The following is a 115,343-nucleotide window of genomic DNA, read 5'->3' on the forward strand; positions in this document are numbered from 1 at the left end:
CCGCTGAGCTGGACGTTGACGGAGCCGTTGCAGGACGGCGACCAGGTCGTTAGGGTTTCACCCATGGCGGTTGGTCCTCCTGAATCAGGTTCTGCCAGGAACTCTCTGATTTATCAGTAGGATACCAACCGCCATCTTCATTTCCAGGGCTGCCCGGTGAATATCAGGGGTAGATGATTTGGGTGATTAGTTTCCTGGGCCAAATTAGCTTCCAATATAGCCGTTACAAGTTATGGAAGAATCGGGGGCGTACCCCCTTTACTCGTTCAAGGGGTATTTGGATGAAATCTTATAGCTGTAGATCTTCGCGGAGTCGAGGTCGCTGACCAGCATGGGCTAAACATCTGTAACTGCATCACTGACCGTATCGAGCACAACTAAGCGGTGATGGCTCAGGTCCGCAACCACAGTGAAGGCTAGGTGATGCACGGTCTCTTTCCCAGGCGAGTCACCGACGCCGTGCTGGACGCCATGAGCGATCACGAAAAATTCAGCATGCCGCTGCTGGCGGATGAGGAGGCTGAAAGGCAGTTCCCTTTCCTGGTTCTAAAGTAGCTGGTGGGCCGGGAGTGGTCTTGCATGCATAATGGTGTAGCTATTCACGCCTTGAGTGCGTTGGCTATCAAGGGTACCTGTAGGGTACCGGCTTAACAGTTTTCACTCTGACAGATACGTGACCCACGCAGGGAACGCGAAAATATGGACAAGTCTTCACTCCAGCAGAAACTTGAGCTCGCTCGCCATGAGCTCCTCGACATGGGCCTGCGGGGAAATCCGCTGCTACATGTGCCCAGCAACAAGCGCTTTCTGGAGATCATCGATGAGCGATCGACCGAGGTCGCCAACATTCTGGTCGAGGAGCGCAAGGCCATGCGTTTCCTGCCCTTGCCGGAGGCCTACACACGAGACGAGGAAGGCGAGGATGCGGGAGCCGAGGGAGAAGACGCTGCTGAACCCCTCCCACCTCTCGAGGAGTATCTCGAGCAGCAGCAAGGTGAAGAGCGTTTCAACGATCTCTACCTGCAGACTAAACTACCGGCCCGAGAGCTCGATACGCGCTTGATCAAGCTGGAGAACGAGGCGCATACGCTGCTGCAGGAGCAGGGCATCGAAGTGCTCTATCTCGCGCTGGGGTTCCTGGAGTGGTACGAGGACGAAAACGCGCACACGCCGCGCCTCGCCCCCTTGGTTCTGGTTCCCGTGGAGCTACAACGGGAGTCTGCTCGCGCCAGCTTTTCCCTATCATTCACCGACGCCGATATGGGCGGCAACCTGGCCCTGGCCGCCCGGTTGAAGCAGGACTTCCGGCTGATCCTTCCTGAATTCGATGACGCCACGCCCCTGATCGACTATTTCGGCCGAATCGAGGAGATGATTGACGATCGCCCTCGCTGGCGCGTTCATGCCGACCAGATTCGGCTGGGCATCTTCTCGTTCGGGAAGTTCCAGATGTACACCGACCTGGACCCGGTCAATTGGCCGGAATCTCATGACCTGCTGGCGCACCCCCAGCTCGAGAAACTGTTCGAGAAGGGCTACCAAGAAGATGCCGAACGCCTTGAGGCGTCTTCCGGCCATGATCTGCTCAAGACACCCGAGTCGTTACACCTCGTCAAGGACGCCGACTCCAGCCAGCTCGAGGCCATCCTCGCGGTGATGGAAGGCGCCAGCCTGGTGGTCCAGGGGCCACCGGGGACAGGCAAGTCGCAGACCATCAGTAACCTGATCGGTGAAGCCCTGGCGCGCGGGCAGAAGGTCCTGTTCGTGGCGCAGAAGATGGCCGCCCTGGAAGTCGTCAAATCGCGTCTGGACGAGTGCCATCTCGGTGATGCGGTTCTGGAGCTGCATAGCCACAAGAGCAACAAGAAGGCGGTCCTCGACTCATTACGCCGGGTATACGAGAACGGTCGTCCCAAGGTCCCGGACCGTACCCACGAATATCAGCGCCTCGGCGAAGTCCGCGAATCCCTGGACGCTTATGTGGAAGATCTCCGCACGCCCATCCTGTCCTCACGGACAGATTACGTGATTGCTCTGGGACGAATGCTGGAGCTCCAGCGAGACGAGCGCCTGAGAGCGTTGTCACGGATCGACTTCGAGTGTCTTCGCCACTGGAGCCCCCAGGACCTGGCGCGAGGGCGGCGTGCCATGGACGCTATGGGCGATTACCTGGCGGAATATGGCCCTCCCTCCGACAACCCCTTTCGCCTCTCTACCCGTCACGCGTTGTCACCGGGAGAAGAGCAGGAGCTTCGCAAGCTGGTCCAGCGGGCATCCGATCAGCTGACGGCGCTGACCGATAACGCGGTCGCCCTGGCGACGGTCATGCAGCTGCCCATCCCGCAGGATTTCGACGACATCGCCATCCTCCAACGTGCTGGGCAACGGGCGCTGCAGGCGCCGCACCTCGCCGGCGTGCGGGTCAACACTGAGGAGTGGCAGGCGCGGCGAGACGAGGTCCGCCAGGCTATTGCCGCCGGCCAGGCTCTGACACGTACGCGTGAAACCATGCAGCCACGCTTCATCGAGGCCGTGTATGAGGCCGACCTGCTGCCGATCCGCACCGGCCTCGCCGGGCGAGCCGACAAGTGGTGGCGCGTCTTTTCCGGCGAGTACCGGCGGGCCGCGAGGGCCTTGAAGGGCTACGCTCGCCAACAGCTGACGGGGTCGCCGGTGGAGTGGTTGGCCTGGGTGGACGAGATCCTGGAAGCCCAGCAGCACCGTCAGACCCTGCAGCGTCTGGCGCCGACCTGCCAGACCCTGTTCGGCGCCCAGTGGCAGGGCGAGGAGAGCGACTGGCCCGTGCTGGCGCAGCTCGCCGACTGGATCGTGGATCTGTATGAGGCAATCGGCAAAGGCGAGCTGCCTGCAGGGCTGGCCGCCTTCCTGGATGGCAACCCGGACCTGCGTGAACACAGTGACCAGGTCGAAGCTCTGCTGACTCAGTCCGAGAGCGTCCAAGGGATACTTCTGGAGCTGTGTCATCAGATCCAGTGGCAGGAAGAGGGATCCTCGGTGGCGCTGGGCACATGGCATCAGCGTTTAGCCGGCTGGCGAGACACTGAGCAACTGTACTCGGTGGTACGCTTCAATCAGCTCAGAGAAGACCTCGAGGATGCCGGCCTGGGGCACCTGGTCGAGTCTCTTGCCAGCTGGTCACACGCGCCACGTGCGCTCACCCCGTGGCTGGCGCTGAGTTACTACGGCGGTCTGGTTGATCATGCCTATATCGAGCGACCGCGTCTGGGACGCTTCGATCGCCTGACCCATGAGCGCCTGATTCAGGAGTTCAACCGGCTCGACGAGGCTTGCTTTCGCTACGCGCAGGAGTCGCTTGTCGAGCGGCTCCATAATGCCCTTCCGGCCTATCATGCGGCCGGCGAGATGGAGGTCCTGCGCCGGGAGTTCACTAAGAAGCGTCGCCACCTGCCCATTCGCCGCCTGTTGCGCGAGGCGGGCACGGTCATCCAGCAGGCGAAGCCTGTTTTCATGATGAGTCCGATGTCGGTCGCCGGCTATCTCGCCCAGGGCAACCTTGATTTCGACTTGGTGATCTTTGACGAGGCCAGCCAGATCCCGGCGCCTGAGGCCCTGGGTGCTATTCTGCGGGGGCGCCAAGTCGTGGTGGTCGGCGACAGCAAGCAGATGCCTCCCACCAATTTCTTCGGTCAGTCCGTCGAGCTCAGCGATGAAGAGGCCGACGAGAGCGCCACGGCCGACGTGGAGAGCATTCTCGGCATGATGAAGGCTCGTGGCATGCCGGAGCGCATGTTGCGCTGGCACTACCGTAGTCGCCACCACTCCTTGATCGCCGTCTCGAATGACCAGTTCTACGACAATCAGCTGTTGATCTTCCCCAGCCCCGGTGTCCATCCCGACGCCAGAGGGTTGCGTTTCCGTCACTTGCCCGAGACCCTCTACGATCGCGGTGGGTCGCGGACCAACGCGGGCGAGGCCCGTGCCGTCGCCGAGGCGGTGATCCAGCATGCCCAGCAATCGCCCCAGCTGTCACTCGGGGTGGTGGCCTTCAGTACTGCCCAGCGAGAAGCGATTCTGCTGGAGGTGGAACGCCTGCGTCGCGAGCACGAGGAACTCGAGGACTTCTTCCGCCATCACGACGGGGGCGGCGAATTCTTCATCAAGAACCTGGAAAACGTTCAGGGCGACGAGCGCGACGTGATCTTCATCAGCGTTGGGTACGGACGCACGTCGGCAGGCCGCCTCGGGCAGAATTTCGGCCCAATCAACAAGACAGGCGGCGAGCGACGCCTGAACGTACTTATTTCTCGCGCTCGACTGGCCATGGATGTCTTCGCCAACTTCCAGGCCGATGAGTTGAAGGTCACCGAGTCATCCCCGTTCGGGGTCCGTGCTCTGCAAGCCTTCCTGAAGTATGCCGAAACTGGGGAACTGCCGACCCACGAAATGACGGACAGGGAGCCTGACTCGCCTTTCGAGTGGGAGGTGATGCGAGCTATTCAGGATCTGGGCTATGAGGTACAGCCCCAGGTTGGTAGTCAGGGGTTCTTCATTGATCTGGCGGTGAGGGATCATGATGCCCCGGGTCGATTCTTGTTGGCCGTGGAATGTGACGGTGCCAGCTATCACAGCAGTGCCGTGGCCAGGGATCGCGACCGCCTGCGGCAATCGGTACTGGAGGGTCTTGGGTGGCGTTTCCATCGTATCTGGAGCACGGAGTGGTTCCGAAACGCCCCGGCCGAGACGCAGCGCCTGAAGGAAGCGATCGAAGCTGCCCAGCGCCATCAGAAGGCCCTTGAAGCGGCGAGCTCTGCGATGGAAGAGGACGCCCTAGAGTTCACCCATCAAGCCACCGAGCCAGGCGAGGAGGAGCTGGACGAGGTAACTGAGGAGCCGGAGCCTGTCTCGGCCAACATCGAGCGGGAGGTGACCTCACACGCTGCGCCCAGCATCTCTGCCTACTCGCCCGTAGATACTAATGCATTAGGGCTTTCGCCAGTCGATAGCCAGTTCGAGGAGATCCCGAGCCATCGACTTCAAGAGGCCATTCACCAAGCAGTGGCTCATGAAGGGCCGATGCACATCAAGATGCTGCTGTCTCGGCTAACCGACGCCACCGGGCTGCAACGAGCCGGCGCACGTATCCAACGGCGTGTCGAAGCTGAGAGCCGGACAATGGAGCGACAGGGACGCCTGCAACGTCAGGGCGACTTCCTGGATACGCCAGAACGGGAGGTGCCGCCCCAGCGCGACTGGAGCAGCTTGCCCGCCGGCCAGCGAAAGTTCGAGCTAGTGCCACCCAGCGAACTGGAGCATGCCATCCTGCTCACAGTAAGAGACAGCGTCTCGATCGAGCCAGTGGATGCCATGGGGGCCGCCATCAACCTGCTCGGCTTCAAACGCCTGACCCAGCCAATCCGCCAGCGTGTGGAAACCGTGCTTCAGGACCTACATGACAGCGAGCACATCCAGGAGCGTAATGGGCGGCTACAGTTGGCCAGGCAGGATGAGAAAACATGATTAGCCAGTTCACCCTTGTGACTTCGATGCTACTTACCATGGCCCTGCCGGCAGCCGCGCAGGATTATGATGATTTCACCACCTCGGGGGTCAACGAAGGCGCTATTGGCTCCGGATACGACGACTTCACCACTCCCGGCATTAACGAGGGCGCCATCGGCTCCGGCTACGACGATCTCTCCACGCCAGGCATCAATGAGGGCAGCATCGGGTCGGGCTATGACGACCTCTCAACCCCGGGCATCAACGAAGGTGCCATCGGGTCCGGCTACGACGATCTATCCACACCTGACATTAACGAGGGGAACATCGGTTCTGGCTATGACGACTTCACCACACCTGGCGTTAATGAAGGGGCATGGTAGTTAGACCCGTGTCTCGCTCCCGGCAGATGGTATAACCATATCTCAGGGGGCATATATGGGGGCATCATCGACAATCAAAAAACAAAAAGTACATTAATATCAACTGATTGTTGATTGATTTTGAGAGAAGCTGGCCCACCATGCTTTATCGTCTCCCTCTGTCCACTTCTGCTGAGCACGATCAGTGCGAAGGTGGTGAGGCGACGTGCCTGGCCGTCTCACAGTGGGGCGTGCGGGGTAGCGTCAACGCATTGATGGTGAGTGACAGCGTGAGATTCGTGAACCGCTACACCCGCATGATCGGGCCGGGGTAGCGCGCCACTGCCGCGTCGGCAGTCAGCAGCAGCATGCCCTCGCTCTCGGCTTGGGCGACGAGCAGGCGGTCGAACGGGTCGCGGTGGATGCGGGGCAAGTGGTGGACGGCAAGGGCGTGGCTGCTGGTGATGGGCAGTTCCGTGTAGCCGTTATCGACCAGGCCGCGGCGCAGCAGGTAAGGGTCCACTCGGAAGTCGGGACGCCCCAGGCTGGCCTTGATGGTCAGCTCCCAGAGGCTGGCGGCGCTGAAGCAGGGCTCGTTGTTCTCATCCAGCAGCTTCTCTCGGGCCGCTGCCGAGAGGCGGTCCGGCTGCGAGGCGGCCCAGAGCAGCAGGTGCGTATCCAGCAGCAGCATCATGGCGATTCGCCGCCTTCGAATATCTCGGCAATCGCATCGCTGCCCATGGTGTCGAAATCGTCGGGGATCTGGAACACGCCCTCCAGGAATCCGAGGCGGCGCGTCTTGCCAGCCGACGGCGCATCGATGGGGGTGAGCTTGGCGATGGGCTGGCCCGCCTTGGCGATCACCACGGTCTCGCCCTTCGCCGCGCGCGCCAGAAGCCGGGACAGATGCGTCTTGGCTTCGTGGATATTGACGGTGTCCATGGTAAGCGCCTCGCTCAAATGGACTAGACTAATCTAGTCTAGTTGGATTCCATCACCTTCGCGAAACTTTGTCTGAAAAGTCGGCGAGCGCAGGCAGTTTTCGGACAAAGCGTAGCTGTGCTCGGCCAACGGCCGGGCTACCCGCAAGAACCCCGCCTACGGTGTCGCCAGTCCCGCCAGGATTATCACCACCCCATAGGCCGCCACGCCGGCGGCCACCGGCCAGCCCAGCGAGCGCAGTCGCCACCAGACCAGCAGGGTCACGAGCACGCCGAGCGCCGTGGCGAGCCAGGAGCTGGCGTCGGTGGTCGCCGGGACCAGCGAGACGCCGAGCACCGCGGCGATCATCAAGGGGCCGAGGATGCCGAGCCACTGGGGCATGGCCTCGAGGCCGTCTTCACTGGCGGACTTCTGGAGACGGCGCTGCATCCACAGCAGCGGCAGCAGGCGCATCAGCAGGGTGCCTGCCGCCGAGGCCAGCACGGCCAGCCAGAGTGCGCTACTCATCTCGTTCTCCTCGCGTTGTCACGTCAAACTTCACCAGATAGAAGCACAGGGCCCCGCAGGCGGCGGCGAGGGGGATGGCGGCGTTGGTCAGCCCGTTCACGGTGAGCAGCGCCGCGATGGCGATGGCACTGCCCAGCGCCAGCGACCAGCGCCGGGAGGTGAAGCGCGGCGCCACCAGCACCAGGAACAGGGCCGGCAGGGCGAAGGGCATGACCTCGCCGAGCAGCGGCCAGCGCATGGTCAACTCCTCGCCGGCCACGGCACCCAGCGCGGTGCCGCCGATCCAGCTGGCCCAGGCCAGCAGCGCGGCGCCGGTGAACCAGCCGAGGCGCTGCGAGGCCGGCAGCTGCGGCAGGCGGCTGTGGGCCAGGGCGAAGACCTGATCGGTCAGGCCGTGCATCAGCCAGGGCCACCAGCGGCTGGTGGTCAGCCAGGGCGCCAGGTTGGGGGCATAGACCACGTGGCGTGCGTTGATCAGCAGCGTCATGACGACCACCAGCCACAGCGGTGCGCCGGCGGCGACCATACCGACGAACAGGAACTGCGAGGCCCCGGCGTAGACGAGCGTCGAGATGATAACCGCCTCCCAGGTGCTGAAGCCGGCCTGGATGGCGATCAGCCCGAAGGAGATGGCGACCGGCACATAGCCGCCCAGCAGCGGGATGGCCTCGCGCAGGCCCGCAAGCCAGGGACGGGGTAGGGCGTGCATGGCTTGCTGGCTCATGGGGTGTCTCCTTGGCCGGTGTAGACGATGGTGAGCAGCAGCGTGGCCCAGGCGTCCTGGGTGCGATAGAGGTGTGGCCGGTCGGCGGGGAAGGTGAGGGTGTCGCCGGCCGAGAGCGTCTCGATGGCGCCTTCCGGACCGGCCTCCAGCCGCCCGCTGATGAGGGTGAGCGACTCGCGGGCCCCCGGCGTATGCGCCTCGGCGTGGCGTACGGTGTGGGGGGCGCAGCGCATCCAGTAGGCGTCGACCTGGGGCGTGTCCTTGCCCTGGTCGAGCAACCGAACCTCCACGCCGTCCTCGCCCAGCGGCACGCGGATCGGCGCCACCAGGGTGCCGAAGGGCACGTTGAGTTGCACCGCCAGTCGCCAGATGGTGTCCAGGGTGGGGTTGCCGTTGCCCTGCTCGAGCCGCGACAGGTTCGACTTGGCGATGCCGGCGGCGGCGGCCAGCTGCGACAGCGACCACCCCTGGGCGAGTCGCAGGGTCTGCAGGTGCTGGCCGAGGGTACCGAGCGAAAGCTTGTCCATGGCGCGGGCTCCCGGAGTGTTCCTTTTAGAGAACGTTCTTTAAAAGGAACATAGTGGCGAACCGTGTTGCTGTCAATGCGGTGCGTTTCGACATGGTGAGCCATGACCAGTCACCGGGAACGATCCGGCTCGGAGCTTGGGGGATTCCGCGTCGGCCGTGCCGCTCCGGGGGAGCGGTACGGCTGACGGGGGCAAGTGCACCGGGCCCGTTGGCTGCGGGACCAGCGTCGTCGGCTCACGTCTGGCGGCGCTCATCGTTCTGGCAGGCGGCCGCGGTGAACAGCACGTCGGTGGAGGAGTTCAGCGCCGTTTCGGTGGCGTCCTGCACCACGCTGATCACGAAGCCGATCGCCACCACCTGCATGGCCACGTCGGTGGAGATGCCGAAGAGGCTGGCGGCCATGGGGATCAGCAGCAGCGAGCCGCCGGCCACCCCGGAGACGCCGCAGGCGGCCAGGGCGGAGACGATGCACAGCAGCAGGGCGGTGGGGAAGTCGACGCCGATGCCCAGGGTGTGGGCGGCGGCGAGGGTGATCACGCTGATGGTGATGGCGGCCCCGCTCATGTTGATGGTCGCGCCCAGCGGGATCGAGATCGCGTAGGTGTCGGCGTGCAGCTTCAGCCGCTTGCACAGCTCCAGGTTGACCGGGATGTTGGCCGCCGAGCTGCGCGTGAAGAAGGCGGTGATGGCGCTGCCGCGCAGGCAGGTGAAGACCAGCGGGTAGGGGTTGCGGCGGGTCTGCCAGTAGACGATCAGCGGGTTGGTGACCAGCGCCACGAACAGCATGCAGCCGACGATCACCATCAGCAGGTGGCCATAGTCGAGCAGGGCGCCCATGCCGGACTCCGCCAGGGTGGTGGCGACCAGGCCGAAGATGCCCAGCGGAGCGAAGCGGATCACGATCCGGACGATGTTCGACACGGCCTCGGAGAGGTCGCTCAGCATCGTCCGGGTGCTCTCCTCGGCCTGGCGCAGCATGATGCCGAGGCCAATGGCCCACACCAGGATCGCGATGAAGTTGCCCTCCATCAGGGCAGTGACCGGGTTGGTGACGGCGTTCAGCAGGAGGTTCCTGAGGATCTCGACGATGCCGCCCGGCGGGTTGCCGCTGACCTCCGGCACGTCCAGGGTCAGGGTGGTGGGAAACACGAAGCTCGCGACGACGGCCACCAGGGCGGCGGTCAGGGTGCCGATCAGGTAGAGGATCAGGACCGAGCGGATATGGGTGGGTTGGCCCTGCCGGTGGCCGGCGATGGCCGCCGCCACGAGGACGAACACCAGGATCGGGGCGACGGCCTTCAGCGCGGAGATGAACAGCTGGCCGAGTAGCGATACCGACTGGGCCGCCTCGGGCGAGACGGAGGCGAGCAGGATGCCGCAGGCGATGCCGATGGCGATCTGGGGGATCAGCCCCAGGCGTAGCAGCGGGCGGCTGAGATTCTGGACGGTGGCGATCATGAAGCGTCTCTCGGGGGGTTGTAATGAGCGGGCAGCCCAGGGCAGGGGCGCCTGCAAGACGCGCGGGATTCTAGCAAGATTCTCGAGGCGGGTGGTTGATAGTTCTATCGATTAGACGAAAGATAGGAATTCTTTTCGCCTGTTCCGCATTGTTAGCGTGAGATCGATTGGAGGTGGCGCGATGGGCCGGGGAGGCAACCCGGTGGTTGCCAGCCAATGACGGGGTAGGTGGTGTTGTCGTGGAGGCAGTGCCTGGCGGATTCCTGCGAATATCCTGACGATGGCAGCACGGTCGCCGAAAAAGGCGCCGAATCCTCTCCAGCGGGGATAAGGCCTCGGCCGGGGTAAGGCTCCGGCCGAGTTGCCCGGCCTGTCTGGTACACCTAGCTGCCCGGGCTAACCATGAGGCGCGCTTCCACGGCGTCGAGGAAGCCCTGCATGTCCACGACCTGCTCCGCGTCCGGGTCGATGGTCTTGCCCTTGAGGTCGCCGGTGATGATGCCGGCGGCGACGGTGTCGATCAGCGCGGCCTTGAGTCGCTGGGAGTAGTCGATCAGGGGGGCGTTGCCTTCGCGCTCGCCGAGGGTCTCGAGGGCGTTGGCCACGGCGTAGATCAGCGCCGAAGAGTTGAAGTGCGCCTCCTTGCCATCGCTCTCGAGGTACTTCAGGTAGAGGTCGTGAGCGGTGCCGTGGGGGGCTTCGAAGAGCATGGTGCCGCTCTGGCTCTCGATGATCGAACTGGCGGTGGCCAGGCTGCCGCCGAGCGCCGCGGAGATGTCCGAGAAGATGTCGCCGTCGAGGTTCTGCGCCGGGTAGAGGGCATTGCGCGGCGGGTCGGTGATCATCTTGATGAGCTGGCTGGAGGGCCGCATGATCATGAAAGAGGGCGGCGGGGTGTCGGCCTGGGCCAGTTCGAGGCGTACCTCGGTGATGACCGTGCTGAAGACCTCGTCGTACTCCATGTACTCGCGCTTGAGGCCGAAGTAGACCTCCTTCTCCTTGCGCGAGGCGTCGCGGAACACCTGGCCGACCCAGTCCTTGATCGCCTGGCGGTCGTTGGACATCAGCAGGATGGGATCGCCCTTCTTGACGCGCCGGGCGTGCTTCTCGTCGCCATCGACGACGACCTTGAGGATGCCGTCCTCTTCGGCGGGCATGTTGTAGCTGCCGTACTGGTCGCCACCGCCGGCACTCATCCGTGACAGCGAGACATGGGCCTTGCGGCTGGAGATGCCGTGCTGCTTGAGCTGGTTGACGAGCTTGTAGAGCTTGCGGCCGGTGTTGTTGTCCGGCACGCCCCACAGCGCCCGCTCCGGCGGGTTGGCGACGAGGCGCGCGGCCTGGGCGTCGATCAGTTCGTAGTGGTACTCGAGACCCAGGGTCTCGAACTGCCGGCGGTAGTCGGCTTCGAAGATGCGCTCGATGGCGGCCCGCATCACCCCGTCGTAGCCGGCGATCACGGTGTCCTTCAGGCCCAGGTAGGCATCGCGCTTCTCGTCGATGGCGCGCTGGAAGAAGTGGTGGGCCCAGGCCTTGACGTCATCCAGGTTGTTGGTGGCGAGCAGCCAGGGGTCGCCCTTGTTCACCTCGCGGCGGTGGAGCTCCACCGGGTCGCCACTGGCGCCGACGAACATCAGCTTGATCACCCCGGTGGCGGTGGAGAGCGCGTTGAAGCTGTCCTTGATGCCGCCATGCTCCATGGTGTCGACCTCGATGTCGCGACCGACCCAGTCGGGCCTCCTGACCTGGAGGTTGCGGAACTGGATGTCCTCGCGGGTGATGTTGCCGCCGATGCCCTTGCGGATGGCGCCGTTGGGCGACTTGGTGGCGAGCGCATGCAGGCGGGTGCCGTCCAGCTCCGGGTGCTTGGCGAGCAGCTCGCCGAGCTGGGTGCGGTTGACCGTCATGCCGGCATTCTTCACGCCCACCCCGAACCGCTTGAGGGCCTCGATGGCGTCGTTCACCGCCTGCCCGTTGGTGAGCAGCCGGTGCTCCGCGGAGAGGTCGATCTCCACGAGCCCGATATCCAGGGGTGAGCTCACGAACTTCTCGAGGATCTTCTCGAAGGCCACCTGGGCCATCTCGTCACCGTGCAGGATGACCAGTGGCGCGGTCACCTTGATCCTGTTGCTCATTGCATGCCTCTTCACAAGGGGTATCGGGACTGCCGCTCATGCCGTTCAGCGTAAGCCCTCGATGTACCCCCGGCAAACGACCCTCTCACTGCCGGCCGCGTGTTCACACGAACTCTTCACACGAACTCTGGGTCGTCCGTCCTGACCGTTACGCCGACCTCGTCGCCCGGCACCATGACCGAGAACTCGCCGCCGCCCAGGTAGGTGACCTCGTGGCCCTCCCGGGTCCTGAAGGATGGCAGCCCGCGCTGGGTGGCGCCGGTGTGTTGAAGGTCGCTGATGTCCCGGACGCTGACGAAGACATCGATGATGTACTCGCGGCCCTGGTCGTCGAAGGCCATGATGGTCTTTTCGTGCTGGGGCACTGGGTTCACCCTCCGCTGGGGATGACACCCTCATCATTAGCAGCAGAGCGGCGGTTTGGCGAGTGCCGGGCCGCGCGCCTCACCCCGCGGGGCTGAGCAGCCCCATCACGCTGACGATGATCAGCACCACGCCCAGTACCCGGAAGTAGCGGTTCGTCTTGCCGGCCAGCATGTGCCGGTGGGCGCGCTCGCCGAGCAGATGCCCGACCAGGGCGCAGGGCAACAGCCAGAGATGGTGGACGAGCTGCAGGTCCACGCCGGCGATCACGAACGACACCATCTTGATCACCACCAGGATGAACCAGAGCACGAACAGGGTGTCGCGCAGTTGGTGCGCGGCCACATGCGAGGCGAACACCGCGACGATCAGCGGGGCGCCGATCAGCGAGGTGCCGCTGACGTAGCCGCCCATCGCCAGCAGGGCGTAGTCCACGTAGCGGTGGTTGCTGCGGAACGGCCTGTCCAGCACATAGCCGACTGCATAGACCAGCACGATCACGAAGATGATGCTGGTCATGACGTTGCCGGGCAGCGTCAGCAGCCCCACGACCCCCACCAGCTTGGGGACGATCATGATCTTCATCGCCTTGAGCAGGTAGGCCCAGTCGATGTTGCTGGTGGCCGGTCGGCCGTCCTCGCTCTCGGCCACCAGCTGCCGGTGGCCGCGCCAGGCGATCCAGCTCGAGAAGATCATCAGGTGCACGGCGATGATCGGCAGGAACACCAGCGGCTCGTTCAGCACCAGCAGCAGGAACGGCAGGGAGAGTACCGCCCCGCCGAAGCCCAGGCTCGTCCTGACGAAGCCGCTCCAGACGAAGATCAGGCCGATGAGGGCGAGCTGGTACCATTCCAGGCCCGCCATCAGCGCAGGCTCCCCGTGTGCCGTTGACGATGGCGTGTCGATGGGTGTTGCTTTGGTGTCCTGTCCATGTGCGTTCCCTGCGCTTGCCTGGGGCCTCTCCGTGGTCGTGGTTCAGGGGCCGGGGGCGTGTGCCGGGTGGGGCAGCCGCCGTGCCAGCGCGAACACGTGGGGATCGTCCACGCCGAGGTCGCGGAGTGCCTGGGCCAGGTTCAGCAGGTAGTCACGATTCGGCCCGCTGGGGCCGTGGGCCATGGCGATCTGCTCGGCGATAGCGTCGAGCGGTGCCTCGCCGAGAAAGGCGGCGTTGTCCTCGGTGGCGAGATAGACCAGCCCCTCGGCGTTCTCCCCCTCACCCTGGCCGTCATCGAAATGGAGCCGGATGACCTCGCGCAAGTAGCCGTTCTTCTCGCGCACGTCCAGGGGGCGCAGCACCTCGGGTGCGATGCGATAGGCCATGCCGTGGCAGATGGCACCGGGCTCACGGACCAGGGTGGCGACCCGGCCCGGCGCTTCCGGGGTGCCGCGGTGGTCGTGGGAGCCCTGCCAGAAGCGCCGCACCCAGCCGTGGATATGCGCCGGGCGGCGCTCCAGGAAGGGGAAGTCCGCCTTCCAGATCAGCGAGCCGTAGCCGAACAGCCAGATCTCGTCGTGGCCGTCGAAGTGGGTCATGCGTCGGTTGAGCAGGGTGGTGTCGAGGGTCATGGATAGCATCGGCAGGTGTCGGCGTTATCCGCCATGATGCGATGGACGGCGACGGATGTCGAAACTCGCCGGGCTGCGGCGGGTCAACGTGATGCTTGTCGAGGCTCCCTCGACCTTTACTCGATCATGACGCCAAGGAGAGCAGGATGAACGCCAGCAGGATTCTCGAGCAACTGATGCAGCAGGCCGGCGGCAAGCAGGCGGCCGGGTGAGCGTGCGGGCGCTCCCCCAGTGACAGGTGACAGCATGGTTCGCGACCATCGGGCGGGGAGGACGCCCCTGACGGGCTGAGGCATCGCTGGTGCGATGCCGGGCGAGCGGCTAGGCTGGCGTATCGTTCAACCTTTGCTGATGGAGGCCCCACCCATGACCGTGATGATTCTCGGCCTGTTGATCTTCCTGGGAGTGCACTCGGTGCGCATCGTCGCCGACGACTGGCGTACCACCCAGATCCAGCGTCGGGGAGAGGTGCCCTGGAAGGGAGCCTACTCGGTGATCGCGGTCGTCGGCCTGGCCCTGGCGATCTGGGGCTACGGGCAGATGCGCCTCGACCCGACCTGGGTGTGGTTCCCGCCCACCGGGCTACGCCACGCCGTCGCGCTGTTGATGATTCCCGCCTTCATCCTGCTGGTGGCCACCTATGTGCCGGGCAACCACATCAAGGCGAAGCTCGGTCATCCGATGATCCTGGCGGTGAAGCTCTGGGCCTTCGCCCACCTGCTGGCCAACGGCCGGCTGGGCGATATCGTCTTCTTCGGCGCCTTCCTGCTCTGGGCGGTGTTCGACTTCCGCGCCGCCCGCCGTCGCCCGCGGCCGAGCTCGTCGGCACCGGGCATGACCGGCACCGCCATCACGGTGGTGATCGGCCTGGTGGCCTACTATCTCTTCGCCTTCCATCTGCATGCCTGGGTCACCGGTGTGCCGGTGATATGAGGCCGGTTGCCGAACGGTCGAGGTCGCCGGGGCAGCGGCTTCGACATGAAGCACCTATACGGAGGCACGGTGTGGTGGGGGACACTATGCTGGGAGGAGGCCACAGGGCCTGCCTGTTCACCAGCACCCTCTCCGGGAGACATACCATGACGACTCCATCCGTTCCTTGTGCCTGGCGCCTTGGCCTGGCGCTGTTCGTGTTGCCCGTTGCCACCGCCCTGGCCGGTGATGGCCACGACTTGAGCTTCCAGGGCGATGCCAGCTTCCAGGGACCCCATGCCGACCAGGCCGTCCAGGTTGCCCTGGTCGATGCCGACTCCGGCGAGGTGGTGGCTCGGGAGGCCGGCAGCGTCTCGGCCGACGAAGACCCGGCCTTCGCCTTCGATTTCCCCGGTGCCTTGCAGGCCGGGCAGCGTTACGAGGTGCACTACTGGATCGACTCCAACTTCAATGACGGCAGTGCCGGTGCCTGTGATCCCAAGTCCCAGGACCACCAGTGGCGGGTGGAACTGGGCGAGGCGAGCGAAGCCGTCACCCATACGGAGGAGCACGCCCCCGCGCGCATGGCGGAGGTGTGCACCACCTTCGAGGAGTAGGTGCGTCGCGGCCCGGAGCCGTTCCCCGGGCCGCGTTCAGCCGTTCCGGAGCGAATCTCAGGGTTCGAGATCGAACAACGCCTTGCCGCTCTCCATCTCGAAGGGAGCGGAGAAGTGCTCATGCACCACCTTCCACTCGCCCTCGATGCGCCGGTAGCCACTGGTCATGCGCAGCCAGCCCACCTGGGGCTCGCCCTTGTCGTTGGTGTCGCCACAGTGGTGCAGGGCATGGCAGAAGGCCACCTCGCCATCGGCGTGGAGCACGACCTCGTGGAGCTCGAAGTCCATCAGCCCCGGGCACAGCTCCAGGCACGCCTGCCAGTGCTGGCGGTAGGCCTCCACGCCCTTGAACTGCAGCTGTGCCACTGCATCGAAGGCGACGATGTGCGGCGCATAGTGGGCAACGATGGCGTCGATGTCCCGGTCGCGTACCGCGGCCGTCCAGCTCTCCAGCTGTTCCAGCACCGCGGCCTCGGCGGGCAGGCCGGTATGGGTCGTCATGGGGTATCTCCTTGTTCGATTCGTCTGGGGTCCGTCGTCAGTCTGGCACCTTCCTGTCGGCCGGGTGGCGATGAATTCGACCTTTGGGTGTCAGACGGCGGCAAGTCGAGGGCCTGGGGCGGGCGCGAAGCTCCGTGAAGGCGAATGGCGGTGTGCCGGTGCGGCCGGCCTCCGCGTTGCGTGTCGGCCGTCCGGGCTATCTTGACCTGCATCAAGGTGCGGGGTGCTGCCTGTCATGGATAGTAGTGGGCAGGGATCCACCTTCGCCAACGACCAGAGGGAACCACGACCATGCCTGCCATGATGAAAGCCGCGATCTTCGTCGAGCCGGGGCGCATCGAGATCGATGACAAGCCGATCCCGGAGATCGGCCCCAACGACGCCCTGATCCGGGTGACCACCACTACCATCTGCGGCACCGACGTGCATATCCTCAAGGGCGAGTACCCGGTGGAGAAGGGGCTCACCATCGGCCACGAGCCGGTGGGGGTGATCGAGAAGCTCGGCGCCAATGTCCAGGGCTATGCCGAGGGGCAGCGGGTGATCGCCGGGGCCATCTGCCCGAGCTTTACCTCCTACGCCTGCCAGGATGGCTGCAGCGCCCAGGACGGCGGTCACCACGCCCATGGCTACAAGCCCATGGGTGGCTGGCGATTCGGCAACACCATCGACGGCGCCCAGGCGGAGTACCTGAGGGTACCCGACGCCCAGGCCAACCTCTCGCCGGTGCCGGACGGCCTTACCGACGAGCAGGTGCTGATGTGCCCCGACATCATGTCCACCGGCTTCGCCGGGGCCGAGTCCGCCGGCATCCGGATCGGCGATACGGTGGCGGTGTTCGCCCAGGGGCCGATCGGGCTGTGCGCCACCGCCGGGGCGCGGCTGCGCGGGGCGGGGCTGATCATCGCCGTCGACGGCGTCGACGAGCGCCTCGCGATGGCCAGGCAGATGGGCGCCGACATCACCCTGGACTTCCGCAAGGTCGAGGTGGTGTCGGAGATCCTCAAGCTCACCGGCGGCCGCGGCGTGGATGCCTCCATCGAGGCACTCGGCCTGCAGTCGACCTTCGAGTCGGCGCTGCGGGTGCTCAAGCCCGGCGGTACCCTGTCGAGCCTCGGGGTCTACTCCGGCGACCTGACCATCCCGCTGGATGCCTTCTGCGCCGGGCTGGGCGATCACCGGATCATCACCTCGCTCTGCCCCGGTGGCAAGGAGCGCATGCGCCGGCTGATGCAGGTGATCGAGTCGGGTCGCCTGGACCTCGGTCCCATGGTCACGCACCGCTACCCGCTCGAGCGGATCGTCGAGGCCTATGAGCTCTTTTCGCACCAGCGCGACGGCGTGCTGAAGGTGGCCATTTCCGCAAGCTGAGCAGCGTGAAGGGCGTATAGCCGTCGTCAGCGGCTGCCCCAGACCGTCTCCAGCACCTCCAGGGCGGTGGCGATCACCGCCTCCTCGCCGCGGTTGCGCCGCCCCACTAAGCTCAGCGCACAGGGGCCGAAGGTCGTGCGTGAAGTGAGTACCGGGGAACTGTTGTTATTCGCTAACCTTATATCTGGCGTTGGAATGTCTCAGTTGATCCTGGCCTGAGCCGCGGTAGTCTGGATTCCGTGGCACGGCCACAGCAACGACGCAATGGCCCGGCTCGCCGAGCCCGGGCCATCGGGAGAGAGCACGCCATGGCCGAGCAGGAATTCGACTACATCATCGTGGGCGCCGGCACCGCCGGCTGCCTGCTGGCCAACCGACTGAGTGCCGACCCGGCCAACCGGGTGCTGCTGATCGAGGCGGGCGGTCGCGACAACTACCACTGGATCCACATCCCGGTGGGCTACCTCTACTGCATCGACAACCCGCGCACCGACTGGCGTTTCCGCACCGAGCCCGACCCCGGCCTCAACGGGCGTTCGCTGATCTACCCGCGTGGCAAGACCCTGGGCGGTTGCTCGAGCATCAACGGCATGCTCTATATCCGCGGCCAGGCCCGCGACTATGACAGTTGGGCCGAGGCCACCGGCGACGACGCCTGGCGCTGGGAGAACTGCCTGCCCGACTTCATGAAGCACGAGGATCATCATCGCCTGGATGCCGGCGGCGATGCCGATGCCGCCCACCGCGACTACCATGGCCATGGCGGCGAGTGGCGGGTGGAGAAGCAGCGTCTCAAGTGGCAGGTGCTCGACGACTTCGCCACCGCGGCCGTGGAGGCCGGCATCCCGCGTACCCGCGATTTCAACCGCGGCGACAACGAGGGCGTCGACTACTTCGAGGTCAACCAGCGGTCGGGCTGGCGCTGGAGCACCGCCAAGGCCTTCCTGCGCGGGGCCGAGAAGCGTGACAACCTCACCCTGTGGCACTCCACCCAGGTGCTGGGGCTCGAACTGGAACAGGGAAGCGAGACCGGCCAGGGCGGTGTGCCGCGCTGCACCGGCGTGCGTGTCGAACGCGGCGGGAAGCCGACGGCGGTGCGTGCGGGCCTCGAGGTGATCCTCTCTGCCGGCGCCATCGGCTCGCCGCAGTTGCTGCAGCTCTCCGGCATCGGCCCGGCCGACCTGCTGCGTGAGCACGAGATTCCGGTGATCCATGACCTGCCGGGGGTCGGCGAGAACCTGCAGGATCACCTGCAGATCCGCTCGGTGTATCGGGTGACGGGCGCCAAGACCCTCAACACCATGGCCAACTCGCTGGTCGGCAAGGCGGGCATCGGGCTCGAGTACCTGCTCAAGCGCTCCGGCCCCATGAGCATGGCGCCGTCGCAGCTGTGTGCCTTCACGCGCAGCTCCGAGGAGTACGAACATCCCAACATCGAGTACCACGTCCAGCCGCTCAGTCTTCCAGCCTTCGGCCAGCCGCTGGACGACTTCCCGGCGATCACGGCGAGCGTGTGCAACCTCAACCCGACCAGTCGCGGCACGGTGCGCATCAAGAGCGCCGACCCGCGCCAGGCGCCGGCCATTGCCACCCACTACCTGAGCACCCCCGAGGATCGCAAGGTGGCGGCGGACTCGCTGCGGGTCACGCGGCGCATCGCCGAGCAGCCGGCCTTCGCGAAGTATTCGCCCGAGGAGGTCAAGCCGGGCCTGGAGTACCAGAGCGATGAGGAACTGGCCCGCCTGGCGGGCGATATCGGCACCACCATCTTCCACCCGGTGGGCACCACCAGGATGGGGCGCGACGATGACCCCATGGCGGTGGTGGACGCTCGCCTGCGGGTACGCGGGGTGGCGGGGCTGCGCGTGGTGGATGCGGGCGTCATGCCCACCATCACCAGCGGCAACACCAACTCGCCGACGCTGATGATCGCCGAGAAGGCCGCGGGCTGGATTCTGGGCGGGGAGTAACTTTCCTGTCATCCAGAGCAAATAGTGTTTGACGTGCGCCCGCCAAGGGGGCATGCTGCGTGCAGTTGGTTAGCAAGTGGAACATCGCAAGCGGTCATCGAAATGCTCATAGCGTCGATCTCCCGGTGAAAGTTTCTTGTTTTACCCACTGCAACTCGGGTATTTCCCGGCAAAATCAAACGCTATTCGAGGAATTCGATAATGGCTACCGGTACTGTCAAGTGGTTCAACGACACCAAGGGCTTCGGCTTCATCTCTCCGGACGACAACGGTGACGACCTGTTCGCTCACTTCTCCGAGATCAAGGCCGAAGGCTTCAAGTCCCTGCAAGACGGTCAGAAGGTCTCCTTCGACGTCACCCAGGGCAAGAAAGGCCTCCAGGCTTCCAACATCCAGGTCATCGGCTAATCGCCATTCGATCTTGATGTGACTGCCTCACGGCAGTAGAGAAGGGCCCGCGAAAGCGGGCCTTTTTCGTATGTGGCGAGCACAGTCAGCGTTATTCGATTATCGAATGGATGAATTTCTAAAAATAACTTTTTAGAATATGCGATGGCGTTCACAATAGGCCGGTTGTCCTCCTGAGTGATCGGATGCCCCATGCCGCTGGATGCCTGGATTTCCCTCGTCGTCGTCATCGCCGTCTTCCCGCTGATGGCCTTCTCCCGCCTCGGTCCCGACATCATCCTGCTCGGGGCGGTGATCCTGCTGCTGACCCTGGGCGTGATCGATGCCGATCAGGCGCTGTCCGGCTTCTCCAGCAGCGGCCTGTTCACCGTGGCCTTCATGTACGTGCTGGTCACCAGCATCCGCGAGACCGGCGGCATCGACCTGATCATCCGCCATGTACTGGGGCGGCCCCGTGGCGAGGGCCGGGCGCTGGCCCGCCTGCTGCTGCCGGTGGCCTCTCTCAGCGGCTTTCTCAACAACACCCCGGTGGTCGCCACCTATATCCCGGCGGTGCTGAGCTGGAGCCGGCGCGTGGCCGTGCCGGCCCACCGCCTGCTGATGCCGCTCAGTTTCGCCTCGATCCTCGGCGGCACCATCACCCTGTTCGGCACCAGTACCAACCTGGTGGTGCATGGCCTGCTGATCGACCGTGACCCTCAGCTTGCCATGGGGCTGTTCGACATCGCCTGGGTGGGCCTGCCGGTGGCCGTGGTCGGCCTGCTCTACCTGATGCTGCTGGGACCACGACTGCTCCCGGCGCGGCGGGGGGCCGAGGCGGTCTTCGAGAACCCCCGCGAGTTCACCATCGAGATGGAAGTCGATCCCTCCGGTCCGCTGGTCGACCGCACGGTGGAGGAAGCCGGCCTGCGCCACCTTCAGGAGCTGTTCCTGGTGGAGATCGAGCGCGATGGCAACGTGGTCAGCGTGGTGGGCCCCGGAGAGCGACTCAAGGGCGGCGACCGGCTGGTCTTCGCCGGGACCAGCGAGGGCGCGGTGGAACTGCAGCAGGTGCGCGGCCTGATGCCGTCACGCCAGGGCGAATCGAGCCTGGAGAAGGACTTCAAGGAGCGCCGCCTGGTCGAGGCGGTGGTCTCCAACCAGTGCCAGTTCGTCGGCCAGCGCATTCGCGACGGCCATTTCCGTACCCTCTACGGCGCCGCCGTGCTGGCGGTGTGCCGCGGTGGCGAGCGGGTCGTCGGCAACCTGGGGCAGGTGCGCCTGCAACCCGCCGACGTGCTGCTGCTGGAGGCCCGGCCGCCCTTCATCGAACGGCATCGCCAGTCGCGGGACTTCCTGCTGATCAGCCAGGTCAACGGGGCGGCGCGCCCGGTGCACGAGAAGGCCTGGCTGGCCTGGAGCATCCTCGGCAGCGTGGTGCTGCTGGCCACCCTGGGGGTGATGAGCCTGATGAATGCCGCCATGCTGGGGGCGGCCCTGGCGCTGCTGACCGGCTGCTGCTCGGTGGGGGCGGCCAAGCGCGGCCTCGACGCCCAGGTGCTGCTGACAATCGCCGCTTCCTTCGGGCTAGGCGCCGCACTCGAGGCCTCGGGGGCGGCGGCCGTCCTGGCCGGTGCCGTCCTCGACCTGGCCGATGGCAACCCCTGGACGCTGCTGGTGGCGGTCTATGTGCTGGTGGCCCTGCTCACCGCCCTGGTCACCAACAATGCGGCCGCCGTGATCACCTTCCCCATCGTCATGGCCAGCGCCGACAGCCTGGGGGTCGATCCCATGCCCTTCGTGGTGGCGGTGATGTTCGCCGCCTCGGCTAGCTTCCTGACGCCGATCGGCTACCAGACCAACCTGATGGTCCATGGCCCGGGAGGCTACCATTTCAGCGACTTCCTGCGCCTCGGCGGGCCGCTCAACCTGCTCACCGGGGCGGTGGCGCTGATGCTGATCCCGCTGATCTGGCCCTTTTGAGTCGGATCGTCACCTCGCCGCCGTCCGTCGATTGCGGTAGGGTATCGGCTTTTAACCGCCTCCTTTCACTGGCCCTGGAATCGATGCCATGAGCAACCCTGGTGAACTGATCATCGAGCCGCGCAGCGGCCGACCCGCCGACGCCTGTGTCTTCATCCTGCACGGCTTGGGCGCCGACGGCAGCGACTTCGAGCCGCTGGTGCCGGCACTCCCCTTGCCCACCGACGATGCCGTGCGCTTCATCCTGCCCCATGCCCCGCGCCTGCCGGTGACCATCAACGGCGGCATGGTGATGCCGGCCTGGTACGACATCAAGGAGATGAGCCTCGACCGCCAGATCGACGAGCCCCAGCTGATGGCCTCGGCGGAGCGCATCCAGGGGCTGATCGGCGAGCAGATCGCACAAGGTATCGACAGCCGCCGGATCATCCTCGCTGGCTTCTCCCAGGGCGGGGCGGTGGCCTACCAGGCGGCGCTCTCCTTCGCGCAACCGCTGGGCGGCCTGCTGGCCATGTCGACCTACTTCGCCACCGCCGACTCCATCGAGCTGGCCGAGGCCAACCGCGGCCTGCCCATCGAGGTACACCACGGCAGTTTCGACCCGGTGGTGCCCGAGGCACTGGGCAAGGCCGGCTTCGAACGGGTCCAGTCGCTGGGCTACCCGGCGAACTACCGCTGCTATCCCATGGCCCATGCGGTCTGCCCGCAGCAGGTCGCGGACATCGGTCAGTGGCTCTCCGAGCGGCTCGCCCACTGAATCCTCGGACTCGGCCCGCCCGCTCGACGCCAGAGCCTCCAGCATGACGGGGACCTCCTCGATGGCCACGACCCTGCACGCCTGCTGGCGCAGCACCCGTCCCAACTTCCTTGTGCTGGCACCGCTCTGCGCCGGACTGGCGGTCACCAGCGCCTGGTTCGACGGCGCGACGCCCGCCGGGCTCGATATCCTGCTGGTGATGCTCGCCGCCGTGCTGGCCCACGCCGCGGTGAACCTGTTCAACGAGCATCACGACTTCGTCAGCGGCCTGGACATCACCACGACGCGTACCCCCTTCTCCGGTGGCAGTGGCGCACTGCCGGAAAACCCCGCGGCCGCCGGCGCGGTGTGGCGCTCGGCGCTGTCCTGCCTGGCCGGGGTGGTGGCGATCGGCGCCTGGTTCCTGTGGCGTGCCGGGCCGGTGATGCTCCTCCATGGCCTGGTCGGCCTGGGGCTGGTGGTCGCCTACACCGGCTGGCTGACCCGACGCCCCTGGCTCTGCCTGCTGGCCCCCGGCGTGGGGTTCGGCACCCTGATGGTGGTGGGGGGATACCAGGCGCTCACCGGAGCCTTCTCGGTCACGGCGCTGGCCGCCTCGCTGGTGCCGATGCTGCTGGTCAGCGCCCTGTTGCTGGTCAACCAGTTGCCGGACATCGAGCCCGATCGACGTGCCGGACGTCATCACCTGGCCATCGTGCTGGGCGCACGCCCCGCGGCCCGCCTGGTGGCGGCCCTGCTGCTCGCGGGCTTTGCGGTGATCCCCCTGGGCTGGCTGGGGGGCTGGCTGCCTGTGCAGGCCTGGCTGATGTGGCTGGCGGCTCCCGCCATGCTGTGGCTGGTCAGGGGGCTGTGGCGCCTGCCGGCCGAGGTGGAGGCAGGCGAGTTCTCGTCGCTGGTGCCGCTGCTGGGGCTCAACGTCGCGCTGCTGCTGGGCAGCCTGGGGCTGCTCAACCTGGGGCTGTGGCTCGCGGCCTGACACTGCGGCCAGGGTCGTGTCGACAGTCGCGCCGGATGCCTCGCCACCGAAGTTGGGGTACTGTAGGTCGAGAAGGCCCATCAGAGGCCGGTCGTTTTCGTCTGCAGGAAAGCCCCGGGGTAGAGACGGCGCATGGATAGAGCCAGGGCAGGGCGTAGGGAAATGGGTAAGGATCGTCAGCGGGTGCGGCGTCGGTGGACGCGTGGCGCCACGGCGGTGCTCGCCCTGACGTTGATGGTCGGCGCCTCCGGTGCCTTGTTCGGCTTCTGGGCGGCACTGGGGCTCGCGGGGCTGGCGCTGGCCGTCACCCTGGTGGTGGTGCTGCGCCTCGAGGCTCGCTCCCGCCATCGGCGGCGAAGTGCCGAGGAGGGCCTCGCCGCCCGACTGCTGGCCGGCTTCCCCGGGGCGGTGATACTGGTCGACGCGGCGGGAGTGGTGGAGCAGCTCAACCCCGATTTCGAGCGCCATGCGGGCTACCCGCCCGACCAACTGCTCGGGCGGCGTGTCACCATCCTGGACGTCAAGCCGCTGCATGGTGACCTGCAGCAGGCGTTGTCCTTCGCCACCACCCGCGGCCAGCCATGGCAAGGGGTGCTGGCCTGCCGCCGCGCCGATGGCGAGCGATGCTATCAGGACACCGTCGTGTTGCCGCTGCTCGAGGAGCCCGACGGCCGCCGGCGGTTGCTGCTCATCCTGCGTGACGTTACCCGGACGCGCGAGCGCTACCTGCAGGACCAGATGCTGCTCGAGCGGCTGCAGGGCACGGTGTCGCGGCTGCCCGCGGTGGTCTTCCAGACCCGCCAGGATGTCAGCGGCCGCATCGAGTTTCTCTACCTCAGCGAGGGGCTGCAGCGGCTCTGTGGCTTGAGCCCGGAAGCGGTGATGGCCGATGCCGATCGGCTGCTCATGCGGGTCCATCCCGAGGATCGCGATCGGCTCACGGCATCGATTGCCCAGTCGGCGGTGAGCCTGGAACCCTGGCGGATAGAATACCGGCTGATCGTGCCGGACGGCGTGTGCTGGCTGGAGGGCAGGGCATTGCCTCGGCGGCAGCGTGACGGCCAGACCCTCTGGGATGGCCTGCTGATCGACATCAGCGAACGCAAGACGGCCGAGCAGCAGGTCCAGCGCCTGATTAGTACCGACATGCTCACCGGGGCGCTCAATCGGCGCGCCTTCTTCGAGCAGGGGGAAGCCGTGCTCGCGCTTGCCGAGCGTCATGGGCGTCGGGTGCCGCTGGCGATGCTCGACCTGGATCACTTCAAGGAGCTCAATGACACCCATGGCCACGCGGCCGGCGATCTGGCGCTGCAGTCCTTCGCCATGAGCTGCCGCGACAGCCTGCGACCCTACGATCTCTTCGCCCGCATCGGTGGCGAGGAGTTTGCGGTGATGCTGATCGACAGCGAGCCCGACCAGGCACGGGAGATTCTCGAGCGGCTGCGCCAGGCGGTGGAGGCCATCGAACTGGAGGTGGATGGGGTGACGCTCCACTTCACCGTGAGCCTCGGGATCACCGTCCTCGAGCCGGGCGGCAGCCTGGACGGGGCACTCTCCCGGGCCGATCAGGCGCTCTACCATGCCAAGCGCGAGGGTCGCAACCGCATCTGCGGCCCGGGGCCTGCCATTGCGTCCCACGGTGCTGGGTGACGCGGCCGGATCGGTGTGCATGCCTTGCAGGGCCCGGGATAACCCCCGAGACTGGACAAGAGGTCTTCGTTTCCCGCCGTTGCATGGAGGAGCCGAGCATGCCCGATCTTTCCACCGATTTCCGATTGCCGGTGGCCTGTCCCAACTGTGGCAGCCACCGCATGCGGGTCTCCCAGGTGAAGAATCCCGACGACAAGGTGTTCTGTGCCTCCTGCAAGCGCTACGTCTGCCTCTATCACGAGGCCGAGACCGTGCTGCAGCAGGGGCCGGGCAGCGATAGTGAAGCGTTGATCGAGAAGGCCGCCAACACCCCCTCCGGCTGACCCGACGGGATGTCGGCTCGTGTCGCGCCTGGCGGCGGTGGCCTGTGGGGGCTGGCCTGACAACCGGATCGCAGGCGTCGCGATGTCAGGCCGGCCCCGGGGCTCTCTCGACTACAGCATCTCCTCTCCGGCCAGCGCCAGCCGCGAGCGCTCGACGCTCTTGAGGGTGACGTGACCGGCGTGGGGCCAGTCACGGAAGCGCTGGACCACCGCCGCCATGCCGCAGGTGTTGGCGGTCAGGTAGGGGGTGTCGATCTGGCCGACATTGCCCAGGCAGACGATCTTGGTGTTCCGCCCGGCCCGGGTAACCAGCGACTTGAGCTGCTTGGGCGTGAAGTTCTGTGCCTCGTCGATGATCAGGAAGGTGTCGTTGAGGGTGCGGCCGCGCATGAACCCGGGGGCGCGGATCTGCACCCGGGAGCCGAGCAGCTGACGGGTGGCGCCGTTCTCCCAGCTGCTCCCGCCATCCTCGTCGCGCAGCAGGTTGTCCATGTTGTCGTGGAAGGCGCCCATCCAGGGCGACATCTTCTCCTCCTCGGTGCCGGGCAGGTAACCGATGTCCTCGCTCATGGAGATCGGTGCCCGGGTAAAGACGATGCGCTCGAAGCGCTTGCTGTCCAGGGTCTGCTGGAAGGCGGCGGCCAGGGTCATGAAGGTCTTGCCGGTACCGGCGCTGCCGGCGATGGTCACCAGGTCGATGTCATCGTCCATCAGCAGGTTGAGGGTGAAGTTCTGGCGGCTGTCGTGGGCGTGCACGCCCCACACGCTGGCCTTGTGCCGGTAGTTGGTAAGCAGCTGGAGCCGTGCGTGTTGAGGGGCGAGCTCGCGCACGATGGCCTCGAAGGCGGCGCCGTTGTCGTCGTCGGAGACCAGCATGCCCGCATGCCAGTCGCTCGGCATCCGGCCGGTCAGATGGTAGAAGGTGTGATGATCGATACGTTCCACCTCGACATCCACCTCGAGCGCCTCCCAGGGGCCGTTGCCGCCGCTGTCCGCATCGGGGTAGATCTGCACACCCTCGATCATGGTGTCGCTGTCGCTGAAGGCGCGGTCGGTCAGGTAGTCCTCCACCGGCACCCGCAGGGCCGCGGCCTTGACGCGCAGGTTGATGTCCTTGGTGACCAGGATCACCGAGGCGTCGGGGCGCTCGTCGCGCAGCCGGCAGGTCTCGGCCAGCAGACGGTTGTCGGGGCTGTCCTCCAGGTGGTCGAGGGTGAGGGTTTCCGGCTCGGGATAGCACAGGAAGCGCAGCCGCCCCAGTGACTCGCCGCCGGCGCGGGGAATGGGGATGCCACGCTGAATCTCGTCGAAGGAGACCTGGTTGGTCAGGTCGGAGAGGGTGCGGCTGACCTGGCGGGCGGTGCGGGCGATCTCGCGCAGGCCGTTCTTGTGCTTGTCGAGTTCCTCGAGGACGATCATGGGGATGACCACCTCGTGCTCCTCGAACTGGTAGATGGCAGCGGGGTCGTGGAGCAGGACATTGGTATCCAGCACGTAGAGCCGCTTGGCTTTCTTGTCGAGTCGTACCATCGGGCAGCGCTCCTGAGTAGACGGCACTTTCGACACTGGCACTGACACCTGACCGTCATATGACAGCAGACTGGCCATCTTATGGCAGCATGGCTTCCCTGTGGCCAGTGTCACCTGCGTGGGCTGGGGCCTCCTCTGTGGCAATGTTATGAATCTTTGACCTTAGCATGCCGACTCCGCTCCCGGCCTACCGTCGAGGCCTTCAACGCTACGCTGATACGGGAGCCCGCCTCAGTGCAGGTAGACGCTCTCCACATCCAGGGTGGAGCGGTTGCCCAGATCGTCGAAGTGGGCGCCGAGCCAGCCCGCGGCGGCCTCCCGGCCGAGATCGCGCAGCCGGCAGAGGAAGGCCCACTCGGCGTTGAACTTGCTCGACACCGATAGCCCCTCCAGGGCCTCGTCGGCGCTGAGGCGGTGGAAGAGGGTGTCGCGATAGCAGCCGATGTCCACGTCGCTGTCGGCCAGCAGGCCCTGCAACATGGCCACCATGCGCACCTCCTTGATCAGCGAGGCGTTGAAGGTGATCTCGTTGAGGCGGTTCATGATCGCCGCGGCCGTGGTGGGCACTTCCTGGCGTTCGATGGGGTTGATCTGGACGATGAGGATATCGTTCGACTGGCACCGCTCCATCAGCGGCAAGAGGGCCGGGTTGCCCATGTAGCCGCCGTCCCAGTAGGCCTCGCCGTCGATCTCCACGGCCTGGAACAGGAACGGCAGGCAGGCCGAGGCCATGACGGCGTCGGCGCTCATCTCCTCGCGGGTGAAGATCCGCTGCTTGCCGCTGCGCACGTTGGTGGCGGCGACGAACAGCTTGAGGTCGGGGCAGCGGCGCACGCGGTCGAAGTCGACCCGTTCGGCGAGGATGTCGCGGAGCGGGTTGAAATTCAGCGGGTTGAACTGGTAGGGCGAGACCAGCCGGCTCATCAGGTCCAGGGCGACGTAGCCCGGGGAGTGGTCCAGGCTCCAGTTGCCCGTCAGCATGTCCAGCGGCGTGCGCCGGACGGGGCTGGCCATGCCGGCCCGGCTCACCGCGGACCAGAAGTCGTGCAGGGCCTCGCGGGCCGTGGTCTCGTCGCCATGGGTCAGGGCATCGGCGATCACCACGCCGTTCATGGCGCCGGCGCTGGTGCCGCTGATGCCCTCGATCTCGATGCGCGGATCCTCGAGCAGGTGGTCGAGGACGCCCCAGGTGAAGGCGCCGTGGGCGCCGCCGCCCTGTAGCGCGAGATCGATACGCTTTCGCTCGCTCATCGTGGCTCCCTGCCCGCATGCCAGATACCCAGCATATCCCTCGCGGCAGAGAGCGGCCAACCTCAGGCCTTGATCATCACCTGATCATTCTTGAAGCTCACCGGCCAGGTGCGCAGGCACACGCTGTCATCTTCCAGGCACCGGCCGTCGGCGAGGCGGAAGTGCTGCTTGTAGATCGGCGAGGCGACGACGAGCTGGCCCTTCACGTCGCCAACGATGCCGCGGGCAATGACGTTGGCGCCCGAGAAGGGGTCGCGGTGTTCCAGGGCGTAGAGTTCCTGCTCGTGGCCGGGGAGCGCCGGCGTGTTCGGGCCGCATGGAAGGTAGAAAAGGGCCACCTGGGCGGGGCCGTCGGCGGTTTCCACCCAGGCGGCGACGCCGGAGAAGGGCACCAGGTCGGCTCGGGTGCAGAGGGTTTGCCAGGTCTGGGTCATGGTGGTGGCTGCTGCGGTTGCGTTGGTCATGGAAAACTCCTTGTTCGGTCGGCGAGGCGAGTTGCCATAGCTGGGAGGCCCTCTGGGGTCAGACCCCGGCGGCAGAGATGCCGCCCGTGAACGGCACGACGCTGACCTCGGTCGCTTGGTTGGGGTCTGACCCACAGGGGCGGTCTCGGCGCCTTCATCGGCGGACCGTCACCATTCTTGGTCAGGCCCCGGAGGCCATGGGCGCGTGTCGGGCCTGGCTCATCACGCCGGGCGCAGCTGGCCGCGCTCTTCGGTCACGATGATGTCCGGGTCGGGGCGCGTGTCGTTGACGAAGCTGCGGAAGCGCTTGAGCTTCTCCGGGTCCTTGATGGCGTTGGCCCATTCGCACTCGTAGGTGTCGATGACGGCCTGCATCTGGCTTTCCAGTTCCTCGCCAAGGCCGAGGCTGTCGTCGAGGATCACCTCCTTGAGGTAGTCCAGGCCGCCCTCCAGGCTCTCGCGCCATACCGAGGTGCGTTGCAGGCGGTCGGCGGTGCGCACGTAGAACATCAGGAAGCGGTCGATGGTCCTGATCAGGGTCTCGTCGTCGAGGTCGGTGGCCAGCAGCTCGGCGTGGCGCGGACGCATGCCGCCGTTGCCGCAGACATAGAGGTTCCAGCCGTTCTCGGTGGCGATCACCCCCACGTCCTTGCTCTGGGCCTCGGCGCACTCCCGGGTGCAGCCGGAGACGGCGAACTTGATCTTGTGTGGCGAGCGCAGGCCCTTGTAGCGGTTCTCGAGGTGGATCGCCATGCCCACGCTGTCCTGCACGCCGTAGCGACACCAGGTGCTGCCGACGCAGGACTTCACCGTACGCAGCGACTTGCCGTAGGCGTGACCGGTCTCGAAGCCGGCCTCGATCAGCTCGCCCCAGATGTCCGGCAGATCCTCGAGGCGGGCACCGAACAGGTCGACGCGCTGGCCGCCGGTGATCTTGGTGTAGAGGCCGTACTTCTGGGCCACCTGGCCGAGCACCACCAGCTTGTCCGGGGTGATCTCGCCGCCGGGAATGCGCGGCACCACCGAGTAGGTGCCGTTCTTCTGCATGTTGGCCATGAAGGTGTCGTTGGTGTCCTGCAGCGGGATGTGCGCCGCATCGGTGATCGGCTCGTTGAAGCAGGACGCCAGGATCGAGGCCACCGCCGGCTTGCAGATATCGCAGCCGAGGCCCGTGCCATGTTTTGCCACCAGCTCGCCGAAGGTCTTGATGCCCTCGACGCGGACGATGTCGTAGAGCTCCTGGCGGGTATGGGCGAAGTGCTCGCAGATCGAGCGGTCGACCTCCACGCCGCGGCTCTCCAGCTCGTGATCGACCACGCTCTTGAGCAGTGCCGCACAGCCGCCGCAGCCGGTGCTGGCCTTCGTTTCGCCCTTGACCGCGGCGAGGTCCACGGCGCCGGCATCGATGGTGGCGCAGACGTCGCCCTTGGTGACGTTGTGGCACGAGCAGAGGGTCGCGGTGTCGGGCAGGGCGTCGGGGCCCAGCGCCGGCGCTCCTTCGCTGCTCGGCAGGATCAGCGAGGCCGGGTCCTCGGGCAGCTCCATGCGGTTGGCGTAGTACTGCAGCAGGGTGTCGTAGACGCTGTTGTCGCCCACCAGCATAGCGCCGACCAGGCGCTTGCCGTCGCTGGAGACCACCAGCTTGCGGTACTGCTGCTTGAGCGGGTCGAGGTAGCGGAACATCCGCGCGCCGGGGGTGCGGTCGCCATGGGCATCGCCGATGGAGCCCACGTCGACGCCGAGCAGCTTGAGCTTGGTGCTCATGTCGGCACCGCGGAAGGTCTCGTCGTGGCTTTCTCCGGAAGAGGCGAGCAGCGTGGCGGCGGCGGCCTTGGCCATCTGGTAGCCGGGGGCCACCAGGCCGAAGATGCTGTTGTTCCACAGCGCCACCTCGCCGATGGCCAGGATCGCCGGGTCGCTGGTCAGGCAGCGATCATCGATCACCACGCCGCCACGCTCGCCCATCTCCAGGCGGCAGTCGCGGGCCAGCTCGTCGCGCGGACGGATGCCGGCGGAAAAGACGATCAGGTCGGTTTCCAGCACCTTGTCGTCCTGGAACACCATGCGGTGCCGGCTGGCCTCGCCATCCTCGATGCGCTGGGTGGCGCGCTCGGTGAGTACCTGGACGCCCAGCGACTCGATCTTCTCGCGCAGCAGTTCGCCGCCCTCGCTGTCGACCTGCATCGGCATCAGCCGCGGGGCGAACTCCACCACGGCGGTGTCGAGGTTCAACCCGCGCAGGGCATTGGCCGCCTCGAGGCCGAGCAGGCCGCCGCCCACCACCACGCCGGTGGTGGCCGTCTCGGCCGCTGCGCGGATGGCGTCCAGGTCCTCCAGGGTGCGGTAGACCAGGCAGCCGTCGCGATCGTTGCCGGGAATCGGCGGCACGAAGGGGTAGGAGCCGGTGGCCAGCACCAGTCGGTCGTAGCGGTAGCGGCCCTGGGGGGTGACCACTTCGCCGCCGTCGCGGTCGATGGCGGTCACCGCCTCGTGCAGGCGCAGCTCGATGCCGTGCTCGGCGTAGTAGTCGGCGGTGGACAGGGCCAGCGAGTCGGCGTCGCGGCCGCTGAAGTACTCGGAGAGGTGCACCCGATCGTAGGCAAGGTGGCGCTCCTCGCCGAAGACGATGACGTGGTAGCGCTCGGTGGCCCCGCGTTCGACCAGTTGTTCGACCAGGTGGTGGCCGACCATGCCGTTACCGATGATGATCAGTTGCTGTTTGTCGGAATGGGGCGTGTTCATGCGGCCTCCTTCAGGGGGCTGTCCTGGGGTTCGGGGGAGTCGAGAAGCAACTGGGCATCGGCGGCGCCGAGCAGCAGGGCCTGACGGCAGGGGCCGAGATCGGTGCCGGCCAGGGAGCGTTCGAAGTACCAGGGGCCCATGGCGGTGTCGCCATAGAGCACGGCACCCTCGATGCGTCCGTCGCGTAGCAGCAGGCGGCGGTAGTCGCCCTGCTGGGGGTCGTGATAGGTGAGCACCTCATGGTCGGCGTCGGGTTCGGTGGGGCCGAAGGCGTAGAGCGAGACGCCGCTGACCTTGAGCTTGGTGGCGCAGGGCTTTTCCACATAGCCGTCGACCGCCTCGCCGGCCAGGTGGGCGGCGAGCACCTCCACCTGGCGCCAGATCGGCTCCACCAGCCCGTAGGTGGTGCCCTGGAACTCGCAGCACTCGCCGAGGGCGTGGATCGCCGGATCGGAGCTGGTGAGGGTCTCGTCGACGATCACCGCACGATTGACCTCGAGCCCGGCGGTGCGTCCCAGCTCGGCGTTGGGCGCGATGCCGATCGCCACCACCACGCAGTCGGCGGCCAGTCGGCGGCCCCCCTCCAGGCACACGGCCGCCACGTGGCCGCTGCCGTCGTCCTCGAAGCCGGCGATATGACCCTCGGTGATCACCTCGAGACCCCGGGACTCGAGTTCACGCTGCAGCAGCGTGGCGGCGGTGACATCGAGCTGTCGGTTCATCAGGCGATCGTCACGCTGGATCAGGCTCACCGCGAGGCCACGCTTGCGCAGCCCCTCGGCGGCCTCGAGGCCGAGCAGGCCGCCCCCGATCACCACCGCCCGTCCGCCGTGCCCGGTGGCACGGGTCCGGCTGAACCGGATCAGCTCGGCGGCATCGTCGAGATCGCGGAAGGCGTGTACGCCGTCGAGGTCGAGGCCGGGAATCGGCGGCATGGCCGGGCGCGAGCCGGTGGCCAGCACCAGGCGATCGTAGTCGAGGGTGCGGCCGGCGTCGGTGGTCAGGCGCCGTGCCTGGAGGTCGATGTCGGTGACACGCTCGCCGAGCACCAGGGCGATGTCGTGTTCGGCGTACCAGTCCGCCCCGTTCAGGGTCAGGGCGTCGTGGGTCATTTCGCCGGCGAGCAGTGGCGAGAGCAGGATGCGGTTATAGGCCGGTACCCGCTCGTCGCCGATCACGGTGATGCGCGGCGGGCGCCCCGGCTGCTTGACCAGGGCCTCGACCAGGCGGTGGCCGGCCATGCCGTTGCCGACGATTACCAGGTGTTCGGTTGCCGGCGAATCGGGATGTCGATGGCGCATATCCTGACACCTCTCTTGATGCGGAAATGACGAAACGAAAGAAGACGCCTCGGCGCCGCCTCCCCTCTCGGGGAGTGCACAGAGACGTCTTCGTCGTGATATGTCGTGCGATCGCCATTGATCGCCGTGTGCCATACCCAATCAAGAATCCGGCCAGGATGCCGTAATTATCAGTTTTCTTGAGCTTTATCAGAGGATTGTGAGCTGCCGGAAGGGGTGGCCGGGAATCCCGTCCGGCGGGTAGTGCACATCAGTGGTGCGTGGCCGCATCGAAATGCACAGGGCTGTAGCACTCTTCCAGGGTGCGCAGATCCAGCGTCCGGCCGTGGTCGCGCATGTGCCGGCCGATGTGCTCGGCGAAGCGGCCCGCTGCCGCGGCCGTGGGCCGTAGCACCCCCTCGCCGTACAGGCGCTGGTGGACCGGCGCGCCGTCCAGAGCCAGGCCGTCGAGGTGGCAGATCGAGTGGTCGAGGTAGGGCGGCAGGGCGAGCCAGTCATGGGCCTGGCGGCGCTGCTCGGCGGACTCGGCGAGCCAGCTGCTGGCCCGCTCCAGGGCGCGGATCAGCGCCGCCTGGGTAGCCGGGTAGCGCCGGGCCCAGGCGCCAGTCACGCCGAGCACCTTCTCCGGGTGATCGGGCCACAGCTGGGCGCCGGTGGCGATCGGCCGCCCCGCGCCGCGGTGGCGGGCCAGGGTCCCCCAGGGCTCGCCGGCGCAGAAGCCGTCGATGCGCCCCTCCTGCAGCGCCTCCACCATGCGGGGCGGCGGCAGGGCGATCAGCTCCACGTCGCGTTCGGCATCGATGCCCGCCAGCGAGAGCCATTCGCGCAGCTGGTAGTGCTGGCAGGAGAAGGGGTAGACCATGGCCAGGCGGGGGCGGCATTCGCCCGCTTGCTGACGCAGCCAGTCGGCAAGCGCCCGGGCGCTCGCCGCGGGGTCCTCGCCGAGTGTCGCGCCGCTCTCGTGGCATAGCGTCTCGGAGAGCGTGAGGGTATTGCCGTTGCGGCCCAGGATGATCGGTGCCCGGACATCGCAGGGCGCCCGGCCCAGCCCCAGGCTCATGGCCAGTGGCAGGGGCGCCAGCATCTGGGCGCCGTCGAGCAGGCCGGCGGCGACCTTGTCACGCAGGGTCGACCAGGCGTTCTCCCTCGACAGCGAGACGTCCAGGCCCTGCTCGGCGAAGAAGCCCCGCTCCCGGGCGATGATCAGCAGGGCGGCGTCCAGCAGGGGCATGAAGCCCAGCGACAGGCGTTCCAGTTCGGGGGGTGTGGCCGTCGTGCTCATGGTTGCCTCTTTCATGACAGGGGCCCTACTCGGAAGATCGAGAGTTCAGGCGTTCGAGAATGTCGATGACGCTGTCGGCGACCTCGGCCAGACGCTGGCCGCGATCCATGGCCAGCTTGCGCAGCATGCGGTAGGCCTGCCCCTCGTCGCAGTCCTGATGCTTCATCAGCAGGCCCTTGGCGCGCTCGATGCGTTTGCGGTCGGCCAGCTGGTTACGAGCCTTGTCGAGTTCCAGGCGCATGGACTGGAAGGCGTCGAAACGGGCGATGGCGACCTCGATGATGGCCTTGACCCGGCCGGGCACCAGGCCGTCGACCACATAGGCGCTGACACCCGACTGCAGCGCCGCCTGCATGGTGTCGGGGTCGTGCTGGTCGGCGAAGAACACCACCGGACGCGGATTCTCGCGATTGAGCAGGGCCATGCTCTCCAGGGTGTCCCGGTCGGGGGATTCCATGTCGATGATCACCACGTCGGGCTGGTGGCGGGCGACCATCTCGTTGAGGCTCGCCGGGCTCTGCAGGCGGCAGATGACCGTATGGCCCTCGCGGGTGAGGGCCTCCTCGACCATGGCGGCGCGCACGACCTCGTCGTCGACCAGCAGGATATTCAGGGGTGGTGGCATGGCAGTGTCGCTCGTCATGTTGCGTGCGTTTACTACTCTGTTGTGCAAGATGCATTCCAGGTACGGCTACCGCGAGGCGGGACGCCCCTCCCGGGCGGATGGGAGGGGAGCGTAGCCGTCGTGTCGAGGAGCCGTGGGCACCAGGGTGGTGCAAGTAGCGCGCGCCGGTGATAGTCGTTGGTGCGGCAAGCGGGGGGAGGGTTCCCCATGCGTTCGGCCGGGACGTCACAGGTCGCTGGATATTTGGTGAAAAGCCTGGCATGGCATGTGTCTTGCTTATGTCAGGTCAAACGGTGAGGAGAGCCATGCCGGCCCTCCGAGACCAGGCAACGACGCCCGCCAGCGGCCCATTAACAGGGAGGCCGCTGGTGGGCGTCGTCGTTTCCCGACCGACTGCGACAGGAGATCGTCATGCATCAGGCCCGAACCACCTGCCCCTACTGCGGCGTCGGCTGTGGCGTACTGGCCTGCGTGGAGAACGACCGGATCACCGGGGTGGAAGGCGATGCCGATCACCCGGCCAACTTCGGGCGGCTGTGCGTCAAGGGCTCGGCATTGCACGAGACCCTGGGGGACCACGGCCGGCTGACCCGCCCCCGCGTCGACGGCGTCGAGGTGGAGTGGGACACGGCGCTGGATGCCGTGGCCGACCGGCTGCAGGCGACTCGCCGCGACCACGGCAAGGACGCGGTGGCGGCCTACCTCTCGGGGCAGTTGCTTACCGAGGACTACTACGTCGCCAACAAGCTGTTCAAGGGCTTCCTCGGCACCCCGCACCTGGATACCAACTCGCGACTCTGCATGGCCTCGGCGGTGGCGGCCTACAAGCGCGCCCTGGGGGCCGATGCGGTGCCCTGCAACTACGAGGATATCGAAGACGCCGAGCTGGTGGTGCTGGTGGGCTCGAACCTGGCCTGGAACCACCCGGTGCTCTACCAGCGCCTGCGCACCGCCAAGAGTCGCAATCCGCTGCTGCGGGTGGTGGTGATCGACCCCCGGGTGACCGACACCTGCGAGATCGCCGACCTCTACCTGGGCCTCAAGCCCGGCAGCGACGCCCGGCTGTTCAACGGCCTGCTGACCTGGATGGCCAACAAGGGCAAGCTGGATCGCGTCTATCTCGAGAAACACACCACCGGTTTCGATGCCGCCCTGGCGGCGGCCCGGGAGGAGGACGACTCGGTGGAGGCCATCGCCGCCGACTGCGATGTCGACCCGGAGCGTCTCGAGACCTTCTTCTACTGGTTCGCCAGCCAGTTGCACGTGGTGACCCTCTACTCCCAGGGCATCAACCAGTCCTCCAGCGGTACCGACAAGTGCAACGCCATCATCAACTGCCACCTGGCCGGCGGCAAGATCGGGCTGCCCGGTGCCGGCCCCTTCTCGATCACCGGCCAGCCCAATGCCATGGGCGGGCGCGAGGTGGGCGGCCTGGCCAACCAGCTGGCCGCCCACATGGACTACCACAGCCCCGGCGCCATCGACCGCGTCACCCGCTTCTGGACGACGGAATCGCTTGTCCCGACCCTGCCCGAGGGGCCGGGCCACAAGGCGGTGGAGCTCTTCGAGGCGATCGAGCGGGGCGAGGTGCGGGCGGTATGGATCATGGCCACCAACCCGGCGGTCAGTCTACCCGACGTTCACCGGGTGCGCCGGGCCCTGGCGAAGTGTCCGCTGGTGATCGTCTCCGAGTGCGTGGCCGACACCGACCTGCTGCCCTACGCCGACATCGTGCTGCCGGCCTCGGGCTGGTCGGAGAAGGACGGCACCGTGACCAATTCCGAGCGACGCCTCTCCCGCCAGCGCGGCATCCTGCCGCCGCCGGGGGAGGCGCGTCACGACTGGTGGATCATCACCCAGGTGGCCCACCGGCTCGGGTTCGGCGAGGCCTTCGCCTTCGAGCATCCGAGCGAGATCTTCGACGAGCATGCCCGGCTGTCGGGGTTCGAGAACCTGGCCGGCTCCGAGTCCGCCCGGCTGTTCGATATCTCCGGCCTGGCCGGGCTCGACCGGGCGGCCTATGACGCCCTGGCCCCGATCCAGTGGCCGGTGACGGCCCGGGCACCGCAGGGGACGGCGCGGCTGTTCGAGGATGGCCGTTTCGCCACCCCCGATGGCCTGGCCAGGCTGATCCCGGTGTGGCCGCGCGAGCCCGAGCAGGCGCTCAGCGAGGCACGCCCGCTGCGCCTCAACACCGGACGGGTGCGCGACCAGTGGCACACCATGACCCGCACCGGCCGGGCGCCGCGGCTGATGAACCACCGCGCCGAGCCCTTTATCGAGGTGAGTCCCGAGGATGCGGCCGCCTGCGGTGTAGCCGATCAGCAGCTGGCGCGCTTGACCGGCGCCGGCGGCGACTACCTGGGCCGGGTGCGGCTCTCCAAGGGGCAGCGCCGTGGCGAGGTCTTCGTGCCCATGCACTGGACCGGCCAGTTCAGCGGCTGCGCGAGCATGGGGGGACTGCTCGAGGCGCACCTCGACCCGGTGTCGGGGCAGCCCGAGTCCAAGCACGGTGCGGTGGCGCTCGAACCGCTGGCGGCTGGCTGGGAAGCGACCCTGCTGGTGGCCGCCGACCTGGCGGTCGATGCCGACTGGTGTGACACTGCCGACTACTGGGCGCGCATTCCCCTTGGCGGGTGCCAGCGCTGGCAGCTGGCCGGCGGTCAGTCGGGCGAGCGCCCCGACTGGCCGGCCTGGCTGGCCCGGCACCTGCCGGTGGCCCCGGCGCTGTGGTGTGAGGACCCGGCCAGTGGACGCCTGCGGGCCGCGGGGATCGAGGCGGGTCGCCTGCGCTGGTGGCTGATGGTGGCGCCTCCCCGGGAGCTTCCCGGCCTGGCCTGGCTCGACGAGCGCTTCCAGGAGAGCGCCCGCGGCGAATCGCTGGATGCGGCCCGTCGCCGACGACTGCTGGCCGGTTGCGACGACGGCGCCGCCGATAGCGGCCCGGTGGTGTGCAGCTGCCACCAGGTGGGCCGCTCCTCCATCGTCTCGGCCATCCAAGGGGGCGACACCAGCGTCGAGGCGCTCGGTGCACGGCTGGCCTGCGGCACCCAGTGCGGCAGTTGCATCCCCGAACTGAAGTCCCTTATCGAAGAAAGTGCCGAAGAGGAGAGGGCCCATGCGCACACTGAGCCGAAGCCTGAAATCGTTGACGTCGCCTGACGTCCCCGGCGCCCTGGCACGCCTCGGAGCCGCGGCCGGCCGGTACCTGGAGGGGCTGAAGGGTACGACCGGCGAGGCCGGCGTGACGTTGCCGCTGCGGGGGGAGTGCCGCCCCGAGCGCGTCTACCTGGTGGGCGCCGGCAGCGGTGATGTGGAGTTGCTGACCCTCAAGGCCGCGCGGTTGCTCATGCAGGCCGACGCGGTGGTCTATGACCGCCTGGTCGGCGATGAGGTGCTGGCGCTGATTCCCGCTGGGCGCGAGCGCTACTACGTGGGCAAGGCCAGCGGCCATCACAGCGTGCCCCAGGCCGAGATCGGGGCCCTGATGGTCGAACTGGCGGGGCAGGGCAAGTCGGTGGTGCGCCTCAAGGGGGGCGATCCGGGGGTGTTCGGGCGCATGGGCGAGGAGCTCGCCGCGCTGGCCGAGGCCGGCATTCCCGCCGAGATCGTGCCCGGCATCACCGCGGCATCTGCGGCCTGTGCGGGCATGGGCATCCCGCTCACCGACCGTGCCCACGCCCAGCAGTTGCGTTTCGTCACCGCCCAGCTCTGCCGCGAGGATGGCGAGCCCGACTGGGCATCGCTGGCTCGCCGGGACGAGACCCTGGTGTTCTACATGGGACTCTCCAAGGTGGCGGCGATCTGTGTCGGCCTGCGCCGCGCCGGGCTCTCCGACGACTGGCCGATCATGCTGGTGGCCAATGCCAGCCTGCCCGAGCAGCAATCGCTCACCGGCACCCTGGCCGACATGCCCGCCAGGCTCGAGGCGGAGCCGCTGCCCTCGCCCTGCCTGATCGTGGTGGGCAGCGTGGTACGCATGGTCGAGGCCAGTCCGGCTTCCCCGTCCCGTCCGGAATCGAGCGGGGCCACGGACCCTTGAGGGAGCGCTGACACGAACCCCGGTCGCCCGGCCATCCCCGGGCGGTTTCCCCGCCTTCCAGGCGGCGTACTGTAACGCCGCCTTTCCATTTTTTGGCACTCCGACGACTGGGCTGATTTACCTGAACTTTTGCTTGCAGCGGAGGGTTGAAGACCCCTTCGCTGCCCTTACTGCTTCACGCCCTTAACACTATCCCTCCTCTCCCTGGCCGGTGCCGCGTGCTCCGGTGTTGTCAGTTTATTTTTAACATATTGTTTTTAAGGTGTTTCATTCGCTGATTGAGGCCGTGCTGGCATGGGGCGTGCTCTAGAGTCCATGACTGCGAGCGGGTATCGACGTTCAAGGGGCTGACGGCCTTCGATGCAATGACACCAGTTCGCAGTGAAACGCAGTAATGCAACGAAGGCCCAGTCGAACTGAATGGAGCAACGATCATGAAAAAGTTTCTGGTAGTCGCGGGTACTCCCTTGCTGGCGCTGGTGATGGCGATCTCCACGGCCCATGCGAACCCGAGTGCCGGCTTTGCAGATAGCGTTGATCAGGAGGTGGATTCCACGGCAGTTGCCATAGGCGGTAGCAGTGGCAATGCAGATGGTGGTGGCGGCTTCGGCCTGGGGGTTGGCGGCGGCGGCGGCAACGCCAACGGTGGCACGAACGATGATGACTCCGGCGGGGCCAATGGGGGGACCGGTGGCGCAGGCGGCTTTGGGTCCGGTAGCGGGACCGGCGGTAGCGGCGGTTCCGTCGGCCGTGGCGGCGACGCCTGGGCCATGAGCGAGTCCCACAACACCTCCACCAGCGTGATCTCGCTGCAGGAGATGCACTCCACCGTCAATGGCGCCGGCATCCATATCAATGGTGGCGCAGGTGCCACTGGGGCCAGCGGCGGCGCCGGCGGTGCGGCGGCAGCGGTGAATATCGGCATCGGTGCCGGCGGTAACGGTGGCAACGGTAATGGCGGTGACGGTGGCACGGCCCTGGCCGTCGGCGGTGACGGTGCCGGAGGCGGTGAGGCGACTGGCGTCGGCGTGGGCCTCGGCGGTGGACTCGGTGCCGGAGACGGTGGCGATACCGGCACCGGCGCCGGTGCGGCCTCCGGTTCCCTGGGCGCCAACCTTGCAGGCCTCAGCGCCGGTGAAGATGTCGACGATGATAATACTGCCGGGGGTGCTCAGGATGCCGCGGCCGACTCCGCTGCCACCGCCAGTGCATCCTCGGGTGATGGCGGGGCCGGCAACGGCACCGGCACCGGTACCGGTACCGGCGGTGGTTCCGCCACGGCCGGCAACGGCGGCAATGGTGGCAATGCCAACGCCACAGCCGGCAACGGCGGCAATGGCAGTGGCGGCAACGGCGGCAACGGCAGCGGTACCACCGGCGATGCCATGGCCACGGCCGGCAACGGCGGGGCCGGCGGCAATGGCGGCAACGGTGGAGCGGCGGTCTTCTCGACCGGTGCGGCCAGCGTGTCCGTCGGCGGGGGTGTGTTCGGCGGCATCAGCAACATGAACGTCTCCACCGGCCTCTACAACTCGCAGCTGGCCGGCACCAGCGTTGCCGCTCACAGCAATGTAAGCATCGGCGGCAACTAATCGAATCACCTGGCCCAGGGACGGGCATGAGTTGTCGCGTCCGGGAACTGGCGGAGCACGCTCCGCCGGTTCCTCCACCGCTCGGGGAGACCCGGGAAAGTCCGGAAGGAGGCTAGGCGATGAAGGCGATAATGACTGTCCCGCGGCGAGAGCGATTCCGCCGGCGACTCCTGGCAACCCTGGTCGTGCTGTCGGCGGGCGGGGCGGGAATGGGCTACGCCGATGCGGGCGAAGTCGGTGGGAGTATTCCCTCTTCCGGTTCCGGCTTCGAGGCCCTGCCGAGCATGGATCTCGAGGCGATGGCGCAGGCGCGGGGTCGGGAGGGTGTCAACGTCCACCTCGACAGCGTCAATGTGCAGAGCATCCAGGACCTGAATGCCATCTCCGTCGGCTCCGATTTCAATGTCATCAACGGCGACATGATGACCGGCTCCATCACCTTCGAACAGGGGAGCATGGGCCACTTCAGCGGTACCGGGATCTTCAACAGCATCACCGGCAATGCCAATGCCGTCAACAACGCCATCGGCATCAGCGTTTATATCCAGAATCCTTGATCCAGCAGCACGGTCCTTGAACGAGGAACGCTAGAGGCACAGGCCCATGAGAGATTCAGCGAAACGCTCCCTGCTACTGGCGGCGCTGCTGGCACTGTTGGGAGGCGGCATCGCCGCGAGCGTGGAGGCCGGTTCGGTCAACATCTCGAACCGCTTCGGCTCCTTCCAGGTCCAGGCCAAGAGCCTCTCGGAGCTCAGTTGGGAGAGGGTGGTGCCGCAGCAGTACGACTTCAGCTGCGGCTCGGCGGCGGTGGCGACCCTGCTGACCTTCCATTACGACCGGGAGACCACCGAGGCCGAGGTCTTCGAGTCGATGATCCGCCACGGTGATGCGGAGCAGATCCAGACCCATGGCTTCTCCATGCTGGACATGAAGCGCTACCTGGACACCCAGGGGCTCGACTCCGATGGCTTCAAGATCTCCCTGGACGACTTCATGCGCATCGGTGTGCCCGCCATCACCCTGGTCAATACCGGGGGGTACAAGCATTTCGTCGTCGTCAAGGGCGTCGACCGGGAGAACGTCCTGGTGGGAGACCCGGCGGCGGGGACCGTCGTGGTCCCGAAGGAGATGTTCGAGACGCTCTGGACCGGTACGGTGCTCGGTGCCCGGGCGGAACTGGAAGTGGCCCAGCGCAACTTCAACAGCAAGCGTGACTGGCGCGTCCGTCCCTCCCCGCCCATCGCGGAGGGCGTACAGCGTTACAACGTCGGAGCCAATCTGCTGTCGCTGCCGGGCATTACCGAACTGGGTAGGTAATCACTCACAGGAGTTACCGACCATGAACGTACACGCGGTGCACCAGGGAACCGGGCCTCTCGGGCACAGGCTCCTGCCTGCCGTGCTGTTGGCCGGGGCCATGTCCCTGGTGCCGACGGCGGCATCGCCCGTCTTGGCGGCGACGGCCTTCCCCTATGTGGAGCCCGGCGTCCAGCCCCGGCCGGATGATGCCGGGGTCTACCATGGGGGCGAGGTGATAGCCGCTGCCGAGCTCGATACCCTGCGCGGCGGCTTCAACCTGGCGGGAATGGAACTGAACTTCGGCGCCAAGTTGACCACCCTGATCAACAACACCATCCGCTACGAGACCGAGGTGGCCTTCCGCAACAGCGGCGGGATCGAGGTGCTCTCCCAGACCCTGAGCAATGCTGGCGGTAGCCCCGTGACCCTGGTGGGGCCGGGCTCGACCGGTGCGGCTACCATTGCCGGGACTGGCGGAGGGGGCGGGCTGGATCTGTCCGGTCTCACCGACTTCTCCGGCATCGTGGTCGAGGGCCCGGGCGGCATCGGCAGCACCGCGGCCCTGCACCGCATCACGCGGCAGGCCGTCGTCAGCACCCTGGCCACCACCGCCTCCGGCCAGACCATCCACAACGACATCGATATCAGCGTTCAGCTCAACAATATCGGTGAGCTGAGGTCGGCGCAGCAGAAGGCCAGGATCCTCAATGCCCTGCAGGGAATCGTTCGCTAACGGCGTGGGCATCGATCCAGCGGAGCCGAGTGGGCAAGTTGGAACGTCGTCGAGCGGGAAGGTGAAGAGGCTGCCGGCAGGCAGCCTCTGTCTTCGAGGCGGGGTGTCCCGAATGGGCCTTGCCTTAGAAGACATTCATGCCGAAGGGCGCCCTCAACGTCAGCATGGCATCCGGCGCATCGTCGGTGACGCCGAGCTCCAGGTTCAAGTTGAGCGCGGCGTCCTGGTTGAACTGGTAGGACCAGCCCAGCAGCAGCGAGCCCACGTTCAGGGTTCCGGAATCCTCCGTCGTCGAGACCCCGGTATCGGGGTCGACGAAGGTCGTCTCGGTCTCGACGATGAAGTCGTTCTTGTAGCCCAGGGTGAAGGAGGTCTTGGGGTTGATGGAGTAGGCCATGCCGAAGCTCAGCCGCGCGGCATCGCCCGGGTCGACCTTCTCGACCACGAAATCGCCGACCGGCTCGTTGACGTCGTCCTCGAGATGGAACTGATAGCCCAGGTTGGCGAAGTAGACCGCCGGCGCCGAGGGGAAGAGCACCGTCAGGCTCGGCTCGATGGCATGGAAGCCGGAGCCCGTGGCCAGCTCTTCCTCGAGGCCGTTGGCATCGCGGTCGACATCGAAGGGCCCCTGCCCGGTGGTGGACTTGTAGCGCAGGTTGCCCACGAAGAAGGGCATGCCGTCCAGCCCGCGGTTCAGTTGGTAGTGAGCCGCGACCTCGATATCGCCCAGATCATTGCCGGTCTCTTCTCTCTCGAGCCTGAAAGGAGGCTCTTCGACATCATTTGCAATCTTGTCCTGACGGTAGAGATAGGGGAGACGCAGCTCCAGCTCGAGGCGATCGGTGACCCCCAGGCGACCGGTCAGGGCGGCGCCGAGGGTATCCCGGTCGATATCATCGGCGGTCAGCACACCGATCTGCAGGGTGCTGAGAATCTCCACACCGCGGAACGTCAGGCGATTGACGCTGGTGTGGGAGTATTGGAACTCCGGCTCCAGCACCAGTTGCCCCCGGGGCGTCAGCACGCCGCCGATCTCCGGGATGGATTGGACCTCGGGGGGGGCCGCTTCCTGGGGGGGCGGGCGCTGGCCGACGGGCTGTACCGGTGTGCCACCCTGATCCTGGGGTGCTGGCTGGGCCCATGCCAGGCTACATCCCAGTAGCGATACGAGACCGGTGGCGGAGACGACTTGCTTTGCTGTGCATGCCATGCGGTGGTTCCCTTGTTGCTTGGTGTTGTCATGACCTGGGACAGACGGCATTGGGGTCAGAGTGACGGCAGTGGTGTGACCCTGGGCGGCTGGTCTGCCTCCTCATCATCGACGGATACGCTGTGTCGATCAATGCCGTGCTTCTCGATAAGACGATAGAGAGTGACCCGGGAGACGCCCAGCTCACGCGCCGCATGCAGGATCTTGTGCTTGTTGCGTGCCAGTGCTGACCTGATCGCTTCCCGTTCGGCGATGTCGCGCGCCTGCTCGAGCATCACGGCATGCCGGAAGGCACACTGCCGTCGCTCGAGGCCCAGATCCGCGGGGGTAATCAGGCGCTGGTCACACATGACCATGGCGCGCCGCACTCGGTTGACGAGCTCGCGGATGTTGCCGGGCCAACCATACTGTCGCATCACGATCATGCTTTCTCGGCTGAAACCGCGGACACCGGCCGATCTTTCGCGGGAGAACTTCCGGAAGAAGAACCTCGCCAGGGGATCGATGTCCTCCGGGCGCTCCCTCAGCGCCGGCGTGCAGACCTGAAGGACATTGAGCCGGTGGTAGAGGTCTTCCCGGAAATGGCCTTCCCTGACAGCCTTTTCCAGGTCGACGTGCGTCGCGGCGAGTACGCGAACGTCGACCGGGCGTTCCTTCAAGCCGCCCACTCGCATCACCCGATGGTTTTCCAGGAAGCGTAGCAGATTGACCTGCATGTCCAACGGAAGATCGCCGATCTCATCGAAGAAGAGGGTACCACCGCTCGTCGATTCGATGATGCCGGCCTTGCTCTGGCTGGCGCCGGTGAAGGCCCCCTTCTCATGACCGAAGAGTTCCGACTGGATCAGGCCCGCCGGCAGGGCGCCGCAGTTGATGGTGTTGAAAGGGCCGCTGCGACGCGTCGAGTGCTCATGGATGGCACGGGCCGTCAGTTCCTTTCCGGTACCTGACTCCCCGGTGATCAGGACAGGGGCCTCGACGGCGGCGATCTTGTCGATTGCCTGGTAGAGCCGTGTCGTCATGGCGGAATTACCGACCATGCCGTATTCGTTGGCTCGATGGGACGACCAGGATCTCCCGATGGTGACCGTCGGGGAGATATTGGCCATGTCCAGGGCGGATTCGAGCAGGGTATGGGTCTTTTGTGGATCGAAGGGGAGGGTTTGATAGGCGTAGAGGGCCTGGTGGATGAACAGGCGAGTATCGGGATGGGAGAGGAGACTGCTGTCGAGGATGGCAAGCCAGCACACTCTTTCCCGACAGATGAGCTCTTCCATCGATCTCTGGTAGCGAGCGCTGTTGGATTCTATCAGCATGACGCCGACGCGATGGTCATTCTCGGACAAGCGAATCGTCGCCTCTTCGGGCGTTTCCGAATGGGTGATGGACCAGCCATAGGGCGTCATCGCCTGCATGATGTCGCGAGACAGCCACTTGTTTCCCACCAGCAACAGTCGTCGTGATGTATCCGGCATCATCATTGCTTCCTGTATCCTGAAACCGCCAGGTCGGCCACCGAGAAAAGGGTGATATGGATAGTTTCACGTTCTTCATATCCGGGCAGCCTGGTCTGATGCGACATCCTCTGGTCGGCCATGGAAGGGCAAGTGGTGTCGCATAATGCTGACGATGCTGCGTCGGATAAAAGCGACAGTCTACGAGGGACATTCATCCTGGTGTCCGCTTCGTAGTGCCATTACGGCAACGGGAGCCATGGGAAGTATTGTCGTTCCACCTGCCGGTGTAAAGTCTGGTTACATCCCCGACTATTTTGGAAACAGAGATGACAGGTAATAGGGGGACGATATCTTTCTGTATCAACAGGAATTAACAAAGACATGGCCCGCGGGTTCGGCCCATATTCTCCTGAAGTTGGATGAGAAAAATAGTGCGATAGTATGGAGGAAGGTCGGTGAGAGGAGGTAAGAGCATCATGCCCGGGTCGTCGATATCGAGGACGCGAGCGTAGGGCGAAGCCCCGGGCGGGGCCCGGCCTGGCGGACGGTGGGACCGACATCGCCTGGCCGGACCCGGCGGACATCGAGGTGTCCGAGTCGGGAGGATGGCCCGCCAGGTCCCCGCATCGCCCCGCTCAGTCGCCCTTGCCGCCCTGGAAGGCCTCGAACACCTCCTGGCCGGTCAGGTTCTTCGTCGTGTTGGCGAAGGTGTAGAAGGCCGGTTTCTCGTCGATGAAGATCTGGGTATCGAAGGTCCAGGCTTCACCGCCATCGACCAGGCCCACGGGGATCGCGTAGTGGTCACCGCTCTTCAGCCGGTAGAACAGGTGCGTGCCGCAGTGGCGGCAGAAGCCGCGCTCGGCCCAATCCGACGAGGCGTAGACGGTGATATTCTCCTCGCCCTCCATCTCGACCCGCGTGACCGTCTCCAGGGCCAGCAGGGGGCCACCGCCCCAGGTGCGGCACATCTGGCAGTGACAGGCCCCGATGTTCTGTCGGCCGGCCTGCACGGCCAGTTGCACCGCGCCGCACAGGCAGCTGCCACGGGCCGTCATTCCATCCTTCATGTTCTCCTCCTGCTCGGTCCAGGGGAAGGAAAGGGTGGCGGATGCTCCGCCACCGGTGATCCTCTGCAGTCTAGCCCGAATATTGCACCAAGTTGCTCTCGCCCTCGCTTGCCCCTTGATCCCACAGGCTTTTCTCCCTCACTCGACCGTACACCCCGGTACGGCGCTCGATCGGGATAAAGCCTGTGAAACCAATTGGCTGCGCGATCATCGCGGCACCTGATGCAACATCCGGGCTAGCAGCCGGTCGGATTTGACCGATCGTCGCGAGAGACACGGATTTCGAGTCAAGTTTATCGATATGATGGAGCGAATAGCGGGTTATTTAACGAATCAGATCGAATGAAGTCGGCCGAAAGACCGGGTTTCGCAGTAGATCAGCGTTAAGTCCCACAGGTTGCCTGGCGTTGCCGGCGGGATTCTCCGCTTCGATCGCTCCAGGGCCGTGCGTCAATCGCGGCGTTTCTGCAGGATATCGGAGAGGTCGACAATGGATCGCGCCATGGTGGCCATGCTCTTGCACTGGTCCATGGAGGCCTTGCGCAGGAAACGGTAGGCCTCCTCTTCGGTCATCTCCTGGTGGGCCATGATCAGTCCCTTGGCACGCTCGACGAGCTTGCGCTCGCGCAGTGCCTTGCGGGTGTTCTCCAGCTCATCGCCGAGGGCCTGAAGCCGCGAGGCCTGGGCCTGCATCAGGTCGATCAGCGAGCGATTGAGCCGGGAGTCGACGACATTGGCGGTCAGGGTGCCCAACTCGCGGCAGGGTTCGCCGCCGAACAGGTCGACCAGTTGCTGGCACACGGGGGGCGGTGAATCGTTCGACGCCAGGGTGGCACGCAGGGCCTCGAGATCGGCCATCTGCTGGCGTGAAGCGGCGATCTTGCCGCGGCACATCTCCGAGAGCTCGGCGGCCAGGGCATCCTCCACCCGTTTCATGGCGTCGATGCGTCGAGTGGTCAGCTCGTACCAGGTCTCGCCGAGACTGCGGCTGGTAGTGGCAAGGGGGATCTCGTGGCAGGCCATTTCCCGCAACTGCTGGATGCCGGCCTGGGTGCGGGGTGGCAGGCCTTCATGCCAGTGGCGACGCGCCTCCGGTGTGGCGAACTCGGTGAAGGTGTCGAAGCAGCGCTGCTGGGCGTCGACGAGATGGAGCAGCAGTCGGCGGTGGAGCGTGTCGAAGCCACCGGCGGTGAAGCCGATGGCGCCGCAGGCGCGTTCCTGGCCGGCCAGCTCCTTGCCCTGCATGAAGTGGAAGATGGCCACCAGGGCATGGGTGATCTCCGGGTCGCCGGCGGTGTCTGCGGCGTCGAAGACCACCGAGAGCAGGCCGCTGATCAGCCGGTTGAAGGTCAGGGTCGCCTCGTCGGCGGTGATTGCCTGGGTCTCGATGTGGCGGCGCAGAGCGCCGAGGCTGTCCAGGGCATGCCAGACCCGGGCGATGCGCTCGAGTAGCCGTGAACCGGCCGCTGGCCTGCTGCCGTCGCTGGCCAGGGCATCCAGGCGCTGGCGCATGATCCGTTCGGTTTGCAGGCACTCCTCGATGCGCTCCTGGCGATGGTCGGCGAAGCGTTCACCCCGGGAAGCCAGGTAGACGTTGGAGGCACCGCGCTCTTTCTGCAGCGCGTGAATGAAACGACTGATGTCTCCGACGATCTCGCAGGTGGTGGCGAGGTGTTCCAGGTTGTCCATCTCGCAGCGCTTGGCGGCGAGTAACAGGCGTTCGGTGTAGAGCGACAATCAAGTTGAGAGTCACGCGACAATCAAGATGAGAAAGCCGAGACCTTGTGTCGCCGAGGTCGTGAGGGCGTAGCCCGAGCGACCTCGGCGAGTGAAGGACGGCGGGCTCCCCTCAGGGAGCCCGCCGGGTGATCGCGGCCAACCCGGCATAGAGTGGTCTTCTCGCCAAAGAGGATCACCTCGTGCCGGGACGACACATCACCGATCACCAAGTGAGGCTTTACATGACTTTTCGCCGTAGTGATAGTCCCGCCGCCGCCGCTGCCAAGGCCGCGTTCAGCACCGCCACTGCTTACCGCCTCGAGGAAGATCCTCGGTTGCCGTCGCAAACGGCGGCACCACGCACACGGCGTCGACCGGATCCGCTGGCCGGTCTCTTCGAGGAGGAGGTGGTTCCCTTGCTGGAAGCGGCACCAGGGCTGCGGTCGGTCGCCTTGTTCGAGGAATTGCGGCGCCGCCATCCCGAGCTCGAGCACGGTATCCGCCGGACACTGGAGCGCCGGGTGCGTGCCTGGCGCGCGGTGCATGGGCCGGAGCAGGAAGTCATCTTCCGCCAGACCCACGAACCGGGATGCCTGGGCCTCTCCGACTTCACCGACATGGCCGACCTGCAGGTCACGGTGGCCGAGGGACCGTTGGATCATCGCCTGTACCACTTCCGGATGGTGTATGGCGGCTTCCAGCACGCCCATGTGGTGCTGGGCGGCGAGAGCTTCGTCGCACTGGCAGAGGGGCTGCAGAACGCCTTGTGGGCACTCGGCGGCGCCCCGCGCGAGCACCGCACCGACAGCCTGTCAGCGGCCTTTCGCAATCTCGAGCAGGCGGCACAGGATGATCTCACCCAGCGCTATGAGGCGCTGTGCCGGGACTACGGCATGCTGCCGAGCCGCAACAATCCCGGCGTGGCCCACGAGAACGGCAGTATCGAGAGTGCCCATGGGCACCTCAAGCTCGCGATCCGCGATGCCTTGCTGCTGCGCGGCTCACGCCACTTCGATGACCTGACCGCCTACCGGGCCTTCATCGATGAACTGGTCAGTCGGCGCAACGCTCGCCATCAGCCCCGCATCGACGCCGAACGCGCCATGCTGCAGCCGCTGCCCCGGCAACGTAGCCAGGACTACGAGGAGATCCGGGTGCGGGTGACGTCCTCCGGCGGTTTCACGCTGCGCAAGGTGTTCTACTCGGTGCCTTCCCGGCTGATTGGCCATCAGCTGCGGGTGCGCCTGTATGACGATCGCCTGGAGGTGTTCATCGGCGGCAGCGCGCTGATGACCCTGCCCCGCGGGCGCGCCCAGCGCGGCGGCCGGCATGGCCATGTGGTCAACTACCATCACGTCATTCATGCCCTGCGGCGTAAGCCGATGGCGCTGTTGAACCTGGTCTACCGCGACCAGCTGTTCCCGCGGGACGCCTATCGGCGCACCTTCGACGCCTTGCTTGCCGGAGGTGACCCCCGTCCGGCCTGCCGCTGCATGGTCGGTCTGCTGGCCTTGGCCCACGAGCGGGGCTGTGAAGCGGCACTCGCGCAGCACCTGGAGGCGCTACTCGAGGCCGGCGAGTTGCCGCACCTCGACGCGCTGCGGGAACGCTTCGGTCCCGCCCCAAGCGAGTTGCCCCACGTCGAGGTGCGACTGGGATCGTTGGTGGATTATGACGCGCTGATGGATCGTCCGGCGGTGGGAGGCGTGGCATGAGTGCTTCCTCGATGACCGACGCCGCGCGGCTCACCCTGATGCTCAACGACCTGCGCCTGCCCACCATCAAGGCCGTGTGGTCGCGCTTCGCCGACCAAGCCGATCAGGAGGGCTGGCCGGCGGCGAGGCTGCTGGCCACCCTCGCCGAACACGAGCTCGCCGAACGTGCCCGGCGTCGGCTCGAGCGCCACTTGACCGCTGCCCGGCTGCCGCCGGGCAAGACGCTCGACGGCTTCGACTTCACGGCGGTGCCGATGGTCTCCCAGGCCCAGGTGATGGCATTGACCAGCGGCGACCGCTGGCTCGACGAAGGCGCCAACCTGATCCTGTTCGGTCCTCCTGGCGGGGGCAAGAGCCATTTGGCGGCGGCCATCGGCCTGGCCCTGGTGGAGGCGGGCTATCGGGTGCTCTACACCCGCACCACCGACCTGGTGCAGCGGCTCCAGGTGGCCCGTCGGGAGCTCACCCTCGAGGCCGCCATCGCCAAGCTCGACAAGTACCACCTGCTGATCCTCGATGACCTGGCCTACGTCACCAAGGACCAGGCCGAGACCAGTGTGCTGTTCGAGCTGATCAGCGCGCGCTATGAGCAACGCTCGCTGCTGATCACCGCCAACCAGCCGTTCGGCGAGTGGGGCAAGATCTTCCCCGATCCCGCCATGACGTTGGCCGCCGTCGACCGCCTGGTTCACCACGCCACCCTCTTCGAGCTCAACGTCGACAGCTATCGTCGCCGCACCGCGATGGACAACAAGCGCTCACGCGGGCGACCGGCAACGCGCGCGACACTCAAGACCAGCCATCCCGTGTCGCCCAGCGACACGGACTCGAATGACACCCCTTGTGCACCAGGCAAGGAAGGGTGAAAGAGAAGGGGCCGCGACACCCCGGTTCTCATCCAGATTGTCGCTGGCTTCTCATCCAGATTGACGCGCTACAGTTTGGCCCTGCTGCAGCCAGAAAACGTGGTAATCGGGGGCTCTGAAACGTTTGGCGTTCAGGCAACGGGTCAGCTGATGCTCCTGCCGGTCCTGCTCTTGACTTGAGCGTGAGGACGGTAGACCGGGCTGCTGCGCCAGAATGTGCGGTGTGGTCAGCCATCGCGTCTCGGTCTGGAGTCGTAGGCCTACCCGGCAGTCGCCGCAGTGCCAGACCTGGGCTGCCAGTGTCTTCAGGTCGAGGCTGACCATGCAGTAGCTGGCGATATCGCGGAGGAAGCCGTGTCGGAGCTGGGCTTGTTCCTGCTTGAGGCAAGCATGAACCGCCGTCGGTGAGCGAGCAGATGCCTCAGCCAGCGCTTGCAGAACGACTTCGGCCCAGTGCCCGGCCAGCTCGGCGCCTCGGGGGCCTTTCTCTGCGCCGTCGACCAACACCGCCAGGAGATGCTGGTCTAGCTGACCCACGGCTGCGGCATCGCTGTTGCGGGCTCGATCGCGGCCTTGCTGGCTGAACCATCTGGCTCGCATCAGCCTCGCTCCCCGACCAGGCTCTCCAGACGCTCGAAGAGCAGCGCTTCCCGGTCCGGGTCGCCGGCCTGGCTCTGCACGGCATAGCCAAAATCATCCTTGCCGAGGAGTTCGCTGAGCTCAGCGGCGATGTAGGCCTGGAGTGCGCTGTCAGCCGCTCGCACTTCATCGAGTAGCTCGGGACGACCGTCCACGAGATTGAGGATGTCCTCGATGTCGTGGCTCGACAAAGGATCACCCTCGCCGCGTCCCTTGTAGGCCTCCAGCTTGGTGGCGACGAACAACGGCGGCGTGACCACGCGAATGGTGAGATCCCCGCCCAACGAGACGGGCTCTGCCGTTTTCAGCGCCAAGGGGTACCAGTGGTTGCTGAAGCCGAGCACCTCGTCATGGTCCGGCATCAGATCGACTCGCAGCTCCCCCAGCTTCATGGCACAGATGGGCATCTCCTCGTCCATCGAGGAGGGCTCCTTGAACCCCTTGGCCTTCAGCGCATCCTTGAAGCGGTGCAGGTGCGCGTAGGTCATGACGCTGATGATCAGATCCACGTCGTCTGTGCTGCGCACCTGCTCGCGGGTGAACGCATCGGTGAGCAGCAGCCCGGTCGTGCAGCCCCCGACGAAGGCCACTTGATCGCGCAGTTCGGCCCCGAGGGCCTCGGCCACCTGACGCAGCATGGCACGCTGATCGTCGAATAGGCTCATCGCTTACTCCAGATACTCTGCCAGCCGCTCGGCAGCGACCTTGCTCTCGCGGGGGTGGCCCAGTCGAATGGCATCGACCAGGGCCAACATGGCGTACAGCTCGGGGTCTCGCCGAACCGCGTAGGGAACACTCTTGAACAGCGGCTCGATGGCCTGGCCTTTGCTGTTGCCCCGGGCATCCGGCCACACCATCGGCAGCTCACCCGAGCTATACAGCTGGCCCTCCAGCACCGGCGCTGCGAAGGTCGTCGCGATGCCACGGGTAATTTCGCCGGGTTTGGCAGGGAACACATAGCGCACTCCATGCACGATGAAGTTGAACAAGGCGCGGGCATTCGCCCGCGGTACGCCGGTCTTGCGATCCTTGCGAACCAGGCCCACCTCCAGGCAGCGCTGCAGGGCCAGGCTCACCTGGCTCTTGCTGATCCCGGTTGCTTCGGCCAAGGCCCGCACGCTATAGCGGGCGAGCAGAAGATCGTCTTCGAGCCCAGGCAGGCTGTCCTGGTGCAAGTCGATGTCGACGTCATCCAGCGCCCAGTCCCGCCAGTCATCGGGAAGCGCCTTTGATCCCTTGCCGGCGTGACTATCGGGGCCAGGGCCCTCCCTGCTTCTCAGGGCCACCAGCTTCAAAAGCAGGCCGATATCTTGACTTTTCATATTGTCACCAAGTCGTCGTGTCCCGTGTCCTAGGACACGGGACAGGCTTGACGAAGTGGCATTCTATTGTCAAGGAAAATCGCTCAGCGCAGGCGAATGCGCTTGTTGGCCTGGATGGCGTCTTCCAGCTCGCGCTTGAGCGCGTCGAGGAAGGCGTCGACCTCCTGCTGGCTCTCCAGGTAGACCCCTTCATGGGTGCGGCTGAGCACCTGGCTGACGCTGACCTCGGCGACCGGCTTGGGGGCTGCCACTGGAGCGCGTTCGCGCACTTCGCTGGCGGGCGTGTCGGTATCGGGTGAGGGGCGTGTGCCACCCGTGGGCTTGGCGTCGCCATCGCGGCTGCCGGCGTTGTCCACCACCTTGCGGCCAGCACGCTGCCGTTCGGCTTCGGCCTGCTGCTCGCGGTGGAGCTGGTCGAGGCTGTCCTGCTCACGCTCGTTGGCGGTGTCGCCCTGCAGCAGGTAAATCTGGGCGATGCTACTGGCCGCCTCGATGTCCGGCTTGAGCAGTTGCAGCGGGCGCAGCAGTCGGTTGCTGAGCTCGGGTGTGCCGATGCCGCTCTTGACGATCTCGGCGCTGACCCGGGCGATGCGCTTGTCGATCAGGCCGATGGCGTGTTCACGCTTCTGTTCCAGCAGCTTGGTGTTGGTCTCATCGACGGTGTGAATCAGCCCGGCGACCTTCTGCAGCATGCCGTAGGGTGCATCGGAGGCGAAGATGCGGTCTAGCTCGGCCAGGGCTGCCTTCGCCTCGGGCTCCTTCTCCAGCGCCGGGCGGTTGGGCTGGAAGCGGGTCAGCGCCTGGTCGAGCTGCTTCCAGGTGGTCAGCTGCTTGGTAAAGAATTCGTGGAGGTCGCGGTACTCCTCTTCGAGGTCGAGCAGAGCCTCCTGCTGGTCAGCCACCGCCTTGAAGAAGTCGAAGCTGTCGTCGATGCGCAGCAGCCGCTCGACCTCCTTGAGGGTGCTGTCGATGGCGGCACGCCCCGGGAAGCGGCCCACCTCAGTCTTGCTGCGGTAGGCCTCCAGATCCTTTTTCCACGTGCTGAACTGCTCGACGTAGAAGGCGTAGAGCTCAGTTTCGCTGGAGGGCCCGAGCTTGGTGAACAGATCCTTGGTGAGGTTGCGCACCTGGCGCAGCACGGCGTCGTCGGTCTGGCGCTTCTTCTGAATCCGCACCTCACCGCGACGCCGGCTGTTGTTGAGCAGCTCGAAGGCCTCCTTGCCGGGCAGCGCCGGACCGGCGGTGTGGAAGGTGAGCCTTCCTGCGGCATACAGCCGCCCGAGGATCAGCAGGGTCTCTTCCTCTGGCCAGCCGAAGGGGCGGTTGCTGAAGCGCTCCAGCAGCGGGTTGAGCGGCACCGGCTCGCCGCCGTGCAGGCCGATGTACTGCTCCACCTCGCGCACCGCCTGGGGGTTGCCTTCCTCACCGTCGAGCTCGATGGCCTGCTGACCGATGTCGTCGGCGGTCATCACGGCGAGCAGCTCGCGCATGGGGTCGGGGGTGAGCACCTGCAGATATCCAAGCTTGCTGTAGGTGTTCTCCAGCAGATACTGGCAAGCGTCGTCGAGGCGGGCACTGAGCTGGCTGCGGTTGATATCGAGCTTCTGGCCCAGGGCGTAGACGTCGGCGTCGAGCAGCATCTCCTCCAGCCGCACCAGCAGATGCTTGCGCCGCTCCTGGTTCTCGCGGCCGCGGTCGTCGAGGATGCGCTTCACGCTGCTGTCGCCGGAGGCGGCGTTCAGACGGATGAACTTCTCGGTCTTGAGGTAGGTCCGCAGGTCGTCGAAGAAGGCCTTGTTGTCGCCGAGGCGGATCAGCACCTGGCCCTGGTTCTCGTTGCTGCGGTGGATGCAGCCGGCCTCGCCGCTCTGGGCCGCGTAGCTCTGGACGTAGTCGATATCCAGCGGCGAGACCACCTCGACGCGCAGCTGGCTCTGAAAGCGACCGTCGATGGTGTGGCCGTCCAGGTAGCGGCCGATGGTGTAGTCGGTCTTGTTGAGCGGGTAGCGATACTTGTTGCGGTCGCGCAGGCGGTCCTTGTAGATCATCTCGGCCAGCAGCTTGTTCTCGTCGCTGCTGGTGATCTCGGTGGCCTTGATCTTGCGCGTGATGTCGCGCTCCTCGTTGGTGAGGAACAGGTACTCCTCACCGTTGCGGGTGACCAGGCTCTCCTTCTCCAGGCGCGCCAGGGTGCCCTCCAGGCGCTCGCGGATCGCCAGGCGGTCATCGTCGATGCGGGTGATGGAGAGCGTGACCAGGTTGTCGAGTGTGCCCTTGACCAGATCCACGTAGCGGATCATGAACAGGGTGCGCAGGATCTCCACGTCGAAGGCGTCCAGTGCGGCGTTCTCGCTGGCCTGGTCGATGGTGCGCTTGACCGCGGTGTCGAGGAACCCCTCCACGGCGCGGTAGAAGCTGTGCATCGGCACCAGGGCGCCGACCTCCTGGTCGCCCACGGCCTTGGCGGCCATCTGGAAGGCGTCGAGCATGGAGCGCTCGCCGTAGGCCAGGTGCGCCCCGGTGGCGCCGACCTTGCGGATCTCTTCGAACACCTTCTGGACCAGCTGGAAGTGGTACGGCACGAAGGGGTAGTTGGCGACGAAGCTCTCCACGCCATCGACGTTCTTGAGCGTGGGGCCAGAGCGGTCGAAGGTGAGCTGGTTGCGCAGGATCGAGCCCTTGGCCTCGAACACCTGGGCCAGCTCGCCGCTGGCCTCGGGCGTCTTGGCCAACAGGCGCTTGCGGATCACCTCGTCGGAGTTGGAGCTGGACAGCGATAGGCGGGTCTTGAAACGCCCAGCGATCTTGGAGAAGTCGTTGGCCTTGGCGGCGGTCATCTCGCCGAGCACGGCGTCCATGTCGGCCTGGGAGGTGACTACGATCCAGGCGCGGCCGCCGCAGATGGTGCCGAGGTTCTCGGTGAGGGTCTGCAGGGTCAGCATCAGCCGGGTGTTGCTGCCGATGAACTGGCCCACCTCATCGACCATGAAGACGATGCGCTGGGTCGGAGACTTGGCGTCCAGGTACTCCTTCACCCAGCGGCAGAAGTTCTCCACGGAGACGCTGAAGGTCTCCTCGGAGTCCTCGAACCACTTGTGGGCGGCCTCGGGCGAGAGATCCAACGCCTGGCTGATCGCCTGCTCGATATCGTCCTGATAGAACTGGAAGCCGTCGCGTTCCTCCTCCCAGACCATGCCGCTAGCCTCCTGGAAGGCCGCCTTGAAGCGCTCCAGCACGCCGCGCTGGGCCAGGTGGCGTTCCATGTGGGCGATATGCGGGTGGTCGCCGCTGAAGCCCTGGTACTCGTTGAACACCCGCAGGAAGACGTTGAGGATCGGGTTGCCGCCGTCGTTGGAGCTCGCCTTGCTGTCGATATTGAACAGGATGACGTCCGCCGGCTGCTGTACCGCCTTGGTAACGTCGGCGCGGATCATCGGGTCGTGGAGCTTATGCTCGTCGAAGAAGTCGGCAGCGAGGCGGTGGTTGCCGGCCTCGTCCTCGGCCTCGATGTTGGCCAGCAGGTACGACAGCGCCTTGAGGAAGTGCGACTTGCCCGAGCCGAAGAACCCCGAGATCCAGACCCCCACACGGTTGGCGATGGAGGGGTCGCTGAGCGGCGTGGCGTAGGACTCGAAGAAGGCGCGGAAGTGCTTCTCCAGCTCGTTGGTCACGACGTACTCGTCGAGCTCCTGGTAGACCGTTTCGCGGTCCTTCTGGTCGGCCTTCACTACCCCGTTGATGGGGCGGTGCAGCGGTTTCTGGAAGAGGTCCTGGATACGCATGTCCAATCGATTCCTTAACGGGCAACGCCTCGCTCCCGTGGCGGGCCAAGGCGATCAACAAAGCGGCTGCCAGGGCAGCAAGGCTGCCGGCTGGCCAACAGATCGCGGGCCCCTCAGGGCACCAGTGAGAAAGCGCGGTAGTAGTGGTTGCTGGTGATCTGGTTGAACAGGGTCAGGCTCTGGCCGTCGTAGCTGCCGGGATAGAAGAGCACCAGCGGCTTGTGGCCGAGCCTGCCGTGCAGCGCATTGAGTAAGCTGTGGGCACGCATCACCGGCCAGACGCTACCCACGCCTGACAGCAGAACGATATCGGGGTCGTCCGACAGGGCGTGTCGGATCAGGAAGGGCGCGAACTTGTCCATGTGCAACGGGCCGCGCAGCGCCTTGAGCAACGCCGCATCACCTTTGGCCTGCTGCATGGCGATGGCCTTATCGAGAAAGCCACGTTCCTGAAGGTAGTCGCGCAGCACGCGCAGCAGGTTGACGTGGTCGACCGTCAGGTCACTGTGCTGACGGGCCAGCACCCCTTCCAGGAAGGTGAGGTACTCGCGAACCTGCAGTTCGTGCTCGGGGGGATAGTCGAAGATCCAGAAGCCGATCTCGTTGCCCAGGCCCTGGCCGGAGAGGAAAGCCGGGCTGGTGATCTTCTCGGCGATCTGGTTGAGGCGATCCTTCAACTGAGGATCTTCTCGGTGGGCCGGCCCCTGCGAAGGTGGTGACATACGTCTCTCATCCCTGCGTCTGGCATCCTTTTTATGATGCCTATGATTCTACGTGCTGCGGCCTTTGCTGGCGATGCCGGACGCTCAGGCACGCTACCGCCCCCCCCCCGTTCCCATAGCGGCTTAGCGCGGGCGCAGGGCGGATAGGCAATTCTGTAGCCTCACCAGATGATGCTGCTCCAGCAGGTCCACCACCTCGGGCCGCAACATGAGCGGTCGTAGCCGACGGCTACGCGCACTCTCCATCAAGCCTACTTCGGAGAGCATGCGAAAGGCTACCTGCCCCATCTTTTTGCATGAGGAAGGCGCCCAGTCCGCAATAGACGGGTCACGATGAGCACGGTCGGCAAGGAAGTCATCCCATTGATAGGGCTCCAACGTTTCAGCATGGGTGACGAAGGCATCGGCCACTACCGTCTCCAGGAACTCCACCAGCAGCAGGTTGCGGGCCAGCGCCGCACAGAACGCCACCTGATTAGCCAGTTGGTCATCCCCATCGTGGAGTGCCTGCCAGAACGCCGGGGGAAGCCGCTCCAGGCGTTTGCGGATCGCCTGGGCCATGCGCCTAGCTGTCGCCGGCCGCGCCTTCTGTAGGCGATTCTCGTCGAGGATAGCCGCCCTCCAGGCAGCATCATCGACACCGGCCAGCAGCAGCTCCGCCACGATGCGGCACTCGCGGACCATCAGTGAGCCGCCGATGAGGTCTGAGTCGTAGTGGAAGTCATGGGTGTTAGTATTCACAAAGCTTTAGCTCGTAGAAAAATTGCTTGGACTTATGGAGATTTATCTTCCCCACCCAGTGGCGGAAAACTCGTTAAGCTCATGCATAGAATGAGATTATCACATGGCAAGTTAGTCAACGCCAATGAAGAGCCAGAAAGCCCGCACCCGATACTCCTAGGCTTACAAGTAAGCAAGTCGCTAAAGCGTCTTGCAAGCTACTTCCTGAACTGAACCAGCGGTCGATCCAACTTCGCTTGAGATACGCCATGCATATCCGCATTGGCCTGCCATATAATGAAGCGCTCAAGAAGTTTCTTATTAACCATTTTGAGCTGCTGATTAGCTTCAGTCAGCTTTTCAATACGCTCATTTGCTTGCTGAATATCCTTAACCCAGCCCGGCTTCGAAGTTGATGCTTTAAGCGCAGCCTTGCGATCCTTCATTGCCATATCTACTGCTGGCAGCTTCATCAAAGACTGGCGAGCACGACTAATATTGAGCTTGGCTTTGCAGGCCTCAACCAGGAGAGGCCAAGTCAGCTTGGGCCCAGACCACTCTTCAATCAGCTTGATGATATTGGCTTCATCTTTCTTAGTTAAATGCCCCACAGTTACACCTCAATATCGTCTAACATTGCTGACAACTCATCCAACGACGGCAGCTGCTCATTTTTCGCTTCGATGACGTTGGCGTCCATCAGCCCTGCCATTGCTGCGGCATTGTTTGTAAGTGTCCAACCATTATCGACGTTCCACACGATGTCGCCGTTTTCGAGTTCGGGATTCTCCAGGGTTCGGATCAGCGCGTTACACTTATAGAGATCCATACCCACTTTTTTGACCCACTCCGAGGCCCCAAAGATATCGCGAGACTTGGCATCAAGCGCTTTGTCATAGCGGCGCTTAAGGTCCGCGCGCTCTTCTTTGAGATTTGCGAGCTTCACATCATCACCCTTCACACAACCGAGCTTCCCGCATGTCAAGCAGGCCCCCATTTTCGGGCAGGGTTCGGAGGCAAAGTTGTGCACACAGATCCCAACGTGGGTCTGATGGATGACTAGATCCTGATCACCCTCATGGAGATCTCTCACATCACTGAGACTCAATGGTTGACTTGTTTTGACCTTTTCCAGCCGCTGAGCAGCGTTACTTCGCTTCGTTTTTGGATGATATTGCGCAACTCTTTGGGTACGTTCTTCGACGGTCTCATGGTTGTAGACCGAGCCCATAGTAGTGCGCCCAGAAAACGCATCGATCAACAGTTGTGAAAGTCCTGCTCGGTGCATCTCAGTATTCAGCTCATGACGGAAAGCATGCGTATTCACCTTAAGCTTACCATATCCATGCCGCTCAAAAATATTTTGATCATTCTTAGCCTCTCCTAGTTGCTTCCTCAATCGGAAAGGTTTGGTAGCGATCTCCACTCCAAAGTCATGGGCCATTTTGGCTCCACTCTTTGTCTCATTAGGCAGGCTACCCGTTCGCACCGTAAATAACGCGTCACGGTACTTTACGCGATTTTTACCGTCTTCGGCAGATGTGGTGTACGGAAAGTCTTTAGGCAGATACTTTTCGCGCATTAGCACATTGAGTTTACGCAACGTAATGACTGCTTTATCGTTAAATACATAGTGGCTCAGTTTTCCATTCACATAAATTTTTTCCCCATTGCTGGTATCCCATCCTGCCCTTATCTCGTCAAGCACTGCCTGCGCGCCTGGACTTAGAGCCTTATTTTTTGCTAAAGAGTCGAGTAATCTATACTTAAAAATGTGTCGCCGTGAAACCAGCCGACCACTCTGCAACTTAAGCGCAGCACAGGCCTCATCATACGATAGCGGTTCATCTTGGCCTTTCAGGGGCACACCTTCATGCGACGGATATTCATCGGGATGATCTTCGAGCCATGCTGCATACTGGCGCGCCTCATCAGTGATCGGAGCCACCAGCTCAATGACACGTTCCACTGAAGGCTCCATGCCGGTCACAACTGGCTTAACCGTCGCTCCAAAACCCTTCTCAGCGTACCATCGTAGGAACATGCGCTGGCCGCCATTAGCACCCTCTTTAAACACCACAAAATCACGCTCAATATCGGCCAACTCACCGACGCGACTAGGCTGGCTGAGCAGGAGGACACATGCTGATGTAGTTATAATGTCCAGCGGACTGGTCAGATCGTTATTAAACAACTCCCCCAAGGCTATAATGGCTTCACGGCTCGGCAATTTTTTGTCGCGATTTGCCCTCTGTTCCTTCAGCGTACCTGAGGACTTCATTCGCAGCGGCGAAGACCATCGAAAGGGGGTGGCAAGCAACCCTTTCTCCCTCATCAACTTGACTATCCGTTCGAGATTTTTGCTAAGCTGGTATGCAATGTAGTCAGGATGTTTTGTTTTGAAATGTTCACAGGCTCTATTGCAGATAGCAGCCGACAGTCTTGTCACGTCCCGAGTTCCAGACAATTCGACCAGGGCAAGCTCAAGAGCCTTGGCAGCGGAGAGGTACCCCTTCACCGACTGCTTTCCTAGAAAAACTCTATAATAAACAACTAGAGCCTTGGCGAAATCTATGAACGGCGGCTGCATATACTTTTTGTCTTTCGCCTTCGCATATCTGGGTGATCCATGGGCAGTGAAGGCGCAATTGGAAACTCCCGACTTATGCCACGAGTCCATATCCCACCGAATCCCCGCATAAACCCGTTCATTAGGAACGCCCTTAGGCAGAGTGGCTGTCGCCCACGCGACAAAGGCATTCAGTTGCGCGGCGGCCTTAAGGTGGTTCTGAGGTTTAAAATCGATGATCTTACTCATGCGTCATTTCCGCCTACCTTGCCTGATTCACGCAGCGCGTTGCAATCGATAATTATCTTGCGACACGCTAAAATGGCACGATCCCAGAGCACACCCGTGGTTTTATCCGTGGCAATGGTCTGCGCCCGACGACGTTCCAGACGCTCAAGTGCTGCTCTGTGATCCGCGTCCAAGAGTGGCTGAAATTTACTGCATCCGTAACAAGTGAATGGGGCGTCCAGGTGGCAAACTGTATCGGCACCGCAGACGGCCAAATCCTCAATCTGGCGGTCTATACGATCTCCATTTTTGGCCGAAACTCGGTCCGTCACGATGGTGCCCGTAAAAGCTCTTACGACAAGCGCGAGATGATCGCTCATCTTCTCGTCAATCAGCTTCATCAACTCAGCCGATACCGCTCGGTATTTACGGACGGTCCGTGTATTAGAATGCATCAATGCGCTGGCAATTGACCACTCATCCAGCCCTGCGTTCGAAAGATCGGTGCCAAGTGTATGCCTGAAGCGATGGCCATTGCTGATTTTCAGAGGCTGATGGGTGCGCGAAGAAATGGGAAAGTCAGGCATACTCTCCATTTGAAACAGCCAAGACCATACAACTCCAGAGGCAGCATGAAACTTCGCCTGAGGTGCCTGCTCCAACGCATTTTGATCGGGCTCGTCAACTATGACGGGGGTCAGCTTTAAATCTCCTCCTCTCTTTTCCAGCTTGCGACAAAAAAGTGGCACATGCTCAATCGCTTTATCCCAATCGGCTCGACCAGGATATTCCTTCTCAAGTCGAGCGAGGACAATCGACCGATAGGCCTGCACGAAATTGTAAAGATCTTCATCTAAGTTAAAGGTCTCGGACTTTGCTCTCCATCCCGCATCATTATCTTTCTGCTTCGCCCAGAAGATTCGAACCTGATAGCCCCGTTCGGTTTTGATAAAGTCGTTAAAGACCATCATCCGTAGTTGCGCACCACGCTGCCCGTAGGTCATCAACAGACGCAAATAGAGGTAGCGCTCAGGATCTAAATTGCCGTGACATAACTGCTCATGCGCCCACTGATGTAGGGCGTCTTGCTCTACTTGCGTGAACGGCCCCTGTTCAGGATCTAAGCGCAAGATGACATCGATTTGGGGCCGCTTCTTCCTGGGTAGTTTGTCATAAGCATCAATCAAGACTTGCGATGGTCGCTGTTCAAGCGATTCACATTCTTGCCAAAATTTCATGAAACTAGCCAGGGTGGAAAAATCGCTCATACAAAAACGCTCGCGCAAATCGATCAGGTGATACTCATTGAGCGGATCTAGCCCTACCTGCACCGCGCGCGAAAGAATTGAAACAGCTGATTTAATAGATGCCTGTGTGACCTCCGCCATGCGGTAAGCCAAGGCGGCGTGTAACCAGCGTTGCCAGTCAGACGGAACACAAGCGAGTGCGGCTTGCCAATTGATAGCTCTTTCTGTCTTATCAGGTCGCCACATCGGTTCAGAAGGAGTGAAAAACTCGCCGCATTTGGAAAGTCGAGGTGTATTCAGCCAAGCATCGAGAGTGTCCTCCGTCGGTGCTTTAAGTGCGGCAGCTGCTATATTCATTCTGCGTATCCCTTGAAAATTTCAGCCTCATCACTCTTCCTGACTGCCTTGAATTTCTCCGAGCGTTTTTTTATTGCTTTATCTGCTTCTTCCTTCCAGAACTTTGCGCCGTAGAGGCCCGGCATGTTCGATTCAGGACTCCACCCAAACATCCAAGTGAGGGTCTTTTGAACTTGAGTTGTGCGATCCTCTGGCGTGAGCTTTTCAAGCTCTTCACGCATGCTTTCAAGCATCGTGTAGACCGAGTCATGCCTCAGAATATGGGGATGAATATGAGCCAGCTCAGGCGCTGCCTTGCCGACTCGGGGGAAAACGCCATCCAGCGCTTTGATGCTTAAAGGTTTACCTTCATTTCGTCTATGAGATACGAGCAAAAAAGGATGCTTTTTCGCTTCAGACGGCCCCTTCGTCATGATACGGTGAGTGTCTACATACTCCTGTAGCGCCCAGATAAGGTCATCACTCATTTGCAGCATGCGTTCGTGGGTTTTGAATTGTGGTGCCAGAGCACGCGGGTCGATTTCCTCATCCTCAAGATTGACAACTGAGAGTTTCCCGCTGTGCCAATGAATGTCGCTCAGCTTAATCAGAAGCATTTCGGAGCGACGCAACCCCGACTCAAGACCCAGGAGAAGGATAATATAATTACGCAGCCTCAGCGATTTATTTGCGAAGGGACTCTTGGCGTTTTCAGGATGCATGACCTCTAATAAGCGATCACGCTCCTGATTACTCAGCCCTTTCATCTCTTCGTTTTTTCTCTTCTTCCAGGCAGGCTTGGCGGCCTTTATTTTTCGATTGAAACGTCGCTCAACATCATCAACGGCCACATCTCGTGTCGTTTCGTCACCTAGCTTGTCATACAAAAACTTGAGATAGTCACGCACAGCTTCAAGACGTTGCTGTGCATGAGTTCTACCTACCGTTTCATAGCCAGCTGGTAGAAGACGCAAATCCGCGTACTTTTTATCCAGAGTTTTTTTATTTAATGCAGCGTCCGCAACGAATCGTGAAATTTCACTATCACTTAAATAGCGTGACTTAGGGCGATCTTCCAAGCGCTTTATCAGATCAATTGACTCATGCTCTAGGAAGTCTTCAAGCAACCCGATATGCTCTAAATATTTTTGCTGTGTGTTTAATGCCCGACTCGACTGCTCAAGAGTCACATAAATATTCGGATAGTAAACAGGCATGTGCTCTTGCACCAGCACCTTTCTCCTAGCACCATTGCACGTTATTTCTACGACCTTGCAACCCATGACCACCCCACCCCAAACTTGACTTTTCTCAGTATAGTAAAGAATAATAGGTCGGCCAATCATAAAATAACTTTTTTCATTTTGCGCCACGCGCTCAAAAACCTTCTAAAGTCATGAATTCACAAGCCTATAGGTGTTATTAAGATGGCAAAAGGCGACAAGCACGGGCAAACAGGCTCTTACGTCTACACCATGAACCGGGTGGGCAAGGTCGTGCCCCCCAAGCGCGAGATCCTCAAGGACATCTCGCTCTCCTTCTTCCCGGGCGCGAAGATCGGCGTGCTGGGTCTCAACGGTGCCGGCAAGTCCAGCCTGCTGCGGATCATGGCCGGGATCGACACCGAGTACAACGGCGAGGCTCGCCCGATGCCGGGCATCAACGTCGGCTACCTGCCCCAGGAGCCGCAGCTCGACGACGACAAGAACGTCCGCGAGACCGTGGAAGAGGCGCTGGGTGCCATCAAGGAGGCCCAGGAGAAGCTCGACGCCGTCTATGCCGCCTACGCCGAGCCGGATGCCGACTTCGACGCCCTGGCCAGCGAGCAGGCCAGGCTCGAGAACATCATCGAGGCCGCCGACGCCCACAACATCGAGCGCAAGCTCGAGGTGGCCGCCGAGGCCCTGCGCCTGCCGCCCTGGGAGGCCCGGGTCGGCCACCTCTCAGGCGGCGAGCGCCGTCGCGTGGCGCTGTGCCGGCTGCTGCTCTCCAGCCCCGACATGCTGCTGCTCGACGAGCCCACCAACCACCTGGATGCCGAGTCCGTGGCCTGGCTGGAGCGCTTCCTGCACGACTACTCCGGCACCGTGGTGGCGATCACCCACGACCGCTACTTCCTCGATAACGTGGCCGGCTGGATCCTCGAGCTCGACCGCGGCCAGGGCATTCCCTTCGAGGGCAACTACTCCGGCTGGCTGGAGGCCAAGGAGCAGCGTCTCGAGCGGGAGGCCAAGCAGGAGGCCTCGAAGAACAAGGCGATCAAGCAGGAGCTGGAGTGGGTGCGCAGCAACGCCAAGGGCCGCCAGGCCAAGAGCAAGGCGCGCCTAAACCGCTTCGAGGAGATGCAGTCCGGCGACTTCCAGAAGCGCAACGAGACCAACGAGATCTACATTCCGCCCGGCCCGCGCCTGGGCGACAAGGTCATCGAGTTCCACGGTGTCGCCAAGGCCTTCGATGACAAGCTGCTCTACGAGGACCTCTCCTTCACCGTGCCCAAGGGGGCCATCGTCGGCATCGTCGGCGGCAACGGCGCCGGCAAGTCGACCCTGTTCAAGCTGATCAAGGGCGTCGAGCGGCCGGACGCCGGCGAGGTGGTGATCGGCGAGACCGTCGACATCGCCTACGTCGAGCAGCTGCGCGACGCCCTCGACGATAGGCAGACGGTGTGGGAAGCGGTCTCCGACGGCCAGGACATCCTCAACATCAACGGCTACGAGGTGTCGTCACGGGCCTATGTGGGGCGCTTCAACTTCAAGGGCAACGACCAGCAGAAGTTCCTCAAGGACCTCTCGGGCGGCGAGCGCGGCCGGCTGCAGCTGGCCCAGACCCTCAAGCAGGGCGCCAACGTGCTGCTGCTCGACGAACCGTCCAACGACCTGGACATCGAGACCCTGCGTGCCCTCGAGGAGGCCCTGCTGGCCTTCCCCGGTTGCGCCATGATCATCTCCCACGACCGCTGGTTCCTCGACCGCGTCGCCACCCATATCCTCGCCTTCGAGGGCGAATCGAAGGTGGTGTTCTTCGAGGGCAACTACCAGGAGTACGAGGAGGATCACCGCAGGCGCGTGGGCAACGATACCCCGCACCGGATGAAGTACAAGCGCATCGATGCTTGAGAGCTGTAAGCCTTAAGCTGGAAGCTGTAAGAAGCCCCACGATCGCCTGGTCAGTGGGGTTTTCTTTGCCCTCTGGACATAACGGGCGGGCAGCGGAGCGGCGCCGGTGGCAGGCTGAAGCGAAGGTCATTCGCCATGGATGGCGAATGTAGCGCCCAGGGAGGGGTTCACAGCGCCTTCGCGAAAGCCTGCCGCCGGGAAAGCCGCGATTGCGGGCAGGCACATGGGAGCTAGTAGAACCCGGGCTCACCTTCCGGGCGCGTCTTGAAGCGCCGGTGCAGCCACAGGTACTGCTCGGGATGCTTGCGGATCGCGCCCTCGATGAAGGCGTTCACCCGCGCCGCATCGGCCACTTCGTCGCCGCTGGGGAAGTCCTCCAGGGGCGGCAGATACTCCAGCGTATAGGTGCGATCGTCGGGGTTACGATGGAACATCAGCGGCATGACCGGCGCGCCGGTCATGCGGGCAATCTTGGCGGTGAGCTTGATGCTCGCCGTCTCGATGCCGAAGAAGGGGGCGAAGACGCTGGCATGGCGGCCGAAGTCCTGGTCCGGTGAATACCAGACGGCATGGCCCGCCTTGATCCGCCGCACCACCCCGCGCAGATCACGCCGATCGATGGCGGTTCCGAAGATGCGGTTGCGCGCCCGGGTCATGAAGCGCTCGAAGAGCGGGTTGTTGTGGGGCCGGTAGACCGCATCCGCCGGGAAGAACAGCGAGTGCAGGGCGCCGCCCAGGTCGAGGGTCGAGAAGTGCACGCCGATGATCAGCGCCCCCCTGCCCTCGGCCCGCACCCGGGCCATGTGCTCCTGCCCCTTGAAGGTGACCCGGTGGCGTAGGTGCTCGGGGTCGCGACACCAGCCGGTGGCCGTCTCCAGGACGCCGATGCCGTTGGCGATAAAGGTCTCGCGCACCAGTCGGCGATGCTGCTCGTCATCCAGTTCCGGGAAGCACAAGCGCAGATTGGTCTCGACGATATGCCGGCGGCGCGGCACCAGTCGCCAGACCAGCAGCCCGAGCCCCTTGCCGGTCCATAGCTTGAGCCGCCAGGGCAGCCAGGCGGCGACATACATGGCCCCGATGGCCAGCCAGGTGGGCCAGAAGCGGGGGTGGGCGAAGGAGCTGGGGTAGTCTTTCCGTGACATGCGGCGGTCCGTCAATCAAGACCGCCATGATACCGCCTCGGCACCCGCGGCAGCACCCCTGTGAGCAGGGTATAGCTGATGGTGTCGCAGTGCCGCGCCACCTCGTCCGCCGACAGCACCTCGCCATTGGCGGCACGCCCCCAGAGCACCACCTCGCTGCCGATCCCGGCCTCGGGAATGTCGGTGATATCGACCGTCAGCATGTCCATGGAGACCTTGCCAGCGATCGCCGTGCGGCGCCCCTCGACCAGGACCGGGGTGCCGTCGACGGCATGGCGGTCATAGCCGTCGCCGTATCCTGCCGCCACCACGCCGATCCGCGAAGGCCGAGGCGCCTTCCAGCGCCCGGCATAGCCCACCGGCTCGCCGGGGGCGAGCTCACGGACGGCGATGAGCCGCGAGCGCAGCGTCATCACCGGTTTCAGCCGCCGGCTCGCCTCGCTGGAGGCCTCCAGGGGGTCGCCGCCGTAGAGCATAACGCCGGGGCGGTTCCAGGCGCCATGGGCCTCGGGCCAGGCCAGGGTCGCCGGCGAGTTGGCCAGGCAGGTGGGCGCACCCAGCCGCCTGGCCAGTGTCTCCAGCAGCGTCATCTGACGCTGGAAGTAGCGCGGATCCAGGGAATCGGCGGTGGCGAAGTGGCTCATGAGGTGCAGGTCGCAGGCGTGCTCCGGCGCATCCGCCAGACGCCCCCAGGCCGCCTCGACCCGCTCGGGGGGAAAGCCGAGTCGATGCATGCCCGAATCCACCTTGAGCCAGACCGGGATCGGCCGGGCCGGCCGCCGGGCCAGCAGGGCGTCCAGCTGCCAGTCGCTGTGTACCGCCATCCATAGCCCCAGCGCCTCGACCCGCTCGAGTTCGCTGGCCTCGAAGACCCCCTCGAGCAGCATGATCGGCGTAGTGATCCCCGCCTCGCGCAGGGTCACCGCCTCCTCGAGGCAGGCCACGGCGAAGGCCGGGGCCAGGCCCTCCAGGGCACGGGCGCAGGCCACGGCACCATGGCCGTAGGCATCCGCCTTGAGCACCGCCAGGGCCCGGCTGTGGGGGGCCAGGTCGCGGGCGAGACGGTAATTGTGGCGAAGGGCGTCGAGATCGATGTCGGCGATAAGCGGCCGGGTCATGGTCGGGGTCCTGGAGCGTCCACGGGGAATGCCACGATTATCCACCAAAGACCAAGCCATTTCATGGCAAATGCTGCTGACTTGACCATCTAGGGCAGTACAAACGGCATATACAGGCGCACCCGGACAGGTGAATTACCTGCGCGGCATGGGACAGTGGAATGCCGGTGCCGGAGGCCCCTCCGGCACGCGACGTCACTCGAAGATGGCATCCAGCGAGAGCCCCTGCTTGTCGAGCAAGCGGCGCAGCTTCTTGAGCGCTTCCACCTGGATCTGGCGCACCCGCTCCCGGGTCAGGCCGATCTCCTCGCCCACCTGCTCCAGTGTCGCCGCCTCATGGCCGCGCAGGCCGAAGCGGCGCACCACCACCTCCATCTGCTTGTCGGTCAGTTCGGCCAGCCAGTCGTCGACGTGCTGCTTGACGTCGCCATCGACCAGCGAGGACTCGGGCCCCAGGTCGTTGTCGTCGGCCAGGGTCTCGATCAGCGGCTTGTCGCTCTCGCCGCCCATGGGATAGTCCACCGAGGAGACCCGCTCGTTGAGTCCCATCATCTTCTTGACGGTCTCCACCGGCTTGTCGAGGTAATCGGCGATCTCCTCGGCGGTGGCCTCGTGGTCGAGCTTCTGGGTCAGCTCGCGGGCCGCGCGCAGGTAGATGTTGAGTTCCTTGACTACATGGATCGGCAGACGGATGGTGCGGGTCTGGTTCATCAGCGCCCGCTCGATGGTCTGGCGGATCCACCAGGTGGCGTAGGTGGAAAAGCGGAAGCCGCGTTCGGGGTCGAACTTCTCCACCGCGCGGATCAGGCCGAGGTTGCCCTCCTCGATCAGGTCGAGGAGCGACAGGCCGCGATTGAGATAGCGACGCGCGATCTTGACCACCAGGCGCAGGTTCGACTCGATCATCCGCGAGCGTCCCATGGGATCGCCCTTGCGAGCCAGGCGGCCGTAGTGGACCTCCTCCTCGGGCGTCAGCAACGGCGAGAAACCGATCTCGTTGAGATAGATCTGGGTGGCATCGAGGCTGTGGTGGTAGTTGCGGTCCTCGCGGCTCAGCGCCTTCTCGAAGGCCTCGTCGTCGCTGATGGTGTCATCCTCGGTGTCGGCCACCACCTCCCCCACTTCCTCGATGCCCTCGTCGTCCGAGCCCTCGTCCGACTCGAGATTCACATCCTGAAGGTCCCGTTCAAGCATGCTCATCGGTTGCTACCCCATGGTTGCGACTTGTCGCCGTATGGCTCCCGCACAGGAGGATCGGCGCTTGCGGTTATTATTGTGTTACGTCCCGGTGGCAATGAATGCAGCATTTTGCCCGACGAGCCGCCGCGCTCAGCGCGACGGCAGGAATTCCAGGGGATCCTGAGGCTGGCCGTCCTTGCGCACCTCGAAGTGCAGCCGGACGTCCTCGGCGTCGCTGTCACCCATGGTGGCGATCACCTCTCCGGCCTCGACCACATCGTTCTCGCGTACCCGCAGGCTGTCGTTATGGGCATAGGCGCTCAGGAACTGGTCGTTGTGCTTGAGCAGGACCAGGTTGCCGTAGCCCCTCACCCCGTTGCCGGCATAGACCACGATCCCGGGCCCGGCTGCCTTGACAGGTTGCCCCTTTTGCCCGGCGATATCAATGCCGGCGGTGATGGTCGAACCCTCACCGAAGCGCCCGACGATCTCGCCGTCCACCGGCCACCGCCAGGCCACCTCGTCGACGGGCGTGTAACGGCGTCCATCGCGATCCTGGCTCGGCTCGCTGGCCCCGGCCACCGCTGTCCCCGCATCGGGCTGCGGTGCTGCCTCCTCCTGCCGTTGCTCCGCTACCGGCGCCGGCTCGGGGTTGGCTTCGGCCACCTCGCGGCTCGGCTCCACCGCCGGCTCGGCGGCTTCCTGGGGCTCCGCCTGACGCGCGGCCTGCTCTTGTGCGGCGCGTCGCTCGGCCAGGTCCCGCTCGCTCAGCGCGCCATCGGCGCCGGGGCTGTCGTAGTCGTAGACCGGACCGGGTCCCTGGCCCGACCCCGTGACCCCGGCGGCGCTCTCCATGGCCACCTCGCTGGGGCCCTCGACCGCCCGCTCCTGCTCGAGGCGCTGGGCGGTCAGGCGGCGATTGCGCTCGATGGCCTCCTCGTCGGGCAGCAGCCAGTCCATGTCGCTCCCTGGCTCGGCGGGAACCTGCTGGCCGCCGATCCCGGTGGCCACCACGCCGCGATCGCCAGAGGCCTCGCCGGCAGACGCCCGGGCAGAGGCTTCCCCCTCGGGGGTCAGCGCCAGCTGCTGGCCGGGCTGGATCTGGTAGGGAGGACTGATCCGGTTGAGCCGCGCCAGGTCGCGGTAATCCATGTTGTGCCGCCAGGCGATGCCATAGAGGGTGTCGCCGGCCTCCACGGTGTAGCCGCCGGCCGCCGTGTTCTCGCGGCTGGCGGAGAGGTCCTGGACCTGCACCGGCGGGGCCTCGCCCTGCTGGGCGGCACACCCCGCCACGGCCAGGGCCAGGCCGGAAATCAGCAATACCTTACGCATCGGAGCCTTCCTCCTTGTTGTCTGACCGATGAGAAGCGCCTGGCCCATGGAAAGCGCCGGCCTCACGGGAGTCAGGGGATATCGGCCCTGCCGGTGGGGCAGGTCGTCCGGTACGGCCGAGCAGCAGAACCAGGGCCGCCCCGACCAGCGCCAACGCCACGACCGCCGTGAGCTGCGCGGCATCGCCGGTCAACTGGGCATAGTCGCCCGGGGTCAGGTAGCGGTAGTCCAACGGAATCATCTGCCCATCCGGGCCGAGCCGATAGCTTACCAGTTCCCGCCAGGGCCAGAGTACCGGTAGCGAGCCGACGATGAAGCCGACCAGCAACTGCAGGGTGGCGGTGTGATGGTGGCGCAGCAGCCAGGAGAGCAGGCGCGAGAAGAAGAACAGGCCGATCAGGCAGCCCAGCCCGAAGATCGCGATCAGGCCCAGGTCGAAACTGCGGATGCCCTGCATCACGGTGCCGTAGAGCCCCATGGTCAGCAGCAGGAAGCTCCCCGAGACCCCCGGCAGCAGGAGCGCACTGATGGCGATGGCGCCCCCCACCACCAGCATCAGGTTGGCGCTGCCGAGCAGGGTGATCAGCGGCATCAGCGACGGCAGCCAGTGGGCCAGCAGCAACCCGGCCACCAGCGGCAGGAGGTGCCACCACTTCCAGTCGGCGGGATGGCAACTGACCACCACCGCCGACGCCGCCACCAGGCCGAAGAAGAAGCCGTTGAGCAGCAGGGGATGGCCGTCCATCAGCCACACCACCAGGTGCGCCACGCTGACCAGGCTGGCGGCGATCCCGGCCAGCAGTGGCAGCACGAAGGCGAGGTTGAGGTGCGCCGCCAACTGCGGCAGCCCCCCCCGGCGCCAGGCGACGAAGGCGCTGGGGCCGAACTGCTTGATCGAGTGGATCAGCTCCTCGTAGATCCCGGTGACGAAGGCGATGGTCCCGCCGGAGACGCCGGGTACGGCGTCGGCGGCCCCCATGCCGGCGCCCCTGAGAAAGATACCCAGATGTCGCTTCAACGAATGACTCCTTCCAGCAGCGGCACGAAGCGTACCGACTCCAGCCGCTGTTGCTCGAACTGGTTGCCCTGGCGCTGCACCCGGGTCAGCCACTGGCGCCCCCGGGCATCGGCCAGGGGCGTGATCAGCACCCCCTCCTCGCCGAGCTGGGCCAGCAGCGGCTCGGGCAGTTCGGAGGCGCAGGCGGTCAGCAGGATGACGTCGAAGGGGGCCGCCTCCGACCAGCCATGGCCGCCGTCGGCCAGACGCAGCCGCGCCTGGTGGGCGCCCAATCGCCGCAGCCGCTGTCCCGCGCGACGGTGCAGGGCATTGATCCGTTCCACCGACCAGAGTTCCGATACCAGCCGCGACAGCACCAGGGTCTGGTAACCGGAGCCGGTGCCGATCTCCAGTACCCGGACGGGGCTCTCCTGGATCACCAGCTCGGTCATCCGCGCCACCATCCACGGCTGGGAGAGCGTCTGGCCGTGGCCGATGGGCAACGAGGTGTCCTCGTAGGCGCGGTGGGCCAGCGCCTCGTCGAGGAACAGGTGGCGCGGCTCCCGGGCCATCACCTCCAGCACCCTGGGGTCGCGGATGCCCTGGGCGGCCAGTCGAGACACCATGCGGTCACGGGTTCGCTGCGATGTCATGCCGATCCCTTGCAGCAGATCGGGGCGTAGATCAGGTGAGTGCATCCAGCCAGCCCTGCACGTCGTCGAGTGCCGCATGCCGGGTGAGATCGGTCTGCAGCGGGGTGATGGAAACGAAGCCAGCCTCCACGGCGGCGAAGTCGGTGTCCGGTCCGTCGTCGGCGTTCTCGCCGACGGCGGCGATCCAGTAGCGCACGCGGCCACGCGGATCGCGTACCTCCAGCGGGCGCGCCGCCGGCCCGCGATAGCCCATGCGGGTGACCCGGAAGCCCTGGATCTCGTCCCAGGGGAGGTCGGGCACGTTGACGTTGAGCAGGCTGCGCGGCGGCAGCGAGAGCTGGTCGGCCGCCCCCACCAGGCTGGCCGCCACCCGACCGGCGGTATCGAAGTGACGCGAGCCGACCAGCGACATGGCGATCGCCGCCATGCCCAGGTTGCGCCCCTCCATGGCCGCGGCCACGGTCCCCGAATAGAGCACGTCGTCGCCCAGATTGCCACCGTGATTGATGCCGGAGATCACCAGGTCGGGCTTCTCGTCCCAGACCCCGTTGACCCCCAGGTAGACGCAGTCCGCCGGCGTGCCGTCGACGCTGTAGAAGCCGTTGTCCAGGGCGGTGAGCGCCAGCGGCCGGCTCAGGGTCAGGGAGTTGCTCGCCCCGCTCTTGTCGCGATCCGGTGCCACCACGCGCAGCCTGGCGTGGCGGGCGAGGGCATCATGCAGGGCGCGCAACCCCGGCGCATGCACCCCGTCATCGTTGGAGAGCAACAGTCGTCGCATCGTCATTCCTCGCTTGCCTCGCCCCCGGTCACAGGCCGGGGTGCATGATCAATTCCCGCAGTACCGCGGTGGCGAAGGCGCCCCGCGGCAGCGTAAACGACAGCCACAGCTCGCCGTCGCCCCGTTCGAGGGCCGGGTCGGCCAGGCGCAGGCGCAGCGCGCGGCGAGCCAGGCGCACCCTGGCCCGCTCGAGTCCGCGGCACAGCGCCGGATAGCGCTCGGGCAGCGCCGCCTCGAGGGCCCTCGCCGCGTCGCCGGCCACCGAGTCCCCGGTCCCCCAGAGCACGCCGCTGGGGTGCAGGTCGAGGCGCTCGGCGCGGGCCCACAGCTCGGTGTCGGGGGTCGCCACCGAGAACTGGCTGGCGGTGCCGTCGAGCATCACCACCTCGCCGGGCAGCGGCGTCGCCCAGTTGCCCGCGCGAACGCGCGCCGCCAGCAGCTCGTTGAACAGGAAACTGCGCGCCGCCGAGAGCAGCATGCCGTCGCGGTCGTCGCGCTTGCGCCAGCCACGGGCCAGCAGGGCGCGGGCCCGCAGCAGGTTGCGCCCGCCGGGGCCGAAGCGCTGGGGGCCGAAATAGTTTGCCACGCCGTGGCGACAGAGCCAGTCCCAGCGCGCCGGCAACCCCGGGTCCTCGACCGCCGCCCCGGTGAGCCGCAGGCGGAAGCGGTTGGCACGGTGCACGCCGCGCTTGAGCTTGCGTGGATGGCGCCCCCGGTCGAGCACCCGGATGCCGAGGGCGGCGAGACGCTCGACCAGCGCCTCGGGGGCCTCGCGGCCGGGCAGCTGGACCGAGAACCACTGGCGGGTCACGGCGACGCGATCCTTCATCCCGGAATAGCCGACCTCGCGGGGCGCGACCTCGCAGAGCCGCGCCAGTTCGCGGGCCACCATCGCCGTGGTCAGGTCACGCTTCTCGATCCACAGCCAGAGGTGCTCGCCCTCGCCCTCCGGGGCGAAGTCGAGGCACTCCTCGACCGCGAAGTCCTCGGGACAGGCCCGGTAGTCGCCGGCGGCCGGCGGGCCGAACTCGCCATCCAGCACCCGGGGCCAGGCCGGCGGCCAGTCGATGGGGTCGCTCACCGGCTCAGTCACCCGCCGCTCTCCGTCGCAGCAGCAGGACCACCGCCTCGGCGGCGATCCCCTCGCCGCGGCCGGTGAAGCCGAGCCGCTCGCTGGTGGTGGCCTTGACGTTGACGGCGGAGGCCTCGACACCGAGGTCCTCGGCGATAGCGGCCACCATGGCGGCGATATGCGGGGCCAGCTTCGGCGCCTGGGCGATCACGGTGGCGTCCAGGTTGCCCACCCGGTAGCCGGCCTCCTGGACCAGCGCCACCACCCGGCGCAGCAGCGCCCGGCTGTCGGTGCCGGCCCAGGCCGGGTCGGTGTCGGGGAAATGGCGGCCGATGTCGCCCAGCCCACAGGCGCCGAGCACGGCATCGCAGACGGCGTGCAGCAGGACGTCGCCATCGGAGTGGGCGACGAAGCCGTGGTCGAAAGGCAGCCGGACGCCGCCGATCATCAGGTGGTCGCCCTCGCCGAAGCGATGGACATCGACGCCGTGGCCGATTCGCAGCATGCTGTTCTCACCCACTCAGGTCGACTCCTCGGTGATGGACGGCGAGGCCGCCTGGGCAGCCAGCACCAGCGCGGCCAGGGCCAGGTCCTCGGGATGCGTGATCTTGAGATTGTCACGACGCCCGGCCACCAGCCGCGGCGCCTGCCCCAGGGCCTCCACCGCCGAGGCCTCGTCGGTCACCGCGAGGCCTCGTGCCAGCGCCTCCCCCAGGGCCCGGCGCAACAGGCCGTAGCGGAACCCCTGGGGCGTCAGGGCGTGCCAGAGCCCCACCCGTGACTCGGTGGCACTGGCCCGCCCGGCGCCATCGTCACGCTTCATGGTGTCGGCCACCGGCGTGGCGAGCAGGCCGCCCACCGGATCATCGGCGAGCACGGCGTGGAGGCGCGCCAGGTCGTCGACGGTGACACAGGGACGGGCCACGTCGTGGACCAGTACCAGGTCGTGCTCGCCGGCGTCGCCGGCGATGGCGTCCAGGGCATTGATCACCGAGTCGACCCGCTCGGCCCCGCCGGGCACCCGGCGCCAGTCGGCGAAGGGCACCCAGGCCGGATCGAAGTGGCGGTCATCGGCCTCCAGGCAGAGGCAGAGACGGGCCGCGGGGAAGGCCTGGTGCAGCCGTGCCAGGGTATGCGCCAGCACGGGCCGGCCATGCAGGCTCAGGTACTGCTTGGGCCGGTCGGCGCCCATGCGCCGGCCCCGCCCCGCGGCGGGTACCACCAGCCAGGGAGCCTCGCTCATCGGCTCGCCTCCGTGGCCGGCGACGCGCCCGCGACTCGACTGGCACTGGCCTCGAGCCGGGTCGCCTCCACGGCGACGCCCGGCACCCAGAAGAACTGCTCGTCGGTGCGCACCATGCCGATGTCGCTGCGCCCGCGCTCCTCGATGGCGTCGAGGCCGGTCTTGAGGTCGACCACCTCGGCGGCGAGCCGGGCATTGCGGTCGCGCAGCGGCTTGTTCTCCGCCTCCAGGGCGGCGACGCGCTCGCGCACCAGGGCGAGGTCGCGGATGCCCCCCTCCCCCAGCCACAGGCGATACTGCAACAGGGCGAGCAGGACGATCAGCACGATGGCCAGCCACTTGAGCATCCGGGGATTCCGTCTCGACACGACAATGGCAGGCATTATGCCACCTTAGTCCGCCGCCCTCACGCCCGAAACGGCAGTGCCTGCTCCGCCGCCCGGCGATAGGCGTCGACATGGACCCGCTCCTCGGCGCAGAAGCGCGCGATGGCCGCGCGCAGCCCGGGATCGGCGATGTGGTGCAGGGAGCGCAGCCGCCGCGGCGCGAAGCCCCGGGCCAGCTTGTGCTCGCCCTGGGTGCCGGGATCGAAGGTGGTCAACCCCTTGGCCAGGCAGTGCTCGATGCCCTGGTAGTAGCAGGCCTCGAAGTGCAGGCAGTCGGCCACCACCTCGCTGCCCCAGTAGCGGCCATAGAGGGTGCGAGCCCCCTGCAGGCAGAGCGCCGCGGCCACCGGCCGGCCGTCGAGGCGTGCCTGGATCAGCACCAGGGCCTCGGGCAGGGTACGACGCAGGCGCTCGAAGAAGTCGAGATTGAGGTAGCCGTGCCGGCCCCGCTCCAGGTAGGTGATCTCGTAGCAGCGGAAGAAGTGGGCCATGGTGCCCGCGTCGATCTCGCCGCCCTCCAGCCGCTGCAGCGTCAGGCCCTGCTCGGCCACCAGGCGGCGTTCGCGACGGATCGCCTTGCGCCGCTTCGAGGTCAGCGCGGCGAGAAAGCCGTCGAAGTCGCCATAGCCGCGATCCCGCCACTGGAACTGCACGCCATGGCGCACCAGCAGCCCGGGGCGGGCCGACCGCCAGGCGTCCACCTCGGGCTCCTCGGCGAACAGCAGGTGCCAGCTGGAGAGCGCACTCGCTTCCCAGGCCGGTGCCAGCAGCGCCCTGGCCTCGCCCGGGTCGACCCCCGGCGCCAGCGCCAGCCGCGGCCCCGGCGCCGGGGTGAAGGGGATGGCGCTGAGCCCCTTGGGATAGTAGCGTCCACCGGCCCGCTCCCAGGCCTCGGCCCAGGCCCAGTCGAAGACGTATTCACCGAAGGAGTGATGCTTGTGGTAGTGGGGCATGACGCCGACCAGCGCCTCGCCCAGCCATAGCGTCAGGTGGCGCGGCACCCAGCCGGTGGCCGGCCCCACCGCACCGCTGGCCTCCAGCGCATGCAGGAACTCGTGGCGCAGGAAGGGGTGGTCGTCGTCCACCAGGGCGTTCCACCGCGAGGGCGACACCGCCTCGATGGCAGGCAACTCCTTGAGGATCAGCTCGGACATGGGGTCTCCCGCGGCGAAGCCATGGAGGAAGCGGCTGACAAGCGGCCGGCCGAAGGCCTACATTGTGCGCAGACCTTGCCGCCCGTTCCACTGCCGGTTTTTCCACATGCCAAGGGAGATGCGCATGGCCAACGCCCGTGACCTGCAGGCACGCCTGGACGCACAGCGCCACGCCTTCGCCGCCGAGCGCTTTCCGTCGCTGGCGACCCGGCGCGACCGCCTCGCCCGCCTGGCGACCATGACCCGCCACCACCGCGACGAGATCGCCCGGGCGATCCGCCAGGACTTCGGCCACCGCGCCGAGGCCGAGACCCGCCTGGCGGAGGTCGCCACCGTGCTGCAGGCCGTGCGCCATGCCCGTCGCCACCTCAGGCGCTGGATGCGCCCCAGGCGTGCCGCGATGCCGCTGCGGCTGTGGCCGGCCCGCGCCCGTGTCCATCGCCAGCCGCTGGGGGTGGTGGGCATCATCGCCCCCGCCAACTACCCCTGGAACCTGGCCCTGCTGCCGGCGGTGGATGCCCTGGCCGCCGGCAACCGGGTGATGATCAAGCCCAGCGAGCAGACCCCCACCACCAGCGGACTGATGGCGAGGCTCGCGGCGCGTTATTTCGCCGCCGACGAGCTCTGCGTGGTGACCGGCGAGGTCGAGATCGGCCGCGCCTTCGCCGCCCTGCCCTTCGACCACCTGCTGTTCACCGGCAGTGCCCGCATCGGCCGCGAGGTGGCCCGGGCCGCCGCCGCCAACCTCACCCCGGTGACCCTGGAACTCGGCGGCAAGACCCCGGCCATCGTCGCCGACGACGCCGACCTGGAGCACGCTGCCCGGCGCATCGCCTTCGGCAAGTGGCTCAACGCCGGCCAGACCTGCATCGCCCCGGACTATGTGTTGATCGACGAGCCGCGCCTCGGCGCCTTCGTGGAGGCCCTGGGCCGAACGGTGAAGCGGTTCCACCCCTGCGGCGCCGCCGGCGACGACTACACCGCCATCCTCGGCGAGCAGCACCGCGAGCGCCTGGATGCCATGCTGGAAGAGGCACGGGATCACGGCTGCCGGGTGATCCCGCTGGGCGAGCCGGTCGAGCTGCGCGAGGGGAGCAAGCTGCCCCCGACCCTGGTGATCGATCCCCACGAAGGGCTTATGCTGATGCATGAGGAGATCTTCGGGCCCTGGCTGCCGATCCTGGGCGTGCGCGACCTGGACGCCGCCCTGGCCTTCATCCAGCAGCGGCCGCATCCGCTGGCGCTGTATGCCTTCACCGATGATCCGGCACGGCGCCAGCGCCTGCTGCGCGAGACCCACTCCGGCGGCGTGGTGTTCAACGACACCCTGTGGCACAACGCCGTGCCCGCGCTACCCTTCGGTGGCGTGGGCGAGAGCGGCATGGGGGCCTACCACGGCGAGGCCGGCTTCCGGCGCTTCAGCCATGAGCGTGGTGTCTTCCTGCAGAGCCGGCGCAGCGCGGCGGGGCTGCTCGACCCGCCCTACCGGAGCTGGCTGCTGCGGCTGCTGGGCCTCTGAACCAGGGAGTACGACGAATATCGCAGTAATAAAACTACAAACATGACCGCCAACCGCGTAACATTGGCAAAAAGCCGGATCAATTTTTGGTAAGTTTACTAAATAGCCAACACTCGATTCCGAGGTGCCCCATGGCCAGCACGACCCCCGCCCTCAACGACACCGTCGCCGACGTCACCCGCCGCATTCGCGAGCGCTCCAGTGAACGCCGCGCCCTCTACGAGAGCCGCATGGCAGACCAGCACGGTCGCGGCGTGCATCGCGGCGAGCTTTCCTGCGGCAACCTCGCCCACGGCTTCGCCGCCTGCGGCACCGAGGACAAGAATTCGCTGAAGATGATGAACAGCGCCAACCTGGGCATCATCTCCTCCTACAACGACATGCTCTCGGCCCACCAGCCGCTGGAGACCTTCCCCGAGACCATCAAGGCCGCCGCCCGCGCCATGGGCTCCACCGCCCAGTTCGCCGGCGGGGTGCCGGCCATGTGCGACGGCGTGACCCAGGGCCAGCCGGGCATGGAGCTGTCGCTGTTCTCCCGCGACGTGATCGCCATGGCCACCGCCGTGGGGCTGTCACACAACATGTTCGATGCCGCCCTCTATCTCGGCGTGTGCGACAAGATCGTCCCGGGGCTGTTCATCGCCGCGGCGCGCTTCGGCCACCTGCCGGCGATGTTCGTGCCCGCCGGGCCCATGCCCAGCGGCCTGCCCAACAAGGAGAAGGCCCGCATCCGCCAGCTGTTCGCCGAGGGCAAGGCGAGCCGCGAGGACCTGCTGGAGGCCGAGTCCGCCTCCTACCACAGCCCCGGAACCTGCACCTTCTACGGCACCGCCAACTCCAACCAGCTGATGATGGAGATGATGGGCCTGCACCTGCCCGGCACCTCCTTCGTCAACCCCGGCACCGAGATGCGCGAGGCGCTGACCCGTTTCGCCACCGAGCAGGCGATCCGCAACACCGAGCCCGGCGGCGACTACCGCCCCTTCTACCGGCAGATCGACGAGCGCGCCATCGTCAACGCCATCGTCGGCCTGCTCGCTTCCGGCGGCTCCACCAACCACACCCTGCACCTGGTGGCCATGGCCGCCGCCGCCGGCCTGACCATCACCTGGGAGGACTTCACCGACCTCTCCGCGGTGACCCCGAGCCTGATGCAGGTCTACCCCAACGGCCAGGCCGACATCAATCACTTCCAGGCCGCCGGCGGCATGAGCCTGCTGATCCGCGAGCTGATCGGGGCCGGCCTGATCCATACCGACATCCCCACGGTGTTCGGTACCGACATGACCGCCTACTCCCAGGAGCCCTTCCTCGAGGACGGCAAGCTGGTCTGGCGCGAGGGGCCCACCGAGAGCCTCGACCCGGAGGTGCTGCGCCCGGTGGCCGAGCCCTTCGCCCCCACCGGCGGGCTCACCGTCTTGAACGGCAACCTCGGCCGCGGGGTGATCAAGGTCTCCGCGGTCAAGCCCGAGCACCGCCTGGTCGAGGCGCCGATCAAGATCTTCGAGGACCAGAACGACCTCAAGGCGGCCTTCGAGGCCGGCGAGCTGGATCGCGACGTGATCGCCGTGGTGCGCTTCCAGGGCCCCAAGGCCAACGGCATGCCGGAACTGCACAAGCTCACCCCCTACCTGGGCGTGCTGCAGGACCGCGGCTACAAGGTCGCCCTGGTCACCGACGGCCGCATGTCCGGCGCCTCGGGCAAGGTGCCGGCGGCCATCCACATCAGCCCCGAAGCGCTGGATGGCGGGCCGCTGGCCAAGCTCAAGGATGGCGACATCGTGCGCCTCGATGCCGACAGGGGCAGCCTCGAGGTCAAGGTCGACGCCCATGAGTGGGCCGAGCGCGAGCTGCGCATCGGCGAGCTGGACCACTACCACGTGGGCCTCGGTCGCGAGCTGTTCGGCGGCTTCCGCCACCTGGCCATGCGCGGCGAGGAAGGGGCCGGCGTGTTCGGCGGCTTCGAGGCCGACGACCTGGCACGCCAGGAGGGCCAGATCCACGAAGACGACGCCTGAGCCACTGCCAGAACAGGGCAACCGCAGTTGCACAGCGAGAAGCGCCGGGGACAGGTCGGAGAGGGGGGCCTACGCCAGGGGTGAGGAGGATTCCTCCGAACGGGCTGGCCAGGGATGGCCAGCACCCGGAGCAGGACGCGAGAGCGCCGCAGGGCGTCGGTAGCCCAGGGAGGGGGTGACAGCGCCCCCTCGTAGGCCTGTCACCGGAACAGCTTCGAGCGATTGCCATCTGCAACAGCCCTGACGGCCAGAAGGGACGAATTGACGATGACAAGACCCGCACTGATCGGCGATATCGGGGGCACCAATGCACGCCTTGCCCTGGTGACCCCGGGCGCCTTCGAGCCCCATGACATCCTGAGCCTGCCCTGCGCCGACTACCCGGGGCTGGTCGAGGCGGTCCGCGACTACCTGGGCCGGGTCGGCGCCACGGGGGAGAGCGCCCCCCGTGAGGCCTGCCTGGCCTTCGCCTGCCCGGTCCGCGGCGACCGGGTGAAGATGACCAATAACCACTGGACCTTCTCCCGGCACGAGGCGCAGCAGGCCCTCGACCTCGAGCTGTTCAAGGTGATCAACGACTTCACCGCCCAGGCACTGGGCGTGCCCCATGTGGCCGACGCCGAGCTGGTGGAGGTGCAGCCCGGCGAGGCGCTCCCCCACACCGCCCGGCTGGTGATCGGCCCCGGCACCGGCCTCGGCGTGGCCGGCCTCTTCCCCGGCCGCCACGCCTGGATCCCGCTGCCCGCCGAGGGGGGGCACGTCACCTTCGCCCCCACCGACGAGCGCGAACAGAACCTGCTCAGGCACTTCCGCAACCGCTACGGCCGGGTCAGCGTCGAGCGCATCCTCTGCGGCCAGGGGCTGCTCGACCTCTACCTGGCCCACTGCTCGCTCAAGGGTGCACCACCGCGCTACGCGACCCCGGCCGAGGTCACCGAAGGGGCCTCCGGCGGCGACCCCGTGGCCCGTGATACCCTGCTGCGGTTCCTGAAGATCCTCGGCGACGTCTGCGGCGATGCCGTCCTGACGCTCGGCGCCCGCGGCGGGGTCTACCTGTGCGGCGGCATCCTGCCACGGCTGCTCGACTGGCTGCCGCAGAGCCGCTTCTGCGAGGCCTTCACCGCCAAGGGACGCATGAGCGCCTATACGGCGGCCGTTCCCGTCCGGGTGGTGACCGCCCCCTGGACCGGCCTGCTGGGCGCCGCCGAGGCCCTGCACAACGAAGAAGTCGAGTGACCCGAGGGGTTGCCTGACCGAGGAGGTCGAATGATTCCCGCAAGCCTGCGAGCGCTGCTCGACGAGACTCGCGGCCAGCGCCGCGCCGAATGGCAAGGCCGCGAGCTGTGGCTGGCCAATGAGCCCTGGGGCGAGCTGGCGGTATCACTGCAGGGCGCCCAAGCCCTGCACTATCTACCGGCGCCCGACCCCGCACCAGCCGAAGGCTCGCTTTCTAACGCGCCCGAAGCCGCGCGAGTCGCTGGCGCTCCGGACGCGCCCGACACCGCACCAGCCACCGCCGAGGCCCCCGAGGGCATGGCGGCCGGCGGCTGGCTGTGGGTGACGCCCACCCCCCAGGCGTTGCCCGGGGCGATCCGCGGTGGCATCCCGCTGTGCTGGCCCTGGTTCGCCGACGAGCACACCGCCGACGAGTCCCCGGATCGCAGCGGCCCGATGCACGGTCCGGCGCGCAAGGCCGACTGGCGGCTCGACGCCGTGGACGAGCACGAGGGCGGCGTGGAGCTGCATCTTTCGCCGCTGGAGCGCCTGCATACCCAGTTGGCTCCCCGTGCGGTGATCCAGGCCAACGGCCAGCGCCTGCACGTGGAGCTGATCACCGAGCACGTCGGCGAGACGCCGGTGAAGATGAGCGGCGCCCTGCACAGCTACCTGGCCGTGGCCGACGCCCATGCCTGCCGCGTCGAGGGGCTGGCCGGCGCCCGCTACCTGGACAAGCTGGCCGGCTTCGCCGAGCGCGAGCAGCAGGGGGAGCTGGGGGTCCGTGGGGCGCTCGACCGCCTCTATCACAGCAACGCCGAGCTCGTGCTCGACGACGGCAGCCGCCGCCTGCGTATCGCCCGCCAGGGCAGCGACTCGGCGGTGGTCTGGCACCCGGGCGACACCCCGCCCGGGGACACCACGGTGGAGGCGGCCCGCCGCTTTCTCTGCGTGGAGTCGGCCAACACCCGCCTCGATCCGGTGTGGCTGGTGCCCGGTGCCCAGCACCTGCTGGGCACCACCCTCTCCCTGGACGCCGGAGAGGGCGCATGAGCGGGCCCGACGCCTTCCCGGTGCCCTTCCTGCTGGGCATGATGCGGCTGCACGAGGAACCGGCGCTGCATGACCCCGCACGGCTGGCCGACTGGATCGAGGCCCGCCTCGACCAGGGGCTCGACTGGTTCGATCACGCCGACATCTATGGCGACCGCCAGGGCGAGGCACTGTTCGGCGCCGCCCTGGGTGCCCGCCCCGGCCTCGCCGGCCGGGTGAAGGTCGTCACCAAGGCCAGCATCATCACGCCGGAACGCGACGCCTCGCCCCTCCGCGTCAAGCACTACGACAGCTCGCCGGGCCATCTCGAGCAGGCCATCGATGCGTCCCTGGCGCGGCTCGGCGTGGAGCGGCTCGACCACTTCCTGCTCCATCGCCCCGACCCGCTGATGGACGCCGAGGCCACCGGCCGTGTGCTGGACGACGCCATCGCCGCGGGCAAGATCGGCGCCGCCGGCGTCTCCAACTACCTGCCCGAGCAGTGGCGCCGCCTGCAGGGTGCCATGCACCAGCGCCTGGTGGCCCACCAGCTGCAGCTCTCGCTGGACCACCCCGCCCCGCTGTTCGACGGCAGCTTCGATGCCCTGCTGGCCGACGGCCTGGCACCGATGATCTGGTCCCCCCTGGGCGGTGGACGAGTGCTCCAGGGCCCGGCGCGCCCGCTGCTGCTGCGGCTGGCCGACGAGCACGGCGTGACCCCCGCCGGCCTGGCCCTGGCCTGGCTGCGCGCCCTGCCCGGCCGCCCGGTGCCGGTGGTAGGCAGCCTCAAGGCCGAGCGCCTCGAGGCCCTGGCCACGGACGCCGGCCTCGCGCTGGAACGCCCAAGCTGGTATGCCCTGCTCGAGGCCGCCCGCGGCCATGAGGTCGCCTGAACCGGCCGCGCCACCCGAACCACGACGCATCCCAACAACGACACCACCAAACAGCGACGCCACGAACCACTATCGAGGACACCCCCATGACCCCAGTGATCGCCTTCGGCGAGGCCCTCGTCGACATGCTCTCCAGCCGCCTCGGCGACGCCGCCGAGGGCCCCGAAACCTTCACCCCCTATGCCGGCGGGGCACCGGCCAACGTGGCCGTGGCCTGCGCGCGCCTGGGCGTGCCCAGCCGCTTCCTCGGCATGCTCGGCGAGGACCACTTCGGCGACTTCCTGGCCAGTGAGCTCGCCACCCACGGCGTCGACGCCAGCGGCGTGGTACGCACCCGGGAGGCGCGCACGGCGCTGGCCTTCGTCTCCCGCGACGCCCAGGGCGAGCGCACCTTCGACTTCTACCGCCCACCGGCGGCGGACCTGCTCTACCGCCTGGAGCACCTGCCGGCCGGGGTCTTCGCCGAGCCCGCCATCGTGCACTTCTGCACCAACAGCCTGACCGAGCAGGAGATCGCCGAGACCACCCTGGCCATGGCCGAGATGGCCCGCCGCGCCGGCTGCCTGGTCAGCGTCGACGCCAACCTTCGCCACAACCTCTGGGACGGCGGCATGGCCGACATCAGCCTGGTCACCCGCCTGCTCGACGCCGCCGACCTGCTCAAGCTCTCCAGCGAGGAGCTCGACTACCTGCGCGCCGACCATCCCCGGGACGGCTGGCTGGCCGAGCGGCTCGCCGCCGGGGTGAAGTTCGCGGTGATCACCGACGGCCCCGGCGAGGTGACGCTGAAGGGCATCGGCCTGGAGGACCGGGTGAGCCCGCCCAGGGTCCAGGCGGTGGACACCACGGCCGGTGGCGACGCCTTCATCGGCGGGCTGCTGGCCGAGCTCGCCGAACACGGTATCGATGGGGACTGGTACCAGGACACGGCCTTCGTGCATCGGGCGGTGGAGATCGCCTGCCGCTGCGGCGCCCATGCCGTGACCCGCCCGGGCGCCTATGCCGCGCTGCCCGACCGCCAGGACCTGGAACGCCTGAGACGCTGAGCCCTAAGCGTAACCGACCGGAGAAACGCCCATGCCCTATCTGGCCGATGCCTCGCGCTACGAGACCATGCACTACCGCCGCTGCGGCCGCAGCGGCCTGAAGCTCCCCGCCCTGTCGCTGGGGCTGTGGCACAACTTCGGCGATGTCGATGCCCTCGACAACCAGCGCCGGTTGCTGCGCCGCGCCTTCGACCTGGGCATCATCCACTTCGACCTGGCCAACAACTACGGGCCACCGCCGGGCAGCGCCGAGCGCAACTTCGGTCGCCTGATGAAGGAAGATTTCGGTCCCTATCGTGACGAACTGATCATCTCGACCAAGGCGGGCTACCCCATGTGGCCCGGCCCTCATGGCCAGGGCGGGTCGCGCAAGTCGCTGCTGGCCAGCCTCGACCAGAGCCTCGCCCGCATGGGGCTCGACTACGTGGATATCTTCTACTCCCACTGCGTCGATCCCGAGACGCCGCCGGCGGAGACCGCGGGCGCCCTGGCCAGCGCCGTGGCCCAGGGCAAGGCGCTCTACGTGGGGATTTCCTCCTACTCGGCCGAGCGTACCCGGGAGATCGCCGGCCTGCTGCGGCAACAGGGAGTGCCCTGCCTGATCCACCAGCCGGCCTACAACCTCTTCAACCGCTGGGTGGAGGAGGAGCTTCTCGACACCCTCGCGGCCGAGGGCATGGGCTGCATCGCCTTCACCCCGCTCGCCCAGGGACTGCTCACCGACAAGTACCTCGCCGGCATTCCCGAGTCGGCACGCATCAACCAGCCCGGCGGTGATTCGCTGCGTCCCGAACACCTGAGCGAGGCGAACCTGGCCCGGGTGCGGGCACTGAACGTCATCGCCGAGCGCCGCGGCCAGCGGCTGGCGCAGATGGCCCTGGCCTGGCTGCTGCGCGACCCGCGAGTCACCTCGGTGCTGATCGGTGCCAGCCGCGTCGCACAGCTCGAGGATAACGTCGCCGCCCTGGATAACCTGGACTTCAGCGACGAGGAGCTCGCCGAGATCGACCGGCATTCCGTCACTGACGCCGGCGTCAATCTCTGGGCGCCCTCCTCTCGGCGCTGAGCATCGCCTCACCGGGTCGGCTGGCCGGGTTCAGGCCGAACAGCACGCCCCGCGCATGGGGGCGTCATGGGGAGTCCGCTCGCCATTGAGATAGGGCAGGAAGAGCAGGTTCACGCGCCCCGGCGGCCACGTCGCCGGCGCCACCGGGGTGGTGCATCCCCCTGCCTTGAGCATTCTCCGGTGCCGGCTCAAACCAGGGAATGGTACGCCATCTCCGCGACCCGGCACTCGCCGGCCGCGACCGCCAGGGCCTGCGGGTGCCCCGCCGGCTGGGCGAAGCTCAGCTGGGTGATGGCCAGGCGCCCATCGTCGAGCAGCAGCTCCAGGGAGCCGTCGTCCACCAGCCACTCCAGTTCGACGCGCCGGCCGGCCAGGCGACCGACCGCCTGGTCGTGGGGGAAATGGGTGTCGAATTCGTCATCCCCGTTCTGGCCCCGGCGCCGATGACGCACCGCGACCCCGGCCTCGTCGGCGACCAGCTCCAGCGCCTGGTGCCCGCCCTGCTGAAGATCCAGCGATACGCTCGCCCCGGCGGTGAGCTCCAGCACCATCCGACCATGGGCGCTCCGGGCCCCGCCTTCGAGCAGCACATGGCGACCGACAGCCAGCGGCCGTTCCGGCGTGGCGACCTTAGCCGCTTCTGCGGCCCGCGCCCGCCACTCGCCGGCGAAGGCCTGGCGCAGCCGCACGCCCTCGGGGGTCGCTGCGAGCGACAGTTCCCGGGGGAAGCTCATGGCGCCCCGCCAGCCCGCCTCGGGGATCCGGTTGGCGTAGAGCCAGTTGTTCATCCAGGCGATGGCCAGGCGCCGGCCGTCCTCGGCGGGCACGTCCGACCAGCTCTGCACGGCGTAGAAGTCGCGCCCCTCGTCCATCAGCAGCACGGTCTCGGCCGGATGGTCGTTGTGGAAGCGCTCGCCGTCGAAGTGGCCGACGAAGTACTGGGTGAAGGAGCCGAAGGCGTCCTGCTCACCGGCCCCCACGCCCACCACCAGCACCCAGCGCGTCGCCGGCTCACCGTCCGCCGCGCCCTCCACGGGCAGCTCGAAGAGATCGGGACACTCCCAGGGACCGTCGGTATGGCGCCCCTGCCCCGCGCCGAACGCGCTGGCCAGGCGCCAGTCGAGCAGGTTGTCGGAGAGATAGAAGCGGATGACCTGGCCGCAGGCCAACGCCATCACCCAGCGCCGGGACGGCGCGTGCCAGACCACCTTGGGGTCGCGGAAGTCCTTGAAGCCCGGCGCCGCGATGATCGGGTTGCCCGCATGCTTGTGCCAGCTGCGCCCGCGGTCGCGGCTGTAGGCCAGGCACTGCTCCTGGACATAGTCGTCGGGGTCCTCGGGCGATGCCCGATGCACGGTATAGAAGGCCAGCAGGCCCGGCTCGCCGTCGAACAGGCCGCTGGTATCGTCCCGGTCGACGATGGCGCTGCCCGAGAAGCACATGCCCTGCTCGTCCGGCACCAGCGCCGGGGGCAAGTGCTCCCAACTCACCAGGTCGCGGCTCACCGCATGGCCCCAGTGCATGGGGCCCCAGACGCGGTCATGGGGATGGTACTGGTAGAAGAGGTGGTACTCGCCGTCGAAGTGGACGAGGCCGTTGGGGTCGTTCATCCAGCCCTGGGGCGGGGTGAAGTGCAAGGCTGGCCGCCGCACGCTCGGCGGGGTGTCGACTACGGTCGTCATGATCGGTCCTTGTCGATGAGGCATCGCACGCGCGATGCGGTATGGGTCGTGTCTCCGCCCGCCAGGAAAGACAACGTTGTCTTTCCTGGCGAGAGCAATAAGGGCTATTGAAGCGGCCGCTCAGGCGGTGGCCGCCTGGCCCGGTTCCTCGTCCTTGAGTTCCCCGGGCACCTTGTGCGGGCTGATGTTGCGCCCGTCACCATCGAACAGCTGGCATATCTGCCGGGAAAAGCTGACCCGACGGTGGTCCTTCGGCTGGATATCGCTCAAGCCACCGACCTGCAGGGTGATGGCGTCCCCTCCGATATGGCGGGCATAGACGAAGGTACTGCCACCGAGATGCTCGACCACCTCAACATCGATGGCCAGGCGGATATCGGCCCTGTCATGTTCGAGGATATGTTCGGGACGGATGCCCAGGGTCACGTGATCGCCGCTGCGCAGCCCCGTGGCATCGGCAGGCATGTCGATGCGTTCATCGCCCGGCAGTTCGAGCCTCAACCGGTCATCGGCCACGTCAAGCACCCGGCACTCGAAGAAGTTCATGCGCGGCGAGCCGATGAAACCCGCCACGAACTCGTTGACCGGGTTGAGATAGAGTTCCAGGGGGCTGCCCACCTGCTCGATACGACCATCGCGCAGCACCACGATCTTGTCGGCCATGGTCATCGCCTCGACCTGGTCGTGGGTGACATAGACCATGGTGTTGCCCAGGGCGGCATGCAGCTTGGCGATCTCCACGCGCATCTGCACGCGCAGTTCCGCATCCAGGTTGGAGAGCGGCTCGTCGAACAGGAAGACCTTGGGATTGCGCACGATGGTACGGCCGATCGCCACCCGCTGGCGCTGGCCGCCGGAGAGCGCCTTGGGCCGACGCTCCAGCAACGGTTCCAGCTTGAGGATGGCGGCGGCCTCCTCGACGCGCCGGTCGATCTCGGCCTTGTCGAACTTGGCCATGCGCAGCCCGAAGCCCATGTTCTCGCGCACCGTCATGTGCGGGTAGAGCGCATAGGACTGGAAGACCATGGCCACGCCGCGCTGGGCCGCGGGCAGGTGAGCGACGCTCTCGCCGCCGATGCGGATGTCGCCCTCGCTGAGTTCTTCCAGCCCGGCGATCAGCCGCAGCAGTGTAGACTTGCCGCACCCCGAGGGGCCGACGAAGACCACGAACTCGCCATGAGTGATATCCAGGTCGACGCCGTGGATGGTCTGCACCTCGCCGAAGCGCTTGACGACGCCTTCGAGTTGTAGATCTGCCATCTCGTTTCTCCTCGTGTCGTGGGCCGTCTCGCCTCACGACAGCTGATGTTCGTATGAATGTTGGCCGGCTCAGCCCTTGATCCCGGCGCCTGCCAGGCTGCGCACGAAACGCTTCTGGAAGATCATGAACACCACCAGCACCGGCAGGGTGATGAAGGAGGCGTAGGCGAGGATCTCGCCCCACTCGGTCTCGCGGCCGAAGAAGATCTGGATGCCCGGCATCACGGGACGTGCCGCCTCGCTCTGGACCGCCATGATCGGCCACAGGTACTGGTTCCACATCACCATGAAGTGGAGGATCGCCACGGTGGCGAAGACCGGCCCCGACATGGGCACGATGATGTGGCGGTAGATCTGGAAGGGGCTGGCCCCATCCAGCTTGGCGGCCTCGTCGAAGTCCTTGGGGATGTCACGGAAGAACTGGTAGAAGAGGAAGATGAAGAAGGCGTTGGCCACGAAGGGCAGCATCTGCACGTGCCGGGTGTTCATCCAGGACCCCTCGAGCACCAGCCTCCCCTCTTCCCAGCCCAGCGAGGGCAGCTTGGAGACCAGCAGCAGCATCGGTACCACCACCGCCTCCAGCGGGATGATCATCAGGGCGATCACCGCCGAGAGGATCAGCTTCTGGCCCCGCCATTCCAGCCGCGACAGCGAGAAGGCCAGCAGGCTGTTGACGAAGAGTCCCATGACGACGGTACCGCCGGTGATCAGCAGGGAGTTGAGGAAGTAGTGGCCGATCCGGCTCTTGTCGAAGACGCCCCGGTAGTTGTCCAGGGTCAGCTCGCCCACCGGCAGGATCGCTCGCAGCGAGTAGAGGTCGGTGAAGATCGCCGACTCCGGCTTGAAGGAAGAGACGATCATGAACAGCAGCGGGAACAGGAAGAGGTAACCCAGCCCCCCCAGCACCAGGTACCATCCCAGGGTCTTGAGTCGCTTGTTGACGGTCATGTCACTTCGCCTCCCGGGCGTCGAAGAATTTCTTCTGCAGCAGGGCGATCAGCAGGATCACCAGGAAGAACACCACGCTGACGGCCGAGCCATAGGCGATGTCCTGCTCGCGGAAGCCCTTGGCGACGGCGTGGAACATCACCGTGGAGGTGGAACCCTGGGGACCGCCACCGGTCATCACGTCCACCTGGGTGAACAGCCCGAAGGCCTGCACCGTGGTGCTGAGGATCACGAATACCATGGTGTTGCGCAGCCCCGGCAGGGTGATGTGCCAGAACTGGCTCCAGCGCCCGGCCCCGTCGAGTTCCGCCGCCTCGTAGAGGTCCTGGGAGATGCCCTGCAGCCCCGCCAGGAAGATCAGCATCTGCACCCCGCAGGCCTGCCAGGCCGACATGATGACGATCGACGGCATCGCCCAGTCGGAATCGCCCAGCCAGTCGATGGGCCCCACCAGGCCGAAGGTCAGCGCCTGCAGGTAGTGGTTGAGCACGCCGACGTCGCGGTGGTAAAGGAAGGTCCAGACGATGGACACCACCACGATGGAGGTCACCACCGGCGAGAAGAAGATCGCCCGGAAGACACTGATGCCGCGCAGTTGCCGGTTGATCAGCAGCGCCAGCCCCAGGGCCAGGCCGCACTGCAAGGGCACCACCAGCATCACGAACAGCAGGGTGTTGAGGAACGACTGGATGAAGCGCGGGTCCTTGGCCAGCAGCACATAGCGCTTCTCCCCCCACTGCCAGCTCGTGAACTCCCGATACTCGCGGTAGGCCGGGTCGCCGCGCAGCACCGTGCGCAGCGACGGGAACTCCGGTTCGCCCCCGGCATCGCGCACCACCTCGCCCAGGTCGCTGCGCTCGGCCTCCTGGACCAGCCAGTCGACGCTCAGCAGGCGCTCGTAGTTCCGCAGGCCCACCCATTCGGCCGCATTGGGCGAGAGCAGCCGCTGGTCGGTGAACGACATGCCCACCGCCATCAGGAAGGGCAGCACCAGGAACATGAACAACCCCAGCAGCGCCGGAAAGCTCAGCAGATAGCCGTAGCGTCGTTCCCGGCGCCTGGCCTGCCGGTAGTCGGTCGCCCTGCCCGCCCCGGCGGCGTCTGCCGACAGCCCGACGGATTTCGTCTCATTGATGCTCGAGTGCATCGCGCATCCTCCTCTCGATGCGGGCCCCGGAGACGCAGCGTCCCCGAGGACCCCCTCTTCATTCGTGGAAGCCATAGTCCCGATTGTCGGCAATATCGCGCTCGATGGTGTCTACCGCCTCATCCAGCGACTCCTGCACGTCACGACCGTCGCGGATGTCGCGGGCCGCCCGATCGAAGGCGCTGGAAATGGTCGGATACCCCGGGGTCGCCGGACGCAGCCGGGCGTCGCGGCGGCAACAGATAACCCAACAGACAACGTTGTCATCGGCGTGCCGGCGAGCCAAACGGGGGCGGGATTCTGCATGAGGTTCACCTTTGTTATTCAGAGAAGGTTGTTATCGCAGTGAGGACATCCATGGGGACAGCGTCACCGACCGCCAGGCGCGGTCGGTGACCGCAAGAACTACTCGTCCATGCCGTAGCCGTGGTTGTCGGCGATATTGCGCTCGATGGCGTCCACCGCCTCGTCCAGGGCGGCCTGCACGTCTCCGCCGTCGCGAATGTCCCGGGCCGCGCGTTCGAAGACGCTGGAGATGATCGGATAGGCCGGCGTCTCGGGACGCAATTGGGCACGGGCCTCGGAGTAGTCATAGAAGAAGCGCCACTGTCCGCCTTCGCGATAGTGCTCGGTCAGCGCCGCCCCCGCCTCGGAGGCCGGGATCATGCCGGCCCCTTCGGACATGGCGGCGATCTCCTCGGGCTGCAGCTGGAATTCGATGAACTCGGCCGCCCCTTCGGGTGACTCGCAGGCGGTGGTGATCCCGGTATGCCAGGAACCGCCGCCGATCACCGAGCCATGACCGAAGTCCGGCACCGGCATCACCACCAGATCATCCCCCCACTCGTCCGGATAGGCCGACGGCTCCAGGAAGCCATAGTTGATGGCCACCCGCCCCTGCACGAAGCCTCGGTCATCGCTGGGGTTGCGATCCACCAGCCCCTCGTCGAACAGGGACTGGAAGAAATCGCCCCAGGCCACAGCCTCTTCCCCGTTGAGCACGCCCTCGGCATAGCGGTAGTTGCTGCGATCGATCTGGTCGCCGCCGAAGCTCACCAACCAGGGGCCGAAGGCGTAGGAGTACCACTCGCCGCTCCATCCCGCCTGCAGATCCAGCGGATAGAGGAAGTCACCGCTCGCCTTGAGGGTCTCCAGCGCATCGAGAAACTCCGCCTTGCTCCAGGGCTCGTCGAGCGTGGCGATACGGATGCCTTGCGCTTCGAGGACCGAGCGCCGCGACAGCAGCGAGAGCGCCACCTCGTACTGGCCGGCCGAATAGATCCGACCGTCGTAGGTTCCCTTGGCGGTATCGATCAGGCCATCCAGGGCCGCCTGGTCCACCAGGCCGTCCAGGGGCTGCAGGAACCCCGCCCAGGCGAAGTTAGGCGCCACCGGCTGGTCGATATAGAGCAGGCAAGGCAGATCTCCCGCCACGGCGGCGGAGGTCACCGTCTCGGTATAGGAGCCTTCGGGAATCATGCTCATCTCCACCCGCCAGCGCTCCTGGGACCGGTTGAAGCGCTCGACCGCCGCCTTGCTGACCTCGATCTCGGCGATGTTGCCGGTCTCGTGGCGCCAGAGCTCAAGGGTCTGGGGGGCCGCCATGGCCATGGGCGCGGCCAGGGCCATGGCGGATGACAACGTTGTCATTCTGATGCTGAACTGCTGGGCGTGCTTCGTAACTTTCATGGTAGTGACTCCTGGTTGAGATCGCTTGTTGTTGTCAGAGGCCGTCGGTGACGGCCGACTCGGAGAGCGGGGGATGGCTCGGCATCCCGGCGACCCGGTGCGACTGCCGTTCGACCCGTACGAAAGGCAACCGCACGATGCCCGGCTCCTGTGGCCCGGCCAGCAGGCAGTGCATGGCCTGCTGGCCCATCTCCAGGTGGGGCAATCGCATGGTGGTCAATCCCGGCGTCAGGAAGGTGGAGATCGGCCGCTGGTCATCGAAGCTGGCCACGGCCAGGTCGCGACCCACGCACAGTCCCCTGCAGGCCAGGGCCAGGTAGAGCTGCATCGCCGTGCTGTCCTGGCCACACAGGATCGCCGTGGGCCGCGGCGAACTCGCCAGCAGAGCATCGATCGCCCCCTCCACCGTGGAGCGTTCATCACCGTCCGGGACTCCCACCAGAGCGGGTTGAATGAGCGCCTCGTCTACCCCGATACCGGCCTCCTCCAGGACCTGCCGGTATCCGGCGAGACGCAGAGAAGCCGCCGCCAGCCTGGGGTTGAGCCCCAGGTAGGCGATGCGTCGATGCCCCTGGTCCAGCAGCAGGCGGGTGATCTCCCGCGCCGCCCGCTGCTCGTCGGGGAGGAAGGTAGGCACCTCGCCCTCCGGCGCGAAACCGTTGGCCAGCACCGAGGGCACCATGCCCATTTCCCTGGGCAGTTCGACTTCCCGGTGGTAGTCGCAGGCGTAGAGCAGCCCTTCCACCCGGCGCTCCAGCAGCATGTCCAGGGCCCGCTGGCGATGGCAGAAGCCGGCATCACGATCGATGTTGACGACCATCAGGACCTTGTCGTGGGCATCGGCCACCTGCTGGGCACCGCGCAGGATGTCACCGGCGTGCGGCTGGGTGGTGACCCGGTCGGAGATGAAGCCGATCACCCCCGAGCGCTGGCTGCGCATGGTGCGCGCCGCACTGTTGGGGCGATAGCCCAGCTCCCCGATGGCCTTCAGCACCTTGCCGCGGGTCTCCTCACGAACGGCGGGGTCGTCATTGATCACCCGCGATACCGTCTTGAAGGAGGTTCCCGCCAGGCGAGCCACGTCCTTGATCGAGACCACATCGATACCCTCTCGGCGCTCTGATGGTGCGCCAAACGACAACGTTGTCGCAACTCTAGTGGATGGATGACAACCTTGTCATTACGACTTTGGTCTAGGGACGGCTTTCAGAGGACGATATTCCAGCGTCCTGACCCGGCACTCGCCGGCCGCGACCGCCAGGGCCAGCGGGCGCCCCGCCGGCTGGGCGAAGCTGAGCTGGGTCAGCGATACCCGGCCGCCGTCGAGCAGCAGCTCCAGGGAACCGTCGTCCACCAGCCACTCCAGTTCGACGCGCCGGCCGGCCAGGCGACCGACCGCCTGGTCGTGGGGGAAATGGGTATCGAATTCGTCATCCCCGTTCTGGCCCCGGCGCCGATGACGCACCGCGACCCCGGCCTCGTCGGCGACCAGCTCCAGCGCCTGGTGCCCACCCTGCTGAAGATCCAGCGATACGCTCGCCCCGGCGGTGAGCTCCAGCACCATCCGCCCATGGGCGCTCCGGGCCCCGCCTTCGAGCAGCACATGGCGACCGACAGCCAGCGGCCGTTCCGGCGTGTCGACCTTAACCGCTTCTGCGGCCCGCGCCCGCCACTCGCCGGCGAAGGCCTGGCGCAGCCGCACGCCCTCGGGGGTCGCTGCGAGCGACAGTTCCCGGGGGAAGCTCATGGCGCCCCGCCAGCCCGCCTCGGGGATCCGGTTGGCGTAGAGCCAGTTGTTCATCCAGGCGATGGCCAGGCGCCGGCCGTCCTCGGCGGGCACGTCCGACCAGCTCTGCACGGCGTAGAAGTCGCGCCCCTCGTCCATCAGCAGCACGGTCTCGGCCGGATGGTCGTTGTGGAAGCGCTCGCCGTCGAAGTGACCGACGAAGTACTGGGTGAAGGAGCCGAAGGCGTCCTGCTCACCGGCGCCCACGCCCACCACCAGCACCCAGCGCGTCGCCGGCTCACCGTCCGCCGCGCCTTCGGATGAGCGCTCGACAGGAAGTTCAAATAGGTCCGGACACTCCCAGGGACCGTCGGTATGGCGCCCCTGCCCGTCGCCGAACTCGCTGGCCAGGCGCCAGTCGAGCAGGTTATCGGAGAGATAGAAGCGGACCGTCTGGCCGCAGGCGAGCGCCATCACCCAGCGCCGAGACGGCGCGTGCCAGACCACCTTGGGGTCGCGGAAGTCCTTGAAGCCGGGGCCGGCGATGATCGGGTTGGCCGAGTACTTGTGCCAGCTGCGCCCGCGGTCGCGACTGTAGGCCAGGCACTGCTCCTGGACATAGTCCGCGGGGTCGCCATCCGCCTCGCGATGCACGGTATAGAAGGCCAGCAGGCCCGGCTCGCCGTCGAACAGGCCGCTGGTATCGTGCCGGTCGACGATAGCGCTGCCCGAGAAGCACATGCCCTGCTCGTCCGGCACCAGCGCCGGGGGCAAGTGCTCCCAACTCACCAGGTCGCGGCTCACCGCATGGCCCCAGTGCATGGGGCCCCAGACGAGATCATCAGGGTAGTACTGGTAGAAGAGGTGGTACTCGCCGTCGAAGTGGACGAGGCCGTTGGGGTCGTTCATCCAGCCCTGGGGCGGGGTGAAGTGCAGGCCGGGGCGTTCGGGGGGCGAGCAGGGGACGGTCGGTCGCCTATCGGCGCGTCGGGACGTGGCTATCATGGCGTCTCGGTTTCATCCTCGATCTGAACTTAATCGTTTCAGATACTCTAGCATGCTTCACATCCTGCTCCGACACTTCGCGGTCGATCCACCCCGCGGCGAGCCCTCACGACAAGGCTATCGCAGATAGCTTCCATCGCTCGGGGTTGATCCGGCGACAAGCCCGCGAGGAGGCGCTGTGAACCCTCCCTGGGCGCTGCCGAGGCCATCCCTGGCAGGACTCCCTTTTCGGCTTGTCCCCGGCGCCCCTCACTGTAGGCAACTGCGACAGCCCTGTCCCTTATGAAGCGTGGCTTGCCAAAATGTCTGACATTTAATAGGCTATCCTCATTGTCATCGTAAGGAGCGCTTCCCCATGACCCTGGATGGCCTGCCCCAGCACCGCGGCGGCGCCGAGGAGCTGGCCCGGCTGCTGGCTCGTGCCCTGCTCGCCGGCCGCTGGCAGCCCGGCGACGCCTTCCCTCGCGAGCTGGATCTCTGCACACACTTCGCGGTGAGCCGCAACCAGGTGCGCAACGCCCTGGCCAGCCTCACCGCCACCGGCCTGATCGAGCGCACCGCCGGCCGCGGCACAGTGGTCCGGACCGTCGCCGACTGGCATCTGCTCGATCCACTGATGAGCGAATGGATGGTGGGGCTCGCCGACCCCCACCCCCAGCTGGTACGCGAGATCTTCGCCTTCCGCTACTCGGCGGAACCGGTGGTGGCCAGGCTCGCCACCGAGGCCGCCGAGGCCGCGGACCTCGAGCGCCTGGAGGCCGCCTTCCAGGGCATGACCCGCACCGCCAGCGAGCCCGAGGCGCGCGGCCTGCATGCCGAGTACGACGTGGCCTTCCACGACGCCATCTACCTGGCCAGCCACAACCTGGTGTGGCGCCAGATGGGCCACCTGCTGCGCCCCTCGATCATCGCCCTGATCCAGAGTTCCCAGGCCCATGTCCATCAGGAACACGAGAGCCTGGACGACAGCCTGGCGCGCCACGGCCGGGTGCTGGAGGCGATCCGCCGCCGCGACCCGGCCGCCGCCGAGCGCGCCGCCCGCGAGGTGCTGCGGCGCACCGCCATCGACCTGGGCATCGTCGACGCGCCGGCCGAATCCACACACTGACCCCCGAGGAATCCCCATGAAGATCACCCGACTCAAGACCTGGCAGGTGCCGCCGCGCTGGCTGTTCCTCAAGATCGAGACCGACGAGGGCTGCTACGGCTGGGGCGAGCCGGTCATCGAGGGCCGCGCCGCCACCGTGGAGGCCGCCGTCCATGAACTGGCCGACTACCTGGTCGGCCAGGACCCGCACCGCATCGAGCACCTGTGGAACACCCTGTACCGCGCCGGCTTCTACCGCGGCGGCCCCATCCTGATGAGCGCCATCGCCGGCATCGACCAGGCGCTGTGGGACCTCAAGGGCCGCGACCTGGGGGTGCCGGTGCACCAGTTGCTGGGCGGTCCGGTGCGCGACAGGATGCGCATGTACGCCTGGACCGGCGGCGACCGCCCCAGCGAGGTGGGCGCCGGCGCCAGGGCCCTGGTCGAGCAGGGCTTCACCGCCTTCAAGATGAACGGCACCGCCGAGCTTGCGATCGTCGACTCGCACCGCAAGATCGACGAGGCGGTGGCCCGGGTGGCCGAGGCCCGCGACGCCGTGGGCCCCGACGTGGGCATCGGCATCGACTTCCACGGCCGGGTGCACCGCCCCATGGCCAAGGCGCTGCTGCGCGAGCTGGAGCCCTTCCACCCGATGTTCGTCGAGGAGCCGGTGGCCCCCGAGCATTTGCCCTGCCTCAAGCAGATCGCCGGCGGACTCGGCTATCCGCTGGCCACCGGCGAGCGGCTGCACACCCGCTTCGAATTCCGCGACCTGCTGGCCGACGGCATGATCGACATCGTCCAGCCCGACCTCTCCCACTGCGGCGGCATCAGCGAGGGGCTGAAGATCGCCGCCCTGGCCTCGGCCCATGACGTGGCGCTGGCCCCCCACTGCCCGCTCGGCCCGCTGACGCTGGCCTCCTCATTGCACCTGGATGCAGTCTCCCACAACGCCTTCATCCAGGAGCAGAGCATGGGCATCCACTACAACCGCGACAACGACGTGCTCGACTACCTGGTGGACAAGTCGGCGCTGGCCATCGAGGACGGCTTCTGCGCCATCCCCCAGGGCCCGGGACTGGGCGTGGAGATCGACGAGGCCTTCGTCGAGGAGCGCGCCAAGGTGGGCCATCGCTGGCGAAATCCGGTATGGACGCATGAAGACGGTTCCATCGCCGAATGGTAAGGGAGGCAGACATGAACGCAACCATCGCCGAGCGCCTGGCCTGGGTCGCCGTGGACTGGGGCTCCAGCAACCTGCGCGCCTGGGCCATGGCGGACGATGGGCAGGTGCTGGCCCACGCCGGCAGCGAGCGCGGCATGCTCTCCCTGGCCCCTGCCGAGTACGAGGCCGAGCTACTGCGGGTGATCGGCAATTGGCTGCCCGCCACGGGGCGCGTGCCGGTGCGGGTGTGCGGCATGGCCGGCGCCCGCCAGGGCTGGCGGGAGGCCGCCTACCTGCCGGTGCCGACCCGGCTGGACGGCCTGGCCCGTGGTGCGGTCACGCCTCCCGTCAGTGATCCTCGCCTGGAGATCTCGCTGCTGCCGGGGCTCTGCCAGCACCCCGACGACTCCGGACGGACCTTCGATGTGATGCGCGGCGAGGAAACCCAGCTGGCCGGCCTGGCGGCCCGCGAGCCCGGCTTCTCCGGGGCGGTCTGTCTGCCCGGCACCCACGCCAAGTGGGCGCGTCTGGAAGGCGGCGAACTGTGCCGCTTCGAGACCTTTCTCACCGGCGAGCTCTATCAGCTGCTGGCCAGTCACTCGGTACTGGCGCACTCGCTTGGCGATGACGACCCGACCCATCCCGCAAGCCGCGAGGCCTTCGTCGACGCCGTGCGCGACGCCGTGGCCGCCCCCCAGGCCTTCAGCGCCCGGCTGTTCGGTATCCGCGCCCAGGACCTGCTCGATGCTCGGTTGCCGGCGGGGGAAGCACGTCGCGCTCGGCTGGCCGCGCGCCTCTCGGGGCTGGTGATCGGCCTGGAACTGTCCGAAGTCTGTCGCGAATTGCCGCGCGACAGCGTCGTGACCCTGATCGGCGCCGAGTCGCTGTGCGCCCGCTACGCTCTGGCCCTGGACGCCCTCGAGATGGCCAGCCAGCGCCTCGACGCCGGGGCGGCGGTGCTGGCCGGCCTGGGGCTGGCCCATGCCGCCCTGTCCGGCTGATGCTTACCAAGGAGATTCCTGCATGACCCTGCCCCTGATCGGTATCCTGCGCGGTGTCACCCCCGAGGAGGCGGTGGCGGTGGGCGAAGCGGTACTCGCCGCCGGCATCACCACCCTCGAGGTGCCGCTCAACTCTCCTGCCCCCCTGGAGAGCATTCGCCGCCTGACCAAGGCCCTGGGCGACCGCGCCCTGGTGGGGGCCGGCACCGTGCTGACCCCGGCCCAGGTGCGCGACGTCCAGGCCGCCGGCGGTCAACTGATCGTCTCGCCCAACTGCCGCCCGGCGGTGATCGAGGAGACCCGCCGCCTGGCGATGGCAAGCTGGCCCGGGGTGGTCACGCCGTCGGAGGCCTTCGATGCCCTGGACGCCGGCGCCACCGGCCTCAAGCTGTTCCCCGCGGTGCAGGTGGGGCTCGAGGGAATGAAGGCGGTGCGCGCCGTGCTGCCCGCGGGGACCCTGCTCTATGCCGTGGGCGGCATCGGCGTGGACAACTTCGCCGCCTGGCGCGCCGCCGGTGTCGATGGCGCCGGCCTGGGCGGCGCCCTCTACCAGCCCGGCCAGTCCCCCGAGCGGGTAGGCGAACAGGCCCGGGAACTCGTTGCGGCCTGGCGGGCCGCGGGAGGCGAGGCATGAGCCTGCCCTCCTGGACGGCCAGCCTGGCCGTGGACAGCCGCTGCGAACTGGGCGAAGGGCCCCAGTGGCACGCCGCCATGGGCCGCCTCTACTGGTGCGATATCATCAATGCCCGGCTGCACTGGCTGGAGGTGGCCTCCGGCGCCACCGGGCACCATGAGCTCGACCATAGGGTCTCGCTGGCCGCCCCACTCGAGGACGGCGGCCTGCTGCTGGTGGGCGAGGACCGATTGAGTCGTCTCGACCCGACGACCGAGCATATCGAGCGCTGCTGCGACTTCGAGGCCGATAACGCCGTCACCCGCAGCAACGACGCCCGCGTCGACCGCCACGGCAGCCTGTGGCTCTCCACCATGGGCAAGGCCGCCGAGCCCAGTGCCGGCAGCCTCTACCGCCTGCATCGCGGCGAGCTGGTCAAGCTGCGCAGCGGCCTGACCATCCCCAACGCCCTCTGCTTCTCCCCCGGCGGTGAGTTCGCCTGGTTCACCGACACCCCGACCGGGGTAGTGATGCGCTGGGCCCTCGATTACCAGGGCTGGCCAGTGGGCGACCCAGCGCCCTGGGCCGACTTCTCGGCCCACGCCGGCAATCCCGACGGCGCCGTGGTGGATAGCGAGGGCCACCTCTGGCTGGCCCTGTGGGGCGCCGGCCGGGTCGTGCGCCTGGACCACGAAGGGCGCATCGTCGCCGAGGTCCACCTACCGGTCACTCAGCCCTCCTGCCCCGCCTTCGCCGGCGCCGACCTCGAACGGCTCTACATCACCACCGCCCGGGAGCACCTCACCGCCATCGAGCTGGCCGGGCAGCCCCTGGCCGGCGGACTGTTCGTGGCCGAGGTGGGCGTCACGGGCCTGGCCGAGCCGCCTCTGCGACTCGCGTAACCTTCTCTCCAGGCTCCGAAAACGCTCACTCCGAGGAAGGCGGGCGTTCCTTCATAGGGCCAGTGCCTCTGCGAGCCGCCCGGTTCTCCCGACCTCTTCACTCATTACACTAGACATTAGTCGTAGACAAAGACCCCCGATTGAGACGAGCGGAAATATCAGATACAAAGATGGAGGTGCAGGTCAGAGCCCGCCGTTAGGCTATTCAAGGCGTCTCGCTTCAGCCCATGCACGGTCGAGAGGTGAGTTCGGCCCTGGGAGAGATGCCACTGACGGGTTGGGAATATGCCGTAAATTTACGTCGGAGGATTTGCAAGACTCGTCGTAAACGATTACTTTTGGCAACGGCATCGAACTGAAAAATCAGAATAACTTTACAAAGTTAGCGTAAAATCATGAACCTGCTAAGTATCACCGAGTTTCCACTTTACTTCCTTCGCAGCCTGCCCTGGCAGCCTGCCATGCATGATTGTTTGTAAAGTTTACTAGATAGCAGACTCACAACTTTCCGGAGTCGCCGCTTCGCATTGCCCCGGCACTGCGAAGCACAGGGAACGGCGTCTCCCAAGAACGGGGCAGGCAACAGTGAGGTTCCTCCTCGTGGCAACGGGGCCCTGGCCCCAACAAAAACCACCTGGATCAAGAGAGAAGAACGAAGATGACTTTTACTTTCAAGAGCAACGCAACCCGACACACCCTCACGCTGGTTCCCGTGGCGGCCGCCCTCGCCCTGGCCGGTCCGGCGCTGGCCCAGACCAACGACACCTCCCTGTCCTTCGACGCCAATGTCGAGATCGATACCGATGTGCTGGGCGGCAAGCAGCGCACAACCAATTACGACATGGGCGGCCGCCTGGAGTTCAACCTCTTCGGCGAGCATCGCGTGGGCGACCACTTCGTGCGGGGCCGTGGCACCGCCCTGCTGCTGGAGGATGGTGATACCGCCACCGACGACATGTGGGGCATGGTGGGCAGTGAGCGGTGGGATGTGCAGATCGGCCGCTTCGAGGGCTTCGACCTCTTCCCCAAGGGCAAGGACACCATCCTCGAGCATGCGGGAGATGTCCAGGTCTTCGAGGCCAACGGCGCCCGCGGCCGCGCCGATGAGGGCGGCCAGTTCGCCGCGCATTTCCACCCCACTGACGCACTCTCCTTCGAGCTGGGCACCATCTTCGCGGAAGGCGACAAAACCAAGGCCTTCACCGGAGTGCGTCCGGCCGTGTTCTATGCCGGCTCCGGCTTCTCCGTCACCGCCGGCCTCGAGCACGTCAAGTTCGACGCAGAAGACGAAGAAACGGGGGTTATCGGGGAAGCTGTCGACCATAACGGCGCTGGCCTGAACCTCGCCCTCGACGTGGCCGAGGCCCGGGTCAACCTCAACGCTGCCTACAAGGACGACAACCTGGACAACGATGTCGACGATGTCCTCACCCTGGGCGCCAACGTCATCTATGGCCCCTTCGGCGTCGGTTATATCCACTCCCGCGAGGACGACTCCAGCGACTCCGATCCGCATGTCAACAGCCTCTATGCTGCCTATACGGTGCCGTTCTTCGCCCTGGAGAATGCCAACGTGACGTTCGCGGCCACCTCCTCATACACCAATAGCGCCGGCGGTAATGACGAGCTGCACGGCGGCCGCGTTCGCTTCTTCTACGCCTTCTGAGCGCCATGACATCGCCCAGGGAAGGGCGGTGGCTTACTGATTCGATCCTTCCCCGCTCCCCCTGGGTCGCGGGGTTTTTGCTTGCCCGCCGTGAGCTCGAGGAGTCAATCGTTGACGATCATGACCCCCGGCGCAGCGGTCAGGCGGAGCTGGTAAAGATTCTCGGTGTATACCCGGTTGAACTCGCCGATCAGCTCGACTTGGCCTCGCCGTCGATCTCGCGCTGGTAATCGCTCGTCGACTTTTCAGACAAGCCGAATACCCATGCCCTTGCAACACTGGAAGCGGACCCCGTCGGCCCTGTCCGCAGGCAAAAAAAACCCGGCCAGAGGACCGGGGGGGAAAGGACAGCGACCGGCTGTCGAGAGAGCACATGAAAACTCGGGATGGACCAGGCGCCTCAGTGGTGGAAGCGGGTGGCCGCCTCGCGGGCGAGTTGGCGGATACCGCTCCAGTCCTCGGCCTCGACCAGCGACTTCGGGGTCAACCAGGACCCCCCCACGCACATCACGCTCTTGAGCGCCAGGTAGTCCTCGGCGTTGTCCAGGTTGATGCCACCGGTGGGACAGAAGCGCGCATCGGGCAGCGGGCCGGCGAAGGCCTTGAGCGCCTTGACGCCGCCGCTGGCCTCGGCGGGGAAGAACTTGAAGCGGCGGTAGCCGTACTGCCAGCCGGTCATCAACTCTGAGACGGTGGCCACGCCGGGCAGCATCGGCACCGGGCTGGTGACCCCGTAGCGGTAGAGCGCCTCGGTGGTGCCGGGGGTGACGATGAAGTCGGCGCCCACCTCCTCGGCCTGGCGGTACTGGGCCGGGGTCAGCACGGTGCCCACGCCGATGCTGGCCTGGGGCAGCGCCTCGTTGATGCGCTTGATCGCCTCCAGGGCACAGTCGGTGCGCAGGGTGATCTCCAGCACGGTCAGGCCGCCGTCGTAGAGGGCACGGGCCAGGGGCACGGCGTCCTCGACGCGCTGGATGGCGATGACCGGGATCACCTCGGCCTTGAGGCAGATGCTGTCCAGTTCGGTGGTGCGGGTCGAGGGCAGCTGCTTGTCGATGCTCATGATGTCACTCCGGAATTCAGGGGGCCCAGTAGGTCGCCAGCGGGCAGGAAAGGAAGGCGCGGATCGGCAGCTCGCGGCTGTCGTCGCCGGCCAGGGCCCGGGCCAGCACGGCGCGCTTGTCGCCGCCGCTGATGTGCAGCACGTGGCGCCGCGCCTGGTGCAGGCGGTCGGCACTCAGGGTGATGCGCGGCTGTGGCTGGCTGGGCGTGCGCACCGCCACCGCCGCGGCGTCGGTGGCCAGCGCCAGGGCGAGTTCCTGGCTGTCGGGAAACAGCGAGGCGGTATGGCCATCGCCGCCCATGCCCAGGATCACCACGCTGGCCGGCCAGGCCAGCCGCTCGATGCGCTCGGCCACCTCGGCCTCGCCCTGCTCCGGTGTCGGAGCCGAAGTGGTCAGCGGAGCGAAATGCGCCTCGGCCGCCGGCCCCTGCAGCAGGTGCTCGCGTACCAGGCGGGCATTGCTGTCGGCAGCCGTCTCGGGTACCCAGCGCTCGTCGGCCAGGGTCACGTCGATGCGCGACCAGGGCAGCTCGCAGGCCGCCAGCGCGCGGAAGAAGGGTACCGGCGTGGAACCGCCGGAGACCACCAGCAGGGCTCGCTCCTGTGTCGCCAGGTCCTGGCGCAGGGCCTCGGCCACCGCCTCGGCGAGTTGGGCGGCGAGTCGTTCGCGGGAAGCGTCACTCATCTCAGTAATCCTCGTACCAGCTGCGGCCATCCTGGGTGATCATGGCGGTCTTGAGAGAGTCGCCACCGGTCCCCGGGGCCGGTCGCTGTTCCTTAGTAGTCTTCATACCAGCTGCGGCCATCCTGGGTGATCATGGCGATGGAGGCCACCGGCCCCCAGGAGCCGGCCGGGTAGCGGCGCGGCAGCTCGTTACGGTCCTCCCAGGCGGCAATCAGGCTATCGCACCAGCGCCAGGCGTGCTCGACCTCGTCACGACGCACGAAGAGGTACTGCTGCCCCTTCATGACCTCGAGCAGCAGGCGCTCGTAGGCATCGGGGATCCGCGTCTTGGGGAAGGCGCTGTTGAAGTCCAGGTGCAGGGGGCCGCGGCGCAGGCGCATGCCCTTGTCCAGGCCGCTGTCCTTGGTCAGCACCTCGAGCGCGATACCCTCCTCCGGCTGCAGACGGATCACCAACTTGTTGGCCGCCAGGCCGCGCTGGTCGGGGTCGAAGATGTAGTGGGGCTGCTGGCGGAAGTGGATGACGATCTGCGACAGCTTCTCGGGCATGCGCTTGCCGGTGCGCAGGTAGAAGGGCACGCCGGCCCAGCGCCAGTTGGCCACGCCGGTCTTCATGGCCACGAAGGACTCGGTGTGGCTCTCGGTGTTGGCGCCCTCCTCTTCGAGGTAGCCGGGCACGGCCTGGCCGTCGATGGTGCCGGCCACGTACTGGCCGCGCACCACGTCGCGACCGAGCATGTCATCGGTGAACGGCTTGAGCGCCTTGAGCACCTTGACCTTCTCGTCGCGGATGGCGTCGGCATCGAGGTTGGCCGGCGGGTCCATGGCGATCAGGCAGACCAGCTGCAGCAGGTGGTTCTGCACCATGTCGCGCAGCTGGCCGGCGTCGTCGAAGTAGCCCCAGCGCCCCTCGATGCCCACCTGCTCGGCCACGGTGATCTCCACGTGGGAGATGTGGTTCTGGTTCCACTGGGTGCCGAACAGCGGGTTGGCGAAGCGCAGGGCGATCAGGTTCTGGACCGTCTCCTTGCCCAGGTAGTGATCGATGCGGTAGATGCGCGACTCGGGGAAGACGGCGCCGATGGCGTCGTTGATCTCGGCCGACGACTCGAGGTCGTGGCCGATGGGCTTCTCCACCACCACCCGACTCGCCTCGTCGAGGCTGCCACTGGCCTCGAGATGGCGGCAGATGTCGCCGTAGATCTTCGCCGCCACCGAGAGGTAGACCACCATGGGGCGGCCGGCGTCCTGGCGCCACTCGCGGATGGCGGCATAGCTTTCGGGCTGGGTGAAGTCGAGCTGGATGAAGTCGAGCCTCGCCAGGAAGCGTTTCAGCGACGCGCGATCGAGCTCCTCGGCCTTGACGCGAGTCCTCAATGACTCCTCCACCCGGGCCTTGAAGCCATCGACATCGAGCTCCTGGCGCGCCAGGCCGAGCAGGCGGGTGCGCTCGTCGAGCAGCCCTTCGCGGTCGAGCTGGTAGAGCGCCGGAAACAGCTTGCGCTGCGACAGGTCGCCGAGCGCGCCGAACAGCGCCAGGTCGATGTCCGTCCTGGCCGCCTGGCCGGACTGGGTGTGATGACTCATGTCAGCCCCCATCTGGTTAACTTAACAAAAAAATAGCGCACCACAGGGCAAAAAGGCAAATTTTTTCTGTAAACTTACAAAATAAATCGCTTCGACGTGCGCCCCGTTGGCCCAACGCGGCCCACCACGCTAGGATAGTCAGCATAATGTAGTTAAATGACTACATCATCCACTCCGGCTTCAATCCTGTCGCGCCAGCGGCGCCCCGCGTCATGGAGACCCTCCCCCATCATGGCCAGTCACGACCTGCTTGATCGCATTCGCCTACGGCTCGAGGAACTCAACCGCTCCGAGCGCAAGGTCGCCGACGTCATCCTCGCCGACCCCGGCTCCGCCACCAGCATGAGTATCGCCACCCTGGCACAGGCCGCCTCGGTAAGCGAGCCCACGGTCAACCGTTTCTGTCGCAGCTTCGATGCCAAGGGCTACCCGGACTTCAAGATCAAGTTAGCCCAGAGCCTGGCCGGCGGCACGCCCTACGTGAGCCGGGCGGTGGAACCCGGCGACGGTGCCGCCGACTACACCCAGAAGATCTTCGGGGCGACCATCGCCGCGCTGGACGAGGCCCGCCGCCAGGCCGACCCGGTCCGCATCGAACGGGTGGTCGACTACCTGATCCAGGCCAAGCAGATCCACTTCTTCGGGCTCGGTGCTTCGGGGGCGGTGGCCCAGGACGCCCAGCACAAGTTCTTCCGCTTCAACCTGCCGGTCACCTCCTACGTGGATGTCCTGATGCAGCGCATGGTGGCCGCCGCCTGCCATACCGGCGACGTGGTGGTGGTGATCTCCTGGACGGGCCGCACCCGGGAGCTGGTCGACATCGCCCGCCTGGCCCGCGAGAGTGGCGCCGTGGTGCTCGGCATCACCGCGCCGGGCTCGCCGCTGGCGCGGGAGTGCACCGAGACCCTGGAGGTCACCACCCCCGAGGATACCGACTATTATATGCCGATGACCTCGCGCATGATCCAGCTGGCACTGGTCGACGTCCTGGCCACCGGCGTCACCCTGCGCCGCGGCGAGGACTTCCTCTCCCACCTGAAGAAGATCAAGGACAGCCTGCAGGAGACGCGCTACCCGGCCCACGACCGGCACTGACCCCGGCCGCCCCCCCCCCCCCCCTGCACGGGAGGGGGCGGCAGTGGCGGCGAAGGCGTCAGCCGGCGAAGGCAGCGTAGATAATGGCCACCAGCACCACCAGGACGACACCGGCGGGCAGTGCCCCCTTCCAGGGCGCCAGGTCGACCTCTCCACTGTCCTCGTGAACCCAGGGCGTGGCGAGCGGACGCAGCCGGCCGATGAGCAGCATCAGCGCCACCAGCAGCACGAAGACCGCCGCCACGAAGTGAAACTCATGCATGACCAGTGGCAGCTTGTCGAACGGCGGTACAAAATATCCGGCGGCGATCAACAGGCAGCCGCCCACCAGCGCGACCTTGGCCGCCATGGGCGGCACGCGGCGGGTCAGCAGGCCGACGATCACCACCGCCAGGATGGGGATGAAGTAGATGGCGTTCATCTTCTGCAGGTAGCCGAAGAGACTCTCCTGGCCGGCCAGCAGCGGCGCGATGGTCATGGTGACGACGGTCATGATCCAGCCGAACACCTTGCCCGACTTCACCACCTGCTCGTCGGTGGCGTCCTTCTTCAACACCCCCTTATAGATGCCGAGGCTGAAGATGGTGGTGGTGCTGTTGAGCGCCGAGTTGAACGACGACAGGATGGCACCGACCATCACCGCGGCGAAGAAGCCGGTGAGATAGGGCGGCAGCACATCGAACACCAGGTGGCCATAGGCCTCATCGGCCCGCACGCCCTGGTCGGCGTAGAGGTGGTAGGCGATGATCCCCGGCAACACCAGGTAGAGCGGCCCCAGCAGCTTGAAGAAGCCGGTCAGCAGCACGCCCTTCTGCCCCTCGGCCAGGGTCCTGGCAGCGAAGGTACGCTGGATGATCTGTTGGTTCGTGGTCCAGTAGAAGAGGTTGATCAGGAAGACGCCGGTGAAGAGGGTGAAGAAGGGCACCTGCTGGTCGGCCCCGCCGATGGAGTTGAGCTTGTCCGGGTCGCTCGCCTTGAGGATGTTCCACCCCTCCAGCACGCCGCCGTCGCTACTCACCGCCTGCAGGCCGAAGTAAACGATCACGAAGCCGCCAATCAGCAGGCCGACGCCGTTCAGGGTATCGGAGACCGCAACGGTGCGCAGACCGCCGAAGAGCGCGTAGATGGCGCCGATGATGCCGACGATCCACACCGTCAGCCACAGCAACACGGTGGGCGATTGGATGCCGGTGAGCCCCTGGAGGTCGAGCATGCCCTGCAGCCCCATGGCGCCGGAATAGAGGATGATCGGCAGCAGGATCACCGCATAGGCGATCAGGAAGATCACGTTGGTGATCAACTGGGTACCGGCATCGAAACGGATCGCCAGCAGCTGCGGAAGGGTCGCGATGCCGCTCTTCAGGAAGCGGGGCAGGAAGAAGAGTGCCAGGGCCACCAGAGCGATCACCGCCACCACCTCCCAGGCCATCACGCTCAGGCCGTCGCTGAAGGCGGCCCCGTTGAGCCCCACCATCTGCTCGGTGGAGAGGTTGGTCATCAGCAGCGAGCCGGCGATCAGCGGGAAGGTCAGGGTCCGGCCGGCGAGGAAATAGCCGCGGGTACTCTCGTGGTCGTCGCGGCGGGTCAGGCGCCAGGTGATGAAGGCGACCAGTCCCGTGAAGAACAGGAAGGACAGCAGGGTAAGAGCATGCATGGAGATCTCGCTCCGGTGATCGACGTGGATGTCACGGCCCGAGCCACGGGCCGCAGGAAATGTCAGATATTAAGAACGTGCGTCATTTTAGATAGATGACTCGATTCCTGCATGCGACTTTAGTCGAACATTTGGCAGTATATTTCGGAATATTACATATATACCCTCGCCGACGGGCAGGCCATGATGTCACTCTGCCACCACTGGATCTGCCGGGGGCTACCAGGCGACTGGCCACAGGGGGGGGCTGAACCGATAAGGTGTCTTTGCCAGCCGACCCTGCCGGTGGCTCGACACCGCGACGATTGGCGCCGCCAGACACCCGAGGCGATACCTGATAGCTCAGGTGCTGCACTTGATCATTGACGGGTCATGCAATGGAAGGAGCCCGGTGGTACCAGCAGTTCGATGCCTTGACATTGGCGCCTCAGACATACGAAATGCATTGCCATGGATTGGGTGGCACCACCATCGCACGACTCTGCTAAGAACAAACAATGGCACAAAAAAATGCCAGGCTATGCCTGGCTAGATCACTCAATGTCTACCACGATATCCTCGCCTCATCTCCCTATATCCTGGCGACACTCCATGCGTGCCGTCAGAGAGCATCCATGCGCGTCGTCAAATAGTAGCGCTGGGACCCTCTTTGCGTTCCACTGAGAAATTTCCCACTCACCTCCAGCATATAGAAGCCGGGATTCAGCGCTTGATCGAGCGTGAAACGTCCGCCCAGACGGCTGCCCCTGGCGATGATGTTGTCGTTTTCATCGTACAGGGTTCCACGCAGAATGACTTTATTGGGACTCGTTGCCAACCAGAGATGCGTACGCACCTGCATCCGCGTCGGCTCCTCGATATCGAAGACATAGCGATCGATACCCATGATACGCTGATGCTGCGATGGGCCCTCTGGGAGTGGAAGCACCCCGTCGCGCTCGGCCACGACGCTGATGGGATCGAGGGTGACAGCCCCATTAGCATTCTCATTGGCCATAACGTTTCCCATTCCGCCCAGCAGCAGTGCCATGACCAGTGCGGCACCTTTTCCTGAAATAGTCATCGTCGCTCTCCTTCCATTAACCCGATTGCCATGCCTTTGACCCGGCGATCAGGCTGAGTGATATATCGTTGCTTCTTGCATTTTTGTAGAAGAGATGCTCGATTACTTACACGGCACACTAGGGCCTATAGACCGATTCACCATGTCCTTATCCATATGCACACTTTGCCGCCCCCCAGGTGAAGGGTCATGGCTTGTCCAATGAGTCAGATGGGGCGGCGCGGTGTCGTGAAGGGTCAACTCGCAGCTTCTGCTGGAACAGCAGGCTGTCGGGCCGGTGGCACTCTCTCGCCCTGATGGGAGCAGTGGCATGCGGCGTGGAGGCGAGCCTGCCATTGAGCTGGCAGGGTGGGACGGCGCCCTGCCAGGCGGGTGGCTGTGTCGATCGGCCGGGGCGCCGAGCACCTGGCAGGATGCGTGCCACCCTCGGCGCCTGCATGGTGTTTGTCAACGGGGGGCTCCGTCAGTGCTGGGCAAGATCAGCCCATCTCGTCGCCTCTCGACGCCGGCAGCCCCGTGGCAGACCACCAGACCTCCCAGGGTAAGACGCGCGCCCCCCCCGTATGCCTGTTGGATTTACGTCATGGTGTGCCATTCCGAGGCACCACCCTCGGGAACAGCGCCAGTCAGGCGCTGCGCGCCATGCCTGGCGCACACCAAGAAAAAGCCAGGCTATGCCTGGCTAAATCACTCAATGTCTACCAAGGCTTCCTCGCCTCATCTCCCTATATCCTGGCGTCACTCCAGGCGAACTGTCAGATAGCATCCATGCGAGTCGTCAGATAGTAGCGCTGGGATCCTCCTTGCGTTCCACTGAGAAACTGCCCTTTCACGTCCAACGCATAGTAGCCTGGCTCCAGCGTTCTATCGAACGCAAACCGTCCGCCCATAGAACGCCCTTCGGCGACGACATTATCATTTTCATCGTACAGGGTTCCGCGCAGAACCACGTTATTGGGACTCGTTGCCGCCCAGAGATGCGAGCGCACCTCCATCCGCGTCGGCTCCTCGATATCGAAGACATAGCGATCGATATCCATGATACGCTGATGCTCCGATGGACCTTCTGGGAGTTGGAGCACCCCGTCGCGCTCGGCCACGACGCTGATGGGATCGAGGGTGACAGCCCCTTTAGCATTCTCATTGGCCACTACGTCTCCCATTCCACCCAGCAGCAGTACTGTGACCAAGGCGGCACCTTTTCCTGAAATAGTCATCGTCGTTCTCCTTCCATTAACCCGATCGTCATGCCTTTGACCCGGCGATCAGGATGAGTGATGTATCGTTGCTTCTTGCATCTTTGTAGAAGAGACGCCCGATTACTTACACGGCATATCAAGGCCTGTAGTCCGATTCTCCATATCCACACTTTGCCGCACCATGTGAAGGGCCACGGTTGTGTCAGCGGTTCGCCGCCTTGACCATGGCGCCGCAGGCGCCCGGAAGCGTTGTCATGGCTTGTCCAATGAGTCAGATGGCGGTGCGGTGTCGTGAGGGGCAACTCGCCGCTTCTGCTAGTAGGCTGTCGGCCGGTTGCACTCTCTCGCCTTGATGGGAGCAGTGGCATTCGGCGTGGAGGGGGGCCTGCCAGTGATCTGGCAGGGTCGGGACGGGGCCCCGCCGAGCAGGTGCTGGTCGATCGACCGGGGGAGCCGAGCACCTTACGCTTTGTCTGAAAAATCGGCGAGCGATGGCCAGACAAAGCTTAACAGCGCCAGTCAGGCGCACCAAAAAAATGCCAGGCTATGCCTGGCTAAATCACTCATTGTCTAGCGAGATTTCCCATACCGCCATATCCTGGCGTCAATTCGCAGGAGTCGTCGGAGTCGTCAGATAGTAGCGCTGGCCTCCTCCTTGCGATCCATCGAGAAACTCCCCTTCCACCTCCAGCGCATAGTGGCCGGGCTGCAGCCTTTCATCGAACGTAAAGCGTCCGCCGACAGGTTCCCCTTCGGCGACGAGCTCATTGTTTTCATCGTACAGAGTTCCACGCAGCTTTACTTTATTGGGACTCGTTGCCGTCCAGAGATGCGTACGCACCTGCATCCGCGTCGGCTCCTCGATCTCGAAGACATAGCGAACGACACCCAAGACACGCTCGTGATCCGACTGACCTTCTTCGATCCGGAGTGGGATTATTCTCATGTCTTCGGCCTCGGCGATAACGCTGATAGGCTCGAGGGTGACAGCCCCATCATCTTGCGCGACAGCAGTGGCCACAAGGCCGCCCATTCCACCCAGCAGCAGCGCTGTGACGAGTACGGCACCTTTTCCTGCAATAGTCATCGTCGTTCTCCTTGCCATTAACCTGATCGCCATGCCTTTGGCCCGGCGTTCAGGATGAGTGATTCAATAAATCCCTTACATAGGTTAGCATCACTCAGCACGGCATGCAGACTTGCTGTGTAGTGCGGACCAGAAGGATTCCAGCCCCCACTGCCAACCGAATCGGCGAGCCGCCCTGAAGAACTGGCAGTATGTCGTCCTCCTCTCACCTGGCGTAAATGCGTATTGCCTGGCTCAAGCGGAACCGAGTCACCTGTCGATACGGCTGAAGCCTGCACTCAAGTCACACATATCGTTATCCTTGCATCTTTGTAGTAGAGATGCCTGAGCCCTTACACTCAAGGCGTGTAGACCGATTTGCTATATCCTTATACAAACTAATCCATTAAAGAAATCAATAACTTGAAAATTATAAGCAGTTACGAAACATCGCCCGCGGCAACACGAAAACGGCAAGCTCCATGCTCTTTGCCGAGATCGGCAGCCGATCCAGGCCACTGCGCCCGACATGGGGCAGCGCCATCCAGGCCTCCCCGTCGCGGCAATGCAGCCCTGTCTCGACAGGCTGAGCTCATGTCGGCGGTAACGCAGGTACTGACTGGGCCACCAGCGACGACGAGAAGCGCTCCAGCACGCCCAATTGCAGCCGCAGCCCGCTACACTCGGGCATTCCCGGATCGGGACTCGAGGATGCCTCCAGGCTTGGATCAGTAGCTGTATTCGCCGATGACCAGGGCCGTGACGGTGATCTCGACCTTCAGCTCGTCGGCGGGCATGGGGGCACAGACACAGGTACGTGCCGGGGCGTGGCCGGTGGGCACCCAGTCGTCCCACACCGCGTTCATGGCGGCGAAGTCGTGGCCATCCTTGAGGTAGATCGTCGCCGTCAGCAGATGCTCGCGGTCGGAGCCGATCTCGGCCAGCAGCGCATCGACGCGCGCCAGCATGCTCGCGGTCTGCTCGGTGATGTCGCCATGGCGCGCCTCGGGGCCGGCCACCTGGCCGCACAGGTAGGCGATACCGTTGTGGATCACGGCGCGGCTCATGCGCGCCTTGGTGTCATGCCGAACGATCGTCATGTTTTTCTCCTGGAAGACGAAAGATACGCAGCGAAGCCACCTGCTTCGATGCGTAACAAGCAGTCGATTCTACCCCATCACTCGGCACAGTCGATGCATTTGAGTACCAGCGGGTCCCACCCGAGCCGTTTCGTGGCGATCCATTCGCCGCACCCGATGCATTCGCCGTACTCGCCCCGGTCGATGCGGGCCAGGGACGTCGTGATGCGCCTCAGCGCCAGTTGCCGCCGCTCCTCCTCGGCCTTGGCCATGGCCTGCCCCTGCAGGGCATCCATGCGTGACAACCGCCCCACCGAGGTCTGGTCGAGTGTCACGGTATCGCGCGCCTCACGGCTCGACTCGCTCTCCTCGAGCAACTCGGCACGCATGGCCAGGAGTCGTTCGCGAACGGCCTCCATGTCCAGTTCAGGATGATTCAAGGTCACCTCCTCGCCACCAGGCGCTCCGATGCGTCCCGGCAAGCTGCTATCATGCGTGACTTTCCATCACACGACGGGCCGTGATTCGGCCGGCCTGACGACATCTTGCCACTCCCACCCGGTCACTGCCTACGGAGGTATCATGGGCTACCGCACCCTGTTGCGGGAACATCGCGGCCTGCTCGGCATCGCCTTCCTGGCGATGTTCACTTCGAGCCTGGGCCAGAGCTTCTTCATCGGCCTGTTCCAGGCACCGATCAGTGCCCGGCTGGGCTTCAGTGCCGGCCAGTTCGGCAGCGCCTACGCCCTGGTGACCCTGGTCGCCGGTTTCGCCATGCTGCGCCTGGGGCCCAGCATCGACTGGGTACCGCCGCGGCGCTTCGCCCTGATAGTGCTCGGCTCGTTGCTGACCGGGGTGCTGCTGCTGACACTGTCGCCCTGGTGGGGGCTGGGGCTGCTCGGCCTGGGCCTGGTGCGCCTGTGCGGCCAGGGGATGATGACGCATCTGGGCAACACCCTGGCGGGGCGAGAATTCGTGGCCATGCGCGGCCGCGCCCTGGGCCTGGTAAGCATGGGCATCATGCTCGGCGAGACAGTACTGCCGCCGCTGATGGCGGCGCTGCTGGTATGGCTCGGTTGGCGGGAACTCTGGTGGCTCTTCGTGCTGGTGCTGGCCGGGCTGTGGGTACCGCTGCTCGCACGCGGCCCCTGGCCCAGGGCACCGCGCCAACGCCCGAAACGCGGCCAACGCCGTGATGGCCCGCGCCCCTTCCGGGAACTGCGTTTCTGGTGCCTGCTACCGCTGCTGATGATCCTGCCGGTGACCATGACCGGGCTCTTCATCTACCAGGCACGCATGACCGAGGACCTCGGCAGCACCCTGGGCGTTTACGCCCTGGCACTGACCGGCATGGGGCTTGCCAAGCTGCCCGGCGCCCTGATCGGTGGGCGCTGGGTCGACAAGCTGGGGCCGGTGCGCCTGGCCCGTCTCTACCTGCTGCCGTTCGCCCTGGCGCTGGTGGTGGCCATCGTCATCGGCGGCCATCTCGGAGTCTGGGCGCTGATGGTGGGTGGCGGGCTGGCCATGGGCGCCCAGGAATCCATCGCCACCAGCCTGCTGGTGCGGCTCTGGGGTGCCGAGCATCTCGGCACGGTACGCGCCACCCTGAGCGCCTGCATGGTCTTCTCCACCGGCGTCGCCCCGGCGGTACTGGGTGTGGCGCTGGACCTGGGCGCCGACTTCACTCTGGTACTGGGCGGCATGCTGGCGTTTCTGGCCATCGGCTGGACGCTGGCCCAGGGGGTGCTGGCCAGCCCGGCAGCGCAGGCCACCGACGCCTGACGCGATACCGCCGGCCCCGGGGCCGGCGGTATCGTGCACTTCAGTCGCTGCCGGGAATCACCGGAGCAGCAGCACCGGCACGTTGACACGGCGCAGCATGGCGGTGGTGGTACTGCCCACCAGCAGGTGGCGGATGCGCGAGTGACCGTAGGCCCCCATCACCAGCAGGTCGATATCGTGCTCGGCCTGGTAGGTGCGCAGGGCCTCCTCCACCTCGCCGGCGCGGATCGCACCCTCGGCCTCATGGCCGGCATCGCGCAGCGTCTTCAGCGCCCAGTCGAGCTGGGAGCGGTTGTCGCCGGTCTCGGCGCCGACGATCACCACATGGCAGGGAATGCCGTTGAACAGCGGGCTCTTTGCCAGCATCTCCACGCCCTTGCGGGTGGTCTTGCTGCCGTCGAAGGCGATCATCACCTGCTCGGGCGTCTTGAAGGTCTCGGGCACCATCAGGATCGGCCGGTGCAGGGTGCGCACCACCCGCTCGAGGTTGGAGCCCAGATGCTCGCTGGCCTGGTGGGCGGTCTCGCCGCGCTTGCCCATGACCAGCAGGCGAATCTCGCTTTCCAGCTCCTCGAGCGTCTCCACGAGAGTGCCGTTGCGCTGGCGGGTGGCGGGCTCCGCCACACCATCCTCGATGGCCCGCTCCCGGGCCGCCTTGAGCATCAGCCGGCCCTGCTCCTGGGCCACCTTGGCGCGCTGCTCGTCCAGGGTGGCCAGTTCCTCGAGCAGATGCTCGCGAGAGCCCAGCCCGATGTTGCCGGAGAGGTCCGCCTCGGCGGTCTGGGGATGGTTGTCCACCACGTGCAGGAAGGTCAGCGGCGCCTCCAGCGCCAGACTGGCCCAGGCGGCGTAGTCGCACACCCCTTCGGAGAATTGCGAGCCGTCGATGGCGGCCATCACCTGATCTGTCATCTTGTCGTTTCCCAAGCTGGCGTGGGTTGGCGGCGGGTCCGCTCGAGGCAACCCGCCATTATACAAGTTCTACACTATCGGGCCGGCGCATCACAGGGGCGCGCCCAACCGATGGCCCCGAGGCTTGCCGCGGGTCAATGACCGCCCATCAGCTTCTCGACGGCCTCCGGGTCGTCGTGCACGGCGTAGCGGTCGACGATGGTGGCGCTGGCCTCGTTGAGGCCGATCAGTTCCACCTCGGTGCCCTCGCGGCGGAACTTGATCACCACCCGGTCCAGGGCCTGGACGGCGGTGATGTCCCAGAAGTGGGCCCGCGACAGGTCGATGGTGACCTTCTCCACGGTCTCCTTGAAGTCGAAGGCATTGCCGAAGCGCTCCGAGGAGGCGAAGAACACCTGGCCCACCACCTTGTAGATGCGATGGCGGCCTTCGTCGGTCTCCTCGCTACCGATATAGAAGATGTTGCCCACCTTGTTGGCGAAGTTCATGGCGGCGATCAGCACCCCGACGAAGACGCCAATGGCCAGATTATGGGTCCCCACGGTGACCGCCACGGTGACCACCATCACCATGTTGGTGCTCATGGGATGCTTCTTGAGGTCGCGGATGGAGCTCCAGCTGAAGGTACCGATGGCCACCATGATCATTACTGCTACCAGGGCCGCCATGGGGATCTGCGACACCCAGTCGGCGAGGAACACCACCATCAGCAGCAGGGCGACACCGGCGATCAGGGTCGACATGCGGCGGCGGCCGCCCGACTTGATGTTGATCACCGACTGGCCGATCATCGCGCAGCCGGCCATGCCGCCCAGCAGGCCGGCGCCGATGTTGGCGATGCCCTGGCCCTTGCACTCGCGGTTCTTGTCGCTCCTGGTGTCGGTCAGGTCGTCGATGATGGTGGCGGTCATCATCGACTCGAGCAGGCCGACCACGGTGAGCATCAGCGAGTAGGGCAGGATGATCATCAGCGTCTCGAGGTTCAGCGGCACCTCGGGCCACAGGAAGACCGGCAGGCTGTCCGGCAGCTCGCCCATGTCACCCACGCTGCGGATCTCCATGCCGGTGATCATGTAGACCGCGGTCAACACCACGATGCAGACCAGCGGTGAGGGAATCGACTTGCCGACCACCGGCACGTAGGGGAAGCCGTAGATGATCGCCAGGCCGGCCAGCGTCATGGCATACACATGCCAGGTCACGCCGGTCAGCTCCGGCAGCTGGGCCATGAAGATCAGGATCGCCAGGGCATTGACGAAGCCGGTGACCACCGAGCGCGAGACGAAGCGCATCAGGTCGGCGAGCTTCAGGTAACCGGCGATGATCTGCAGCA

99 protein-coding genes (1 of these 99 running past the window's edge) are annotated in these 115,343 nt (G+C 65.8%); 36 read left to right on the plus strand and 63 right to left on the minus strand.

From position 1 onward, the window contains the following. Positions 1–699 precede the first annotated feature (699 nt). Together MKP05_RS03980 and MKP05_RS03985 are read left to right on the plus strand one after the other, a co-directional pair. Positions 700–5,499 (plus strand): DUF3320 domain-containing protein, encoded by a 4,800-nt coding sequence (locus MKP05_RS03980; RefSeq protein ID WP_240567132.1) that lies wholly within the window; start codon positions 700–702, stop codon positions 5,497–5,499. Then, positions 5,496–5,864 (plus strand): hypothetical protein, encoded by a 369-nt coding sequence (locus tag MKP05_RS03985; RefSeq protein ID WP_240567133.1) that lies wholly within the window; start codon positions 5,496–5,498, stop codon positions 5,862–5,864. The genes MKP05_RS03980 and MKP05_RS03985 overlap by 4 nt, the downstream gene beginning before the upstream one ends. Positions 5,865–6,150: 286 nt before the next feature. Here the strand turns inward: MKP05_RS03985 and MKP05_RS03990 are convergent, their stop codons facing one another. The 10 genes from MKP05_RS03990 to MKP05_RS04035 all read right to left on the minus strand — a co-directional run bounded on the left by MKP05_RS03990 (position 6,151) and on the right by MKP05_RS04035 (position 14,066). Then, positions 6,151–6,537, minus strand: a complete 387-nt coding sequence (locus MKP05_RS03990; protein ID WP_240567134.1) for a type II toxin-antitoxin system VapC family toxin — start codon at positions 6,535–6,537, stop codon at positions 6,151–6,153. Continuing rightward, the gene (locus MKP05_RS03995) at positions 6,534–6,785 is read right to left on the minus strand and encodes a type II toxin-antitoxin system Phd/YefM family antitoxin (RefSeq protein WP_240567135.1); all 252 of its coding nucleotides are present in this window, start codon (positions 6,783–6,785) and stop codon (positions 6,534–6,536) included. Before MKP05_RS03995 ends, MKP05_RS03990 begins: the two co-directional genes overlap by 4 nt. 156 nt (positions 6,786–6,941) lie before the next feature. Further along, positions 6,942–7,292: an AzlD domain-containing protein gene (locus tag MKP05_RS04000; RefSeq protein ID WP_240567136.1), complete on the minus strand. Its 351-nt coding sequence runs from the start codon at positions 7,290–7,292 to the stop codon at positions 6,942–6,944. After that, positions 7,285–8,016, minus strand: a complete 732-nt coding sequence (locus MKP05_RS04005; RefSeq protein WP_240567137.1) for an AzlC family ABC transporter permease — start codon at positions 8,014–8,016, stop codon at positions 7,285–7,287. The genes MKP05_RS04000 and MKP05_RS04005 overlap by 8 nt, the downstream gene beginning before the upstream one ends. After that, entirely contained in the window at positions 8,013–8,543 is a 531-nt protein-coding gene (locus MKP05_RS04010) for a helix-turn-helix domain-containing protein (RefSeq protein ID WP_240567138.1), read from the minus strand. The genes MKP05_RS04005 and MKP05_RS04010 overlap by 4 nt, the downstream gene beginning before the upstream one ends. Positions 8,544–8,778: 235 nt before the next feature. Then, positions 8,779–10,002, minus strand: coding sequence for a serine/threonine transporter SstT (gene sstT / locus MKP05_RS04015; RefSeq protein ID WP_240567139.1), 1,224 nt, complete (start codon positions 10,000–10,002; stop codon positions 8,779–8,781). A gap of 383 nt (positions 10,003–10,385) precedes the next feature. Continuing rightward, positions 10,386–12,137 (minus strand): isocitrate/isopropylmalate family dehydrogenase, encoded by a 1,752-nt coding sequence (locus MKP05_RS04020; RefSeq protein WP_240567140.1) that lies wholly within the window; start codon positions 12,135–12,137, stop codon positions 10,386–10,388. A gap of 116 nt (positions 12,138–12,253) precedes the next feature. After that, positions 12,254–12,502, minus strand: coding sequence for a hypothetical protein (locus MKP05_RS04025; RefSeq protein ID WP_146218667.1), 249 nt, complete (start codon positions 12,500–12,502; stop codon positions 12,254–12,256). A gap of 79 nt (positions 12,503–12,581) precedes the next feature. Next, positions 12,582–13,364 carry a TSUP family transporter gene (locus MKP05_RS04030; RefSeq protein ID WP_240567141.1) on the minus strand — a complete coding sequence of 261 codons (783 nt, stop codon included), beginning with the start codon at positions 13,362–13,364 and terminating at the stop codon, positions 12,582–12,584. A gap of 111 nt (positions 13,365–13,475) precedes the next feature. Next, complete coding sequence (locus MKP05_RS04035; protein ID WP_240567142.1) at positions 13,476–14,066, minus strand: gamma-glutamylcyclotransferase; 591 nt, start codon at positions 14,064–14,066, stop codon at positions 13,476–13,478. A gap of 366 nt (positions 14,067–14,432) precedes the next feature. On the opposite strand from MKP05_RS04035, the gene MKP05_RS04040 reads away from it, so the two are divergent. Together MKP05_RS04040 and MKP05_RS04045 are read left to right on the plus strand one after the other, a co-directional pair. Beyond that, the gene (locus tag MKP05_RS04040; RefSeq protein ID WP_240567143.1) at positions 14,433–14,999 is read left to right on the plus strand and encodes an NnrU family protein; all 567 of its coding nucleotides are present in this window, start codon (positions 14,433–14,435) and stop codon (positions 14,997–14,999) included. A 146-nt stretch (positions 15,000–15,145) separates the two neighbouring features. Further along, entirely contained in the window at positions 15,146–15,595 is a 450-nt protein-coding gene (locus MKP05_RS04045; protein WP_240567144.1) for a hypothetical protein, read from the plus strand. Between the two features lie 57 nt (positions 15,596–15,652). Here the strand turns inward: MKP05_RS04045 and MKP05_RS04050 are convergent, their stop codons facing one another. Continuing rightward, the gene (locus tag MKP05_RS04050) at positions 15,653–16,096 is read right to left on the minus strand and encodes a YybH family protein (protein ID WP_240567145.1); all 444 of its coding nucleotides are present in this window, start codon (positions 16,094–16,096) and stop codon (positions 15,653–15,655) included. A gap of 291 nt (positions 16,097–16,387) precedes the next feature. On the opposite strand from MKP05_RS04050, the gene MKP05_RS04055 reads away from it, so the two are divergent. The 8 genes from MKP05_RS04055 to MKP05_RS04090 all read left to right on the plus strand — a co-directional run bounded on the left by MKP05_RS04055 (position 16,388) and on the right by MKP05_RS04090 (position 25,513). Further along, the gene (locus MKP05_RS04055) at positions 16,388–17,467 is read left to right on the plus strand and encodes an NAD(P)-dependent alcohol dehydrogenase (protein WP_240567146.1); all 1,080 of its coding nucleotides are present in this window, start codon (positions 16,388–16,390) and stop codon (positions 17,465–17,467) included. Between the two features lie 308 nt (positions 17,468–17,775). Then, a complete protein-coding gene (locus MKP05_RS04060) occupies positions 17,776–19,437 on the plus strand; it encodes a GMC family oxidoreductase (RefSeq protein ID WP_240567147.1) in 1,662 nt (553 codons plus the stop codon). A gap of 201 nt (positions 19,438–19,638) precedes the next feature. Further along, a complete protein-coding gene (locus tag MKP05_RS04065) occupies positions 19,639–19,845 on the plus strand; it encodes a cold-shock protein (protein ID WP_040185674.1) in 207 nt (68 codons plus the stop codon). Positions 19,846–20,037: 192 nt separating this feature from the next. Further along, on the plus strand, positions 20,038–21,807 hold the full coding sequence (locus MKP05_RS04070; protein WP_240567148.1) for an SLC13 family permease: 1,770 nt from the start codon (positions 20,038–20,040) through the stop codon (positions 21,805–21,807). An 88-nt stretch (positions 21,808–21,895) separates the two neighbouring features. Then, a complete protein-coding gene (locus MKP05_RS04075) occupies positions 21,896–22,564 on the plus strand; it encodes an alpha/beta hydrolase (protein WP_110283384.1) in 669 nt (222 codons plus the stop codon). A 61-nt stretch (positions 22,565–22,625) separates the two neighbouring features. Next, positions 22,626–23,540 carry a prenyltransferase gene (locus MKP05_RS04080; protein ID WP_240567149.1) on the plus strand — a complete coding sequence of 305 codons (915 nt, stop codon included), beginning with the start codon at positions 22,626–22,628 and terminating at the stop codon, positions 23,538–23,540. Positions 23,541–23,702: 162 nt separating this feature from the next. Beyond that, entirely contained in the window at positions 23,703–25,190 is a 1,488-nt protein-coding gene (locus MKP05_RS04085; protein ID WP_240567150.1) for a sensor domain-containing diguanylate cyclase, read from the plus strand. Between the two features lie 98 nt (positions 25,191–25,288). Next, positions 25,289–25,513 (plus strand): hypothetical protein, encoded by a 225-nt coding sequence (locus MKP05_RS04090; protein WP_110283387.1) that lies wholly within the window; start codon positions 25,289–25,291, stop codon positions 25,511–25,513. Between the two features lie 111 nt (positions 25,514–25,624). Here MKP05_RS04090 and MKP05_RS04095 read toward each other — a convergent pair whose 3' ends face one another. The 7 genes from MKP05_RS04095 to MKP05_RS04125 all read right to left on the minus strand — a co-directional run bounded on the left by MKP05_RS04095 (position 25,625) and on the right by MKP05_RS04125 (position 34,708). Then, positions 25,625–27,043: a PhoH family protein gene (locus MKP05_RS04095; RefSeq protein WP_110283388.1), complete on the minus strand. Its 1,419-nt coding sequence runs from the start codon at positions 27,041–27,043 to the stop codon at positions 25,625–25,627. A gap of 231 nt (positions 27,044–27,274) precedes the next feature. After that, positions 27,275–28,294: a patatin-like phospholipase family protein gene (locus MKP05_RS04100; protein WP_240567151.1), complete on the minus strand. Its 1,020-nt coding sequence runs from the start codon at positions 28,292–28,294 to the stop codon at positions 27,275–27,277. Between the two features lie 62 nt (positions 28,295–28,356). Then, positions 28,357–28,758 carry a nitrite reductase small subunit NirD gene (nirD, locus tag MKP05_RS04105; RefSeq protein ID WP_240567152.1) on the minus strand — a complete coding sequence of 134 codons (402 nt, stop codon included), beginning with the start codon at positions 28,756–28,758 and terminating at the stop codon, positions 28,357–28,359. Between the two features lie 222 nt (positions 28,759–28,980). Beyond that, the gene (nirB, locus tag MKP05_RS04110) at positions 28,981–31,500 is read right to left on the minus strand and encodes a nitrite reductase large subunit NirB (RefSeq protein WP_240567153.1); all 2,520 of its coding nucleotides are present in this window, start codon (positions 31,498–31,500) and stop codon (positions 28,981–28,983) included. After that, positions 31,497–32,801, minus strand: a complete 1,305-nt coding sequence (locus tag MKP05_RS04115; RefSeq protein ID WP_240567154.1) for an NAD(P)/FAD-dependent oxidoreductase — start codon at positions 32,799–32,801, stop codon at positions 31,497–31,499. Before MKP05_RS04115 ends, nirB begins: the two co-directional genes overlap by 4 nt. Positions 32,802–33,051: 250 nt before the next feature. Continuing rightward, positions 33,052–34,083, minus strand: coding sequence for a CmpA/NrtA family ABC transporter substrate-binding protein (locus tag MKP05_RS04120; RefSeq protein ID WP_240567155.1), 1,032 nt, complete (start codon positions 34,081–34,083; stop codon positions 33,052–33,054). Positions 34,084–34,108: 25 nt separating this feature from the next. Further along, positions 34,109–34,708 carry an ANTAR domain-containing response regulator gene (locus MKP05_RS04125; protein ID WP_240567156.1) on the minus strand — a complete coding sequence of 200 codons (600 nt, stop codon included), beginning with the start codon at positions 34,706–34,708 and terminating at the stop codon, positions 34,109–34,111. Between the two features lie 411 nt (positions 34,709–35,119). Between MKP05_RS04125 and MKP05_RS04130 the strand changes: the two genes are divergently transcribed. The 6 genes from MKP05_RS04130 (at position 35,120) to MKP05_RS04155 (ending at position 42,374) form a co-directional block, all read left to right on the plus strand. Continuing rightward, a complete protein-coding gene (locus tag MKP05_RS04130) occupies positions 35,120–37,870 on the plus strand; it encodes a nitrate reductase (protein WP_240567157.1) in 2,751 nt (916 codons plus the stop codon). Beyond that, the gene (gene cobA, locus MKP05_RS04135; RefSeq protein ID WP_240567158.1) at positions 37,827–38,750 is read left to right on the plus strand and encodes a uroporphyrinogen-III C-methyltransferase; all 924 of its coding nucleotides are present in this window, start codon (positions 37,827–37,829) and stop codon (positions 38,748–38,750) included. The genes MKP05_RS04130 and cobA overlap by 44 nt, the downstream gene beginning before the upstream one ends. A gap of 434 nt (positions 38,751–39,184) precedes the next feature. After that, positions 39,185–40,342: a hypothetical protein gene (locus MKP05_RS04140; protein ID WP_240567159.1), complete on the plus strand. Its 1,158-nt coding sequence runs from the start codon at positions 39,185–39,187 to the stop codon at positions 40,340–40,342. A 119-nt stretch (positions 40,343–40,461) separates the two neighbouring features. Next, positions 40,462–40,899, plus strand: coding sequence for a hypothetical protein (locus MKP05_RS04145; protein WP_240567160.1), 438 nt, complete (start codon positions 40,462–40,464; stop codon positions 40,897–40,899). A gap of 46 nt (positions 40,900–40,945) precedes the next feature. Beyond that, positions 40,946–41,659, plus strand: a complete 714-nt coding sequence (locus MKP05_RS04150; protein WP_240567161.1) for a C39 family peptidase — start codon at positions 40,946–40,948, stop codon at positions 41,657–41,659. Between the two features lie 22 nt (positions 41,660–41,681). After that, complete coding sequence (locus MKP05_RS04155) at positions 41,682–42,374, plus strand: hypothetical protein (RefSeq protein WP_240567162.1); 693 nt, start codon at positions 41,682–41,684, stop codon at positions 42,372–42,374. Between the two features lie 124 nt (positions 42,375–42,498). On the opposite strand, the gene MKP05_RS04160 is transcribed toward MKP05_RS04155, so the two are convergent. The 4 genes from MKP05_RS04160 to MKP05_RS04175 form a co-directional block, all read right to left on the minus strand. Beyond that, the gene (locus tag MKP05_RS04160; RefSeq protein WP_240567163.1) at positions 42,499–43,584 is read right to left on the minus strand and encodes a DUF481 domain-containing protein; all 1,086 of its coding nucleotides are present in this window, start codon (positions 43,582–43,584) and stop codon (positions 42,499–42,501) included. Between the two features lie 56 nt (positions 43,585–43,640). After that, positions 43,641–45,065 carry a sigma-54 dependent transcriptional regulator gene (locus tag MKP05_RS04165; RefSeq protein ID WP_240567164.1) on the minus strand — a complete coding sequence of 475 codons (1,425 nt, stop codon included), beginning with the start codon at positions 45,063–45,065 and terminating at the stop codon, positions 43,641–43,643. 611 nt (positions 45,066–45,676) lie between these two features. Continuing rightward, positions 45,677–46,108: a GFA family protein gene (locus tag MKP05_RS04170; protein ID WP_110283401.1), complete on the minus strand. Its 432-nt coding sequence runs from the start codon at positions 46,106–46,108 to the stop codon at positions 45,677–45,679. Between the two features lie 450 nt (positions 46,109–46,558). Then, a complete protein-coding gene (locus tag MKP05_RS04175; RefSeq protein WP_338072337.1) occupies positions 46,559–47,845 on the minus strand; it encodes a nitrate- and nitrite sensing domain-containing protein in 1,287 nt (428 codons plus the stop codon). A 182-nt stretch (positions 47,846–48,027) separates the two neighbouring features. Here MKP05_RS04175 and istA point away from each other — a divergent pair, with 182 nt between their 5' ends. Both istA and istB read left to right on the plus strand, forming a co-directional pair. Then, a complete protein-coding gene (gene istA / locus MKP05_RS04180; protein ID WP_240567165.1) occupies positions 48,028–49,542 on the plus strand; it encodes an IS21 family transposase in 1,515 nt (504 codons plus the stop codon). Further along, positions 49,539–50,408 (plus strand): IS21-like element helper ATPase IstB, encoded by an 870-nt coding sequence (istB, locus tag MKP05_RS04185; protein ID WP_240567166.1) that lies wholly within the window; start codon positions 49,539–49,541, stop codon positions 50,406–50,408. Before istA ends, istB begins: the two co-directional genes overlap by 4 nt. Before the next feature lie 51 nt (positions 50,409–50,459). Here istB and MKP05_RS04190 read toward each other — a convergent pair whose 3' ends face one another. From MKP05_RS04190 to MKP05_RS04235, 10 genes are all read right to left on the minus strand, one after another. After that, on the minus strand, positions 50,460–51,008 hold the full coding sequence (locus MKP05_RS04190; protein ID WP_240567167.1) for a hypothetical protein: 549 nt from the start codon (positions 51,006–51,008) through the stop codon (positions 50,460–50,462). Next, positions 51,008–51,712: a hypothetical protein gene (locus MKP05_RS04195; protein WP_240567168.1), complete on the minus strand. Its 705-nt coding sequence runs from the start codon at positions 51,710–51,712 to the stop codon at positions 51,008–51,010. The genes MKP05_RS04190 and MKP05_RS04195 overlap by 1 nt, the downstream gene beginning before the upstream one ends. Positions 51,713–51,715: 3 nt before the next feature. Beyond that, a complete protein-coding gene (locus tag MKP05_RS04200) occupies positions 51,716–52,369 on the minus strand; it encodes a MarR family transcriptional regulator (RefSeq protein WP_240567169.1) in 654 nt (217 codons plus the stop codon). An 83-nt stretch (positions 52,370–52,452) separates the two neighbouring features. Continuing rightward, positions 52,453–56,151, minus strand: a complete 3,699-nt coding sequence (gene brxC, locus MKP05_RS04205) for a BREX system P-loop protein BrxC (RefSeq protein WP_240567170.1) — start codon at positions 56,149–56,151, stop codon at positions 52,453–52,455. A 113-nt stretch (positions 56,152–56,264) separates the two neighbouring features. After that, positions 56,265–56,873, minus strand: coding sequence for a DUF1788 domain-containing protein (locus MKP05_RS04210; RefSeq protein WP_240567171.1), 609 nt, complete (start codon positions 56,871–56,873; stop codon positions 56,265–56,267). Between the two features lie 123 nt (positions 56,874–56,996). Then, positions 56,997–57,614 carry a DUF1819 family protein gene (locus tag MKP05_RS04215; protein WP_240567172.1) on the minus strand — a complete coding sequence of 206 codons (618 nt, stop codon included), beginning with the start codon at positions 57,612–57,614 and terminating at the stop codon, positions 56,997–56,999. Between the two features lie 197 nt (positions 57,615–57,811). Next, the gene (locus MKP05_RS04220) at positions 57,812–58,204 is read right to left on the minus strand and encodes a hypothetical protein (RefSeq protein ID WP_240567173.1); all 393 of its coding nucleotides are present in this window, start codon (positions 58,202–58,204) and stop codon (positions 57,812–57,814) included. 2 nt (positions 58,205–58,206) lie between these two features. Then, positions 58,207–60,411 (minus strand): hypothetical protein, encoded by a 2,205-nt coding sequence (locus MKP05_RS04225; protein WP_240567174.1) that lies wholly within the window; start codon positions 60,409–60,411, stop codon positions 58,207–58,209. Continuing rightward, the gene (locus MKP05_RS04230; protein WP_240567175.1) at positions 60,408–61,994 is read right to left on the minus strand and encodes a tyrosine-type recombinase/integrase; all 1,587 of its coding nucleotides are present in this window, start codon (positions 61,992–61,994) and stop codon (positions 60,408–60,410) included. The genes MKP05_RS04225 and MKP05_RS04230 overlap by 4 nt, the downstream gene beginning before the upstream one ends. Continuing rightward, the gene (locus MKP05_RS04235; protein ID WP_240567176.1) at positions 61,991–63,208 is read right to left on the minus strand and encodes a tyrosine-type recombinase/integrase; all 1,218 of its coding nucleotides are present in this window, start codon (positions 63,206–63,208) and stop codon (positions 61,991–61,993) included. The genes MKP05_RS04230 and MKP05_RS04235 overlap by 4 nt, the downstream gene beginning before the upstream one ends. Before the next feature lie 192 nt (positions 63,209–63,400). Between MKP05_RS04235 and ettA the strand changes: the two genes are divergently transcribed. After that, positions 63,401–65,089 carry an energy-dependent translational throttle protein EttA gene (gene ettA / locus MKP05_RS04240; protein ID WP_240567177.1) on the plus strand — a complete coding sequence of 563 codons (1,689 nt, stop codon included), beginning with the start codon at positions 63,401–63,403 and terminating at the stop codon, positions 65,087–65,089. 230 nt (positions 65,090–65,319) lie between these two features. On the opposite strand, the gene lpxL is transcribed toward ettA, so the two are convergent. The 12 genes from lpxL to MKP05_RS04300 all read right to left on the minus strand — a co-directional run bounded on the left by lpxL (position 65,320) and on the right by MKP05_RS04300 (position 76,146). Further along, positions 65,320–66,234 carry an LpxL/LpxP family Kdo(2)-lipid IV(A) lauroyl/palmitoleoyl acyltransferase gene (gene lpxL, locus MKP05_RS04245; RefSeq protein WP_240567178.1) on the minus strand — a complete coding sequence of 305 codons (915 nt, stop codon included), beginning with the start codon at positions 66,232–66,234 and terminating at the stop codon, positions 65,320–65,322. An 11-nt stretch (positions 66,235–66,245) separates the two neighbouring features. Continuing rightward, positions 66,246–67,352 (minus strand): alanine racemase, encoded by a 1,107-nt coding sequence (gene alr / locus MKP05_RS04250; RefSeq protein ID WP_240567179.1) that lies wholly within the window; start codon positions 67,350–67,352, stop codon positions 66,246–66,248. A gap of 195 nt (positions 67,353–67,547) precedes the next feature. Beyond that, a complete protein-coding gene (rpoS, locus tag MKP05_RS04255; protein WP_240567180.1) occupies positions 67,548–68,552 on the minus strand; it encodes an RNA polymerase sigma factor RpoS in 1,005 nt (334 codons plus the stop codon). A gap of 129 nt (positions 68,553–68,681) precedes the next feature. Further along, on the minus strand, positions 68,682–69,863 hold the full coding sequence (locus MKP05_RS04260; RefSeq protein WP_240567181.1) for a peptidoglycan DD-metalloendopeptidase family protein: 1,182 nt from the start codon (positions 69,861–69,863) through the stop codon (positions 68,682–68,684). Then, positions 69,856–70,881 (minus strand): DUF368 domain-containing protein, encoded by a 1,026-nt coding sequence (locus tag MKP05_RS04265; RefSeq protein WP_240567182.1) that lies wholly within the window; start codon positions 70,879–70,881, stop codon positions 69,856–69,858. Before MKP05_RS04265 ends, MKP05_RS04260 begins: the two co-directional genes overlap by 8 nt. Continuing rightward, positions 70,878–71,558, minus strand: a complete 681-nt coding sequence (locus tag MKP05_RS04270) for a protein-L-isoaspartate(D-aspartate) O-methyltransferase (RefSeq protein ID WP_240567183.1) — start codon at positions 71,556–71,558, stop codon at positions 70,878–70,880. Before MKP05_RS04270 ends, MKP05_RS04265 begins: the two co-directional genes overlap by 4 nt. Continuing rightward, positions 71,545–72,291, minus strand: coding sequence for a 5'/3'-nucleotidase SurE (gene surE, locus MKP05_RS04275; protein WP_240567184.1), 747 nt, complete (start codon positions 72,289–72,291; stop codon positions 71,545–71,547). Before surE ends, MKP05_RS04270 begins: the two co-directional genes overlap by 14 nt. 28 nt (positions 72,292–72,319) lie before the next feature. Then, positions 72,320–73,384, minus strand: a complete 1,065-nt coding sequence (gene truD / locus MKP05_RS04280) for a tRNA pseudouridine(13) synthase TruD (protein WP_240567185.1) — start codon at positions 73,382–73,384, stop codon at positions 72,320–72,322. Next, positions 73,377–73,868: a 2-C-methyl-D-erythritol 2,4-cyclodiphosphate synthase gene (gene ispF / locus MKP05_RS04285; RefSeq protein ID WP_240567317.1), complete on the minus strand. Its 492-nt coding sequence runs from the start codon at positions 73,866–73,868 to the stop codon at positions 73,377–73,379. Before ispF ends, truD begins: the two co-directional genes overlap by 8 nt. Before the next feature lie 15 nt (positions 73,869–73,883). Further along, complete coding sequence (gene ispD / locus MKP05_RS04290) at positions 73,884–74,606, minus strand: 2-C-methyl-D-erythritol 4-phosphate cytidylyltransferase (protein ID WP_240567186.1); 723 nt, start codon at positions 74,604–74,606, stop codon at positions 73,884–73,886. After that, complete coding sequence (gene ftsB / locus MKP05_RS04295; protein ID WP_110282211.1) at positions 74,603–74,953, minus strand: cell division protein FtsB; 351 nt, start codon at positions 74,951–74,953, stop codon at positions 74,603–74,605. Before ftsB ends, ispD begins: the two co-directional genes overlap by 4 nt. Positions 74,954–75,012: 59 nt before the next feature. Then, positions 75,013–76,146 carry a GNAT family N-acetyltransferase gene (locus MKP05_RS04300; protein WP_240567187.1) on the minus strand — a complete coding sequence of 378 codons (1,134 nt, stop codon included), beginning with the start codon at positions 76,144–76,146 and terminating at the stop codon, positions 75,013–75,015. Between the two features lie 124 nt (positions 76,147–76,270). On the opposite strand from MKP05_RS04300, the gene MKP05_RS04305 reads away from it, so the two are divergent. From MKP05_RS04305 to mgrA, 7 genes are all read left to right on the plus strand, one after another. Beyond that, positions 76,271–77,665 carry a coniferyl aldehyde dehydrogenase gene (locus tag MKP05_RS04305; RefSeq protein ID WP_240567188.1) on the plus strand — a complete coding sequence of 465 codons (1,395 nt, stop codon included), beginning with the start codon at positions 76,271–76,273 and terminating at the stop codon, positions 77,663–77,665. A 131-nt stretch (positions 77,666–77,796) separates the two neighbouring features. After that, positions 77,797–79,683: a phosphogluconate dehydratase gene (gene edd / locus MKP05_RS04310; protein WP_240567189.1), complete on the plus strand. Its 1,887-nt coding sequence runs from the start codon at positions 77,797–77,799 to the stop codon at positions 79,681–79,683. A gap of 267 nt (positions 79,684–79,950) precedes the next feature. Further along, entirely contained in the window at positions 79,951–80,919 is a 969-nt protein-coding gene (glk, locus tag MKP05_RS04315) for a glucokinase (protein ID WP_240567190.1), read from the plus strand. A 30-nt stretch (positions 80,920–80,949) separates the two neighbouring features. Then, on the plus strand, positions 80,950–81,951 hold the full coding sequence (locus tag MKP05_RS04320) for an aldose epimerase family protein (RefSeq protein WP_240567191.1): 1,002 nt from the start codon (positions 80,950–80,952) through the stop codon (positions 81,949–81,951). Beyond that, positions 81,948–82,823: an aldo/keto reductase gene (locus tag MKP05_RS04325; protein ID WP_240567192.1), complete on the plus strand. Its 876-nt coding sequence runs from the start codon at positions 81,948–81,950 to the stop codon at positions 82,821–82,823. The genes MKP05_RS04320 and MKP05_RS04325 overlap by 4 nt, the downstream gene beginning before the upstream one ends. Before the next feature lie 86 nt (positions 82,824–82,909). Continuing rightward, positions 82,910–83,869, plus strand: coding sequence for a carbohydrate kinase family protein (locus MKP05_RS04330; protein ID WP_240567193.1), 960 nt, complete (start codon positions 82,910–82,912; stop codon positions 83,867–83,869). Between the two features lie 31 nt (positions 83,870–83,900). Continuing rightward, complete coding sequence (gene mgrA, locus MKP05_RS04335; protein ID WP_240567194.1) at positions 83,901–84,935, plus strand: L-glyceraldehyde 3-phosphate reductase; 1,035 nt, start codon at positions 83,901–83,903, stop codon at positions 84,933–84,935. Between the two features lie 188 nt (positions 84,936–85,123). Here mgrA and MKP05_RS04340 read toward each other — a convergent pair whose 3' ends face one another. From MKP05_RS04340 to MKP05_RS04375, 8 genes are all read right to left on the minus strand, one after another. Further along, the gene (locus MKP05_RS04340) at positions 85,124–86,617 is read right to left on the minus strand and encodes a glycoside hydrolase family 32 protein (RefSeq protein ID WP_240567195.1); all 1,494 of its coding nucleotides are present in this window, start codon (positions 86,615–86,617) and stop codon (positions 85,124–85,126) included. A gap of 120 nt (positions 86,618–86,737) precedes the next feature. After that, on the minus strand, positions 86,738–87,877 hold the full coding sequence (locus MKP05_RS04345; protein ID WP_240567196.1) for an ABC transporter ATP-binding protein: 1,140 nt from the start codon (positions 87,875–87,877) through the stop codon (positions 86,738–86,740). 69 nt (positions 87,878–87,946) lie between these two features. Then, entirely contained in the window at positions 87,947–88,825 is an 879-nt protein-coding gene (locus tag MKP05_RS04350) for a carbohydrate ABC transporter permease (RefSeq protein ID WP_240567197.1), read from the minus strand. Position 88,826: 1 nt separating this feature from the next. Next, complete coding sequence (locus MKP05_RS04355) at positions 88,827–89,972, minus strand: carbohydrate ABC transporter permease (protein ID WP_240567198.1); 1,146 nt, start codon at positions 89,970–89,972, stop codon at positions 88,827–88,829. A 58-nt stretch (positions 89,973–90,030) separates the two neighbouring features. Beyond that, on the minus strand, positions 90,031–90,258 hold the full coding sequence (locus tag MKP05_RS04360) for a hypothetical protein (protein WP_240567199.1): 228 nt from the start codon (positions 90,256–90,258) through the stop codon (positions 90,031–90,033). A 119-nt stretch (positions 90,259–90,377) separates the two neighbouring features. Beyond that, positions 90,378–91,661 (minus strand): extracellular solute-binding protein, encoded by a 1,284-nt coding sequence (locus MKP05_RS04365; RefSeq protein WP_240567200.1) that lies wholly within the window; start codon positions 91,659–91,661, stop codon positions 90,378–90,380. A gap of 34 nt (positions 91,662–91,695) precedes the next feature. Further along, positions 91,696–92,760: a LacI family DNA-binding transcriptional regulator gene (locus MKP05_RS04370; RefSeq protein ID WP_240567201.1), complete on the minus strand. Its 1,065-nt coding sequence runs from the start codon at positions 92,758–92,760 to the stop codon at positions 91,696–91,698. Between the two features lie 81 nt (positions 92,761–92,841). Then, positions 92,842–94,392 carry a glycoside hydrolase family 32 protein gene (locus MKP05_RS04375; RefSeq protein WP_240567202.1) on the minus strand — a complete coding sequence of 517 codons (1,551 nt, stop codon included), beginning with the start codon at positions 94,390–94,392 and terminating at the stop codon, positions 92,842–92,844. Between the two features lie 355 nt (positions 94,393–94,747). On the opposite strand from MKP05_RS04375, the gene MKP05_RS04380 reads away from it, so the two are divergent. From MKP05_RS04380 to MKP05_RS04405, 6 genes are all read left to right on the plus strand, one after another. Beyond that, complete coding sequence (locus MKP05_RS04380) at positions 94,748–95,500, plus strand: FadR/GntR family transcriptional regulator (protein WP_240567203.1); 753 nt, start codon at positions 94,748–94,750, stop codon at positions 95,498–95,500. Positions 95,501–95,516: 16 nt separating this feature from the next. After that, positions 95,517–96,665 (plus strand): galactonate dehydratase, encoded by a 1,149-nt coding sequence (dgoD, locus tag MKP05_RS04385; protein ID WP_240567204.1) that lies wholly within the window; start codon positions 95,517–95,519, stop codon positions 96,663–96,665. Between the two features lie 11 nt (positions 96,666–96,676). Beyond that, the gene (locus MKP05_RS04390) at positions 96,677–97,645 is read left to right on the plus strand and encodes a 2-dehydro-3-deoxygalactonokinase (RefSeq protein ID WP_240567205.1); all 969 of its coding nucleotides are present in this window, start codon (positions 96,677–96,679) and stop codon (positions 97,643–97,645) included. 22 nt (positions 97,646–97,667) lie between these two features. Next, on the plus strand, positions 97,668–98,279 hold the full coding sequence (locus MKP05_RS04395) for a 2-dehydro-3-deoxy-6-phosphogalactonate aldolase (RefSeq protein ID WP_110282231.1): 612 nt from the start codon (positions 97,668–97,670) through the stop codon (positions 98,277–98,279). Continuing rightward, complete coding sequence (locus tag MKP05_RS04400; protein WP_240567206.1) at positions 98,276–99,160, plus strand: SMP-30/gluconolactonase/LRE family protein; 885 nt, start codon at positions 98,276–98,278, stop codon at positions 99,158–99,160. The genes MKP05_RS04395 and MKP05_RS04400 overlap by 4 nt, the downstream gene beginning before the upstream one ends. A gap of 658 nt (positions 99,161–99,818) precedes the next feature. Further along, positions 99,819–100,826, plus strand: a complete 1,008-nt coding sequence (locus MKP05_RS04405) for a carbohydrate porin (RefSeq protein ID WP_240567207.1) — start codon at positions 99,819–99,821, stop codon at positions 100,824–100,826. Between the two features lie 400 nt (positions 100,827–101,226). Here MKP05_RS04405 and MKP05_RS04410 read toward each other — a convergent pair whose 3' ends face one another. From MKP05_RS04410 to zwf, 3 genes are all read right to left on the minus strand, one after another. Next, a complete protein-coding gene (locus MKP05_RS04410; protein WP_110282234.1) occupies positions 101,227–101,889 on the minus strand; it encodes a bifunctional 4-hydroxy-2-oxoglutarate aldolase/2-dehydro-3-deoxy-phosphogluconate aldolase in 663 nt (220 codons plus the stop codon). A gap of 16 nt (positions 101,890–101,905) precedes the next feature. After that, positions 101,906–102,574 (minus strand): 6-phosphogluconolactonase, encoded by a 669-nt coding sequence (gene pgl, locus MKP05_RS04415; RefSeq protein ID WP_240567208.1) that lies wholly within the window; start codon positions 102,572–102,574, stop codon positions 101,906–101,908. A 92-nt stretch (positions 102,575–102,666) separates the two neighbouring features. Continuing rightward, positions 102,667–104,160 carry a glucose-6-phosphate dehydrogenase gene (zwf, locus tag MKP05_RS04420; RefSeq protein WP_240567209.1) on the minus strand — a complete coding sequence of 498 codons (1,494 nt, stop codon included), beginning with the start codon at positions 104,158–104,160 and terminating at the stop codon, positions 102,667–102,669. Between the two features lie 231 nt (positions 104,161–104,391). Between zwf and MKP05_RS04425 the strand changes: the two genes are divergently transcribed. Next, complete coding sequence (locus tag MKP05_RS04425; RefSeq protein ID WP_110282237.1) at positions 104,392–105,255, plus strand: MurR/RpiR family transcriptional regulator; 864 nt, start codon at positions 104,392–104,394, stop codon at positions 105,253–105,255. A gap of 58 nt (positions 105,256–105,313) precedes the next feature. Here the strand turns inward: MKP05_RS04425 and MKP05_RS04430 are convergent, their stop codons facing one another. The 6 genes from MKP05_RS04430 to MKP05_RS04455 form a co-directional block, all read right to left on the minus strand. Then, on the minus strand, positions 105,314–106,909 hold the full coding sequence (locus MKP05_RS04430; protein WP_240567210.1) for a solute:sodium symporter family transporter: 1,596 nt from the start codon (positions 106,907–106,909) through the stop codon (positions 105,314–105,316). A 601-nt stretch (positions 106,910–107,510) separates the two neighbouring features. Further along, a complete protein-coding gene (locus MKP05_RS04435; protein ID WP_240567211.1) occupies positions 107,511–107,972 on the minus strand; it encodes a hypothetical protein in 462 nt (153 codons plus the stop codon). Between the two features lie 755 nt (positions 107,973–108,727). After that, complete coding sequence (locus MKP05_RS04440) at positions 108,728–109,189, minus strand: hypothetical protein (RefSeq protein WP_240567212.1); 462 nt, start codon at positions 109,187–109,189, stop codon at positions 108,728–108,730. Positions 109,190–109,775: 586 nt separating this feature from the next. Then, positions 109,776–110,258 (minus strand): hypothetical protein, encoded by a 483-nt coding sequence (locus tag MKP05_RS04445; RefSeq protein WP_240567213.1) that lies wholly within the window; start codon positions 110,256–110,258, stop codon positions 109,776–109,778. Positions 110,259–110,965: 707 nt separating this feature from the next. After that, entirely contained in the window at positions 110,966–111,337 is a 372-nt protein-coding gene (locus MKP05_RS04450) for a RidA family protein (RefSeq protein ID WP_240567214.1), read from the minus strand. Positions 111,338–111,414: 77 nt separating this feature from the next. Beyond that, positions 111,415–111,756, minus strand: coding sequence for a TraR/DksA family transcriptional regulator (locus tag MKP05_RS04455; RefSeq protein ID WP_240567215.1), 342 nt, complete (start codon positions 111,754–111,756; stop codon positions 111,415–111,417). 142 nt (positions 111,757–111,898) lie between these two features. Between MKP05_RS04455 and MKP05_RS04460 the strand changes: the two genes are divergently transcribed. Beyond that, complete coding sequence (locus MKP05_RS04460) at positions 111,899–113,098, plus strand: MFS transporter (RefSeq protein ID WP_240567216.1); 1,200 nt, start codon at positions 111,899–111,901, stop codon at positions 113,096–113,098. A 57-nt stretch (positions 113,099–113,155) separates the two neighbouring features. Here MKP05_RS04460 and MKP05_RS04465 read toward each other — a convergent pair whose 3' ends face one another. Continuing rightward, positions 113,156–114,010 carry a universal stress protein gene (locus tag MKP05_RS04465; RefSeq protein ID WP_240567217.1) on the minus strand — a complete coding sequence of 285 codons (855 nt, stop codon included), beginning with the start codon at positions 114,008–114,010 and terminating at the stop codon, positions 113,156–113,158. Between the two features lie 134 nt (positions 114,011–114,144). Beyond that, positions 114,145–115,343 carry the 3' portion of a SulP family inorganic anion transporter gene (locus MKP05_RS04470; protein WP_240567218.1) on the minus strand. 292 nt of this gene lie beyond the right edge of the window, so only the last 1,199 of its 1,491 coding nucleotides appear in the window; the start codon falls outside the window, past its right edge; the stop codon is at positions 114,145–114,147.

The organism is Halomonas flagellata, from assembly GCF_022487945.1.
GTDB lineage: Bacteria > Pseudomonadota > Gammaproteobacteria > Pseudomonadales > Halomonadaceae > Halomonas > Halomonas flagellata.

Coding starts and splice junctions, on each gene's coding strand:
- MKP05_RS04430 (WP_240567210.1), bottom strand. CDS start 106,909: ATGCATGCTCTTACCCTGCTGTCCTTCCTGTTCTTCACGGGACTGGTC.
- mgrA (WP_240567194.1), top strand. CDS start 83,901: ATGCCCTATCTGGCCGATGCCTCGCGCTACGAGACCATGCACTACCGC.
- MKP05_RS04070 (WP_240567148.1), top strand. CDS start 20,038: ATGCCGCTGGATGCCTGGATTTCCCTCGTCGTCGTCATCGCCGTCTTC.
- MKP05_RS04390 (WP_240567205.1), top strand. CDS start 96,677: ATGAACGCAACCATCGCCGAGCGCCTGGCCTGGGTCGCCGTGGACTGG.
- surE (WP_240567184.1), bottom strand. CDS start 72,291: ATGCGACGACTGTTGCTCTCCAACGATGACGGGGTGCATGCGCCGGGG.
- pgl (WP_240567208.1), bottom strand. CDS start 102,574: ATGAGTGACGCTTCCCGCGAACGACTCGCCGCCCAACTCGCCGAGGCG.
- MKP05_RS04155 (WP_240567162.1), top strand. CDS start 41,682: ATGAACGTACACGCGGTGCACCAGGGAACCGGGCCTCTCGGGCACAGG.
- alr (WP_240567179.1), bottom strand. CDS start 67,352: ATGACCCGGCCGCTTATCGCCGACATCGATCTCGACGCCCTTCGCCAC.
- MKP05_RS04460 (WP_240567216.1), top strand. CDS start 111,899: ATGGGCTACCGCACCCTGTTGCGGGAACATCGCGGCCTGCTCGGCATC.
- MKP05_RS04130 (WP_240567157.1), top strand. CDS start 35,120: ATGCATCAGGCCCGAACCACCTGCCCCTACTGCGGCGTCGGCTGTGGC.
- MKP05_RS04100 (WP_240567151.1), bottom strand. CDS start 28,294: ATGAGCGAGCGAAAGCGTATCGATCTCGCGCTACAGGGCGGCGGCGCC.
- MKP05_RS04375 (WP_240567202.1), bottom strand. CDS start 94,392: ATGATAGCCACGTCCCGACGCGCCGATAGGCGACCGACCGTCCCCTGC.
- ispD (WP_240567186.1), bottom strand. CDS start 74,606: ATGAGCGAGGCTCCCTGGCTGGTGGTACCCGCCGCGGGGCGGGGCCGG.
- MKP05_RS04210 (WP_240567171.1), bottom strand. CDS start 56,873: ATGTCACCACCTTCGCAGGGGCCGGCCCACCGAGAAGATCCTCAGTTG.
- MKP05_RS04340 (WP_240567195.1), bottom strand. CDS start 86,617: ATGACGACCGTAGTCGACACCCCGCCGAGCGTGCGGCGGCCAGCCTTG.
- ettA (WP_240567177.1), top strand. CDS start 63,401: ATGGCAAAAGGCGACAAGCACGGGCAAACAGGCTCTTACGTCTACACC.
- MKP05_RS04045 (WP_240567144.1), top strand. CDS start 15,146: ATGACGACTCCATCCGTTCCTTGTGCCTGGCGCCTTGGCCTGGCGCTG.
- MKP05_RS04435 (WP_240567211.1), bottom strand. CDS start 107,972: ATGACTATTTCAGGAAAAGGTGCCGCACTGGTCATGGCACTGCTGCTG.
- MKP05_RS04380 (WP_240567203.1), top strand. CDS start 94,748: ATGACCCTGGATGGCCTGCCCCAGCACCGCGGCGGCGCCGAGGAGCTG.
- MKP05_RS04050 (WP_240567145.1), bottom strand. CDS start 16,096: ATGACGACCCATACCGGCCTGCCCGCCGAGGCCGCGGTGCTGGAACAG.
- MKP05_RS04410 (WP_110282234.1), bottom strand. CDS start 101,889: ATGAGCATCGACAAGCAGCTGCCCTCGACCCGCACCACCGAACTGGAC.
- sstT (WP_240567139.1), bottom strand. CDS start 10,002: ATGATCGCCACCGTCCAGAATCTCAGCCGCCCGCTGCTACGCCTGGGG.
- MKP05_RS04325 (WP_240567192.1), top strand. CDS start 81,948: ATGAGCGGGCCCGACGCCTTCCCGGTGCCCTTCCTGCTGGGCATGATG.
- MKP05_RS04230 (WP_240567175.1), bottom strand. CDS start 61,994: ATGAATATAGCAGCTGCCGCACTTAAAGCACCGACGGAGGACACTCTC.
- MKP05_RS04450 (WP_240567214.1), bottom strand. CDS start 111,337: ATGACGATCGTTCGGCATGACACCAAGGCGCGCATGAGCCGCGCCGTG.
- lpxL (WP_240567178.1), bottom strand. CDS start 66,234: ATGTCACGGAAAGACTACCCCAGCTCCTTCGCCCACCCCCGCTTCTGG.
- MKP05_RS04150 (WP_240567161.1), top strand. CDS start 40,946: ATGAGAGATTCAGCGAAACGCTCCCTGCTACTGGCGGCGCTGCTGGCA.
- MKP05_RS04040 (WP_240567143.1), top strand. CDS start 14,433: ATGACCGTGATGATTCTCGGCCTGTTGATCTTCCTGGGAGTGCACTCG.
- MKP05_RS04190 (WP_240567167.1), bottom strand. CDS start 51,008: ATGCGAGCCAGATGGTTCAGCCAGCAAGGCCGCGATCGAGCCCGCAAC.
- MKP05_RS04115 (WP_240567154.1), bottom strand. CDS start 32,801: ATGCGCCATCGACATCCCGATTCGCCGGCAACCGAACACCTGGTAATC.
- ftsB (WP_110282211.1), bottom strand. CDS start 74,953: ATGCTCAAGTGGCTGGCCATCGTGCTGATCGTCCTGCTCGCCCTGTTG.
- glk (WP_240567190.1), top strand. CDS start 79,951: ATGACAAGACCCGCACTGATCGGCGATATCGGGGGCACCAATGCACGC.
- MKP05_RS04305 (WP_240567188.1), top strand. CDS start 76,271: ATGGCCAACGCCCGTGACCTGCAGGCACGCCTGGACGCACAGCGCCAC.
- MKP05_RS04005 (WP_240567137.1), bottom strand. CDS start 8,016: ATGAGCCAGCAAGCCATGCACGCCCTACCCCGTCCCTGGCTTGCGGGC.
- MKP05_RS04330 (WP_240567193.1), top strand. CDS start 82,910: ATGACCCCAGTGATCGCCTTCGGCGAGGCCCTCGTCGACATGCTCTCC.
- MKP05_RS04400 (WP_240567206.1), top strand. CDS start 98,276: ATGAGCCTGCCCTCCTGGACGGCCAGCCTGGCCGTGGACAGCCGCTGC.
- MKP05_RS04300 (WP_240567187.1), bottom strand. CDS start 76,146: ATGTCCGAGCTGATCCTCAAGGAGTTGCCTGCCATCGAGGCGGTGTCG.
- brxC (WP_240567170.1), bottom strand. CDS start 56,151: ATGCGTATCCAGGACCTCTTCCAGAAACCGCTGCACCGCCCCATCAAC.
- MKP05_RS04060 (WP_240567147.1), top strand. CDS start 17,776: ATGGCCGAGCAGGAATTCGACTACATCATCGTGGGCGCCGGCACCGCC.
- nirB (WP_240567153.1), bottom strand. CDS start 31,500: ATGAACACGCCCCATTCCGACAAACAGCAACTGATCATCATCGGTAAC.
- MKP05_RS04355 (WP_240567198.1), bottom strand. CDS start 89,972: ATGCACTCGAGCATCAATGAGACGAAATCCGTCGGGCTGTCGGCAGAC.
- MKP05_RS04160 (WP_240567163.1), bottom strand. CDS start 43,584: ATGGCATGCACAGCAAAGCAAGTCGTCTCCGCCACCGGTCTCGTATCG.
- MKP05_RS04195 (WP_240567168.1), bottom strand. CDS start 51,712: ATGAGCCTATTCGACGATCAGCGTGCCATGCTGCGTCAGGTGGCCGAG.
- MKP05_RS03985 (WP_240567133.1), top strand. CDS start 5,496: ATGATTAGCCAGTTCACCCTTGTGACTTCGATGCTACTTACCATGGCC.
- MKP05_RS04165 (WP_240567164.1), bottom strand. CDS start 45,065: ATGATGATGCCGGATACATCACGACGACTGTTGCTGGTGGGAAACAAG.
- MKP05_RS04080 (WP_240567149.1), top strand. CDS start 22,626: ATGGCCACGACCCTGCACGCCTGCTGGCGCAGCACCCGTCCCAACTTC.
- MKP05_RS04270 (WP_240567183.1), bottom strand. CDS start 71,558: ATGCACTCACCTGATCTACGCCCCGATCTGCTGCAAGGGATCGGCATG.
- MKP05_RS04140 (WP_240567159.1), top strand. CDS start 39,185: ATGAAAAAGTTTCTGGTAGTCGCGGGTACTCCCTTGCTGGCGCTGGTG.
- MKP05_RS04395 (WP_110282231.1), top strand. CDS start 97,668: ATGACCCTGCCCCTGATCGGTATCCTGCGCGGTGTCACCCCCGAGGAG.
- MKP05_RS04010 (WP_240567138.1), bottom strand. CDS start 8,543: ATGGACAAGCTTTCGCTCGGTACCCTCGGCCAGCACCTGCAGACCCTG.
- MKP05_RS04090 (WP_110283387.1), top strand. CDS start 25,289: ATGCCCGATCTTTCCACCGATTTCCGATTGCCGGTGGCCTGTCCCAAC.
- MKP05_RS04145 (WP_240567160.1), top strand. CDS start 40,462: ATGAAGGCGATAATGACTGTCCCGCGGCGAGAGCGATTCCGCCGGCGA.
- rpoS (WP_240567180.1), bottom strand. CDS start 68,552: ATGAGCATGCTTGAACGGGACCTTCAGGATGTGAATCTCGAGTCGGAC.
- MKP05_RS04365 (WP_240567200.1), bottom strand. CDS start 91,661: ATGAAAGTTACGAAGCACGCCCAGCAGTTCAGCATCAGAATGACAACG.
- MKP05_RS04075 (WP_110283384.1), top strand. CDS start 21,896: ATGAGCAACCCTGGTGAACTGATCATCGAGCCGCGCAGCGGCCGACCC.
- MKP05_RS04065 (WP_040185674.1), top strand. CDS start 19,639: ATGGCTACCGGTACTGTCAAGTGGTTCAACGACACCAAGGGCTTCGGC.
- ispF (WP_240567317.1), bottom strand. CDS start 73,868: ATGCTGCGAATCGGCCACGGCGTCGATGTCCATCGCTTCGGCGAGGGC.
- MKP05_RS04035 (WP_240567142.1), bottom strand. CDS start 14,066: ATGACCCTCGACACCACCCTGCTCAACCGACGCATGACCCACTTCGAC.
- cobA (WP_240567158.1), top strand. CDS start 37,827: ATGCGCACACTGAGCCGAAGCCTGAAATCGTTGACGTCGCCTGACGTC.
- MKP05_RS04020 (WP_240567140.1), bottom strand. CDS start 12,137: ATGAGCAACAGGATCAAGGTGACCGCGCCACTGGTCATCCTGCACGGT.
- MKP05_RS04405 (WP_240567207.1), top strand. CDS start 99,819: ATGACTTTTACTTTCAAGAGCAACGCAACCCGACACACCCTCACGCTG.
- MKP05_RS04000 (WP_240567136.1), bottom strand. CDS start 7,292: ATGAGTAGCGCACTCTGGCTGGCCGTGCTGGCCTCGGCGGCAGGCACC.
- MKP05_RS03980 (WP_240567132.1), top strand. CDS start 700: ATGGACAAGTCTTCACTCCAGCAGAAACTTGAGCTCGCTCGCCATGAG.
- MKP05_RS03995 (WP_240567135.1), bottom strand. CDS start 6,785: ATGGACACCGTCAATATCCACGAAGCCAAGACGCATCTGTCCCGGCTT.
- MKP05_RS04200 (WP_240567169.1), bottom strand. CDS start 52,369: ATGAAAAGTCAAGATATCGGCCTGCTTTTGAAGCTGGTGGCCCTGAGA.
- MKP05_RS03990 (WP_240567134.1), bottom strand. CDS start 6,537: ATGATGCTGCTGCTGGATACGCACCTGCTGCTCTGGGCCGCCTCGCAG.
- MKP05_RS04445 (WP_240567213.1), bottom strand. CDS start 110,258: ATGACTATTGCAGGAAAAGGTGCCGTACTCGTCACAGCGCTGCTGCTG.
- MKP05_RS04085 (WP_240567150.1), top strand. CDS start 23,703: ATGGGTAAGGATCGTCAGCGGGTGCGGCGTCGGTGGACGCGTGGCGCC.
- istB (WP_240567166.1), top strand. CDS start 49,539: ATGAGTGCTTCCTCGATGACCGACGCCGCGCGGCTCACCCTGATGCTC.
- MKP05_RS04125 (WP_240567156.1), bottom strand. CDS start 34,708: ATGCCACCACCCCTGAATATCCTGCTGGTCGACGACGAGGTCGTGCGC.
- MKP05_RS04345 (WP_240567196.1), bottom strand. CDS start 87,877: ATGGCAGATCTACAACTCGAAGGCGTCGTCAAGCGCTTCGGCGAGGTG.
- MKP05_RS04120 (WP_240567155.1), bottom strand. CDS start 34,083: ATGAGCACGACGGCCACACCCCCCGAACTGGAACGCCTGTCGCTGGGC.
- MKP05_RS04320 (WP_240567191.1), top strand. CDS start 80,950: ATGATTCCCGCAAGCCTGCGAGCGCTGCTCGACGAGACTCGCGGCCAG.
- nirD (WP_240567152.1), bottom strand. CDS start 28,758: ATGACCAACGCAACCGCAGCAGCCACCACCATGACCCAGACCTGGCAA.
- MKP05_RS04260 (WP_240567181.1), bottom strand. CDS start 69,863: ATGCGTAAGGTATTGCTGATTTCCGGCCTGGCCCTGGCCGTGGCGGGG.
- MKP05_RS04425 (WP_110282237.1), top strand. CDS start 104,392: ATGGCCAGTCACGACCTGCTTGATCGCATTCGCCTACGGCTCGAGGAA.
- dgoD (WP_240567204.1), top strand. CDS start 95,517: ATGAAGATCACCCGACTCAAGACCTGGCAGGTGCCGCCGCGCTGGCTG.
- MKP05_RS04465 (WP_240567217.1), bottom strand. CDS start 114,010: ATGACAGATCAGGTGATGGCCGCCATCGACGGCTCGCAATTCTCCGAA.
- MKP05_RS04030 (WP_240567141.1), bottom strand. CDS start 13,364: ATGGCGGGCCTGGAATGGTACCAGCTCGCCCTCATCGGCCTGATCTTC.
- MKP05_RS04225 (WP_240567174.1), bottom strand. CDS start 60,411: ATGAGTAAGATCATCGATTTTAAACCTCAGAACCACCTTAAGGCCGCC.
- MKP05_RS04170 (WP_110283401.1), bottom strand. CDS start 46,108: ATGAAGGATGGAATGACGGCCCGTGGCAGCTGCCTGTGCGGCGCGGTG.
- MKP05_RS04350 (WP_240567197.1), bottom strand. CDS start 88,825: ATGACCGTCAACAAGCGACTCAAGACCCTGGGATGGTACCTGGTGCTG.
- MKP05_RS04055 (WP_240567146.1), top strand. CDS start 16,388: ATGCCTGCCATGATGAAAGCCGCGATCTTCGTCGAGCCGGGGCGCATC.
- edd (WP_240567189.1), top strand. CDS start 77,797: ATGGCCAGCACGACCCCCGCCCTCAACGACACCGTCGCCGACGTCACC.
- MKP05_RS04440 (WP_240567212.1), bottom strand. CDS start 109,189: ATGACTATTTCAGGAAAAGGTGCCGCCTTGGTCACAGTACTGCTGCTG.
- zwf (WP_240567209.1), bottom strand. CDS start 104,160: ATGAGTCATCACACCCAGTCCGGCCAGGCGGCCAGGACGGACATCGAC.
- MKP05_RS04095 (WP_110283388.1), bottom strand. CDS start 27,043: ATGGTACGACTCGACAAGAAAGCCAAGCGGCTCTACGTGCTGGATACC.